This window comes from Granulicella arctica (genome assembly GCF_025685605.1).
GTDB classification, from domain to species: Bacteria; Acidobacteriota; Terriglobia; order Terriglobales; family Acidobacteriaceae; genus Edaphobacter; species Edaphobacter arcticus.
Genome location: NZ_JAGTUT010000001.1, coordinates 3,801,246 through 3,912,832 on the forward strand (window position 1 = coordinate 3,801,246; position 111,587 = coordinate 3,912,832).

Here is a 111,587-nt window from a genome sequence, read left to right on the forward strand (position 1 = left end):
CCAGGATGCAAAGCTCAACGTCGACGGCATCGACCTGAGCAGCGGAACAAACACTGTCAGCACGGCGATTCCAGGCGTGACCTTTCAATTACTCTCCGTCTCGACGACGCCGGTGCAGGTCGAGATTACAAACGATAACAGCACCATCGAAAGTGCCTTCAGCGCGATGGTCGCGGCCTATAACGCGGTCGTCAAGGATGTAAGCACCCAGGAAGGAAAAGATGCCTCCGGGAATCCTGAACCGCTGTTTGCCAATGCGACACTGGGACTTATTCAAAGCCAGCTATCGACGGCGCTACTCGGCAGCACAGCCAGCGGGACGATCAATAGTGTGATGCAGCTTGGCATCAGCTTCAATAAGGACGGTACCCTTACGCTCGATAACGACGCGCTGACTGCCGTGCTCAACAGCAATTTTTCGGACGTTGTCGGCTTCCTCCAGAACTCAGACAGCTTCGGAAAGACCTTCGCGACTACGTTGAACAACATGGGAACTCAGGCACCAAATGGCTCCATTTATCTGGCTGCTCAGCAGAACGCTGCACAGGAGGCTGCATTGACGCTCAGCATCAGCAACGAGGATGCATTGTTGGCAACACAGAAGATCTCATTGACGACCGAGCTGAATACGGCGAACCAGATTCTGCAGTCGATCCCCGAGCAGTTGAATGAAGTCAACGAACTCTACAGCGCGATCACAGGCTTCAACACTGGCAACGGAGGCTAGGCTATGGCTGCAAAGAGCTACCAGGAACAGACGCTTGATGGTGCAACCGGCATGCAGATGGTCGTCGCTCTTTACGACGGTGCCATTCGCTTTCTCTATCGCGCGATTCAGAGTGTGGAGGAAGATGACATCCACGGCAGGCGCATTGCCGTGAAGAAGGTCGTCGACATTCTCATGTACCTTCAGGCAAGACTTCGTCCGGATGTTGGCGGTAGCGCGGCGACGTCCCTCTCAGACTTCTATGCGGCCATGTTTACTCTCACGCTCGAGGCTTCGCACTATGCTTCAAAGGAGCAGTTTCAGGAGGTTATTGCATGTGTTCGCAATGTGCGGGATGCCTGGGTGATCGTCGCGAAAGATCCTGTTGCAGGGCGAATTCTGCCGCGGGAACTTCGGACACAGGAGGAGCGAATGCCCGTAGGCGTCGTTCGCCAGGTGGTGGAGCAGCAGAGCGGATCGCGGTGGTCGGCGTGAGCTACTGAGCGACGGCGAGCTCTTCCTCAAGAGCCTGTTTCTCGAACAGACTTGTGTAATAGCCGCCGCGGGCAAGCAACTGATCGTGTGTTCCTAATTCAGCAATGCGGCCTTCTACGAGCACGGCGATCTGGTCGGCGTTGCGGGCAGTCGAAACCCGATGCGAGATCAAAACTGTCGTTCGGCCCTGCATGACGCGGCGAAGACCGTTGAGGATTTGCTCTTCTGTGTAGGTGTCGACGCTTGCCAACGCGTCGTCAAGGATCAGAATGCGTGGGTCGCGGATGACGGCGCGGGCGATTGCCGAGCGCTGCTTCTGGCCACCTGACAACGTGACTCCGCGTTCGCCAACGAGGGTGTCAAAACCCTTGGGGAACTCTAGAATTTCCGTCCGGATGTGCGCGACTTCAGCGGCACCTTCGACATCAAGATCGCTTGCTTCGGGCCGACCGAAGGCGATGTTCTGCCGAACCGTGTCCGAGAAGAGGAAGGTCTCTTGCGGAACGAAGCCGATCTGGCTGCGAACGTCCGCAAGCGGATAGTGATGGATCGGCTCGCCGTCGATCAAGATCATTCCGGGCGTTGCATCGAGCAGCCTTGGGATCAGGTTGACGAGGGTTGATTTGCCGGAGCCAGTTGGTCCAACAATTGCCAGGCTCGTGCCCGCCGGGATCTTTAACGAGATGTCATGCAGCACGGTTCCGCCGGTTGGATAGGCAAAGCTGAGACCTCGGAACTCGATGTCTCCAGCCAAAACTTCGGCGCTCACAAAGCGCTCTCGCAACGTCGGCGTGACGTCGCGATCGTCGATGCTCGGCTCCTCCTTGAGGAGTTCGTCGATGCGGACGACAGAGGCGGTGCCGCGCTGGAAGAGGTTGACGACCCAGCCGACGGCGATCATGGGCCAGGTGAGTTGCACCATGTAGACGTTGAACGAGGTGAACTGACCGACCGAGATGTGGTGTGCGACGACTTCATGGCCGCCGACGAGCAGCGTAATCATCAGCGAGAGGCCGAGGACGAACTCTAGCGTCGGCCAGAGCATGGCCATCAGGCGCACCAGCAGAAGGCTGCGTCGGATGTACTCGATGTTCGCCGTCTCGAAGGAGGCGATCTCAGCCTCTTCCTGAGCAAAGGCGCGGATGAGCCGGGCGCCTGAGAAGTTCTCCTGCGCCTTCGCCGAGATGTCCGAGAACATGGCTTGGATGCGCTCGAAGCGCGTGTGGATGCGATTGCCGAAGTATTGAACAAGCACTGAAGCCATCGGGAGCGGGACGAAGGCAAAGAAGGTCAGCTTCGGACTAATGCGATACATGAATGGCAATGCAGCGACGGTAAAGACGAGCGTGTTCGCTGAATACATGATGGCGGGACCGAGAAGCTGGCGAACAGCATTCAGATCGTTCGTGGTGCGGGCCATGATGTCGCCGGTGCGATGCGTGTGGTAGAAACTGGCCGGCTGGCGTTCGAGGTTCTTGAAGAGATCGTTGCGAAGATCGAACTCAATCTCACGCGACGCGCCGATGATGACTTGCCGCATGATGTAGAGGAAGATCGCCGAAAAGGCTGCGAGAACAAGCAGGCGCAGGCCGTGGTAGAGAATCTTCTGTTGCGTCAGGCCGTGCTGCATGTCGTCGATGGCGTGGCCGATGACGAGTGGCAGCAGGACCTTCAGGACGTTGTAGAGGATGGTCGCGACCGCTCCCCAGGCAAGGCTCTTCCAGTAGCGTTTCAGGTATGGAGCGAGCGGTCGCAGACGGCTAAACATGCTTGATCAGGTTCTCGTGTACTGGTGATTGGACGCGTTAGCGCTGCTGAGGATTCGGCGTCGGTCTGGTTGCCGTGTCGGGCGTCGTTGCGTGGGCCGGATCGTTGGTTGCCGGATCGGTTGAGGGCTTGGTCGGATCAGGCGCTGGTTTCGCGGTCGAATCCGGTGTTGGTGCGGGCTCCCGCTCTGGCTGCCTGGTTGGCGGTGGAGCGACCTCGGCTTTGACGAGCTCGATGTCGAAGATCAGGTCAGACTTTGCCGGGATCGTTGGCGGATGGCCGGACTCGCCGTAGGCAAGCTGGTAGGGAATGAAGAGGCGGCGCTTGCCACCGATGTGCATGCCCGCAAATCCTGTGTCCCAGCCGGGGATGACACGGTGAATGCCGACGGGAAAGGGAAAGGCTTCGGCGCCGGGATGGTCGAAGGACGAGTCAAACTTTGTTCCGTCCTTGGCGAGCCAGCCGGTGTACTTGACTGTGTAGATCATGATCTTCGAGTCAGCCTGCGAGGTGCCGAGAACGGTCGCCTCTGCAAGCGGACCGGTGCCGGGAGTGATGTCGATGTAGCGCAGTGCATAGAGCGGCTTCGCGATGCCAGCGACCTTGGGGATGTTTGGTGGCAGCGTGCTGGTGGTGGTTGCTGTGTGGTGCGCGACCGGTTTTTTGGCTGCGGTTGTTGCGGTCTGGCTGACGGCGAGCGTCGCAGGGACGAGGGCAAGGAGCAAGGTCGGAGCGAGTCTCATGATGCTCCTATCGTAAACGGTGGCTGGAACAGGAACTCTCTGCCTGGAACTTTTGAATTGATTTGCTACAAGTGAGACTTAGCCGATGTACTTTTCAAAACGGAGGGGTACCCTAAACTGTCTCGAATGAGTGGTTTACGCTGCGATGTCTCGATAAAGTATTCATTCTATTGAGCTTATAGCCAAAGTATTCAATCGAAAGAACTTATACTGGCTGGATCAAGAATGCCCTCTAAGTTGGGCAGCCACTTTAAGTTTACGTCTGTGCGCAATCTAAATAGCCACATCTGTCGACTTCCCTTTCGGCTACAAGTGATTTGTTTTGTGTCGGTTATTTGTGAATGTGAGTTTAAACGAGTGACGCCGGCCTGACGAAAATTTGGCTTCGCTTAGAAGAGCGTGATGCGAGAGTAGACGCTGGTTCGCTTCGGGAATGACCGAAAGAATCGCAGGTCCTTCGAGCTCGCCCAGGATGACGGTACTTGTAGAGGCGTAGGAGGGAGAGGCGGTCAGGTCTGGGTGCGGAGGAGGAGGTAGCTACCGGCCATGGCGAAGAGGAGGTCGGGGGACCAGGCGGCCAACAGGGCGGGCAGGGTGTTGGTGTTGCCCATGGCGCTGAAGAGGCCATCGACGACCCAGTAGGTGATGGCGAGGCCAATGGCTGTGGCGATCCCGGCGAGGCCTCCGCGCTTGCCCATGGAAAGGGCGAAGGGGACGGCGAGGATGGCCATAATGACGGTGATGAGGGGATAGGCGATCTTGCGGTCAAGCTGGACCGAGAGGCGCTTGGTGTCGAAGCCGGATTGGCGCAGATCGTCGATGTAGCGGGAGAGTTGGGTGTAAGACATCTCCTGCGACTGGAGGCTCTCCTTTTTGAAGTAGGCGGGAGCTTCGCGGATCTCGGGGAAGGTGTTGAGTGTGAAGGGCTGGAAGGTGGCGGTGGTCTCTCCGGTGAAGGTGCGCTGCCAGCCATTCTCGAAGATCCAGCGGTGAACGGCATCGTCCCAGTGGGCAGAACCGGCGAAGATGCGGCGGGTAAGCGAGAAGGTCGCGGGATCGAACTCGAAGACGGTGAGGTTGGCGAAGCTGTTCTTATCGGCGTCGAAGTATTGGTAGTAGAAGATACGGGTGGGTTCGCCATTGGTGGTGGTCTGGCCGGAGATCCACTTGCGGTCGGGCCGCAGGAAGGTCTGTGCGGGCTTGCCCTTAATGACCGAGCGGATGGCTTCCTGGCGGCGGTTCGCGCCGGGGAGGTAGAACTCATCGAAGGCGAAGAGCGAGACAGAGATGATTGCCGCGAGGACGAGCACCGGCGTGACGATGCGATAGATGCTGATGCCAGAGGACTTCATGGCGATGAGTTCAGAGGACTTGTTGAGGGCTCCGAAGGTGATGAGGACGGCGACAAGCGAGCACAGGGGCGTGACCTGCGACAGGATGAAGGGGATGAGATTGAGGAGATAATCGCCGACCGTGATGAGCGGGGTGCGGTTGCGGATCATGTCTCCGATGAGCTCGAAGAAGGTGAAGACGATGAAGAGCATGATGAGCGCGGAGAGGACGAGGCCGAAGTTCTTCGCGTACTCGCCCATGACGTAGTCGTCGAGCAGGAGTGGGAAGCGAATGCGGAAGGTGCGGCGAACGAAGGCGGCGACGGTGGCGGGGGTGCGCATGCCTTCGTCGTCTCCCTCCCCTTTGTGAAATAGGCTCAGGACGCGCCGGCTGAGCGCCTGCCCCATGGAGGAGAAGATGCTGAGCGCGATGCCGCCACGGGAAAGCTGCTGCAGGAGGAGTATGCCGGCGATGCCGAAGAGGAGGTTCGCGCCCCAGACGCCGACAACGGGGTAGAGGGTGCCGGACTTTGCAAAGGCGACGCCGACGAGCGAGAGGACGTAGTAGGTGAGGACGAGGAGGATGGTGACAACGAAGCCAGTGCTCTTGCCGCCGCGCTTGGAAGAGAGGCCTAGCGGCACGCCGACGAGCATGAGGACGAGGCAGGCGAAGGGGTAGGAGAATCGGGTGTTGAGCTCGATCGCGTAGGGACGGGCTTTGCTCTTTACCGCTCCGCTGGCGTAAGAGCGCTGCCAGAGCTCAGGCAGGGTGAGGGCGTGGAGCGGCGTGTCGACGCGGCTGACGTGGGTGTCGTCCTGCGCCCCGGTCTGGATGGGCAGGTTCATGGTGGAAAAGGTGGAGACGTCGTACTGGTTAGGATCGTTGGCGGAGATCTGGTGCTGACCGCCGTTCATGAGGTGCATGCGGAGGGTCTGGTCGTCTCCGTTGACCACGAGAGCCTGGTCGGCGGTGGTGATGTGCGGTGTGGCGGGCTCGGTGAGGTCGGCGAGGAAGACGTGGTGCCAGATGGCTGCGCCGGTGGCAGGGGTGACGTTCTGGACGTAGAGGACGTAGTTCTTGAAGTCCTCGTAGAAGACGCGGGGCTGAACCTCGAAGGAGGCCTGGCTCGACTTGAGCGAACCCTCCAAAGCGAGCAGACCGGCGGCGGAGCGCGGTGCGAAGTAGACGGAGTTGACGATGCCGAAGGTGAGGGCGGCGATGGAGACGATGGAGACGATGCGAACGAAGTCCCACGCACCCATGCCGCAGGCGCGCATGGCGGTGATCTCGGAGTCGGCGGCAAGGCGGCTGAGGCCGAGCAGAATGCCCACGAGGACGGCCATGGGGACCGTGACGGTGAGGGCGTTCGGGAGCATGTAGGCGAAGATGCGACCAATCTCCCAGAGCGAGGCGGAGTTGCGCACGACCAGCTCGAGGATGGTTCCGAGGTCCTTCATGAAGAGCACGAAGGTGAAGAGCGCGCCACCGAGCAGGGCATGAGAGATGACTTCGCGAAGGATGTATCGAGTGAAGAGACGCATGGATTGGAACGCTACTCCAGTGTAGCGTCTACCGGGTTTAGTGCGGGTATGAAAGGAAATGAGCGGTGCGGGCCGTGAGGGACTATGATTGCGGCTTCAACACTTCACAATCCTGGGCCCGATTTAATCCGTCAGAGCGCGCGACAGCAAGGGGCCATCCCGTCATACATTTCAACCACGATCGCTGGAGAAAGAACCGGCAGCTTGCAGACCTCCTGCCGAGGCGACGCTTGCAGTTGTTACGACACCGCGTCGTGAAGATGGGCTCGTTCCGGGCGGCAGCCTGGATTACAGCGATCGCTGAGGTGATGGCGATTTTGCTGGCGCTGATGCTGGTGAAGGTGATGGGATATTCGACTGAAGCGGTTAAGGCGGTGATGACGGCGGCGTCGACGCTGCCGCTGATCATCGCGCCGATTGTAGGTGGGACGATTGTGCTGCTGCTGGAAGATCTGGAGACAGCGCGGCTGGCGCTTGAGGAACTCTCCACGCGTGACGGGCTGACAAGCCTCTTCAATCGGACCTATTTTATGGATCGGCTGCGACGGGAGATGGCGCAGGCGGTACGACATCACATGCCGCTATCGCTGCTGATGGTGGATACAGATAACTTCAAACAGATCAATGACCGCTATGGGCACACGGCCGGGGACCATGTGCTGCAATCGCTGGCGCACACCTGTACGCTGCTGCTGCGCGAGGGCGATGTGCTGGCTCGCTATGGCGGCGAGGAGTTCGTGCTGCTGTTGCCGGCGACGTCAGAGGATGGCGCATGGCAGGTCGCGGAGAAGCTGCGCTCGGCTTTGGAGGCCATGCGCGTCACGCTGATCGACTTGGAAGAGCCGATGAGCATTACGGTGAGCATCGGACTCTCGGGGCGGCAGGGGCAGGACGACACGGCGGACGCGCTGTTCGGACGGGCGGACCGGGCGCTCTACCGGGCGAAGCTGGCTGGAAAGAATCGGTGCGTTGTGGATGGCAAGGCCGCTCCGATAACGTTAGCCGAGCCCGATTCTGAGGAGATCGTGGATGTGGAGGATGCCGACGGGCGTGCCTTCATCTCGTCCGTTGCCTAGAACGAAGACGGTGGTCACGCTACGGGCGTTCATCTGGAAGAGGACCTCGGGGGCGAGGGCCTCGGTGGTGATGGTCCACGGGCTGCGGGTCATGGCGGCCTCTACGGTGCAGTCGGTGAAGCCGGAGCGGAAGGTGCGGCGGAGGTCGCCGTCGGTGATGATGCCGGTGAGGTGACCGGCTGCGTCGAGGACGGCGGTGACACCGAAGCCTTTGGAGGTCATCTCGACGATGGCGGCGGAGAGCAGGGTGCCTTCGCGGACGATAGGCAGGCGCTCGCCGGTGTGCATGAGGGTGCTGGCGCGGCGGAGAGTAGCGCCGAGACGACCGTTGGGATGGAGATCGTGGAAGGCGTCGGAGGAGAAGCCACGGGCTTCGAGGAGGCAGACCGCGAGAGCGTCGCCTAAGGCAAGCTGCATGGTGGTGGAGGTGGTGGGGGCGAGATTGTTGGGACAGGCTTCGGGCATGTCGGGCAGTTCGAGGCAGATCTCGGCGATGGAGCCGAGCGTGCTGGTGTGGCTGGAGGTGATGGCGATCAGCGGAATGTGGAAGCGACGCGTGTAGTCGAGGATCGGCGCGAGGTCTGGGGTTTCGCCGGACTTGGAGATGGCGAGGACGGTGTCGTCTGCCTGGAGGAGACCGAGGTCGCCATGGCCAGCTTCGCCGGCGTGGAGGAAGTGGGCGGGCGTTCCGGTGGAGGTGAGCGTGGCGGCGATCTTGCGGCCGATGTGGCCGGACTTGCCGACACCGGTGACGAGGACGCGGCCAGTGCGGATGCGGATGAGTTCTACGGCTGCGGCGAGATGCTGGCCGAGGTTGCCGTCGAGGGCGGTGCGGACGGCGACGAGGCCGGCTATCTCGAAGTCCAGGGTGCGGGTTGCGCTGTCGGCGGTGCTCATAGGGCCACGACGGGGAAGTCGGGAGATTTGACGAGGGTGTCGATGGCGATGAGCGAGCGGAGGAGCGTCTCGAAGTGGCGCAGGGGAATCATGTTGGGGCCGTCTGAGGGAGCGTGATCGGGATCGGGGTGGGTCTCAAGGAAGACGGCGGCGACGCCTACGGCGACAGCGGCGCGCGCGAGCGTGGGGACGAACTCGCGCTGTCCGCCTGAGGTGGTTCCTTGACCTCCGGGCTGCTGGACGGAATGTGTGGCGTCGAAGACGATTGGTGCTCCAGTGCGAGCCATGATGGGAAGGGAGCGCATGTCGGAGACGAGGGTGTTGTAGCCGAAGGAGGCTCCGCGCTCCGTGAGGAGGATGTTGCGATTGCCGGTGCTCGTGAGCTTAGCGACGACGTTGGTCATGTCCCAGGGAGCGAGGAACTGGCCCTTCTTGACGTTGACGATGCGACCAGTTTCGCCGGCGGCGATCAGGAGGTCGGTCTGGCGGCAGAGGAAGGCGGGAATCTGGAGGATGTCGACTGCTTCGGCGAGCGGAGCGCACTGCTCGGGAGTGTGAACATCAGTGAGGATGGGGAGATCGAAGGTGTCACGGATCTCAGCGAAGATGGGGAGCGCGTGATCGAGGCCGAGACCACGGTGCGAGGTGGTGCTGGTGCGATTGGCCTTGTCGAAGGAGGTCTTGTAGATGAGGCCGATGTTGAGCCTGGTGGCGATCTCTTTGAGAGCGGCGGCCATCTCGAGGGCGTGATCGCGGGATTCGAGGACGCAAGGTCCAGCGATGATCGTGAGGGGAAGCGCGTTACCGATGCGGACATTGCGGGTTTCTACGATTGGATTGGGTTCTGGCACGGGATTAAGTGTACTGCCAGTGGATATTGATCTAATCGTCTTCGCACGGGGGGTACCCCCCTCCCTACTTGAAGTACGAAAGTATTCAAAACAGGGGAGTTAGGTCCGGACTTCGGTATGGGGTAAAGGTGATGCTTTCAGTGACAAAGTACGCATGGGGGGTCCGGGGCGTATCAGATTGTCAAGTTTCATGACTATGGATTGGGGTTGGGGAGGAAGCGGTAGCCTACGCCGCGGACGGTGACGAGATGGGTTGGGTTGGCGGGGTCGTCTTCGATGTAGCGGCGGAGGCGGACGATGAAGTTGTCGATAGCGCGGGTGTCGGTGTCTTCGTGGACGCGCCAGACCTGCTCGAGAATCTCTTTGCGGGAGATGACCTGACCTTCGCGGTCGGTGAAGTAGTGGAGGAGGTCGGCTTCCATGAGGGTGAGGTGAATGAGTCGGTCGGGGGCGACGAGTTCGAGGGTGTCGAAGCGGATGGTGCGGTTGGCGAAGATGTAGTCGTGTTTATGATCCGGTTCGGGCGCGGCTTCGCCAGAGGTGTAGGGCTGCTCGGTCTGCCAGGTCATGCGGCGGAGGAGCGTCTTGAGGCGCACGAGGAGGATGTTGAGGTCGAAGGGCTTGGGGAGGTAGTCGTCGGCACCTGCTTCGAGGCCTTCGAGCACATCTTCGGTGCGACCGCGGGCGGTGAGCATGAGGACGGGGGTAAAGCGCTGGGCTTCGCGGAGGGCGCGCACGATCTGGAAGCCGTCTTTGCCGGGGAGCATAACGTCGAGGAGAATGGCGCTGGGCTTGTCTGGTCCTATCTCTGGCGCGGCGAGGAGAAACTTCAAGGCGCTGTCGCCATCGGCTTCATGGTGAGTGCGGTAGCCTTCGGCCTGGAGGTTGAAGAGGAGACCCTGGGCGAGATGGTCTTCGTCTTCTACGAGGATGATGAGGGGGGCGGTGGACATCGGATCGACTCTCAATCACAGTTTAGTGTGGAGACTTGGTTGGCAGAAATTCGATGTTAATGAAGGACTCTGCTGGCTTCATGTCGAAGTCTGCCGTGATCAGAACGTTTTCCGGACGAGTCATTGTCAGTTACCGCGAGGGCATCCACATACGGAATGCCGTACTCCGCCTTGATAGCGACACCTCGCGCAGCACGTTCAGCATCGACGGAGATGACGGTAAGCACCAGGGCGCGAAATTGTTCCATCCAGAACTGCGCTCCAGTCAGTCCGTGCCGCCTATAGAAGATACCAATGACCTCACCGAAATGTATCGGTGAGATGATGGCTTCGGCGGAGTAGTCGGAATACTGACCAAGAATGGCGGCAACACGCTCCGCACCTGCTTCACCATCCATGTAACGGAGCACGGCGCTGGCATCAAGGATGAAACTTACCACTTGTCTTTGTCTCGATTTTGGAAGTACTCGTCCTCGAGAGATGGCTGTCCAGCATGGCTACCTTGTAGCGCGCGCATTGCGTTTCGTGCGGCTATCTGGTTGAAAGGTGGACGGTCCTGTTGTACTAACTCAACGTAACGATCGTGGATAACAATCTCGACACGCGAGCCAGGTGATATGCCAAGAGTCTTTTGGACCTCCGCTGGAAGAACGAGTTGTCCGTCAAGTCCAACCACAGCAGTTTGGCGTTCCATGAGTCCGATGTTATACGAGATTTGTTCAAGCTTCTTTATTGGCCAGCGGGAGCTTGAAGGTGATGGTGGTGCCGAGATTGGGGCCGGGGCTGGTGGCGGTGACGTCGCCGCCGTGCTGGCGGGCTATGGTGCGAACGAGAAAGAGGCCGAGGCCGGTGCCTTTGATCTTGACGAGATCGCGGCCGGGGACGCGATAGAAGCGGTGGAAGATGCGCTTGTACTGGTTGGCGGGGATGCCGAGGCCGGTGTCCGTAATGGTGAGGGTGACCCAGGTATAGCGGGTGATGGCGAGGCGGCAGGTGATGTGGACGCCTGCGGGGGAGTACTTGACGGCGTTGTCGAGGAGGTTGAGGACGGCGGTGCGAAGATCTTCGGGGATGCCGGAGATGGGGAGGCGGACAGCTCCGGGTACGGGCTGAAGGATGACAGCTTCGGGTGCGAGGTGATGGCGTTGGAGGATGACGCCAATGCACTCGGATACGAGTGATTCGAGGTCGATGGGGACGCGGTTGAGCTGGCGCTGACGCTGGCCGAGTTCGCCGGCCTTGAGGACCTGCTCAACGGTGGCGAGAAGCCGGTCGGAGTCGGCGTGCATGATGCCGTAGAACTGCTGGCGCTGGGCTTCGTCGACTGCTGTGGATCGGCGCTGGAGGGTTTCCAGGTAGAGGCGGATACTGGCGATCGGGGTCTTGAGCTCGTGGGTAACGGCGTTGAGGAAGGAGTCCTGGCGCTCGTTGCGGCGGACCTCGCGGACGAGGAAGATGGTGTTGAGGACTACTCCAGCGACCAGAACGGCGAAGAGGATGATGCCGAGGACGACGTAGAGGGCGCGGGCCTCGTTGAGAATGATCCACGGGACGCTGAGGAAGACAGCGACACCGGCGAGGAGTACGCCGAGGGTGATGAAGGTGGCGATGGTCCCGCGGCGTCGTGAGATGTTCATCTAGGACAGGGTATAGGGAATGGCGCGGAAAGGAAGGGTAATGATTGAATTACCCCTCCCGGTGCGACTTACGACTTGGGGCAGGCTTTGCCGCCGTTCGCGCGTACTCCCTTGGCCCTGGCGTCGGCTTCGGGCATGTAGCTACCTTTTTTTGTCTTGCCGTAGTAGTCGGTGCCGGGGCAGTGGTAGACGTTGCTCGAGGTGTTGACCCAGACGAGGCCGGGACCGCCGCCGGGTGCTTCGGGTGTGTTGGCGAGCTTAGCCCGCGGACCCTTCTTGACCGGTGTTTTGGTCGAGGCTGTGGCGGAGGGTGTGGTCGCGGGTGCTGTCGGTGGGGTGATGGACTGGGTGGCTGGTGGCGTGTCCGACTGGCCTGCGGACTGAGCGGCGGCTGCGCTCTGGGTGCGGACCTGCGTGGTGGGGCTGGGCGTTACGGGCGTGGTGGCCGGGGCAGGGACTTGTGCCGCGGGGGTTGCCGGTGTTGCGGCGGCAACTGTGTACCACTCCTGTACGCCGTGATGGCCACGGCAGGCGCCGCTCTTTGCAGCTTCGGTGGAGTAGGTACCGTCCTTGCAGATGCCGGTTGCTCCGGCGGGCCTGGTCCCGGGTGCGACGGCGGGAGACTGGGCGGCTGTTTGGGCGGCCACGAGGTGACAGGTAAGGAGCGCTGTCGAGAGTGTTGCCAGGTGTATCAATTTCTTCATGAAGTAGCTCCGGTTCGGAATTCGAGGGTTGCAGTCGAGCTTTGGCGCTGGATGCTGTTGCTGTACAGGGTACTCTCTCAACATGGTTTGACTGATGACGAGCCGCCTGGGGCACTGCAATCCGGCGGAAAAAGGGGAACGATGGCATCGTTGAAACGGGTATGGAGCAAGGTGCGGTGGTCGGTGCAGCAACGGGGGATTGGCGGAACATTGCGGGTCATGGTGAGTCGCGCGACGGCTGCGCCTTCTGCGGCCGAGAATCATGGGCCGCATCCATTTGATGCAGAGTACGGTGTCGACACGGGCGGCATTATCGGGGGCGGTGACCTTACGACGGGGCATGCGCACGATGCGTTTATCACGGCGTATGCGGGCATTCCGCCGTCACGCTTTCAGGCGACGATACGGCGGTGGGCGGAGACGATTCCTGCTGGTTCGATGGCGAGCTACGCCTTTGTCGACCTGGGCTGCGGGAAGGGGCGGGCGGTGCTGCTGGCGTCAGAGCTTGGCTTTCGCGAGGTGATCGGCGTGGAGCTCAACCCGGACCTGATGCGGGTGGCGGAGGCGAATCTTGCGATTTGGAAGGAGGCCGGTAAGGGTTCTGGAGCGGCACGGGTGGTGAGGGGCGATGCTACGGAGTTTGAGCTGCCGCCGGGGCCGTGTCTGGTGTACCTGGTTAACCCGTTTGGTGCGGTGGTGCTGCGGAAGCTGTTGCAGAAGCTTGAGGCTCGGGCTGCTGCGGGCGGTGGGCCGCTGGATGTGATCTATCAGAATCCTGAGCAGGCTGCCGTGTTTACAGAGTTTCCCGGCTTTAAGCTGCTCTGGAGCGAGGCGATTGCGATGTCGCCGGAGGATGCTGCGGTTGACCCTGTGTACTCAGGCGAGGACAAGTGCAACGGATATCGGCAGTAAGTGGCTGGTAGCAAATGAAAAGCGCAGAGCCTGTGGGCTCTGCGCTTTTCATTGCGGAAACAGGAGGCTAGATGCCTGCTGGTTTGGGGTCGAGCTTGTCGTACTTGGCGATCTGTACCTTCTGGGCCAAGCCGACTTTGCTGAGGAGCCAGATGCAGTAGTAGTTGATGTCGAACTCGTACCAAGCGAGGCCGTGTCGCGCGCTGACCGGGTGGGCGTGGTGGTTGTTGTGCCAGCCTTCGCCACCGGTGAGAATGGCGACCCACCAGTTGTTGCGGGAGTCGTCCTTGGTCTCGAAGCGGCGCTTGCCCCAGAGGTGGGTTGCCGAGTTGACGAGCCAGGTGGCGTGGAGGCCCATGGTGACGCGGAGGAAGGTTCCCCAGAGGACCATGCCCAGAGCGCCGACGACGCGATGACCCGGGCTGGCAATGACAGCGCCGAGAGCTACCTGGAGCAGGCCGGTGATGACGAGCGGCAGGTAGTGATACTTGCTGAGCCAGACATGGACCGGATCGCGGGTAAGGTCAGGAGCGTAGCGGCCGAGAAGAGCGGTCTCGGAGTGGAGGGCGCGACCGGAGAGAATCCAGCCAGCATGAGCCCACCAGGTGCCGTCATGCGGCGTGTGCGGATCGCCTTCGTGGTCGGAGTTCTGATGGTGAACGCGGTGAGTGGCGACCCAGAAGATCGGTCCGCCTTCGAGCGCGAGGCAGCCGCAGGCGGTGACGAAGTACTCGACCCACTTGGGGGTGCGATAGCCGCGGTGCGTGAGCAGGCGGTGGTACGCGACGCCGATGCCGACGTTGATCGCGAAGAAGTACATGACGAAGAAGACAGCCAGGTTGGCCCAGGAGAAGAAGAAGAGCGCTGCGATGGCGCCGACGTGGAAGGCTCCCATGGCGATGGTCGTGATCCAGTTGATGCGGCCTTGCTGATGCTCGCGGCCCATGCGAAGGTCCTGCTTGACCTTCATCTGCACTTCGGCGACGACGGGAATGGCGGCGATGTTCTTGACGCGCTTCTGGGCTTCCGTCTGGGTGCCCTTTGTTTCGTCCTGCGTAAGGAGAGTCGGTGTCATATGTTTTCTTCGGTCCCTTTGGTGTTGCCTGTTGCCTACTGCTTGATGCCTTATCGACAAGCTAACAGGGGTGAGGAGGGGGTGGGTGTAAGACTTTTGTAATGCCGGGATGTGACTGTATTTGTTAGGGTTCTGGCATGCGAGTTTTCTGGATAACGACGTTTATCGGCGTGACGGTTTTGGGTGCGGGTCAGAGCATCGTGGCGCAGCATCGCGACCTGCCGACGAGTAAACAGATTGTGGGTGTGGTGCCGGGTTCGCCGAAACGGCTGAACAGCCTGCCGATGTCGATGGCTGTGTCGCCGGATGGCCGCTACGTGGTCACGGTGAACGCGGGGTATGGGACGTTTGAGTCGGGGTATATGCAGTCGCTCGCGGTGATGGATACGCGGACGGGTGCGGTGGCTGACTTTCCGGATGACCGGACGCTGGTGGGTGCGAAGCAGACGCTGTATTCGGGGCTGGCGTTCAGCGCGGATGGCAAGCATGTGTACGCGAGCATGGGGTCGGAGACGGACCCGCTTGGGGCGCAGGGCGACGATGCCGGGAGCGGTGTGGTCGTGTACGGGTTTGCGGACGGGAAGATTGTTCGGGAGCGAATGATCAAGATCGGCATGCAGCAGTTGGCGGGCGGTCGGCGGACGAAGCTTGTGGGTGGTGTGGATGGGAGTCTGGGCGTGCCGTTTCCGGCGGCGATTGCGGTGGTGGGGCAGCGGCTGCTGGTGGCGGATAATCTCTCGGATGATGTGTTGCTGATGGATGCGGCGACGGGTGCGGTGGTGACGCGGTTCGATCTGGCGGAGAGCGATGCTGTGCCTTCAACCTATCCGGTGGCGCTGGCGGTGACTAAAGATGGAAGCCGTGCGTTTGTGGCGCTCTGGAATGCGAGTGAGGTGGTGGAGCTTGATCTTGCGAAGGGAACTGTGGGTCGCAAGCTGGCGCTGTTGAAGCCACCGAGCGCGATTGCTCCGGGGACGCATCCCTGTGCTCTTGAGATTGCCGCGGATGGCAAGACGATGTACGTGGCGTTATCGAACCGGGATGCTGTGGCTGCTTTGAATGTCGGGGCTGGGCAGTTTTCGGTGAAGGGCTACTTCGATACGCGGTTGCCACGGCAGACTTACTTTGGGGCGGAGCCTGAGGCATTGGCTATGAACGCGGATGGCAGCCGGCTGTACGTGGCGAACTCGGCCAGTGATGCTGTGGCGGTGATCGACGTAAAGAAGCTGACGGCGAAGGCGGCGAAGCAGGGGATGGTGGAGCCTATTGGCTTTGTGCCTACGGAGTGGATGCCGATGTCGATGGCCTTCAGTGGGAGCAAGCTGTATGTAGCTACCGCGAAGGGGCATGGGACGGGGCCGAATCCGTTGCCGATGCGGTCTACGGACGCTTCGGCGGGGAGGCGGTTTTTGCGGAAGTACACGTATATCGGGACGCTGCTGTATGGGTCGCTGGCGGCGATCGATGCGGGTGAGATGGAGACAGGGCTGAAGGCGTCGACACAGGTGGTGCTGGAGTCGAACCGGATGAAGGCGGCGGAAGAGAAAATTGCGTTTGCGGGTGGCGGCGATGCCAGCCGGATCAAGCATGTGATCTACATCATCAAGGAGAACCGGACCTATGACCAGGTCTTCGGCGACCTGAAGAAGGATGGGAAGCCGGTGGGGAATGGTGACCCCAGCCTAACGATGTATGGGGAGGCCGTGACGCCGAATCAGCATAAGCTGGCGCTGCAGTTTGGGGTGCTCGATAACTTCTTCGACTCGGGTGAGGTCTCGGGTGACGGGCATGTGTGGTCGACGGCGGCGATCGGTACGGACTACCTCGAAAAGACGTGGCAGCAGAGCTACCGGGGCAATGAACGGTCGTATGACTTTGAGGGTGTGGTGGCGGAGGGGTATCCGCTGCTTCAAAGGATCCCGGACGTGAATGAGCCGTCGAGCGGCTACCTTTGGGGGAACCTGGCTTCGCACGGGAAGACGTACTACCACTTCGGGGAGTTCATCTCGACTGTCTTCTGCGGGGAGAAGAAGACGGCTAACCCGCAGCAGGGGCCGATGCTTGAAGGACAGACCTGCGCGAAGAAGGAGATCGCTCCGGGCGAGGCGCTGCCGGAGGCGTGGGGCGGCGGGGTGAACAAGTGGCCGTGGGGGATTCCGCTGATGGCGTCGAATATTGCGACAAAGCCGGAGCTGGTGGGACACTTCGCTACGGAGGCTCCGGACTTTGCGCTGAAGGTGCCGGACCAGGTGCGGGTGAACATCTTTGAGAAGCACCTTGCGGGCTGGGTGAAGGATAAGGAGCAGGGGCAGGACACGATGCCGAACTTCGTGATGCTGCGGCTGGGCAACGATCACACGGCGGGGACGACGCCGGGTTCGCCTACGCCGAAGGCTTCGATTGCGGACAATGACCTGGCGATTGGGAGAGCGGTGGAGGCTATCTCGCACTCGCCGTTCTGGGACGATACGGCGTTCTTCATTCTTGAGGACGATGCGCAGGATGGTGGCGACCATGTGGATGCGCATCGGAGCCTGGCACTGGTGATCAGCAAGTATGCCCCGCATGCGGGGGCGGGTGAGAGCGCGTTTGTGGACAGCCGCTTCTACTCGACGGTGAGCGTGATTCGGACGATGGAGACGCTGCTGGGTCTGCCCCCGATGAATAATAATGATGCGTTCAGTTCGATGATTTCGCCGGAGTTTACGGGGCCGGGGGACCAGGCTCCGTTCAACGTGGATGCAAGGAATCGGGAGAATGGGCTGATCTATACGGCGAACACGAAGACGGCACCGGGCGCGAAGGAGTCGATGAAGATGGACTTTCGCCATGCGGATCGAGCGGATGCACAGAAGCTGAACGTTATTCTGTGGAAGGATGCAATGGGCGATCAGGCTGTGCCGACGTCCCTGACGGAGCGAAGGAAGAACAGGAAGAAGGATGACGATGACTGAGTTGACGAAGCTTGCACCATTTCGGTTGGCGCCCTATTTTAGCGAGCGCATCTGGGGAAAGAAGAGCCTGGAGCCGTGGTACGCCTCGACGGGCACGACGGAGCTTGTGGGTGAGGCGTGGCTGACCGGGCCTGCGTCCGTAATTGAGACCGGCGAGCTGGCAGGGAAGACGCTCGCGGAGGCGATACGCGAGGACGCTGACGCGGTGATTGGACCGAAGGGCGACCGGGAGTTTCCGCTGCTGGTGAAGATTTTGTTTCCGAATGAGAAGCTGTCGGTGCAGGTGCATCCGGATGACGTGCAGGCGCAGGCGATTGGGCAGCCGCGCGGGAAGACGGAGTGCTGGTATGTGCTGGAGGCGGAGCCGGGCGCTTCGGTGATGCTTGGGCTGACGCCGGGAGCAGGGCCGGACCAGGTGCGGGCGGCCGTGGCGGGCGGCACGATGGAGCAGTTGATGCAGCATGTGCCGGTGGCCGTCGGGGATATGGTGTTTGTCGATGCGGGAACGGTGCATGCGATTGCGCCGGGCGTGACGTTGCTGGAGACGCAGCAGACTTCGGATACGACCTATCGGCTGTATGACTACGGGCGGCCGCGTGAGCTGCATGTCGAGCAGAGCCTTGGCGTGATGAAGACAACTACGAAGGCGGGGAAGATCGCGCCACACGCTATGGATGGCTTTACAAGGCTGATCGATGAGCAGTATTTTTCTGTGGACCGTTTTGATCTTGCGGGCGGCTCTCTTGAGGTGGCGATGGAAAGTGTTGGCTGTCTCGTGGGATTGAAGGGCACGGGCTCGGTGGATGGCGTAGAGTTCAAGGCTGGACAGGCGGTGATCGTGCCGCTTGGTCTTGGCAAGGTACAGGTTGAAGCGAAGGCGGACTTTGCGTTTGCGCGCTGCCTGTCGCCGGTCAGCTAGAGGAGGGTTTATGGCGCAGTTGAAAGCAGTCCCGGATGGGTATCACAGCATCCAGCCGTACCTGATCTTCAAGAATACGGTGGAGGCGATTGCCTTCTATACAGAGGCGTTCGGCGCGAAGGAGCGCCTCTGCATGAAGAATGAGAACGGCAGTGTAGGTCATGCAGAGATCGAGATTGGCGACTGCTGCATCATGATGGCGGATGAGAGCGAGAAGATGGAGGCGTTCGGGACGGAGCACTATGGCGGCTCACCGATCAACCTGATGCTCTACGCCGAGGACTGCGACGCGGTGTACGCGAAGGCGATTGCGGCGGGCGCGGTGAGCGTGCGTGAGCCTGCCGATCAGCCGTATGGAGATCGGATGAGCGGCGTGAAGGACCCGTTCGGTTATAAGTGGTGGATCGCTACAAATATCAAGTACATGACACGAGATGAGTTGGAGCGGCTTGGATAGGTTGTTCTTCGGGTTGCGAGTGTAAGGCTGGAGTAGCGTGTCGAAGAATCGATTTCGTGTTCATGGTGTATCGAACAGCCTTTGGAATGAAGACCTGGCTCCGGTGGCGCGTGAGGACCGGAGGTGGGGGCTCTGGGACCTGTGCTCGGTGTGGCTGGCGGCTGCGGTAGGGGTGCCGGCATGGTTGCTCGCGGGCGGACTGGTTGCGTCCGGGATGACTGCGGGGCAAGCGGCTGGGACGCTGCTGGTGGGGAGCGTGCTCGCGCTTCTGCCGATGGGGTTGAGTGGAGCTGGCGGGATCACGTTCGGGGTGCCATCGACGGTGCTGTTGCGGGCAAGCTTCGGGGTGATCGGCGCGCGTGTGCCTGCGGTGCTGCGGGCGCTGGTGTCGTCGGGATGGTTCGGGATTCAGTGCTGGATTGGTGGACTGGCGATGTATGCCGTGCTGCGACTGATGATGCCCGGCATCCATGCGGAGGCGAAGGCCTGCTGCTTTGCGGTCTTCTGGGTGGCGAGTGTGGCACTTGCGGTGTGGATGCCTCTCAGGGGCCGCGCGGTGCGGGAGGGAAGTACGCTGCTTCTGCTGGCGGGGGCGGTGGGGCTGTTGCTGATGATTGGCATGGGCGCTCGGCCGGGAGAGGCTCTCGAAGGTGCATTGAACGTTGTACCGTGCGACGAGACGCAGATGCAGCTCTTCCGGAAGATCCTTGGCGGATCGCTGACGGCGGTGTTTGGCTTCTGGAGCGTGGTCGTCCTGACGGCTTCTGATGTGACGCGGCATATGAGAACACAGGGAGTTGGAGGGCGTCGACCATGGGCAGGGTCGTTCTTTCAACTTGTCGGCGTGGCGGCGGTTCTGGCGGTGGTGATCATGATGCCGGGAGTCCTGGTTTGGAACCCTGTCGATTTGATCCTGAGGCTGCATCAGCCGGTTCTTGCGACGCTGGGGCTGGTTGCTGTCGCGGTGGGGACTATGGGGGCGAATTTATCAATGAATGTAGTGGAGCCTGCGGCAGTCTTTTCTGGCTTGCGACCGAAGGCAATTTCTCCGCGGATGGGAGCGGTGATTGTTGGGCTGGTCGGGATGGTCGCTATGCCGTGGCGCTTGACGGCTGATCCGGCCAGGTATGTGGGCGGATGGTTGTTGGTGGTGTCGGGCATACTGGGGCCAGTCGCCGGGGTGATGATTATGGACTACTTCGTGGTGCGGCGGCGTTCGCTCGATGTGGAGGGCTTGTATGTGCGAGGCGGGCAGTATGAATACAGCGCTGGCTTCAATGTACGGGCGCTGCGGGCGATGGCAGCGGGGATGATTGTGGCGTTTGCAGGACTATTGTTTCCGCGGCTGCACTTGCTGTTTGAGTATGCGTGGTTCGTCGGCTTTGGGGTGGCGGCGCTGGTGTATCTGGCGCTGATGAGTGGGCCTGCGGAACGGGCGTCGATTTCACCGACGCCACTGCTGATCCCGATGCAGGGATTTGAAGGTGAAGGCGCTTGATCTGCAGATCAGGGGAAAAAACAAATAGAGATGCTGAGCATAAGCTGTTTGCAATGAACGACTTAGCTGTTTTACGTGTCGCTAAATGCAACATAACAAATGACTTACACGTAAATATAAAATTCAAAAGGAGATAGACATCTTCTGGAGTTAGCGGAGAAAGACTCCGAGCTCATTTGCGGCGTTGCGGAGGTGCGGCAGGAAGCGGGTTTGCATGTCGTAGACGGGCATGCGGGGGGCGTGGCCGCTGAGGTTGATCGTTGCCACGACTCTCCCTGAGGGGGCATAGACGGGGACGGCGAGGGAGCGAAGACCTACCTCCAACTCCTGATCGACGAGGGCGTAGCCGGTGCGGCGGACGTTGCGAAGGGCGAGGCGCAGCTTGTCGACGGTGGTGATGGTGCGGGTGGTGCGGGGAATGAGTTCGACGTGAGCGAGATACTGCTCGAGCTTGTCGGGGGGAAGGTAGGCGAGGAGGACGCGACCCATGCTGGTGCAGTAGGCGGGGAGGCGGCTGCCGATGTGGAGGTCGACGGCGACCATGACGCGGTCGACGGTGGTGCGGGCGATGTAGACGATGTCGTCGCCGTCGAGGGTGGCGACGGAGAAGGACTCGCGGAGGCCAGCGGACATGCGCTCGAGGATGGGCTGGGCGGCGGTCGAGAGCGTGCTTGAGGCGGTGTAGCTGTGGGAGAGGGTCAACATGCGGGGGCGCAGGCCGTAGCGTGAGCCGTCCTCTGCACCTGCGAAGCCAAGCTTGGTGAGAGTGTAGAGGCAACGGCGGACGGCGGCGCGGGAGAGGCCGGTCTTGACGCTGAGCTGCGAGATGGTCATCTGGGGCGACTGCTGGGTGAAGGCCTGGATGACGATAAGGCCGCGTGCGAGCGAGGTCATGAAGTTGGGATCGCCGGTGTAGATGTCCAGCGCGGAGGCAGGTGTGGCCTTCACGGCTGGGACGGTTTCCCTGGTTTCGCCTGCAATGGGGAGACCGGTCGATTCTGATTCAGGCTGACGCGCGGGGAGGGTCATAGTGTCCTTTCGGGCTTGATCGGACGGGTACGTGCGATAGCCGGACTATCTATACGATAAGCGCACAGGGGCTATGGTCGCAATTTTTGTGCATTGGCCGATTGTGCAGGACTGTAAAGAGTGATCTGGATTTGAGGAAGAAGGCTTAACACCGATCAGTGCGGATGACGCCGATCTGGTGCAGATGCAGGTTTGTTCAGGGAAGAGACTGAGAGCAACCGCAGGTCCTTCGACTTCGCTCAGGATGACAGGTCTAAGGGGCGGGGGACGGAGCAGAAGCAACGGCTGCTGGGTCTAGATGTGGGAGTCTTTGAGGGGTAGGGAGGCGAGGACTTTGAAGACTTCACTGGGTTCCGGGCGGACGCGGGGGTCGGCGTAGGCTTCGGCGAAGGCTATGGTGTTGTCCTGGGCGACGACGATGGTGGCGGGGAGGGGAAGTCGCCAGCTCTCTTCGGTGGCTCGCTCGTAGCCAGCGCCGGAGTTATTGAAGGGAATGTTGATGAGGATACTGCGGTAGTAGCGGCGGGAGGTTTCGGGGAGGCTGTAGCCGATGCCGTACTGGCCGGCGAGGACGGCACCGGCGTCGGCGAGCAGTGGGTAGCGGAGGCCGTGCTGCTGTACGGTGAAGTCATTCTGACGGTTGGTCTGTGGGGAGATGGCGACGAGGAGAGCGCCGGTGCGGCGGAGGTCGGGGAAGAGGTCGCGCCAGGCTTCGAGTTCGGTGACGCAGTAGGGGTCCCAGCGGCCGCGGAAGAAGTTGATGACGAGGGGGCCGAGGGCGAGCAGATCAGCGGAACTGACGGGCTTGCCGGTGAGGGCGTCGGGCAGGCTGAAGCTGGGCGCGGTGCTCCCGACGGGCAGGAGCCGATCTTCGATGCCGGTGGCGAAGAGATCGGCTGTGGCCTGCTCGGAGATGGCGAGACGCTCCGCCTGGACGAGGCGGCGCGTATTCGCGGTGATCGTGTCGAGGCGGTCCTGAAGGAGCGTGGCGCTGGTGAAGGTTTCTGGCACGCTTACATTATTGCAGCCGGTTGGGCGGCGGTGGCGACGAGGGAGGGCTTTGCTGCTTCGTCGTGGCAGGAGATGGCTGCTACCGCCGTCTTCTTTGCTGATGTTTTCAGGCCGTGAGCAGGTAGGGCGGCGTGGGTAGACGCGTCCGCTTGCTTGAGGAGTTTGGTGAGACGCGCGAAGGCTTCTTCGCGGGCCTTCTTGTTCTCGGGCGTTCCTGCGGGGTCTTCACCGGCGCGCATGAAGCCGTGACCTGCGCCGTCGTAGGTGACGGGCTCGAACTTCTTCGAGGCGGCTTTCATGGCATCGGTGGTAGCGGGTAGCGTGGCTCCGATGCGGGCGTCGTTACCGGCGTAGAAGCCGTAGACGGGCGCGGTGATGGTGCTGACATCGGTAGGACCGGGGCCATAGAAGACGAAGGCGGCGGAGAGATCATGCCGGTGAGTAGCGAAGGCGAAGGACTTGCCGCCGCCCCAGCAGAAGCCGATGACGTTGACCTTGCCGTTGGAGGCGGGAAGCTTCTTGCCGTAATCGGCTGCGGCGTCGAGGTCGGCGGTGACGACGTCAGGGTTGAGGCCGGAGACTGCCTTGGTGGTGGCGTCCATGCTGGGGAAGGCGTCGGAGCCGCCGCCGTTGGGCCCGAAGCCGGTGAGGAGGTCGGGAGCGATGACGATGTAGCCTGCGGCGGATAGCTCATCAGCCATCTCCTTGGCCCAGTCGGAGAGGCCGAAGATCTCGTGGATGAGGACGATGACCGGCGCTTTCTGCTTGACCTCGGGGTAGACGACAAAGGCCTGGACGGTGCGATCACCATGCTTGATGGGCACGTATTCGCGATGGCGGGGCGAGGCTTCGAGGCGGGTCTTGGCCCAGTCCTGTGCGTGCATGGCGGTGAGCGGCAGTAGGAGCAGGACGGGGAGCAGTTTTAGGGCAAGGTTGCGCATGGAAAGCAGTCTATGCTGTGAGTAGCGGCTGGGCAAGAGGCTTTGCGCGGCGCAATTTATGAGGGCGGATGCGGTGCAGAACCAAGAGATTCAGGTATTTAGGGTGATATCTGGTCTGTATTGCGTCAATCTGTGTAGATCGCCCTGGTAGTCCGCGCAACTTTCCAGAGACAGTTACGTTCTAATCAATAGAAGCTTGGACGCATGGAAAATGCGGACGGCTTCTCGAAGCACATCCCGACTGGGGCGTCCTTTGTTGAGGAGGTTTGAAATGCGGCTTTTACGGTATGTCGCTTTACTCGGTGTTCTTCTTATGTTGCCTGTGGCTTACTCTCATGCCCAGGTATCGGTGGGCGTCGGCATAGGCGGCGGGCAATATGACGGCGGCTATGGTTACGGTGCTCCTGCCTGCTCGTACGGTTACTACGACTATGCGCCTTACTCGTGCGCTCCTTACGGGTACTACGGTCCTTCCTGGTTCAACGGCGGAATCTTCATCGGCGCCGGTCCATGGTTCCGTGGCGGATACGGCTATGGATATCGTGGTGGCTACGGCTACCGTGGTGGTTATGGCTATCGCGGCGGTTACGGTGGCGGATACCGCGGTGGCTATGGCGGCGGATACCGCGGTGGTGTAGGCGGCGGCTATCGTGGCGGCGGCGGCGGATTCCGTGGTGGTTCAGTAGGCGGCGGCTTCCATGGCAACGCTGGCGGTGGTTTCCACGGTGGCGGTGGCGGCGGTGGCTTCCATGGCGGCGGCGGTGGCGGTTCGCATGGTGGTGGTGGCGGACACCGGTAAAACAGAAGTCAGTTGAATGAAACGGTCGTCGTCCTCAGGGGCGGCGGCCGTTTTGCTGCGCTTTATACTCTTGCGATGAACTTCATAATTAGGGTGGCAAAGACGGGAGATATTCCGGCGATTCGGGAGTTGATCGCGGCTTCCGTTCGCGGTTTGCAGATGGAGTACGGTGAGGCTGAGCGTGAGGCGGCGCTGGCTACGGTGTTTACGGTAGACAGCAGGCTAATCGCCGATGGAACTTATCTGGTTGCAATGGATGGTGACCGGATGGCGGGGTGCGGTGGATGGAGCTATCGCAAGACGCTCTACGGCGGCGACCACCAGATTGAATCTGCTGAGGATGGGATATTGGATGCTGCGGTTGACGCAGCGAAGATTCGGGCGATCTTTGTGCATCCGGACTACGCTCGCAAGGGGCTGGGCAGCAGGCTGCTCCGGGCTGCAGAAGATCGTGCAGCGAAGGCTGGATTCTGGAAGGCTGAGATGGGAAGTACGCTGGCTGGAGTGGCGCTCTACACCGCGAAAGGTTATCGCCGGGAAGCGGTGGTTCAGGTGCCGGTTGGTGCGGGACTAAGGATAGAAGTTGTTCGCATGACGAAGCTGCTGTGAAGCAAATGCCCGGCCCTGAATGGAGACCGGGCATTCGCTCCTAGACGACTTTGAGCAGAAGCAGGATGAGCACAATCAAGAGGATCAGGCTGATACCGCCTCCACCGTAGTAGCCGAGGCCAGGGCCCATACGTGCGCCGCCGAAGCCAAAAAGCAGGATCAGGACGATCAGAAGAATAATCATTGGTACGTTCTCCATGCGGATGAATTTCGTTTCATGGAGTGTGATGCAGAACTGTTACGTAAAGTGAATCGTCCGCTAATTTATTCGTGCTCTCGGCAATCTGAGGGGCCGTTTTCTCTTGGCAGCTTTTGGGCGTAGTGTTCGCGGACGTGCTGATTGATGTAGGTGGACAAGCCTTTACCTTCAAGAGCCAGGCGCTTCATCGTGTTGACATGCTTGAGGCCGGGTTTGCTCGTGTTGTAGAGGTAGCGGAATTTGTGGTCGACAAACTCGATGATGATGGCGTTCTCGAGGATTTCATAGGAGAGGACGCCGGCTGCCGGGTTGTGTTTCTGGTAGGGCGACATCATGGCTTCATCTTCAGATCACGTTCGGCCGGTATGGTTGAAGTATGAAATACCTGCCATCTTTTTCCTCCGAGAGATTTAGCTACTTCATTTCCAAGGGTGGGTCGCTGTTCGGGCCTGTGGTGTTGGCGCTGCTTTGTTGCGTGTCGATGAGGATGTCGGCGCAGGAGAGTCACGGTCCTTCGACGGTGGATGTGGGACTTCCGGATGCTCCGGGGTTTGGGCAAACGGCGGTGGTGCAGGGGACTGGAAGCATCAGCGGCGTGGTGATGGACATCAACGGTGGGCTGGTTCCGGGGGCGAAGGTGACGCTGCTGGAGCATGGGCGAACGGACGAGCGGGTGACCACAGCGGGGACGGATGGGAGATTCAGCTTTGCGGATCTCGACGTGGGAAGGTTCAAGCTGACAATTACTGCTTCCGGGCTGGAGACGTTTGTGTCTTCGGAGATCGGGCTGAAGGTTGGTGAGCGGCGTGAGTTGCCGCGCATTGATCTGCCGATTGCGGCCACGAGCACCGATGTAACGGTGGTGGTGACGCAGGAGCAGTTGGCGCAGGAGCAGATCAAGGAGGCGGAGAAGCAGCGGGCGTTCGGGATCTTTCCGAACTTCTATACGAGCTACGTCTGGGATGCGGCTCCGCTGACGCGCAAGCAGAAGTATGACCTTGGGCTGCATTCTGTCGCGGACCCTGTGACCTTTCTTGCGGTGGGAGTGGCATCGGGGATCGAGCAGGCGCGGAATACCTTTCCTGGCTATGGGCAGGGAGCGAAGGGCTATGCGAAGCGCTATGGTGCGGGCTATGCAGATGATGCGATTGGGCGGATGCTTTCGAGCGCGGTGTTTCCGTCGATCTTCCATCAGGACCCGCGCTACTTCTACATGGGATCGGGAACGGTGCGAGAGCGTGCGTGGTATGCGCTTCGGTCGGCGGTGGTTGCTAAGGGGGATAACGGCAAGTGGCAACCTGCTTACTCGTTTGTGCTGGGATCATTTGCGTCGGGGGCGATCTCGAATGCTTACCATTCGGCGGATGATCGTGGGGCTGGTCTGACGATTCGGAATGGGTTTCTGGATCTTGCGGGGCATGCTGCGGATAACCTGCTGCGGGAGTTTATCTCGCGGAAGGTTACTCCAAATATTCCGGTGTATGAGACTGGTAAGCCGGAGTAAGTGAACCTACCGGGGAGCCTTTTCTAAAGCTGCTATAGCGTTGTTCACTCCCACCCCTTCACGATAAGAATATGAAGGATGTGTCACCCGGCTGCGTAAGGCGATAAGCAAGCAAGATTTACATTGACACGATTCCGTTCGCATATATCCTCGGCAGACCTCGTCATATGCCGGAGAAACGTATGCCAATGCAGGCAACTGGTCGTCCTATCGGAATCGTGATTATCATCCGTGACAGAATCGCGACCTGGGTGGAAGGACGCCATGAAGCCTGGGTAGCTCTTATCTTCCTGAGTGTCTTCGCCGCTTTTATTGAATTGGGATACGCAGGAAGTGCAAAGCCGCATTCTGTTTCAGGTTTCTTTGCTGCTTTGACTTACACACTGAGCATTGCCCTTGCTGCCCTCATCGTCGGAATATTTCTGGGCTTTCTTTTTGGAATTCCACGAACTCTCAGTGGCAATAATCCTTCCTCAAAAGAAAGCGACGGCTTCGAAAGAGATGCTTCTTCGAGCACGGAGAGATTGACCGCGTTCGGTGTTGGCCCTGATCGCCATGGTCCTGATCGGCAAGTGAACTTCGGTGTGAATACAAATCTGGAGCAGATCTCTGACTGGCTCACGAAGATGCTTGTTGGTGTGGGGCTAACTCAGATATCGAAGCTGCCAGTTGCAATCCGCGTATTGAGTTCCGCGCTCAAACCAGGCTTTGGTGATACTGCGGGGGCTGGTGCCATTGGTGTTTTGATCGTCATTTTCTTTTCAGTCTGCGGTTTTTTGATCGGTTATCTGTGGACCCGTATCTACCTAAGAAAAGAGTTTGCAAGTGCAGAATCGGAAGCGACGGCGCGGCTTGCTGCAAAGGTTTCGACGATGGAGTCGAAGAGCGAACAGGTGGCTGCCGCGCTTTCCACCGTTCAGGCGCAACCAGATAAGGACGCAATCGCGCTGAACCTCATGCAAAAGGTGCTTGAGCCCGCGTCAGGCGATACGCCTCCAACGCAAGACGTGCTGGATCGAGCGCTCTTCGAAGGGTCGCCTGCGTTGAAAGTGCAGGTTTTTTACACGGCAAGAAAAGAGAGAAAGGACGCAAGGGATACAAGCCGGGAGCAGAAGGTAGCTGCAATGGTTATCCCGATATTCCGCGCGCTCAAAGCTTGCGATAGCACGAACCGCTACCACCGGACTCGCGCTCAACTGGCGTATGCGTTGTATGAGCAGAACCTGAGCGATGTTCAAGGTGCGCTTGCGGAGATTGAAAGCGCGATGAAGATCCGCGACAAAAAGGGCGCGAACGGATATTGGAAATATGAGGTGTTTCGGGCGATCTGTCACATTCGCCAGCTGGAAAACGTGCCTTCTGAGCAACAGAGCCTGCTCAAAGATCAGATACTCGACGATCTTAGGTTCGCGGCTTCTAAAGATCTCGATTCAGTGAAGGAAGTATCCAAAGCCGTCGATTGGCTCAAAGAACAGGGCATTCGTGTCGAAGACCTTGCTCGAAATACTTAGCGCCCAAACCGTTGTTTTTGTTGTTGCATCTGGCTCATCATGCGTTGCTGGGCTTTTATTCCGCCGCCCATGCCGCCACCCATTGTCTTGAACATCTTGCGCATCTGGGCGTATTGGCGGAGGAGGTTGTTGACCTCTTGCACGCTGGTGCCTGAGCCTTTGGCGATGCGTTTGCGCCGGTTGCCGTTGATGATCTCGTGGTCGCGCCGTTCCTTGTTGGTCATCGAGTTGATGATGGATTCGACGCGGGTGAACTGCTTTTCGTCGACGTTCTCGGCGGCCTGCGCCATGCCTGCAAAGGGGCCGACTGAGGGGAGCATCTTGAGGATGGATTGCATGGAGCCCATCTTCTTGATCTGACGGAGCTGGTCGCGAAAGTCCTCCAGCGTGAAGCCGTCGCCGGAGAGGGCTTTCTTGGCGAACTGCTCGGCCTTGCCCTTGTCGAGGGTGGCTTCGGCGCGCTCGAGGAGGGTGGCGATGTCGCCGTGGCCCATGATGCGGGAGACGATGCGGTCTGGGTGGAAGGGCTCGAAGGCGTCGGGCTTTTCTCCGGTGCCCAGGAACTTGATGGGGGCACCCGTCACGTGGCGGATGGAGAGGGCTGCGCCGCCGCGCGCGTCGCCGTCCATCTTGGTGAGGATGGCGCCGGTGATGGAGAGGAGATCGTTGAAGGCCTTGGCGGAGTTGACGGCGTCCTGGCCGGTCATGGCGTCGGCGACGAAGAGGATCTCGCTCGGATTGAGGAGCTTCTTGAGCGCGGCCATCTCGTCCATGAGGGTGCCGTCGATCTGGTTGCGGCCAGCGGTGTCGACGATGAGGATGTCGCAGCCGAAGGAGGCGGCCTCGCGCTTGGCTTCGCGGGCGAGGCGGAGGACTTCGTCGGTGCCGGGGTTCTGCTCCGTCAGCTTGCCCTCGTAGAGCTGGGCGGAGATGGAGCGGGCCACGATGGCGAGCTGCTCGCGGGCGGCGGGACGGTAGACGTCCACCGAGACGAGCATGGGGCGGTGGCCAGCCTTTTTGAGCCACTGGGCGAGTTTGCCACTCGTCGTGGTCTTACCTGATCCCTGTAGCCCGGCCATGAGGATGACGCTGGGCGGCTGGGAGGACTTCTGGAAGCGGGCGGTGTCTTTGCCGAGGAGGTTGACGAGTTCGTCGTGGACGATCTTGACGATCTGCTCGGAGGGCGACAGGGCTGTGGTGACCTGGGTGCCGAGGGCGCGGACGCGGATGTGCTCGACGAGTTCGGTGACGACGGAGAGGTTCACGTCGGACTCGAGGAGGGCGAGGCGGATCTCGCGGAGGGCCTCGGCGATGTTTTCGTCGGAGATGGTGCCCTGGCCGCGGAGGTTTTTGAAGGAACGCTGGAGTTTATCGCTTAGGTTTTCAAACATGACTGTGTTGAGTTTATCAGTGGAAGGCGGGCGAGGAGGCGACCGTGCAGGATGTGGGTCGGCGGCCTGTCTAGCTGCCCAGGCCGTACTTCTTCTGGATCTCGGCGAACTCGGCTTTGTGCTGCTTCATGAAGGTGATGTTGGCGGGGTTGACGTGGGCTTCAGCGGCGGCTTTGGCGGTGTCGGTGCCGGGCTGCTCGAGCGCGACGATGAGGCCAGCGGTGAGGATGGTGAGCTCGGCGACGACAAAATCATGGACGGTGAAGCCATGCTGGGTGATGAGGGCGACGACCTCCGGGTGGGCGGAGATGCGCTGGTCGATGTTGGCGATGGACTCCTGCTTATCGTCACCGGGCTGCATGACGGAGGAGGCGTCCGGGTGCGCCTTGGCGAATTTGGTGATGTCGGCGAAGGTCTGGGCGAAGCGGGTGACCTCGTCCATGGTGAGGGCGTGGTGGGAGAGTTCGTCGATGTCCTTATCGGCGGAGGGGGTTTGCGCCGGGAGGTTGGCGACGCTAAAGGCTAGAAGGAGGGCGGCGGCGTAGAGGTGGCTTCGCATGTGGATTGACTTCTCCTGATACCGGGACGGCGTGCTTCGGGCGAGGACGGCAGTAGAGCACACGGCAGAGTAGGGTCGCAAGGGATGGGCTACTCGGCCATCTGGTCGTCGATGTAGCAGTAGAGCCAGCGCTCGTCGGGCTGGGCGGAGGCGATGACGGGATGTTTGACGTGGTTGTAGTGCTTGGTGGCGTGCTTGTTTTTTGAGGAGTCGCAGCAGCCAACGTGGCCGCACTCGAGGCAGGTGCGGAGATGGACCCATTCGTCGCCGAGCTTGACGCATTCTTCGCAGACGTGGACTTTCGGAGCCTTGTATTTGCTGTGCTTGAGGTGCTCGCAGAGGGCCATGGTGGTTCCTTTCGGGGCTGTAGTTCACGATACAGCGGTTTGTGGCAGTGCTGTGTGTGATGCTGGCAAGGCTGGTGCCGGAGTGCAGGTTACGAGCGTTGGGCGGGGGTAGCGGCGAGATAATGAGCGGTATGCCTGTAGATGGAGAGTTGGCGGGGAACGCGCGGCTGATCGGTGAGTACATCGCGTATCTGCAGGTCGAGAAGGGCATGCGGCCGGCTACGTGTGAGGCGTATCGGAACGACCTGGAGCAGTTCGCCGAGCAGGTTGAGGGGCGGGCGGGGCTGCTGGTTTCGGCGACGCAGGCGGATGTAAGCGCGCATATGCAGAGGATGCGGGGGCATGGGGTGGAGTCGCGGTCGATTGCGCGGAAGCTGAGCTGCCTGCGCGGGTTTTATCGATGGCTGCTGATGGACAAGCGGGTCGGGAGCGATCCCACGGTCAATATAGAGACGCCGGTGAGTTGGAAGATTCTGCCGAAGTCGCTGGCGGAGATTGATGTTGCGACGATGCTCGAGCGGACGGCTGTCGCGGCCAGGAGCGCGGATGCGGATGGGCTGGCGCTGCGGGACCACGCGATCCTTGAACTGCTGTACGCGGGAGGGCTGCGAGTGGGGGAGATCTGCGCGCTGCGCGTGGAGGACCTGCACCTCGATCAGGCGCGGGCACAGGTGCGGGGTAAGGGCGACAAGGAACGGATTGTGCCGCTGGGAGAGCGGGCGGTGGCGGCGCTGGAGCGCTATCTCGCGATAGGTCGACCGGGGCTGGCGCATGCGGGTGCGGTGCAGCGGAACCTGTTTCTGAGTGTGCGGGGCAAGGCGCTGACGCGGCAGTGGGTGTGGGAGATGGTGCGGGCGACGGCGAAGTTGGATGGGAAGAAGGCGAGTCCGCATACGCTGCGGCATAGTTGCGCGACGCACATGGTGGAGCATGGGGCGGACCTGCGCAGTGTGCAGACGCTGCTGGGGCATGCGGATATTTCGACGACGCAGGTGTACACGCATGTGGCGCTGGGACATCTGAAGGCGGTGCATCGGCTGCATCATCCGCGCGGGAAGCGGCGGGTGGGTGTATGAGTGATGCTTTGGATGGTGAGGCGACCGTAGCGACAGGTGAGATTACGGGGCTGGCGGGACAGTTTCTGGCGATGCTGGCGGATGAGCGTGGGTCGAGTGAGCATACGCTGCGGGCTTATGTGCGGGAGGTGCGGAGCTTTGCGGCTTATCTCGAGAAGGCACTGGGTAAGGATGCGGCGATCGGGTCGGTGGAGCACCTGCATATTCGCGCGTACCTTGGCGTGTTGTATGAGCGGGGGTTGACGAAGGCGAGTGCGGCGCGGGCACTGGCGGCGGTGCGGAGCTGGTTCAAGTGGCTGGCGAAGGAGGGTAAGGTGTTGCAGAATCCTGCGCTGCTGGTGAGCACGCCGAAACGGCCAATGCATCTGCCGCGGGTTCCCAGTATGGAGGAGGTGAACCGAGTGCTGAACTCGCTGGATGGAGCGGGGCCGGTCGGGTCGTCGGATGGGCAGGAAGAGAGTGTTTGGCCGGAGCGGGATCGGGTGATCTTCGAGTTGCTGTATGGGTGCGGGATTCGAAACTCGGAGTTGGTGGGGCTGAATATGATGAGCGTCCAGTGGAATAACGACGCTGTGCTTGTACGAGGCAAGGGAAAGAAGGAGCGGCTGGTGCCGTTGGGAGACGAGGCAGCACTGGCGGTGCGGGAGTATCTGCCAGGGCGTGAGGCAAAGCTGGTTGCGGCGGGGAAGGGCGGCCTCGTCCACGAGGGGCCGCTGCTGACGAACCTGCGGATGCGCGGTGATTGCCGACTGACGACGCGGAGTGTAGGGCGGATTGTGAAGGCGATCGCGCGGTCGCGTGGACTCGCTGCGGACGTGCATCCGCATACGCTGCGCCACGCATTTGGAACGCACATGCTGGAGGAGGGTGCGGACCTCAGGGCGATCCAGGAGATGCTGGGGCACGAGCGTTTGTCGACGACACAACGCTATACGCAGTTGACCGTCGGACAGGTGCAGCGGGTGTACGACGAGACGCATCCACGAGCGAAGTAGGTTGGGCTGGATGTTAGTAGCTAAAACTAAAATAGGTTACGGCCACCTGATTAAAGGTGGCCGTCGCTATTTATTAGAACTTACTCATAGTTATCCGAGTTAGTTTTAAAGTCGATCAGTACTGCGGCAGACTTGGGATACATAAGTTGATGCCTCGTAGGTTAGAGGCTTCCGGTTGCACCAGTGACTACATTCTTTACCTGACCTACTTCGTAGAGAAGGATTGCGGCGTTGGCAAGATTGTGGATGGCAACGGTGTCGTTGCTGAAGGCAACAACTGCGCCATTGAACTGGCTGTTGATGTAGAGGTGGTACTTGTAGTTCGCGCTATCGGCGGCGTAGCTTGGGTCGGACTCAAGGTCGAACTTGATGCCGGTGGTATCGAAGCCAACGAAGTTGAAGGTGCGGACGAGGTCCTGCTTGACGGTCGTTGTAGCTGCAGGCTGCTGGGCTGAGGCTGAGGCGGAGGGAGTGATTGCTGCGGCAGAGGTGAGAAGGATTGCAGCGAGGGCGAGTTTGTTAGCGAACTTATAACCAGAGAGAATCATGACAGCCTTTCGAATTAAGAACTAGGTAGAAAATAAGAACTAGATAGAAAGTGAACACGACGTAAAGTCCGCGCTACTTGCATTCGCGTACTACACCGTTTTCGCTACACTCTTCTATCTCAACGAACTAAGTCAATTATTAGTTTTTGCCTTTTATGCCCCGATATACGACTTTGAGAAGTTCAGTACCCACATCGAGCAAGAAAAATTGTTACTGCGGATAGGGAAGTAACTCCCTACATTCAGTAATAAGTAGTGCTCCTAGGTAGATTCGTCCATAACTCTTATAGTTTGCTAAAAATATTATTCGGGGGACGATCTCTCGTAACCCGTGGGCGCCAAAACGGAACGGAATATGACCGGATTTCGGCCTTGCGTCTACACCGGCGCTGGTTACCTGTTTTTAGCTATGGCTCTGCGGATGAGGATTCTCAGCGCCCCATGAGATGGAGATCAAGCTGGGAACTCCTGTATTGACAGGGGTTTCGAGATCGAAGCAGATTGTAAGGTGATGCCGTTTGTGCCCGGAGCCGGGGCGTGTGTACCTGTTATTGCGGCGAGAACGTAGTAACCATTTTTGAACGTGGTAAGGAGGTCGGCTGCGGCAACTTGAAGCTCTCGGGCACCAATCCGGTCGTGCGGCGCGTTCTGCATCGCGGAGAACTTAGAAGTCGCGGCGGCCTTCGAGTGCGCGAGTCATGGTGATCTCGTCGGCATACTCGATGTCGGACCCGGCGGGGACGCCGGTGGCGATGCGGGTGATCTTGAGGGTGGTGCTGAGGCGGCGGAGCTCGTGGGAGAGGTAGCCGGCGGTGGCTTCGCCCTCTGTGGTGGGCGAAGTGGCGAGGATCATTTCGTCGACGTTCGGCACACGGGTGAGCAGATTGGCGATGCGGAGCTGCTCTGGGCCCACGCCGCCGATGGGCGAGAGCGTGCCGTGGAGGACGTGATAGACGCCGTTGTAGCTGCGGGTCTTCTCGATGGTGGCGATGTTGGTGGGTTCTTCGATGACGCAGATGAGGCGCTGGTCGCGGGTGGGGCTGGTGCAGTAGGTGCAAGGGTCGACGTCGGTGATGTTGTTGCAGATGGAGCAGAGGCGGAGGTGCTGCTTGAGTTCGCGGATGGCGTGGGAGAGCGCGTCGGCGTCGGAGGCGGGGGAGCGGAGGATGTGGAAGGCGAGGCGCTGCGCGGATTTGGTGCCGATGCCAGGGAGCTTGCGAAGCTCTTCGATGAGGCGCGACATGGGTTCGGCGAAGCGGGTGGACATGGCTACCTTTATTGAGAGCTAAAGCAGGAACCGGCAACGGCGGAATGCGGGGGTCTCTCCCTTTCGCATTGCTCCGGTCATCTTTACTGGCGCTAGTTGAGGCCAGGGAGGTCGGGTAGGTTGAGGCCGCCCATCATGCCCTTTACGGAGGATTGCATGGCCTGATCGGCGCGGCGGCCGGCTTCGTTCATGGCGGCGATGATGAGGTCTTCGAGGAGTTCGAGATCGCTGGCGGAGCTGCCCATGACGGTGGGGTCGATCTTGAGCTTGAGAACTTCCTTCTTGCCGTTCATCTTGACGGTGACGACGCCTCCGCCGGAGGTGGCTTCGACGACGGTGGAGGCGAGCTTCTGCTCCATCTCCTCCTGCATCTGCTTGGCCTGGGACATCATTTCTTTCATCTTGCCGAGGTCGGAAAAGTCCATGGTTCTAGTCTCCTTCGTGGAGGTCGATGACGGTGCGGATTTCAGCGTTGAAGAGGCGCTGCGCCTCCTGAACGATTGGATGCGCGTTGGCTTTGGATTGTGCCGACCCTGCCTTGGCAGCGCGAGGTTTCTTCGCTGCGGCTGCAGCGCCTGCTCCCGCGAGCAGGGTGAGCTTAAGACCGGTGCCGGTGAGGGTGGCGCGAATGAGTTTTTCGGCCTCGGCGTTGATGACGATGGGGAGCATGGTCTTGGAGACGTTGGTCTGAACCTTGAGGATGGCACCATCGACGGTCCATTCCGCATCGTCCATGGCGTCGGCGGCGGATTGCTGGCCTTTGGCGCTTGTGAGGGCTTCGACTGCGGCTTGCTGTAGGGCGATGGCCTGCGGTGTTGCCTGATGAGTCGGGGCCTCGGCGTGGAGTTCGCTTAGGACTAGAGGCTCAGGCGTCAGGGGCTGCTCGGGTTCGGGTGCTGAGGTTTCGATCTCGACCGGAATGGAGAGTGGCACCGGAACAGGTGTCGGCATCGGGATGTCGACGGGGAGCGGTAAAGGATCGGGGAGCTTGAGCTCGGCTGGCTTTGGGAGCTCGGGTGGAGTTGGTTTGTCTCTTGGGATGTCGACGACGGCGGCTGCTGGTTTGATGGGCTGCGGCGCTGCTGGCGGATCATCGAAGCGCTTGCGGTCGGTGCTTTGCTGGAAGGGGGAGAAGGCTGGTTTTGCGGGCTCGGGGAGTTCCTGGGGAACCCGGCTTTGTGGAGCCGTAAGTTGTGGGGTCTGGATCTGCGCTTGTGGCTCGGCTGACTTGGGTGGGGCGATGCCGCGCTGGGTTCCGCCGGAGCCGGGGGAGACGGGGATCGCGCTGAGGAGTTCTTCTACCGGCAGGAGGCGGCGCAGGTGAACAAGCTTCAGGAGGCCTAGCTCGAAGTGGAAGCGTTGCTCCTGTCTATATCCCAGCTCGTCGAACGTGCGGAGCATGACCTGAAGAAAGCGGGTGAGCTCCTCTTCGGTGAAGAGGCTGGCGGTGCGGCCGGCGCGGCGCTGCTCGTCAGGGGAGATCTGGAGGAGTTCGGCGGCGGTGCCGTTGGTGGTGTTGCCGTCAACGTCGATACCGGCGATCTTGGCGATAAGCGCGTTGCGGAGATAGCGGCAACACTGACGGGCGAGCTGGGCGGGCGAGTTGCCGGAGTCGAGGAGCTGGTTGGCTACCGTCATAACCTCGGCGGAGCGGTTGGCGTCGACAGCCTGGAGAATCTTTTCAAAGACTGCATTGGGAACGGTGCCCATGAGCTCGCGAATCTGCGAGGCGTCTAAAACGGCGCGGCCATCAGTGACGGGGGCGGAGGCGATGGCCTGATCCATGATGGAGAGGGCGTCGCGCATGGAGCCGTCACCGGCTTCGGCGAGCAGGCCGAGGGCGGCGTCATCGGCGTCGATGCCTTCCTTGGTGGCGATGCCGCGAAGTTCGGAGAGGATGTCGACGAGCTTGACGGCATGAAAACTGAAGTGCTGGCAGCGCGAGCGGACGGTCTGGGGGATGTCCTCGGGCTGGGTGGTGGCCATCATGAAGACGATGTGGTCGGGTGGCTCCTCGAGGGTCTTGAGGAGGGCGTTGAATGCCGCGTCGGTGATCTGATGGGCTTCGTCGAGGATGTAGATCTTGTACTTGTCGCGGGCAGGCCGGTAGCGGGCGGCGTCGCGGAGTTCGCGGATCTCGTCGATGCCGCGATTGGTGGCGGCGTCGATCTCGATGACATCGACGGCGTTGCCGGCCTTGATCTCGGTGCAGGACTCGCAGACCTCACAGGGCTCGGCGGTGGGGCGGAGCTCGGTGCCGATAGTGTTGCGGCAGTTGAGCGCCATGGCAAGGATGCGGGCGATAGTGGTTTTGCCGATGCCGCGATGGCCGGAGAAGATGTAGCCGTGGGCGATGCGCTGCTGGGTGAGCGCGTTCATCAGGGTGACGGTGACGTGATCCTGTCCGGCGACGTCTGCGAAGCGTTGGGGGCGGTACTTGCGAGCTAGAACCTGGTAAGCCATAGAGCTAGGTCGATTGTACCGGGGGAGCGAGCCTGAGTCAGAAGCGTGGGTATCTAGCTCAGCGTGAGGAGGATTGGCGTGTGGTCGGAGGGCCTAAGTTGGGCGCGGGGCCCTCTGTCGATCTCACAGCGCTCGATTCTGGATTGGAGCGACGGGGAGACGAGGAAGTGGTCGATCCGGACGCCGCGATTGTGGTCGAAGGCCTGGCGGAAGTAATCCCAGAAGGTGAACTGGCCGATCTCCGCAGGATGCAGGGAGCGGAAGGCGTCGGTGTAGCCGAGGTCGAGCATGGCACGGTAGAGCGCCCGGGTTTCGGGCTGGAAGAGCGCGTCGCGAACCCACGAGGCTGGCTTGTGGCAGTCGATATCTTCCGGGATGACGTTGAAGTCGCCGCCGATAACGGTTGGGATCATATCGCTCTTCCACTCGCTCATTTTGGTCAGGAGGCGTTGCATCCATGCGAGTTTGTAGTCGAACTTCTCGGTCCCGACGGGGTTGCCGTTGGGCAGGTAGATATCGACGATGCGGATACCGGCAATCATGACTTCGAGGTAGCGGGCGTGGGTGTCGGCCTCATCTCCGGAGAGCACGGTGCTGACGGATTCGATCGGCGATCGAGAGAGTATGGCTACACCGTTGTAGGCCTTCTGGGGGACGGCGACGCTTTCGTAGCCCAACTCCTGAAAAGCTGCGGAAGGGAACTCGGTTCCTTTGAGTTCCTGCAGGAGGAGGACGTCGGGATTGCGCGAACTCAGCCATGCGGTTACGTGGTCAAGACGGGCTTTGATCGAGTTGACGTTCCAGCTTGCGATGACGATGGCGGCCTTCTTTCTGCGAATGCATTGATCCAGTGCAAGTCTTTTCCGGTTCAGACTACTCGTTGCAGTAGCTCGGTGACTATGCTTTGCCATTCGGTATGGAGGTCGCCGCTTTGAGTTGGCCGGTGTGCGCGCCTGTACCAGTAGCCAGCGTTCGCGGTGTCGCCTTCGACGCGATGGAGGTAGGCGTGCACCCACGCTCCTTCGGGGTTGTCGTCTGATTGTGCGACCTCATGCGCCTGCTCCCACTCTCCTCGATTTGCGAGCCACAGGGCGCGAAGAGCAGGCGGATGGAATTGTCCGCTGCCAGCGACAAACTCTTCGAGTGTCATCAAGCTTCTCCTGACTATTGGAGTAGACGGGCGCGACAGAGGATTGCTTGCCCCGACCCTGCTTTGACGGGTAGACGCTGAACGTTCCGTCCACCGTCCCTCTATGGAGTTGTTTACTTCGCTCCGGCTTTTCGGGCTTCTTTCTGGGTGGCTTTCTTTGCGTTTTTGGCGCGGCGGGCTAGTTCGAGGTCGGAGAACATGGTGCCTCTGCAGTTGGGTGCTCCGCAGTGGCAGGAGCCTTCCTCGTCGTCGGAGTCGTAGAGGTTGTACTCGTAGGTGAGTTCTTCGCCGGCGGCGATATCGCGGAGGGCGAGGACGTAGATGTGGTCGTTATCGTCCTCGGTCTCGCAGTTCGGGGCGCAGGAGTGATTGATGAACATGGGGGTGCCGAAGCCGTCGATGACCATGTTGCCGTCGCCGTAGCCGAAGAGATAGGTGACGAATCGGTCGGCGTATCGCTCGTCGGCGACTTCCTTTGTCATGCGGGGACCGTCATACTCACAGACGCGATCGCCCTTCTTGATGGAGCGTGTGGTGTAGCAGCCGGCGGCGTGGATCGTGGAGGAGCGGATGATGAGGCCTGGCTGCATAGGGGTGTCGGGGTCCGGAGGGTGGTCTGTTGCCGACTATAACAAATCGCCGGTGAGGACCGTTATCGATCATTGGATGCTTGCTGCGGGCGGACAGTGCTGCGGTCATTGGTGAGGGTACGAGGTAAAATGATGGCGATGGTAAGTCGGATTTCAGGGCGCGTTGTGGTGTGGCTGATAGTGAGCGCAGGAGTGTGTGTGGCGCAGAAGTATGTGCCGCCACCGCCTGAACTCACGGTTGACCCGTGCGCTGTGCAGCCGAATGCGAAGTTTCCGGTGGCCCCTGATCCGAAGGTGAAGGCTCCGGTGTGCCCGCCGCCGGGAGCGGTTGCGGCTCCGAGTGCGCCGGCAGCTGCCGCTCCTGCGGCTGGTGCGGCGTTTCCGTTTCCGGGGGATGCACCGAAGGCTCCTGCGGCGGCGAAGCCTTCGACTGCGGAGCAGTTTCCATTTCCGGGTAGCGAACAGAAGGCTGCTCCTGCTGCTGCTCCGGCGGCGAAGACGGGAGGGACGGGGGACCAGTTTCCGTATCCGGGTGAGACGAGCAAGTCGCCGGATGCGGTGCCGGAGGGGAATACGCCACGGTATGTCCCGGATTCGCCTGCGCCGGGTTCTGCAGGCTCGGGGTCAAAGGCGCCGGGCTCGCCTGCTCCGGGGGATGACAGTAGTTCGAGTAGCAGCAGTAGCTCTGGATCAAGTTCCAGCAGTGACTCGGTGCCGCCGGGTGTCGATGACGCTCGGAGGGCTGGGGATGATGGCGAGGCCTCACCCGTGCGGAGCCGGAGGAAGCTGGCGAAGGTCAATGCGCAGTCGAACGACGATCGGGTGACCGAAGACCTGAGCGTGGCGAAGTTCTACACCTCTCGCGGCAACTTTACGGCGGCCTATCTGCGGACCAAGGATGCGACGAAGGCGATGCCCGACGACGCTGAGAGTCACTTCGCGCTGGCGCAGGCTGCGGAGAAGCTGCAGAAGAAGGACGAGGCTGTCGCCGAGTACAACACCTACCTGCAACTGGAGCCGAACGGGGACAAGATGGCTGCGGCGCAGAAGGCGTTGGCCGGGCTGCACTAGTTTCAGGGAAGACGTGACGGTTTGATGCTGGCGGGGTAAGCTTGCGACCAGCCATGCACCCGATCCTCGATAAGCTTCAGAATGAGATTCGTGACAGCCTCAGCGGTTTGAGTGCGGAGCAGACGCAGCTTCGTCCGTTGACTGATCCGGCGAAGTGGAGCATCCAGCAGGTCATGGAGCATCTGCTGCTGACGTATCGGTCGAGCTGCGCGGTGGTGGAGGGGCGTGTGGCGAAGGGTACGCCGACGAAGGCTTCGCCTGACATGCGCCAGAGGGTCGCTCAATTCGCGGTGTTTCAGTGTGGGTATTTCCCGACGGGCAGGAGGGCTCCGGCGATGGTGACGCCGCCTGATGCGGGCGAGGCAGTTGCGGGCGAGGTGCTGGCGGTCCGGGCTGCGGAGCTTCTGGAACGCTTCGACCGGTTGACGGCGGAGATGGAAGGTCTATTCGGAAGGAAGAGGGCGATCAGCCACGGCGTGCTGGGTCCTCTAGGTGCGCAGCAGTGGCGACGCTTCCAGTTGATGCACGGACAGCACCATCTGCGCCAGGTGTGTGCTATTCGTGCGGCTCACGGTCTGTCGAGAGGGTCTGATCGTCAGGGATGATGGAGGTGTTGGTGGTTTCGGTGTCCAGATCCTCGACGACGCGGAGATAGCGGCGCATGTAGCGGAGAGGGTCTTCAGCGGCGGCCATCTCGCGGAGATGGTAGAGCCAGGCGTTCTCGCGGGCGCTGCGCCGCATGTAGCCCTTCCGCTGAACGGTGTTGATGCGGCCGTCAGCCATTTTGCGGGTGAAGGTCTGGGGAGGCACCTGGAAGGTGATCTGGCCGCCCGCCTTCCAGAAGCTCACGGCAAACTCGTGGGAGAAGAGCAGGGCGTAGTATCGCCGCTGTTCCACGAGGGTGCTGACAGCTTCTGAAGGGTTCTTCCAAGGCAAGCCGAGCCTCACGATATACCAACGCCTGAACTCAAACCCATTGGCGCGGGCCTGACCTACGAGCAACTGCAGCAACTCAAGTCTAGTCATGGAGATAACGTCTCAGCGTCCCCTTGACTTGCATGTGCGGGGCCCGTAATCGCTTTAGTGTACGTGCGAGACCCGACATACGAATCAACCCCCGGATAGATTATTTTGACGAGGTGATCAAAAGGGTATTTGGGCATCTGAGTGGAGATATGTATCGTTGGCGCAGGATGAAGTTGCGAGCTAAATTTCTGGGAATAGCCTGTGCCGTTGTGCTGCTGGGCTGCGCGATGGCAAGCACAGCAATGGGGCAGCCGGGTGGGCTTCCGCCGGATGCGGCGAAACATACGGACCCGATCAACCTGCAGCAGGATGTCCGCGACGCGCATACAGCCTTCTACAACCTGGACTACGACCGGGCGCTGGGGATGTTTGAAGCGGTGCAGCGGGCGCATCCGCAGGACCCGATGGCGACGGACTACGTGCTGATGGTGCTGATCTTTCGCGAACTGTATCACCAGGATCTGCTGGATACGACCTACTACGCTCACGACTCTTTTCTAAGTTCGAAGCGGACGGTTTCGATCGCAGACGGGACGCGGCAGCGGATTGAGTCGTTGACGGATTCGGCGATTGCGCTTTGCGACCAGGCGTTGAAGCAGAATCCCGACGACAAGAATGCTTTGTTTGCACGAGGGTATGCGCGTGGAATGCATGCTGCCTTTATCACGCTGGCGGACCACAGCTATGTGACGGCGGCACGGCAGGGATTGGCGGCCCGGAATGACAGCGAAGCGGTGTTGAAGCTCGACGCGGGTTACCAGGACGCCAAGATGGCGGTGGGAATCCAGCAGTTTGCGGTGGCGAGTCTCCCTCGGCTGGTGCGGATGATGGTGGGTATCGCGGGTGTGGGCGGGAGCCGGGAGAAGGGGCTTGGGATGCTGCGGGATGCGGCGACCTACGGCATCGTGACGCGGATCGAATCGCGGACGACGCTGTCGCTTTTTCTGCGGCACGATGGGCGATATCCCGAAGCTTTGGTAGTGCAGCAGGGGTTGGCGCAGGAGTTTCCACATGACTATCTCTTTCGGCTGGAGCAGGCGAATTTGACGAAGGATGAAGGGAACGGCCCGCAGGCGATTGCGGCGTATCGTGACGTGCTGGCGGATGCGCGCAAGCCGGGATATTTTATCGATCCTCGGCTGCAGATGGCGTGGTTTGGACTGGCGGATACGGAGCGGGGTCAGAACGATATTACGGATGCGGCGAAGCATTATCTCGAGGCGTCGGAGCAGCCGAACTGCAGCGACTGGCTGCGGCGGCGGGCGCAGTTGAATGCGGGGCAGATGCTGGACCTGCTGCACGATCGCGGGGGAGCGGTAAAGCAGTACCAGATGGCGGCTGCGGGTGGCGGGGACCAGTCGCAGGCGGATGCGGCGCGGCGGTATTTGAAGGCGCCTTATGACGGAAAGTAGCGAAAGGGAACCTTCCGCTGCGGGTCGCCGTATGTAAAGATGATGTCTTCGGAGCTCTGCTATGTATTGCTCATGTTGTGGAAACCAATTCGGATCAACGGCGCGCTTTTGCCCGTCCTGCGGTGCGGCGCTTCCTGCTGAAGCAAAGGCGACTTCCGGCTATCCCCCTCCTCCGCCGCCCGGAGCCTTTCGCGGGCAGCTTGTTCGTCCGCGTTCGCCTCGTGTGATTGCGGGTGTGTGTTCTGGACTCGCTGAGCACTATGGATGGGACTTGAACGTGGTTCGCCTTGGAGCGGTGGTCATCACCCTGCTGACCGGTGTGGCGTTGTTTGCGTACATTGCGGCCTGGATCATTATTCCAGATGGGCAGTATGCGTTGCCGTATGGTGTGCCGCCAGCGCCCCCTCCGCCGCCTGGGGCTTCGACTTCGGAGAGCGCTGCGATTTGATCATTGCGCATCGCCCCTTCATGTACCGCAAGCGTCAGCTTCTCTGCGACGGCGTTGACCTGACGGCTCTTGCCGAGGAGCAGGGCACGCCGTTGTATGTGTATTCGGCTGATCAGATCTTGCACCGCTTCTCTCTGTTTGCTGATGCGTTTACGCAGCCGCATACGGTCTGCTATTCGGTGAAGGCGAACTCTGCCCTGGCTATTTTGCGATTGCTGGCGGAGCAGGGCGCGGGTTTCGATATCGTGTCGGGTGGGGAGCTGGAGCGGGTCCGGCGGGCGAGTAAAGCTGCGTTGAAGCGGGTCGTCTTCTCCGGTGTAGGGAAGCAGGTCTGGGAGATCGACGCCGCGTTGAAGGCGGAGATCCTGATCTTCAATGTGGAGAGCGAGGCGGAGCTTGCGCTGCTGGCGGAGCGGGCAGAGGCGCTGGGGAAGCAGGCTCGGTTTGCGCTCCGGGTGAATCCGGATGTGTTCGCGGACACGCATCCTTATATATCGACGGGGCTGCGTGAGCATAAGTTCGGGATTGATATTGGGCTGGCGCGGGCGATCTACCGGAAGGCTGCACGGAGCAGATGGCTTGATCCTGCGGGCGTGAGCGTTCATATCGGGTCGCAGATTCGTGCGGTTGAGCCGTTCGCGGCTGCGCTGGAACGGGTGCTGGCTTTGATCGGGGAGTTGAAACGGGATGGGCTCGATATCCGATATGTGGATGTTGGTGGCGGCCTCGGGATTGAGTATGGTGCGGCTGCGTTCGATCCGGCTGAGCAGGTAAAGAGCTATGCGGCGGCATTGACGGCGGCTTCGGGATTGCACCTGCTGCTGGAGCCGGGACGGTTCATCGTGGCACAGGCGGGCGGGCTGCTGACGCGAGTGCTGTATGTGAAGAAGAACGGTGCGAAGACGTTCGTGATTACGGATGCGGGGATGAACGACCTGATTAGGCCATCGCTCTACCAGGCGCACCACGAGATTCTGCCGGTTCGGCAGGGAACCGCGACGGAGCAGGTGGTGGATGTGGTTGGGCCAGTATGTGAGTCGGGGGACTTCTTCGCGCGGGATCGTAAGCTGCCGAAGGTGAAGCCGGGCGAGCTCATGGTGCTGCTGGATGCGGGAGCGTATGGGATGAGTCTCAGCTCGAACTACAACACGCGGGTGCGGCCTGCGGAGGTGCTGGTGGAGGGTTCGGCGGCGCGGCTGATTCGGCGGCGGGAGACGATGAAGGACCTCTTTGTAGCTGAAATCCTGGATTAATAAGACTGAAGAACTTGACAAATCCTCAGGCCCCACGCCTCGCAAATCCCGGGCGTAGGCCCCAGGCAGGGGTACTTCGGGGGTACCAGGTACTCCGCTAACTCGCCTGTTTTGAAGACTTTGGTACTTCAGGTACAGGGGGGTGGGGGGCACCTCGCACAAGGCGTTCCGAGCGCGAAATGGCTATCGCACGGACATGCTAAACTCGCAAGGTTGAAGAGCCGTGAATTCAAACGGCGCGCATAGATCACTGTTGAGGGAACACCATGTCCGGCCATTCAAAATGGGCAACCATCAAGCACAAGAAGGGCGCAACCGACGCCAAGCGTGGAAAGATCTTCACGCGTCTGATCAAGGAAATTACGATTGCTGCGAAGGGCGGCGGTGGCGATCCTGACGGCAATCCTCGCTTGCGAACGGCGATAGCTGCGGCCAAAGCGGAGAACATGCCAGCCGACAATATCAAGCGGGCGATCCAGCGCGGCACGGGCGAGCTCGAGGGCGTGAACTACGACGAGATTACGTATGAGGGCTACGGTCCGGGTGGCGTGGCGGTGATCGTCGATGTGCTGACGGACAATAAGAACCGGGCAGTGAGCGAGATTCGTCATGCGTTTTCGAAGAACGGCGGAAACCTGGGCGAGTCGAACTCAGTGTCGTGGATGTTCTCGAAGAAGGGCGTGATCGTGGTGGCGAAGTCGGCAGCTTCTGAAGAGAAGCTTACGGAGATCGTGCTCGATGCGGGGGCGGAAGACCTTTCGGATGAAGGCGACAATTGGGAGGTGCTATGTGCTCCTGCGGACTACGAAGCGGTGACGAATGCTTTGAAGGCGGCGAAGATTACGCCTGAGCACGGTGAGGTGACGATGATTTCGTCGACCTATACGAAGCTCGAAGGCGCGCCGGCAGGGCAGATGATGCGACTGCTTGAGGTGCTGGAAGACCTTGACGATGCGCAGAATGTGTACTCGAACTTTGACATGGACGAGGCCGCAATGGCGGCTGCCGGACACTAGGTCGAGCATACGAAGAGGTTTGAACAGGAGGCCGCCGACTGCCGGCGGCTTTCCTTTGGTCGCCTCTGCCCTATGATTGAAGCTGGGCCACAAGAGTACGACCCTTGGAGCAAGTTTTGACGAAGAAGTTACGAGGTTTTGGTGGGGCTGCTGTGCTGGCTCTGCTGGTTATGTCTGCCGCGAGTGCGATGGGGCAGGCTGTGTTGAATCCGCTCTATTCCGATGCTGGGGCCGCTGCGAAGCCAATTGAGTTTGGTGCGATTGTGCAGGGCGGCAACGGGCTCACGGAGAATCGTGAGAGCTTCCACTTCATGAGCGCCGGCGTTCATGCGGGCAAGGTGCTGACGCCGAACTTCGGGCCGGGCCTTCTGCATGGGAACTTCGAGTATGCGATGGAGTTGTACCCCTTCTGGCAGTCGTACACGCCCAGGTTTCAGCGAGCGAAGTGCGTTGCCGGTGTGGCGCAAGGGAGCACAGTCTGCGGACCTCTCTACACGGTTGGAGGAACTTACAGCGGCGTGACGGTGACGCCTATTATCTTGCGTTGGAACTTTTCGGGTACGCGGCGCATGGCTTATTGGGCGCAGGCTGCGGGTGGGGTGCTGTGGACGAACCATAAGTATCCTGCGTTTGGTTCGCCCGATCTGAACCTTGGCAACGATGGGCCGAATACTGAGGCGAGTGTATGGAACTTTACGCCGCAGGGTGGTGTTGGAATGCACTATTTCGTGAAGCCGCGACGGTCGATCGATTTCGGAGCGAATGCGGTTCATATTTCAAGCGCCTCGCTGGGCGACAAGAATCCGGGTGTGAATGCGAGTGTGCAGTTCACGCTTGGATATAGCTGGTGGAAGTAACGAATCCTTTGTAGGATTCTCCTGCCATGAAGCCTGATTCCATTATCGAATGCGTGCCGAACTTCTCTGAAGGAACGGACCGCGGGGTTGTGAGCCGCATTGTGGCGTCGATGCAGGTGGAGCACGTCCACCTGTTGGACTGGTCGCTCGATGCGGCGCACAACCGGTCGGTCGTCACGCTGGCAGGGCCTCCGGAGGCGGTGGTTGAGGCGGCGGTGCGGGCTGTTGGTGTGGCTTCCAAGCTGATCGATCTGACGCAGCAGAGTGGCGTGCATCCCCGGATTGGCGCGGCGGACGTAGTGCCATTTGTGCCGGTGAGTGGCTTGTCGCTGGCGGAGTGCGCGATGCTGGCGCGGCAGGCAGGGCTGCAGATCTGGCGGCGGTATGGTGTGCCGGTGTACTTCTATGGTGCGGCGGCGGCACGTCCGGATCGCGTGCTGCTGGAGGACGTGCGGCGTGGACAGTTCGAGGGACTGCGCGAGGCTTCGCAGAAGGACGCTTCGCGACGGCCCGATATCGGTGGGCCGGAGTTACATGCGACTGCTGGGGCGAGTGCGGTTGGAGCGCGTAGTTTTCTGATTGCTTACAACATCTATCTCGATGACGCGGATATCTCGGTGGCGCGGGCGATTGCGCGGGAGATTCGTGCGGCGAACGGTGGATTGCATGGCGTGAAGGCGATCGGGGTGATCTGTGAGGGACGAGCGCAGGTTTCGATGAATATTACGGATTTCCGGATGACTCCTATGCGGGTGGTGCACGCGAAGGTGCAGGAGTTGGCGCATCTGAACGGCACGCGGACGGCGGAAGGTGAGCTGATCGGGCTGATTCCGCAGGATGCGTTTGATCCGGATGCGGCATGGGTGAAGGAGATTCCGGGCTTTCACGCCGAGGCGAAGGTGCTGGAGCAGAAGTTGCATCAGCCGATGGACTGGCCGGTGGCTTAGCTTTTGGGGTTATTCTGGTGGTGGGGATCTGATTTGAGCATGAGACGAGTTGCGGCTTCGCTTCTGGCTGTTCTGCTATTTTGCGGAACGTCATGGGCGGCGGTGTGCGATCTGTCATGTCAGTTCAACTCCATGAAGACGGTGTGCGCCGATGCCTCGATGGATCAGGGTGCGATGCCGATGGCTTGCGACCACTGCCAGGGAAATGATGAGCTGCGTGGTTCGTTGCAGGTTGCATCCTCTGCGTGTGCTCCGATGCAATGCGGCCATGCCGTGGTCGCGAGTGAGCGGGCGAGTGACGAGGCGTTCACGCTGCTGGCAAGCCCGGTGGCGATGGTGGCCGATCAAATCACTGTGGCGATACCGGAACTCGAATCAGAGCCATATCGGCAGATTCGACCTCCTGGTGATGGCTCCGCGTTCTATCCATTGTTTGTCTCGCTTCGCGTCTAGATCACATCTCTTCAGCTTGCTGGATGCTGGCTTGTGCCCTTGAAGGGCGCGGCTGGTCCGCTGTTTCTCCAAGCTGCCGAATGTGATCGGCTGGAAGTCAGGGTTTACGTTGCGAAATTTTGTAGTGGGTCTTGTGGTTTTAAGTGCGCTGGGTGCTGGCGCTCAACAGCCTGCGTCGATGCCGGGTATGCCGATGCCGGGCATGCCAATGGAGGATTCGGCTCCTGCTAAAACGGCCGCACCCTCCGCCATGCCGATGGATATGCCGGGCATGAAGACGGGTCCGATGCCGATGGATGGCGGGTTGAAGGAGTTGATGGACCAGATGAATCCGCAGACGTTTCTGCAGGAGATTCAGCATCACGGGTCTTCTGGGACGAGTGCGGAGCCGAACTCGACGCCGGTGCCGATGCTGATGGAGATGAAGGGGCCGTGGATGCTGATGTTTCATGCGAATGCATTTGTGGTGAACACCCAGCAGACGAGCGCGCGCGGAGCTGATGGCTTCTTCTCGACTAACTGGATGATGCCGATGGCGGAGCGCCAGCTTGGACCTGGTCAGTTTACTGTGCGTGCGATGTTTTCGCTGGAGCCGGCGACGATTACGGGGCGGCGCTATCCACTGCTGTTTCAACAGGGAGAGACGGCGTTTGGAGTGCCGATCACCGACGGTCAGCATCCGCACGACTTTTTTATGGAATTGGCGGCGCTGTATGACTGGAAGCTCGGACCGAAGACGCTGCTGTCGTTCTATGCGGCGCCGATTGGTGATCCTTCGATTGGACCTACGGCTTATCCGCATCGGGCGTCTGCGTTTGAAAACCCAGTGGGGACGCTGGGACACCACCAGGAGGACTCGACCCATATTGCTGGAGATGTGGTGACGGTGGGGCTGACACAGGGGATGGTGCGGCTGGAGGCGAGTGGCTTTCATGGGCGAGAGCCAAACGAGCATCGTTGGGAGATTCAGCAAGGCGCGATCGACTCGTGGTCGACGCGGCTCACGGTGCAGCCGGGTAAGGACTGGAGCGGGCAGTACTCGTATGCGCGGCTGAAGAGTCCGGAGCAGTTGTTTCCAAACGAGGATCAGGAGCGGATGACGGCTTCGGTGATGTACAACCGACCGTTTCGAGGAGGGAACTGGGCGAGTACGGCGCTGTGGGGGCGAACGCGGTCGTTGCAGGATGGCGGGAAGGAGAACAGCTACCTGCTGGAGTCGACGGTGCGGTTTGCGGAGCGAAACCATGTGTGGACGCGGATTGAGAATGCTGGGCGGTCGAATGAGTTGCTGAATGGTGAGCAGGCGTTGCCGGGTGGATTTGAGGAGATGCCGCTGACGCATGTGCAGGCGTATACGTTTGGGTACGACCGGGATATAGACTTGGTGCCACATCTGGCGTCGGCGATTGGAGCGCAGGTGACGACGTATGGGGTCGGCAAGCCGCTGCAGGGGATTTATGGAACTGATCCCGTGGGGGTGACGATGTTTGTCAGGCTTCGGCCGTTTTCGGGCAAAGATCGCTAGGGATGCGTCGATAAAGAGCTGAGTGGGTGCATCTGCTTCGAGGCGAAGATCGTTGTAGATACAGGAGATGCGGCGGGGGTGAACAACCTTCCGCCGGTCTACCCGTCAAACGAAGCAGGCAATTCACTTGCTTCTCACCCTGTTTCACGGAAGAATAGAAGGGTTATGCCCCGCCCTGAACAGGCCGGTGGCCCTATGGAGTTTATCGTGCGTATCTTTACCCGGCAGAATTTGATCCTTGCGGCGCTTGCGCTTGTACCTTCGATGGCCTTTGCTGCGCAGTTGAGCAGTGACGGCAGGTCGGCTATCCCGCATGATGTACAGCAGTTGATTGTGGTGGACTACCGCGCGATGCAGAACTCATCGGCGGCGATGAGCCTGAAGGACCGTGTGCTGCCGCCGGAGCTGAAGCGACTGGAGACGGCGCTCAAGAATTCTGGCATGAAGGTGGACCAGGATGCGGACGTGTTGGCGTTTGCGGCGTTCCGGGTGAGCGACGGGGCGAAGGCGGACGGGGGCACGCGGACGGTTGGGATTGCGCAGGGGCAGTTTCAGACGCGGGCCATCCTGGCGAACTTTGCGAAGAACAAGGTGAAGCCGGTGATCCTGCGAAATAACAGCATCTATCCGATGGCTTCGGGTAGCGTGGTTTCCTTCCTGAACCAGACAACGATGGTGTTTGGCGACCGTGATTCGGTGAAGGCAGCGCTTGACGCGCGGGACGGCATGATTCCGAACTTTCTGACGGATACGGACATGGTGAACGAGATGGCGACGGTGGATACGCGCGCTGTCTGGAGCCTGCTTGACCAGAAGGGCACGCAGACGATGATGAAAGGCGCGCTCGGCGAGGCAGCCCAGTTGGCGGACTACGACACGATCAAGAACCGCTTCAAGAGCTCGCGCTACACGATGGACTTCCAGAATGGTGTGCGGTTTGAGATGGCGGTAGTGATGTCCGATACGGTGACGGCGGCGACCGTGGCGACTTTGATGCAGGGTGCGGCGCTGTTGAAGAAGAGCACGGGTACTCCGCTTGAGAAGACGGCGCTCGACCAGACGCGGATCGATTCGAATGCGGGTACGCTGTCGGTGAACTACTCTTCTTCAGATAGCCAGTTTGCGAGCCTGTTGAGCTCGCCTTTGTTCCAGTCTGTGGTTCGGTGAGAAGCTTAACACCGATCAGTGCGGATGGACGGATTTTGAGAGCTAAACAAAAGAACCCCGATTATGTCGGGGTTTTTTTATTTAGGCGTCAGTTATAGTTCTCTAATTTTTTTCCTGACTGCTTCGGCCCGTTACCTGCTTTCAACCGGGCATGGACAGTGGAATCTACGCAGCGTATACGGGTCTGCTGGCGCGAACACAGGCGCTGGATACCGCGGCGAATAACCTGGCGAACGCCGGGACGAATGGCTTTCGTGCGGAGCGGGACTATTTTCGCAGCGTGCTGACGGACCGGATTACGGAGCAGCCGGCCTCGCAGGTGGGCTCAGCCGTGAATGGCTTTGGCGTGCTTGGCGGTAACAAGCTGGATATGGGTCAGGGGCAGATTGCGCCTACTGGTAATCCGCTTGATCTGGCTCTGAATGGCAATGGCTTCTTTGCGGTCAAGACGGCGCAGGGCGTGCGGTATACGCGGGACGGCTCATTTGGCCGGTCGCCGACAGGGCTGCTACAGACCGGTGCGGGCGAGGCGGTACTGGATGCGAAGCTGCAGCCGATTACGATTCCCTCGGGCGCGGTTCAGGTTTCGCCGGATGGAACAGTTTCGGTGGCTGGCGCTGGTGGGAGCACGATTGCGGGACAGGTGGGCGTGTTCGACTTTGCGAGCAGTGCTTCGCTGATTGCCGAGGGAACGAACCGATTTGCGACGACGGCTGATAATCCGCCGATTTTGGCGGCGGGGACGATTCAGCAGGGAGCGCTTGAAGGTGCCAACAACGATGCGGTGCATGGGTCGATGCAGTTGATCCTCGTGCAGCGGCAGGCGGAGATGATGCAAAAGGCTCTCTCTGCGTTCAATAACGATCTGGATAAGGTAGCGGCGGAAGAGTTGCCGCGGGTTTAGCAAGGGTTTGTGAGTAGTTCAAGATCTCTGGAGGCAGGGCGATGATACGAGCTTTATATACGGCGGCTAGCGGCATGAGTGCGCAGCAGGCGAATCTGGATACGGTGGCGAATAACCTGGCGAACTCGGCGACGACGGGTTTTCGGCAGCGTCGGTTGCAGTTTCAGGACATGATCTACCAGAACCTGATCACACCGGGGTCTCCACAGAGCCAGAACACGGTGTCGGCGGGGCTGCAGATTGGACTGGGTACGCGGACGGCGGCGAGCGAGGTCATTATGACGCAGGGTGACTTCAATCAGACGTCGAACCCGCTCGATCTTGCGATTCAGGGCGCGGGATTTTTCCAGGTGCAGCAGCCGGATGGAACGATCGCCTATACGCGCGACGGCAGCTTTCATCAGAATAATCAGGGTGCGCTGATGACCGCGAATGGCGACCTCTTGCTACCGAATGTCACGATCCCGTCGAATGCGACGGCGGTGACCATCTCGCAGTATGGCGTGGTGTCAGGGACGATTCCGGGGCAGACGAATGCAGCTCAGCTCGGAACCATGCAGCTTGCGACCTTTGTGAATCCGGGTGGGTTGAGCTCGATTGGGAGCAATCTGTTTCAGCCGACGCAGTCCTCGGGTAACGCGATCACGGATCTTCCGGGGGGCACGAGTGGCATGGGCACATTGCAACAGGGATACCTCGAGAATTCCAACGTGGATGTGGTGGGCGAGTTTGTGCAGATGATCCTGGCTCAGCGGGCGTACGAGAGTAATTCGAAGGTGGTGCATGTGGCGGATGACATGTATTCGCAGATCAACGGAATGATTCGCTAGGAGACGTGATGGCTAAGATGCGTTGGCTTGCAGTTGTTGTCGTTGCGGGAGTGCTGGGTGGGTCTGCGGGGTCATCGCGGGCCGCTGCTCTGGATACGGCTAGAGATGCTCCAAGAGGGCTGTGTGCGAGTACACCGGCGGCCGCGTTGGTGGATGCGCGACGGTCCAATGAAGCCTCTGCGACCGGTCTTGCGGAGATGCATGGCTATCGGGTGGAGGCCGTGCGATGGGACCCGCTGCTGCGGCGAGGCTGGGCGGTGATACGAAGCTGTGATCATCTGGACAGGCCGGCGATCACGATTCCTACGGACCTGCCGGTGGTGCATGCGGAGGCTGGTCTCTTTACTGCGGGAGTGAGGGCTTCTGCGGCGTTGCCGATTGTGCGAGCCGGGGACTTGGTGAGGCTTTGGAAGAGTGAACGCTTTGCGCATATCGAGATGATGGGGACCTCCGAGGAGAACGGAGCTATTGGAGCGCGGGTGAGAATTCGGCTGGCTACACCGCGTGATCTGGAGGGGCAGACGAGCGCGCCGCAGTATCTCGCGGGCGTGGTGCGCGGGCCGGCGGATGTGGAGATGGAGCCATGAAGAGGCCGCATGAACTGGAGGAGTCTGACCTGAAGGTCTTCTGGCCGTTTGTCATTGCGTCCGTGACGCTGCTGGCAGTGTTGCTGATTGGAAGCTTTGCGCGAGCACAGTCCGGGCCAGTGGCACCCCAGGCGGGTGCGCCTGCCGTGCAGCCTTCGATGACGCCTGTCGTGAAGACGACGATGGCTCAGAAGATGATGCTGGCACCGAGGCCAAGTGTAGCTTCGAACTCGCTGACGGCGTACCTTGCGAGGGTGCGGATGGAGAGTTCGAATGCGCTGCCTTCGGCTGGAGCAATCTGGACGGATAGTGGGCGGCTGACCCGGATGAATACAGATGTGCGGGCGATGCGTCCGAACGATCTGATCTCGGTGGTGGTGTCGGAGAATCTTGCGGCGTCGACGGATGGGACGGTGAAGAACTCGCGTGCGTCGAATGCGAAATCGCAGATCACGAGCCTGTTTGGACTCCTGAAGGCAAGTAATGCGCTGCAGAATCTTGTAGGCCAGACCTCGACCCAGGCACTGAATGCGCAGGGTGCGAGTGCGACGAATTCCAGCCTGACGACGGTGTTTGGAGGCCAGGTGGTCGACGTGCTGGCGAACGGGACATTGGTGATCGAAGCGCAGCGGCAGGTGGAGTTCTCGCAGCAGACGCAGACGATTGTGCTGCATGGGTTGGTGCGTCCAGAGGATATATCGCAGCAGAACCAGGTGTTGTCGACGGCTATCTCGAGCCTTGAGCTCGAGGTGCGCGGCAAGGGTATTGTGAATGACGCAACCTATCGGCAGAATGCGCTGGTACGGCTGCTGGAACGAATTTTGATCTTCTAACTTCGATCTTCCAGGGACAGGCAATGAGACAGGATGCGATAGCACGGTGGTTGGAGGCAATGGTCCCGGAAGAACGGAGCCTGCGCGCGAAGGTGACGCTGCGGTTGATCCTGCTGGCAGGCGCGCTGGGAATGATCTGCATGCTTCCTGATGCGGCGTTTGCTGAAAACACACCGACCAGCCAGGCGCATCAGGCACGCATCAAGGACATCGCGTCGATCGAGGGGATTCGCGATAACCAGTTGGTCGGTTACGGGATTGTGGTGGGGCTGAACGGGACGGGGGACAGCCAGCAGACGAGCTTCCCGATCCAGACGTTGGCGGCGACGCTGCTGCGTATGGGGGTGAGTGTGCCGGCTTCGTCGATACGGGTGCAGAATCTCGCGGCGGTTTTCATCTCGGCGACGCTGCCACCGTTTGCGCGACCAGGAACGAAGCTGGATATTACAGCGTCTTCTGCTGGCGATGCGCGAAGCCTCGAGGGCGGGCTGCTGCTGATGACACCGCTCTACGGGCCGGATGGAAAGATCTACGCGCAGGCTCAGGGGCCGCTGGTGCTGGGCGGCTATTCGGTGAGCGCGAACGGGAATGTGAAGCAGGTGAACCATCCGACGACGGGACGGGTTCCGGGGGGCGCGATGGTGGAGCGTGGGGTGCCGCTCGATCTGACGGGGCGCAGCGACTTCTCGCTGCTGTTGAACGATGCGGATTTTCGCAGCGCGGAGGCGATGGCACAGGCGGTCAACAAGGAGCTTGGACGCAATGCGGCACATGCTGTGGATAGCCGCAGGATTACGCTGGCGGTGAAGGGCAACGAGGAGATACCGGCGCTGCTGGGGAGGGTGGAGGCGATCGAGGTGCCGTTCTATCCGCGCGCGAAGGTGGTGGTGAACGAGCGGACGGGAACGGTGGTGATCGGTGGGACGGTCGTGCTGCAGGCCGTGTCGATCCTGCATGGTGGGCTGACGGTGAATATCGTGAGCGACTTCGAGGTGTCGCAGCCGAGCGCGTTTGGGAGCGGGACGACGCAGGTGGTGCAGCAGACAAAGATCGAGGCGAAGGATAAGCCGGTCAACCGGATCGAACTGAAGCAGGGAGCTACTGTGGATGACCTGGTGAGGAGTTTGCAGCAGATTGGGGCAACGGCACGCGACGTGATCTCGATCCTGCAGGCGATGAAGTCAGCAGGCGCTCTGGAAGCGGAGATTGAGGTGCTATGAGGATTGAAACTGGGAGTGCGCCCACGCTGCAGCCAGACAAGGATGCGGCGCAGCATACGAAGCTGGTTGATGCGGCACAGCAGTTTGAGGGAATGCTGCTCCAGGAGATGTTGAAGGGGATGCAGGGGAGCAAGGATGGTGAGGACGGGGATGACTCCGGCGGAGGAAGTAACGACACGCTGCGTAGCTTCGGAACCGAGGCAGTGGCGCGGGCGATCGCGAAGGGAGGAGGGGTAGGGATTGCACGACAGGTCGTAGAAAAGGTGACTCTCGAGCATGGCTCTGGTTCCCAAAAGGTAGCGAATTCAAACTAAAGTTTTGGGCGTGGACGCCGATTGATTCAAGTAGGACGGATAAACCTATGAGCATTCATTCAATCAGCAACTCCTTAGTGTCACCCCTCGATCAGCTGAGCCCTAAATCTACTGTGCATGCGGTCTCCGCCGGCGCCCCAGAAACCAGTCCCAACGATGCGGTTAGCGGCAAGGCGAACCGGGTTACCGATCAGGCAAGTCTCAGTTCTGCCAGCACGCTGCTTGCACAGGCTCTGCAGACGCCCGATGTTCGTACGGAGAAGGTGGCGAGTCTGCAGGCATCGATTGCTGCTGGAACGTACCATGTCGATTCCTCAGATGTCGCAGACAGTTTGATTTCGTCGCTGTTGAGCTAGTGATGACGACTCGGCAGGACGGGGCTCAAGCGCTTTCGGACGAGTTGGACCAGGCGTTGACGGCACTGACAAGCTTCGACGTGCAACGACTTGAAGAAGTAGAAGACAGGATTCGGGCGGTTACTGCGGAGCACCTTGCGCATCGCTACGATCTGCTGCCTGAGTTGACCGAGAAGCAGGCAAGGCTCGGAGAGCTGTTGGATGTTACGGCGGCAAATCTGAAGGTGCTGGTGTCGGTACTGAATCTTGAAGGACGAATGGAGACACGATAGCGATGGGTACCCTTACCTCCTTGATGAGCCTCGCGAGCAATGCGCTGCAGGCGGAGCAATCGGCGTTGAACGTGACGTCGAACAATGTGGCGAATCAGAATACGGTGGGTTATACCCGTGAGGTCGTGAACTTCCAGTCGCAAGACACGATCACCATCAATGGTGCGAGTTATGGGGATGGCGTCTCAATAGGCACAGGGGCAACCTCGGTCCGGGATCGAATTTTGGAACAAAGGGTGCAGCAGCAGACCCAGGTTGAGGCGCAGAGCAGTGCGGTAGCTTCGGCGCTGACTGCGGTGCAGAGCGTCTTTCAGTTGACGGCGACGGCCAGCTCCGCGGCGGCGACCACGCTTGGTTCAGCAATCGATTCGTTTTATAACTCGTTCACGGCGCTTTCAGCCAATCCGTCTGATCCGGCGACGCGGCAAAGCGTGCTGAGCGCAGCTTCCGCGCTTTCGAATGCATTCAACGCGGCATCGACACAGCTTTCGAGCACCTCGAACTCGCTCAATGCCGAGGTGACCGCGACGGTAGGTCAGGTCAACTCGCTGACTACAAATATTGCGAGTCTGAACCAGCAGATCTCGCTGCTTGGATCGTCCAGCGACGCTGGCGTTCTGGAAGATCAACGGCAATCTTCCATTGCACAGCTCTCCGGCCTGATTGGCCTGGACCAGATTACGACGGAGCAGAACGGGATCACGCTGACGACGAGCAGCGGTGAGGTCCTGGTGAGCGGCAACCAGTCTTACGCGCTGCAGACGAGTCAGGTTGCGGGCCAGACGCAGGTTGCAGCCGGACCGAGCGCCGTGGATGTAACGGCATCGATCACGGGTGGAAGTCTTGGTGGAGTACTGCAGGCGCGAAGCCAGCTTTCGACTTTTTCAAGCAGCCTTGATGCGCTGGCGTATGCGGTAGGTACGCAGGTGAATACGCAGAATGCAGCGGGACTCGATGGCAGCGGAAACGCTGGCGGCGCGATCTTTACACTGTCAGCAACTTCGGCAGGAGCGGCTGGATCGATCTCGTTGGCGACGTCAAATCCAAATGGCATTGCAGCGGCGGCGGTTGGCCAGGGTGCTACAGGGAACGGAAATGCGGTTGCGCTTGCCGCGTTGGCTACTGGCACTTCAGTGAGTGGACAGACTCCGTCTGCTTCCTTTGCTTCATTTTTGGCGCAGATCGGTACGGCCGTCTCTGCAGCGACTTCGGATAATGCGGTGCAGCAGGCTTCATTGACGCAATTGACCTCGCTGCGCGATTCGGTATCGAGCGTATCGCTTAATCAGGAGGCGTCAAACCTGACGCAATATCAACGATCGTATGAGGCTGCGGCGAAGGTCTTCTCGATCGTGGACGAGCTGCTGGCTGATGCGTTGAACCTTGGTGTTTCTACTGCTGTCAGCTAGAACGTAATCGGGCCAGGTAGTTGATGTGAGCCATTGATGTTGTTCTATGAGGAGTGAGCCTTGCGCGTTGATCCAAATTATCTTACGAAGCTTTCGAGTCAGCTCGATCAGTCCACGAATGTAGAGGCGCAGCTGACTGCCGAGCTTTCGAGCGGCCTGCGCGTCACGTCGCTATCGACTGATCCTGTTGCGGTGGCGCAGAGTACGATCCTGAACTCTGCGATCAGCCAGCAGGACACGTATGTGCAGGTGGCGTCGGGTGAGAGCAGCCGCCTACAGGCGACGGATAGCGCGCTAGGCGAGGTGGTGACGCAGTTGACCTCGGCCGTCACGCTGGCGACTGCAGGCGCGAACAGTATTCAGAATGCCTCGGGTCAGACGGCAACCTTGGCACAATTGACCGGGATTCGCGATTCGATTCTTTCACTCGCGAATACAAGCTACTCGGGGACTTACCTTTTTGCGGGAAGCCAAGGAACTACGAAGCCGTTTTCAATTGACACGAGCACGGTTCCTGCGACGACGACCTATGCTGGCGATGCAGTGGCACAGTCGGTGGTGACGCCGACAGGACAATCGATCCAGGTGAATCTGCCGGGGTCGGCCGTGTTTACCTCGGTCCTGAATACGTTGAACCAGTTGATCGGCGATTTCTCTGGTTCCAATGTAAGTACTGCGGTAGCTGCTGACAGTGCTTCCGTGACGGCGGCGCTGGGTTTGGTGACCGACCAGCGATCGGTGATCGACAACTCGCTGAGCAGGCTGCAGGCGACGAGTACCTATATTCAGACGCAGACCGCTACGGCGACTATCGCACAGAGCAGCCTGGTGTCAGCGAATCCGGCAGATATTGCGACGCAACTCAGTGCGAGTGAGACCCAGAATCAGGCGCTGATGAGCGTGATCAGCTCGCTCGGCAAGACCGACCTGTTCGACTACACCCACTAGGCCCCTGCTTCGCATGATTGTCCGTTTGGCTATACTTGGGCCAGGCGGGTGATTCATGTTTGAGGCACTACGATTTCTGTGGAATGCGACACGCGGCTATCGGCTGCGCCCCTGGCAGAGCCCTTATCTGCGCTGGCGATTCGAGACGTACACGGGTAAAAAGGCGCAAGAGGTTGGCCTGCGCGATTTCTGGCACCTGATGGTGACGGAGCGGCGGCAATTGCTGCGGTTTCTCGGCTGGGTGGGCGAGATGAAGAACTATGCTGTCGCATCCGAACGGTAGAAGCCTGCCAATTCGATGGGACAGGAAGCATGACAAGGTCTGTTCATATTCGAACCGTACTATAGAAGAGTTGTGCCGCAATGCGATCCGGCGGCACACCAAGGAGAATGTGAATGGGTAGTTTTACTACGTTGAAGGCGGCCGACGGCCATGAGTTCCAAGCCTACGTTGCGATGCCGGAGGGTGCGGCGATCGGTGGCCTGGTGGTGGTGCAGGAGATCTTTGGAGTGAATCAGTCGATTCGCGACGTTGCTGATGCGTATGCGAAGGATGGCTTTGTCGCTGTGGCTCCGGCAATCTTCGACCGCTATGAGAGGAATGTTGAGCTTGGCTATGGCGACGGGGATATGCAGAAGGCCTTTGGCTTGTACGCCAAGCTGAACATGGATACGGTGCTGCTGGATGTTGCGGCGGCGTTTGATGAAGCGAAGGCGAAGTCTGGCAAGGATGTTGGGGTCACGGGCTACTGCTATGGCGGGTTGACGAGCTGGATGTCGGCTACCCAAGGCGAGACGGTGAAGATTAAGCCAGCCTGTGCGGTTGGGTTCTATCCCGGCGGCGTTGGAAGCGTGGCAACCCAGGAGCCGAGCTGCCCGGTAATGCTGCACTTCGGCGGAGCGGACTCGCACATCGGATCAGATCAGATTGAGGCAGTGCGAACGGCGCATCCAGAGGTCGAGATCTTCGTCTACGACGGTGCGGAGCACGGCTTCGCGAATCACATGCGCCCGAGCTACAAGCCGGACGCGGCTGCGCTGGCGCGGGATCGGACGCTGGCGTTCTTCAAGACGCATCTCGCCTAGAGTTGGTAGTTTTCGAAGCAGATCCGCTCCCCAGCCCCGGCATTACATTGCCGGGGCTGGGAAGCGGTGTTATCTTGGTAGAGACACTTATACGAGAGTGAACTAGAGATTTTAGGAGTACGAATAGCTGTGTTGGCATCCGCAAAGAAGACAGACATTATCGAGAAGTTCCGCACGCACGACTCTGATACCGGGAGCCCCGAGGTTCAGATCGCCATCCTCACCGAGCGGATTACTGAGTTGACGGAGCACTTTAAGACTCACAAGAAGGACCACGGATCGCGCCGCGGTCTGCTGATGCTCGTCAGCAAGCGCCGCCGCCTTCTTGATTACCTGAAGAAGATTGACAGCGACCGGTACCGCGACGTTATCGGCAAGCTTGGAATCCGTAAGTAGGTCTAGTATTCCCCAAGCCCCCATCCTTATCACGGCAGCCTGCTTGACCCTCCGAATGTGGGTAGCAGTGCTGCCATTGATGATCGAAGGAAACCGCTCCGCAGCCCGAAATGAACGTTCGGAAGCTCCGATTGCCGATACCCGTCTACGTTCCAGATCAACATTCCGGCAAATTCGCTATGTGCAGCACTCGACCTCAGGAGATGGCTCTTCTGCTCGGGCTGCACTTTTTCGCGTTTGCACCCCAGCGGCATAGCGCCCGTGTTGCGCAGCCGCATGTCCAAGTTCCCTAATTGACTGAGAAAAAAGAGAAAGAGAAGAGGACGCACAATGAAACAGGACGTCACAGTAGAGCTTGCTGGCGGCAAGCAGATCAAATTTGAAACAGGCCGCATGGCCAAGCAGGCATCAGGCGCCGCACTTACTTCCAGCGGCGATAACGTGATTCTCGCCACAGCAGTGGCCTCGCCTGACCCGAAAGAAGGCATCGACTTCTTCCCGCTTACGGTTGAGTATCGCGAGTTTACGTATGCCGGTGGTCGCATTCCCGGTGGCTTCATCAAGCGCGAGGGCCGTCCTTCCGAGAAGGAGATTTTGACGAGCCGCCAGATCGATCGCCCGATTCGTCCTCTGTTCCCCGAGGCCTTCCGCAACGAGACGCAGGTTGTGGCGTTTGTGTATTCGGCTGATAAGGAAAATGACCCCGACGTTCTCGGTATCAATGGTGCAAGCTGCGCGTTGGCTCTGAGCGATATTCCGTTCCACGGTCCCGTGGGCGCGGTGCGTGTTGGTCATATCGAGGGTGCATACATTGTCAACCCGACGTATGCGGAGCGCGCGAAGAGCACCTTGAATATCATGGTCGTTGGCACGAAGGACGGCATCGTGATGGTTGAGTCGGGCGCGAAGGAGACCTCGGAAGAGAGTGTCGTCGGCGCGATCGAGTTTGCACACGAAGAAATCAAAAAGATCTGCGCTGCGATTGAGGATCTCGTGAGCCGCGCTGGTAAGACGAAGCGCACGATTACTGCGGTCGAGATTGATCACGAGTACCTGAATGCGCTGACCGCAAAGGTTGGCGATCGCCTGAAGGATGCTCTCGATACGCAGAAGCATCCCAAGTTCGACAGCTATGCTTTGGTCAAGACGATCAAGGATGAGTTGAAGAAGGATCTGCCCGAGGGTGATGCTGCTGCCGGCAAGAAGCTCAGCAAGTACTACGAACTGCTTCGCGAGAATATCTTCCGCGACCAGGTGTTGAATGACCGCATCCGACCGGATCATCGTGCATTCGACCAGATTCGTGAGGTCACCGTTGAGGTAGGCGTTCTTCCCCGTGTTCACGGTTCGGCGTTGTTTCAGCGTGGCGAGACGCAGGCTTTGGTTACCGCAACACTGGGCACGACAGACGATGCACAGCGGCTTGAGAGCTACGAGGGCGAGCAGAAGCGTCGCTTCATGCTGCACTACAACTTCCCGCCGTTCTCGGTCGGCGAAGTCGGTCGAATGACTGGTGTTGGGCGCCGCGAGATCGGTCATGGCGCGCTTGCGTTCCGTGCGATCGAAGCGGTGCTACCGGGTGAGGACGAGAGCCCGTACACGCTGCGCGTTGTCTCGGACATTCTTGAGTCGAATGGTTCTTCGTCGATGGCGACTGTCTGCGGTGCGTCGCTGGCGTTGATGCAGGCTGGCATTCCGCTCAAGGGTTCCGTTGCCGGTGTGGCGATGGGCCTGGTGAAGGAAGGCGACAAGTATGCCATCCTGACGGACATTGCCGGTGCGGAAGATCACTATGGCGATATGGACTTCAAGGTAGCCGGAACCCGCAAGGGCATCACGGCGCTGCAGATGGACATCAAGATCATGGGCATTACGCCGCAGATCATGCGTGAGGCGCTTGAGCAGGCTCGCATCAATCGCCTCTCACTGCTGGACACCATGGACGCGACGATCTCCGGCGCGAACGAAGAGAAGTCGCAGTTTGCTCCGCGCATCCATACGATCCAGATTCCTACGGATAAGATCCGCGATCTGATCGGACCCGGCGGCAAGGTAATCCGCGGCATCATCGACGCTACCGGCGTCAAGATCGATGTCGACGATACGGGCCGCGTGAATGTGGCTTCGAGCGATGCCGATGGTCTGGCGCGTGCGATCCAGATGATCAGCGACCTGACGGCTGTTCCCGAGATCGGCAAGACCTATCTCGGTAAGGTCGTACGGATCGCCGAGTTTGGTGCATTCGTAGAGATCTTCCCCGGAACCGATGGTCTCCTCCATGTCTCAGAGATTGCAGAGCATCGCGTCAAAGAGGTCAAGGATGAGCTTCGTGAGGGCGACCAGATCCTCGTCAAGGTTCTTTCTATGGAAGGTAATCGCATCAAACTCTCGCGCAAGGCGGTTCTCAAGGAACAGCGTGCGAAGCTTGGTCTGCCGGAACCGGGTGCTGACGGTCAGAACATCGCCGCAAGCGCTCCTCAGGGTGACTTCGCTGCGGGTGATGATGCAGTCGGCAACGATGACGACTTCGATGACGAGGACGGTGATGATGGCGACGAGGGTGTCGACGAGCCGAACTTCAACCGTGCGGATGGCGCTCCGGCAGCTGCACCGGGAACGCCTGGCGCGCCGGGTGCTCGTCCAGAAGGGCAGCGTCGTCCAGGTGGACGTCGTCGCCGTGGTGGTCGTCGTCCGGGTACAGGTTCAGGCGGCGGCAGCGCACCCCAGGGTGGCGGCGCTCCTCGCAGCTAACTTCCTACCAGTAACGAATGAGGGCCGCGTGCAGACGCGGCCCTCATTCGTTTGGACGGATAGTTTGTATCAGGCTTCGAGCTTGTACTTTGTTTCGGCGAGCCGGTAGAGCGGGCGCCAGACGAGGCGGTTGACGGTGACGACCATCAGGGCCATGACGATGGTGGCAAGAAGCAGGATTTGGAATTGGCCCTTGTCGCTGGCAGCGCTGATCTGTGCACCCAGGCCCAGGGTGGAGAGCGTCTGTCCTTTGAGGTGAAAGTACTCGGCGATGATGCTGGCATTCCATGCACCGCCGGACGCGGTGACAAGCCCAGTGATGAGGTAGGGGAAGATGCCGGGGAGGATGACGGTCTGCCAGCGCTGGAGTTGGGTGAAGCGGAAGAGCGTCGAGACCTCACGAAGGTCGGATGGGATGGCCATGGCTCCAGCGATGACGTTGAAGAGGATGTACCACTGGGTTCCGAGAAGCATGAGGGCGATGGAGCCGATGCCTAGTCCGCCTCCGAGCTTCATGAGACCGAGGATGATGATGGGAAAGAGAATAGGCGCGGGAAAGCTGGCGGCGACCTGAACGACTGGCTGGACGATGCGGGCCAGCTTCGGGTTGAAGCCAATTGCGACGCCTGCGGGGATGGTCCACGCCGAGGCAAGCAGCAGGGAGAGATTGACGCGGAGGAAGGTCGCTCCAGCGCTCTCAAGAATGATGAGGTATTGGCCGCCATTGATTTCGCGGAGTTTGAGCAGGGCGCTCACTGCAGCGTAGAGGATCCCTATCCCGACCATGCTGAGGACAGAGATTCTTAGCCAGAGGGGTGAAGCCTTCACCTCGCCTGCGGCTTGACGGGTGCGATATTGTTGCTGGCGCTCGGCGAAGGTGTGATTGAGTCGTTCGCTGAGCGGGGTGAGGGTGTGGCGCTTGACGGCGGCGAGGGCGTTCGAGTGCTGGATGAGATGGAGGATGGGCGAGTCGATGCGATCGGCACTAGCGGATTGCTCGATCTTGAACTTGTCGCTCCAGGCGATGACGGGTCGCCAGATGAGTTGGTCCGTGGCAACGATGATGGCGATGACGGTGAGGATACCGTAGACCATCGCTGGAATGTTGTCGGCACTGGCAGCGGTCTGTAAGTAAGAACCAAGACCAGGGAGGCGGAAGTCGCGGTCGCCGAGGACGAACATCTCGCAAGCCATGAGGAAGAACCAGCCGCCAGCAACGGAGATCATGGAGTTCCAGACCAGGCCTATGGTGCCGTAGGGCAGTTCAAGCTGCCAGAAGCGCTGCCAGGTGGAGAAGCCGTAGATGCGGGAGGCTTCGCCAAGTTCGCGCGGAAGACTCTTGAGCGATGAGTAGAAGCTGAAGGCCATGTTCCAGACCTGGCCGGTGAAGATGAGGACGATCGCTCCCATCTCTACGCCAAGCTGGCGGGTAGGGAAGAGCGCGACCATGGCCAGCATGACGCCCGGTAGGAAGCTGAGGACGGGAATAGATTGGAGGATGTCCAGGGCTGCGATCATCAGTGACTCGGCGCGCTGATTGTAAGCGGCGACGTAGCCGTACCCAATGGCAAAGACGAGCGAGAGCAGATAAGCCAAGCCAATGCGAACGACGGAGTAAAAGGCGTACAAAGGCAGGCTTGAAGGTTTAAGAGACACGACGAACTGCGGCTGCGCGCTGGAGAGCCAATACCCAGCGATCTTGAGGACGCCGTAGAAGGCAGCGAGACAGAGTGCGGCGACGACGAGGTCGAGGATGACCGGGCCGGTACGCTTGAAGACCTGGGCGCGAGCGAGCGTGGCTCGGCTACGGGTATAGCTGAATGCCTCGGGAAGCTGAATCATGCGTCGATCTCTGCGGTCTCGTCTACCTGCTCGTCGACGAGCTTCTCGGCGCGCATGAAGCGGCGGCGGGAGGCGTCGTAGTCGAAGAGCTCGGCATAACGACCCCAGTTGATGGCGGTCTCAAGCTGGCGGAGAGTCTCTTCTTCGGTGAACTGCTCGTCGAGCATGTCGTGGAAGAACTCCTCGGAGACGGTGCCATCAGATTTAGCTTCGATGGCTTTGACGATCTGGCGAAGGAGCAGGACGTTCTCGGTGGCGGCAGCTCGGAAGAGTTCTTTCTGACGGAGAATTTCAGAGTTGGCGTATTCCGAGCCAGTGGGCGTGATGGCGGCATCGCCCTCGGTGACAATGAGAAAGCCGAGGAGATTGGCGGCGTCGACGATGGGGAGGAGGTCGTCGATTTCAAAGCCGAGGTCGTCTGCAAGGCGGTAGATGTCGTCCTTGCCCGCGTGGTCGATAAGGAGCTCGAGAAGACCGGCGATGCCACCTGGACGGGCATGTGGGAGCATCTGGTAGTGCTGGCGACGTGGCTCACTCTGCCGCTTGCCGGTCTGGAGTGGAAGCTCCGGTGGCTTGGCATCGGGCTGCGTGAGGACCTTGTAGATGTAGTCGACGAGTTGGGTGAAGGCGGCCGCCTTGCGATCGCGAGGGTGAGCGAGGGTCACCTTGAAGTCGGTGCGGATGTGGCCGGGGTTTCTGCCGAGGACGATGATGCGGTCGGCGAGAAGCACGGCCTCTTCAATGTTGTGAGTGACGATGAAGATGGACTGCGTGGGGATCGTCTTCTTCTGCCAGAGTTCAAGCAGTTCGGAGCGGAGGTTCTCCGCGGTTAGGACGTCCAGGGCGGAGAAGGGCTCGTCCATGAAGAGGACTTCCGGTTCCACGACGAGGGCACGGGCGAAGCCGACGCGCTGGCGCATACCGCCTGAGAGTTCCTTGGGGTAGGCTCCCTGGAAGCCGTCGAGGCCAACTGTGTCAAGCATCTTGAGGCCTTGGCGGCGACGACTTTCAGCGTCTACGCCGCGTGCTTTCAAGGGTGCTTCAACGTTCTCGAGGACGGTCAACCACGGAAAGAGGGCGAAGCTCTGGAAGACGATGGACACGTTGACATCAGCGGTGGCTATGGGTTTCTCGTGCCAGTAGACCTGTCCGGCCGAGGGTGTGGACAGACCGGTAAGCATGCGCAGGAGGGTCGACTTTCCGGAACCGGAGGGGCCAAGCAGAGCGACAATTTCGCCCGGTACGATGGAGAGATCCGTCGGTGAGATGACCTGGATCCGGTTTTCGCTTGGCTGAGCGTAGTACTTTTCTACACGTTCTGCGCGTATGATTGCATTCTGCATATGGGTTCGTGGGCGATGCAGCTCGAGTGACGGATTTCTAGACCGGCATGGTAGCTGTCGCTGCGGTCAGCGTATCATTACGAGGTACGTCCGCGCGTAAAGCTAGACTGGTATAGTCGCCTTACGAGCGCATTTCAAGAAATTAGATTTGGGGACATTCAGAATGCCAGACACAGCCGCTACTCCATCGAAGCCTCGGGTACTCGTCGCGGACGACGAGCAGGTGATCGCCAATACGCTTGCGATCATCCTCAACCAGGCAGGCTTTGAGGCACGCGCCGTCTATAGCGGAGAGAAAGCCATCGAAGCGCTCGATACCTTCCAGCCAGACATGCTGATCAGCGACGTGATTATGACTGGGATGACCGGGATCGAAGCGGCGATCGCAACACGGAACAAGCTTCCTAAGTGCAAGATTCTTCTATTTTCGGGACAGGCTGCCACGGCCGATCTGCTCGAGAAGGCACGAGCACAGGGTCATGAGTTTGAAATTTTGGCGAAGCCGGTACATCCGACCGATCTGCTGGCCAAGCTGCGGTCGTAGTCGTCAGCTGGTAGGGGATATGTGTCGGCGTTCCTTGATGCGAACAGCGGGGACGCCGGCATAGACTGTCCAGGCTTCAAGGTTGCGGGTGGCGACCGAGCCCAAACCAAGAACTGCACCTTCAGCCACATTGACCCCCGGGGCAACCGAAGCGCGAGCGCAGATCCATGCATTCGCGCCGACTTCCATTGCGTACGCGAGTAGGGGAAACGCGGGATCGTCGAAGTCGTGCGTGGCTCCACAAATGTATGCCTCTTGCGAAATGATGGCATGCGACCCAAAGCTTATCGGTGCTGGATTGTAGATTTCAGCTCCATCAGCTACAGCTACCAGATCATCACAAATGAGATTCCACGGCGCCCAAATCTTCGATTTTGGATAGAAGTGGCAGTTCGGTCCAAGGGTCGCGCCAAAACGTCTGAGCAGCATGGATCGCCAGGCATGCAGCGGGCGCGGCGAGGTGCGATAGAGCAGGAGCCAGCAGATGTTCCAGACAAGCCGGCGGGCGCGATTGCCAGTCGAGAAGGCAGGCCGCATGTAGGGATCTGCTGCCGTGTCGGCCGAGATATGATCAGCGGCGTTGTAGTGAGCCTGTTTCGCCATTATTGCCTCAGGTTGGTGTCTCGAAGATACGCACGATCGATTTGGCGTTGGCGCGCATGTCGTATCGTCGCTCAAAGGTGAGGCGGGCTTGCTGAGCCATTGTCTCGCGTTCTGCGGCGCTGAGAGCGATCCATCGTTCAAGAAGCCGAAGTGTGCCTTCGGCGGTGTCGGTCTCCATGAGACCAGCGCCATCCAAGGCGATGTCGGGAGCGATGTTGACCTTATCTGAGAGCAGGACGGGACGACTGCAGGCGAGAGCTTCTGCTACAGCAATACCGAAGTTCTCCTGGTGGGAGGGAAGAATGAACGCTTCCGAGGCGAAGAAGGCTCCCCACTTCACCTCCCCCTCCAGCATTCCTGTCCAATGGACGCGATGGGTGAGGCCAGCGGCGGCAACAGTTTCCATAAGCGCGGCCTGCCAGTGCTGCTGGTCGGGCCCGGCCATGACGAGATCGAGATCAGCATCCTTGGCCGCGATCTTGATGAAGGCATCGATCAGGAGGTCGCAGCCCTTTTTGTGGTGAATGCGCCCCAAAAAGAGCAGGAAGCGGCGATCCTGAAGTTGAGGAAAGAGGTTCAGAAACGCCTGTCTCTGGACGTTATGCTCTGCTGCATCGCCGAGTGGAGCCGTAGCTCCGAAGGCGACTACGTGAGGGTTCCAGCGATGGAGCCAGAAGCTCTGCCTGGCTAGTTCTGCCTCGACATCGCACGTAAAGAGAACTTTGTCCGCACGCCGGAGAACCCAGTATTGGGCTGGAAGCCAGTAGAGCCATTTCTTCAAGTGTTTGAGTGGAAAGGCGTGCTTGAAATAGGGATCGAGCATGCCGTGAGGAAAGACTACGTAGGGCGTGTGGCCCGCCAGGGCCTGCCAGGCAGCGATACCGCAGTAAACCCAGAGACCATGGACGAACACGCCATCGAACCGATCACGATTGGCAAGCAGCCATGGCCGCAGCTTTGGGCCGTAGGCAAAGGTTGAGGTGACAGGACCGAAGGCGTGGGTGGGCACCGGCAGGTCTGCAAGAAAGGGGGCCGCAGGGTCGTCCATTGAGGCGACTTCGTGCTCGTAGTCGGAAGGACCGTACTCAAGAAGAGCACGAATGGAGTCGGAGACACCACCAGCCTTTGGGTCGATCGTTCCGACGATGTGCAGGATTCTCATCGAGGACTCAGGATTGGATCTTTCCGGTGACCGCGGCAAGTGCTTGACGCAGGCCCTGGACGTCCTCCTCGAAGCTCCAGGTCTTGATACGTTCGAGAGCACGCTGGCCCATGGCTGCTGCGGTCTCTGGTGACGCGAGGACGCGCTGTAGAGCAGCGGTAAGGGCAGGGATGTCGCGAACCGGGAAGATTGCACCCTCTTTACCATCGACTATGAGGTCAGGTTGGCAGCCTACGTCGTCCGAGATAATGACGGCGCGTCCGGCGTTCATTACCTCGTTGACGATGAGTCCCCACGGCTCGTGACGCGAGGGAAGAACGAAGACGCTGGAGATGTCGAAGAAGCGTGGTAGCTCGGATTGATTGCGAAAGCCGCAGAAGCGGATGCTGCCGAAGCCTGTTGCTGCTGCCTGAGCCTCGAGTTCGGCGCGGGCCTCCCCATCGCCGACGATCAGAAGATACGGTAGCGGCTCGGCTCCGGCTGCGGGCGCGAGCTTCGTATAAGCTTCGATCAAGTCATCACAGTGCTTGCGGTACTGAAGTTTTGAAGCAAAGAGGATGACGGGCCTTGCGGGATCGAGGTCGAGTTCGGCAAGGAGCTCTGCGCGTCCTGACTGAGCGGAGAGACTTCGCTGCTGGAAGTAGCTGTTATCGACGGCGTAGGGCATGAGGAACTGTCGGAAGTCTTCCCCGAGATAGTGCTGCCAGTACTCGGCATTGAGAGAGCCGATCGGGAGTGTAGCGTCGACGAGCCGGGCCAGAAGATCAAAGAAAAGCTTTTTGGCGACGAGCTTTGCGCCGGATCGCGAGCGGTCACGCAGCCAGGACTCTGCCCGTAACAGCACCGGGATGCCAAGGGTGTTTGCCGCAAGAATGCCGTGCATTGCATTGACGGTCGCGTAGCCGTGGACCCACAGAGCGTCAAAGGGCTGCTGACCATCCCCTCGACGCAGACGACTGAAGATGCCGTGGTTCATGGGGCTGGTGACGCTGACGCCAGAGGTATCTCGCAGGCTCGGCAAGAATTCGTGATGATAGCCGTCGAGCAGGGGAACGTCCCACTTGATGCCTACGCCGAAGCCCTCATCCTTATAGTCACGTACAGAGAAATCCGATCCGAAGAGCACGGTGAGGTCGATGTCCGGTTCCTGTGCGATACGCCGCAGCAGAGGGACCTGGTACTGGATCGGATGACTGACAAGGTAAGCAAGCCGGACTTTGGCCGTACTGCCCTGAGCATTAAGAGGCAAGAACCCCATCCGTATCTGCGCCCCTGCGGGTGCATGGTGCGTGTTGGTCACGATCTTTTAAATGCAAGACGCTACCTGGTCTGAAAGGCAACCAGTAGTAAGGAGGCGACGTTGCTGGCTGCACCGAAGCCACCATTGGTAAGAGCGGCCTTGAGCTGGTTGGTCGGCAAAAAGATGATGTCATCCGCCTGCAGGACAGGGTCGGAGGCCTTGCCGCGCATCACCTTCATCAGGTCAAGCTTGATGACCTTGCGTTCAAAGCCAACAGTCCGAACGACGCGCAGATCCTTATATTGCCCCTCGAAGCCGGGACCTCCAGCGAGGGAAGCAGCCTGCATCAGGGTAAGTGGGGAGTTCTGCTCGAGCGGTATCGCACCCTGGATCTTGAAGGCTCCGAGCACGTAGACTACGCCGACACGCGGAACGACGACTGTATCGAGAGGGAAGAGGGGGACATCTGCGCGGGCGCTGCGGGACGGATCCGTGCCGAGGTCGACAACGATGGGCTGGTCCAAGCCGGGACGATTGATGATAACGGTATGGCTGCCCGTGATCGGGTATTGACCGGCTGCAGATAGAACACTGAGCAGGCTGCGCCGACCAACGACAGGGACAAGGCCATGCATCTCTCCCGAAACCGTAACGACCTGATTTGGAGAGTCGACTATCTGCAGTGTCACCTGAGGATCGCGGTACATGCCGGCATTCTTCAACCGGATAGCAATAACCTGCGAAGCCTGGTATAGCGTAAGGCCGAGGACAGGGACTGGGCCAATCAGGGGCACCTGTAACGCTCCATCGAGGCCTACGCGCTCAGGGGATGCGAACTCACTTTGACCAAACAAATGTACGACGAGTGAATCCCCGACGCCAAGCTGGATGGCGCGGTCGGCCGGGTAGAGAATCGCAGGATCAGTTGTAGGCGTAATCGGGGCATTGACCGGCGTTCCGGCGCCAAGTGATGGGCCGCTGAACTGCGCCTGGAGCTGCGAGACCGAAAAGCAAAGTGCGAGGGTAAACATGGCACCGCGTGTAGCTCGGCGCGTCACAAAAGTGGCGATGGTGTGCACCGTCGAGCTGAAGCTGCCGTTCGTAGTCAAGTTCTGCAATCTCATCGATCAGCTCCTCTTCCGCTTTGTGGTTTCACTGGAGGCACCTTGGGCCTCCCAGCTGTCGGAGTCGATGCTGGAATACGAATATCCGGAGTAACCGTAGTAGCCGTAGTACTCCGGTGCGTTCAGATCAACCGCGTTGAGGACGATACCGGTGATGGGTGCGCCAGCCCGAAGCAGCAGATCGCGGGCGCGTCGAACAACGTGCTTGCTGGACTTGCCATGACGGATAACGAGTGCGACAGCATCTGCCTTACGGGCAAGGAGAACGCCATCTGTCACTGAAAGGATTGGCGGCGAATCGATCACCACGTGTGTGTACAGCTTCCCGCATTGCTCGAGGAGGTCGTCCATAGCCTTCGACGTCAACATCTCGGTCGGGAAAGGGGGTACGGGCCCGCTGGGCAAGATGTGAAGGTTGGGTACTTCAGGAACGCGCTGCACAGTGTCCTCAAGCGAAGTAGCACCAGTAAGCAGCGTTGTCACACCGACTTTGCCGTTTAAACCAAAGCGGTGATGAACATTAGGGCGGCGAAGATCGGCATCGATCAGAAGAACGCTGGTGTCACGTTGGGCAAGAACACAAGCGAGATTTGAGGCGGTTGTGGTCTTTCCTTCTGAGGGCGTTGCGCTTGTAAACAGAATGTACTTCGGTGGATGGCCTGTAGTCGAGAGCAGAAGCGAGGTCCGAAGAGATCGAATGGCTTCGGCAAACTGAGACTTTGGCTGCGTAAGGACGTTAATATTTCTCTGGGCGGTGCTGAGCGTGCCAACAGTCTCCGCATTCGATTTCCGAGAGCGCGGAATGATGGCAAGCGAGGGAAGCCCAGTGATGGCTTCAATCTCTGCGATACTGCGTAGTCCGGTATCGAGGCTTTCCAGAAGGAAGCTGATCGCGACACCGATCATAAAGCTGAAAATCAGGGCTATGATGACGATCGTCGACTTCGAGTTCATTGTCGGATTCGATGGCGGGAGGGCCTGATCGACGACATCAATTTCGAGAGATTCGAGGCCGGCCTGAACGCCTGCGGTGCGGAGACGCTGTCTCAAACCGTCATAGAGGATGCGGTTCGATTCATATTCGCGCTGGCGCAGGGTGTATTCCACAAGATCATCGCGCAGCTTGTAGGCGTTGTTCTTCTCGGTCTCAAGAGTGGTCGCGGTTTCACTTTCGGTGCTACGCGCGATCAGGTAGGCCTCTCTGGAAGCTTGGACCATGCGCTTTTGCTCGAGGGTAACCTGCTTGGTCAACTCTGCGATTTGTGCCTTTTGCGCGAGGGCAGTCGGGTTGTTTGGACCTAAGGTCGCCTGTGACTGCGCGTAGCTGGCCTGAAGATTTGCAAGCTGCGACTGCAATTGCTGAACCTGGTTGGAGTTTGAGCCAGCAGAGGTGTCCTGACCCTGACCCATTCCGCCCGATGAAGATGTTCCCGAGTTTGGTGTGCCTGTGGACTGTGTGCCGCCAGACTGCGTGCCGCTGGATGCCGTACCGGTTGAGGAGCCATACGAACCGGGTGCGGTTGTGCCTATGCTCGACGATCCACTATATGGGTCGACTGCATTCGCGCCCATGCCGCTCAACGTGCGATACCGGGATTCCGCGAGAATGCGGGCAATACGCGCCTGACCCGAGGCTCGGGCCAGGTCGTCCACGCCTGTGGTGATCTGGCTGTGAGTAGGATCGAGGCCAATGATGCCGAGTCGCTTTTGAACATCGATCATCTGTTCTTCGGATGTCTCGACCTGCTGCTTAAGGTCGTCAAGCTGACCGGAGAGCCACTGCGATACGCGCTGCGTCGACTGAAAGCGGGTCTCGTAGCTGCGCTGTATATAGTCCGAGATCAGCTTATTGACGATGTCTGCCGAAAGCTTGGCGTTCAAGCTGCTGTAACTAATCTCGATGATGTCTGTTTTGATAATCAGGTTGATCTTGAGATTCGATTGCAAGGTGCCAACCACTGCCTGGCGGATACCGGGGCTGTCGACGGAATAGTGGGTTGGCGCTCCTCCTTTGGAGCCAAAGAAGTTGGGGTCATTTGCGAGATTCAACTCGCGGGCAACGGTCAGGAGGAGGGAGTCACTTTTGAGGATGTTTACTTCTGTCTGAAGACGAGTCTGCGAGTCGCCTCCGAAGCTTGAGACAGCACTAACTCGATACTCGTTCGATGAGCCCGTACGGACCTGAATGCGGCCCCTGGCTTCATAGAGTTTCGGTTGTGACGTGGCTTTGTACAAACCATAAAAGAGGCCAAGGATCACCGTCGCGACGAGCACCCAGCGCCGCTTGCGAAGTGTAATCAAAACTTCGGAAAGGCTGGTTTCGGACGATGTTGCACTGAACTCCGGCGCTCTCGCACCGGGGGCACCCACGGAGGGTGGGATTGATGTTCCTTGGGAAGCCATTGCCCCTATACTACGCGACGGGGACTACTGGGGGAAACGAAATACTAGCTTTAGTAACCATCGTCATTCCCGCTCCTGCGCATCCTATTGAGATGTGACTCGAATAGAATCAAGAAAGCAAGCCGGAAAATAGTTAGTCCGATCGATAAATCACCCTAAGGGAATCCTACCTAAACGCTATGAGTCAGAATATTTCGATTGCAGTTGTAGGATCCGGGTACGTCGGTCTTGTCGCCGCCGTTTGCTTCGCAGAGATGGGTCACCAGGTAATCTGCGTCGACAACGATGAGCGCAAGGTCGCTGCTCTGCGAGGTGGTGACACGCTCATCCACGAGAACTACCTGCCCGAGTTGCTGGAGCGTTACCGAAACACGCGGGTGCGCTTTACGACTGACCTTGCAGAGGCGACGCGGGAATGTGAGGCGATTTTTATAGCGGTGGGAACGCCGCAGAGCGAAACGGGCGATGCGGACCTCTCCTATGTAGAGGCGGTTGCGTGCGAGATTGCACGCTCGCTTACCAGTTACAAGGTAATCGTTGAGAAGAGCACGGTACCGGTTTATACCAATGAGTGGATTCGCCGGGCCATCGAACGTAATGGCGTAGCGCGGGAGCTGTTTGACGTCGTCTCGAACCCGGAGTTCCTGCGAGAGGGAACGGCAGTTGCAGATTTTCTGCATCCGGACCGGATCGTGGTCGGTGCTGATAGTGAACGGGCAGCCGCAGTGTTGAACGGAATCTATGCTCCGTTGACGACTGGAAGTTACTACAAGCAAGAGGGCCACATTGCCGGAGTCTGCAGTGTCGACGCTCCGCCTCCGCTTCTGAATACGTCCACTAAAAGCGCCGAGATTATCAAGCATGCGTCGAACGCATTCCTTGCGGTCAAGATTTCGTTTATTAATGCTGTCTCGAATCTGTGCGAGGCAACTGACGCCAATGTGGAGCAGGTAGCGCGTGGCATCGGACTCGATAGTCGAATCGGACCCAAGTTCTTGCGACCCGGGATCGGTTATGGCGGTTCCTGCTTTCCTAAGGATGTGGCAGCGTTCCGCTCGGTCGCCGAGCAAATGGGGATTGACTTTAGCCTTCTGAATGAAGTCGAGAAGATTAATGCGAGTCAGAAGAAGCGATTCTTAAACAAGGTGCGGTCTGCACTTTGGACGCTGCGCGGCAAACGCCTTGCGGTGCTCGGACTTGCCTTCAAGGGAGAGACGGACGACATTCGCGAGTCGCCAGCGATTGATCTGGTCGAGATGCTAATCGGCGAAGGCTGCTCGATAGCAGCGTTCGATCCAGCCGCTATGAAGCGTACCGAGCAGGAACTTCCTGCAGGTCCGCAGCTACGCTATGCAACGGACGTTTTCGATGCTGCCAATGATGCCGATGCGCTTCTGATCCTGACGGACTGGGTTGAGTTTGGACAGATTGACCTCGATCGCCTCAACACAACACTTCGCTACCCAATCGTTATTGATGGCCGTAATCTCTACGATCCTGCTGTAATGATTCAACATGGCTTTACTTACCTGAGCGTTGGTCGCCCTGCTGCCTACCACATCAAGCATGGTCGAGGTCCGGCAGGAAGCCAAGGGTGAGGCGCTAGTCTCGCAAGTTGTTGGATCGATCATCCAGAGTCGTTCTGCTTGCGTAGATATAAGTAAGTACAAACTTTGCGAGACAACTAGAGGAAAACAATGACTCAGAGAATTCTTGTTACTGGTGCTGCGGGCTTCCTGGGCTCCCACCTTTCTGATCTACTGCTTGCCGAAGGTCATTCCGTCATCGGTGTCGATAACCTGTGTACCGGCAATCCAGCGAATCTCGCGCATTTAGCGGGGGAGTCGCGCTTCAGCTTTGAGGAGAAGGATATTTGCCAGCCCTTCGACGTTGGAGCGGTAGACTACGTCTTTAACTTTGCTTCACCTGCAAGCCCGGTAGATTATGACCGGCTGGGACCGGAGACACTACTCGTCGGTTCGACGGGCACCGTGAATACGCTTGAGATTGCCAAGAAGTACAGCGCTGGCTATCTGCACGCGTCGACGTCCGAATGCTATGGCGATCCCGAGGTGCATCCGCAGGTTGAGACGTACTGGGGGAATGTGAACCCGATCGGTCCCCGGTCCGTATACGATGAGGCGAAGCGCTTTTCTGAAGCGACCGTGACTGCCTACAACCGCTACTACAAGGTAAACACGCACCTCGTGCGGATCTTCAACACGTATGGTCCGCGGCTCCAGGCAAATGACGGGCGCGTTATCTCGAACTTCATGATCCAGGCGCTTCAGGGTCAGCCGCTCACAATCTATGGCGACGGCTCGCAGACGCGCAGTTTCTGCTATGTATCCGACTTGATCGATGGGATCGTCAAGCTATCGCGCTCGGGAGAGCACCTGCCGGTCAATGTCGGCAATCCTGTCGAGTGGACGATTCTGGAGTGCGCGAAAGAGGTCCTTGCAGTGACGGGATCGAAGAGCGAGATCGTGCGCAAGCCGCTACCGCAGGATGACCCGGCACGGCGGCGTCCCGACATCACGCGCGCACGAACGCTCCTTGGGTGGGAGCCAAAGATCAAACTTCGACAGGGACTAGAGAAGTCATTGGCTTACTTTCAGGCGTGCGTCAACGGTTAATTGAGAGGTAGTTGGCGATCAGGACGGATGGCTTGCCAAGCCTCTCCGTCCTGATTTCTATTGCTTGCCAGGTGTCGTGTGAAGCTTGGGGTACCAGGTGAACTGAACGGCAGCGGTGGTGTTGCTCTGAAGACCTGGTAGATAGACGGGGGCCTTCCATCGCTCAACCTGTACCCAGCCATTGACTTCGAGATCTTTGCCGATGCGCTTAACAACGCTTGCGGTGAATTGATTCTGTGTTGTTCCGCCAGCTATAAAGTCGTACGGTGTTTTCTTGTTCAGATAAGAGAACTGGACCCACTCATTGCCTGATAGGTGATAGGTCACCCATGCCTGTCCGCCCTTCGCCTCGCGGCCGATCCAGTCGCCGAGCAGAAGACCCTTGTTGGTGTAGGCCTGCCGCTGAACTGTCTCCGTGTATTGAGCTCCGCCCTGCGTGCAGGCAAGCGTTGAGCAATCGGTTGAAACTGCTTCGGCCCTGAGGTCGAGCTTCTTGATAACGGGAAAATGCGAGATGTAGAGGCCAGTGCGATAGCCGGCGCGACGTGGAGCGGAGATGGGCAGCACGTCATCGTGCGTCTCCGAGTCGGCGTAGAAGGTTGCATAGTTTCTGAGTAAGGGAAGCCTGTACGAGAAGTTGAAGGAACTGAAGCGCGCGCCGGGATCATCGCGGGAGAACTTCTCAGCCTCGGTCGTATCGTTCACATCGAAAAAGCCCTTGATGAAGGTGTGGAAGTTTACCGGCTCATGTCCAGCACCGCCGAAGACGATGGTTCGCTGAAAGCCAAACTGGAAGTTTGCAGTGGGGGCAAACTCTAAAGTTTCCGAGTGAGCCCATGGGTGGTTTGGGTAAGTGTGACCCTTCAGACTGCCCATGAAGAAGTCGTACCGGATGGGCCCCAGTACGCGGGAGACGAGGGGAATGTGCAACGGCTCAACCCGGTTGATGCGGAAGGCGTAGATGTTTTCAGCGTTGTTCGACCATGACATGCCGCCGCCCATTCCGGGGCCGATCCAGGCGTCGGTCTTGCCGCCGGAGAACTCGTGCCCGGCCAGGTGGAAAGAGAGCGTCGCTTCAACGATGCGGAAAGGATTCTGTGCAGCGATCGGACCGGAGGGAACCGTATCCTGGTTTAGATTGAAGCCCGAGTAAGGTACCTCATCTCTTGAGGAAACATAGGCTGAGAGTGTCGGCGAATAGCCAGCTGCGGAGGGTGCGTGCTGGTACTCAGCCCTAACATGCAGCGAGAATCGGCTCCACTCGTTGAGGCTTGAAAAACCTGTGACGTTATTGAAGCCCTTTTGATAGGGCCGCCCATAGTCGTTGATGATGGTCTGACCGAGGTGATAGCTATCGCGAAGGGGTGTTCCACCGATCCCCATCATGCGGGTGTATACCGATTGCGCTCCGTAGACTGCGCCGCGGGGTATATTGCCGGTTGGTAGTTCGTCGGTCAACTCGCGAAGGAGCACGGCGAGAATCTCCTGTGCCTCCTGATTGTCGCCGCCGAGAATCGAATCCTGCGACTGCCGCAGCATATGAACGACGCTGAGACGCGTCCAGGGTCGCATCGCGAGAAAAGCTGTGTCAATGTAGCCCATGCCGTAGAGACGCATCATCTCTGGATAGATCCAACTATCGACGGGGATGTAGGAAGAGCCAAAGTGACCGTCCATGTCCTCAACGTTATGGGGACCGTAGGGGCCATAGGGCTCGTAGGCGGTATAGATCTCGGACTGCGTATACTTCGGCTGACCGGCGGCCTTGGGCTCGCGGACGATCACCGGCGGGGGCGCCGGTTGAGCCACCGGTGCAGCGGGTGGCGTCGGAATAAGATTGGGATCGTATGGCGGCCGAGAGGGGGTTACATCAGGCGACTGTGTCGTCGGGATGGGCGCTGAAGGAGCAGGGGCAGTCTGGGCCATGGCTGACGAGAGAGCAAACATCGTCAAACCGGCTATAGTCGCTAAAATTCCTGGACGCACTTGCACCTCAGACCCTGTCCTGATTAGTACCTCTAGTGTAAACCGCGTTCTTCCGCACCAGACACGGTTTCTGCACATTGGTGCTGAGAGTGGTATCGCAGTCCCTGGCTTACAGCGCCTTAAGAACAACCTGAAAGCCTGAACGGACGCTGTCAAGCCAGCCCTGATTGCAGATCTGCCGGTCCAGAAGCGTACGCCCCATGGCCGCTGCCGGATCAGAGACCAGGCTCTTCTTTTTGCCTTCGAGCAGTAGGTGAGTGCATTCCATCAGGGCGGGGCCGCCACCGGAACGAGCGCGCCCGATCGACTCCTGCACAACGCGGTAGAGGGCGACCGCGTCACTTGCATCGACCGGAATGCCCGCTACACCGAGCGATGTAGACCGAGCACTAGGGCTCAGTGCCTTGCGAACGACCTTGCTCGTCACCTTTGACGTTGGCTGGGGAAGAACGACGAAGAGCATCGGCAATTCCTGCTGGGCAGCGAAGTGCAGGGTGTGTTTCAAAGTCGATGGCTTTACCTCGCCAGCCTCTACAAAGACCACGAGTATGCGGGAGGGGCTGAGGCGCTTCAAGGTCAGCGCAGCGCCAAGCGCTACATGCAATCGTTCGGCTGTATCGCCGATGGGCGGCAGAAGACTTGCAGGGAAAGAACTTTTCGACGTTGCAGATTTTTTCTGAACGATGTTTTCGATGATGGTGCCGGGTTCCGCACCCAGAAGGAACGCTGCGGTTAGGCTCTCCGGAAGGTCGCTGACCAGATCGCCCGGCTCGAGGTCAATCAGGGCAGCATTTCTGCAGGCCTCCTGGCCGTATGAGCTTCCAAGCTTCGCCTTTTTGTATCGCTTGCGAAGAAGCTCTTCGAGCATTCGGGATTCGATGATGCCCTGGTACATGCGCTGCATCTTCCTGTTCGGGACGAGCGGGCTTTCCTGCGGAGTCGTATCTCCCGCTGCGCGCTTGCTGCCTACCATCTCACCCATGATGCCTCGGACTATCTTTGTTGCGAACTAAGAGAAGACGAGGCCGCCACGATTGCGGTGGCCTCGCGGATGAGGTGCTTAGGCGCGAGCCGGATCGATGGCTTCGGTGTCAAGACCGAGGTCGACGAAAGCCTTCTGGGCTGCCTTCGGCTTGAACTTACCCTCGCGAGCGAGCTTCGAGAGGGTCGCGCCTACGATCGATGCAGCGTTGACTTCGAAGTGACGGCGGAGGTGTTCGCGGTTGTCTGAACGCCCAAAGCCGTCCGTTCCGAGGGTCACCAGGCGACCGGGTAGCCAGGGTGCCAGCGTGTCCGGAATCGACTTCATGTAATCGCTCGCAGCGATGATTGGGCCTGTCGTGCCGCTGAGCATGGCCTGAAGATAGCTCTGACGCTCTTTTTCGGCGGGGTGCAGGCGGTTCCATCGCTCGACCGCAAGCGCTTCACGGCGCACCTCGGTATAGCTTGGAACACTCCAGACATCGGTCTGCACGCCATACTTCTCGGAGAGGATGGTTTGCGCTTCAAGCACTTCGTTGAGAATTGGACCGCTGCCAAAGAGCTGCGCCACAGCTTCTCCACCGGTCGAGGAGCGAAGTTTGTAGAGGCCCTTGAGGATGCCTTCTGTGACACCCTCCGGCATCGGCGGCATGGCATAGTCTTCGTTGTACATGGTGATGTAGTAGAAGACGTCCTCGCCATCCTGATACATGCGACGGATACCATCCTGAACGACTACAGCCAGTTCGTAGACGAAGGCCGGATCGTAGCTGACGCAGGTTGGGACTGTACTTGAGAGGACGTGGCTGTGGCCATCCTGATGTTGGAGCCCTTCGCCAAGCATCGTCGTACGGCCAGCGGTTCCGCCCATCAGGAAGCCCTTGCCGCGTGAGTCGGCGAAGGCCCAGACCATGTCGCCGATACGCTGGAAGCCGAACATCGAGTAGTACATATAGAAGGGAATCGTCGGGACGTTGTAGTTTGAGTACGCTGTGCCGGCGGCGGTGAAGCTGGCCATCGAGCCTGCTTCGGTGATGCCCTCTTCGAGAATCTGTCCATCCTTCTTCTCGGAGTAGCGCAGCAGCATGTCGGCGTCGTGCGGCGTGTACTTCTGGCCTTCGGGTGCGTAGATACCGACGGCCTTCATGACAGACTCGAAGCCAAAGGTGCGGCCCTCGTCGGGGACGATGGGCACGATCAGCTTGCCGATCACCGGATTCTTTAGCAGGGCGTTCAGCATGTTAACAAAGCCCATGGTGGTCGAGACGGCGCGACCCTTTGAGCCGCCCAGCCAGTCGGTAAAGAAGTCCAGCCCGGGTGCCCTGAAGTCGCGCTTCGGAACGGTGCGGGAGGGTAGGTACCCGCCAAGCTCCTTACGGCGCTCCTGCATGTAGACGATCTCGGGAGCGCTCTGCTCAGGACGGTAGAAAGCTCCGTCCTTGGCGGCCTGCTCGGGAATCGGAATGTCGAAGCGCTTCACGAAGGCAGCGAGGCCATCGTCTGCAAGCTTCTTTTCGGAGTGGGTCGCGTTGCGGGCCTGCGCGGAGCCGAGGCCGTAACCCTTGACGGTCTTGGCGAGGATAACGGTCGGACCACCCTTATGCTCGATCGCACGCTTATAGGCGTTGTAGATCTTGGCGGGGTCGTGGCCGCCGCGATGGAGAGTGATGAGCTGGTCATCGGTGTAGTCCTTCACCAGTTCAAGCAACTCGGGATATTTGCCGAAGAAGTGCTCGCGAAGGTACGCGCCGTCCTTTGCCTTGAAGGTCTGGTAGTCGCCATCGACGCACTCCTCCATCCGGCGAAGAAGCAGGCCGGTGTGGTCGCGCTCGAAGAGGGCATCCCAATCGGAGCCCCAGATGACCTTGATGACGTTCCAGCCAGCGCCGAGGAAGACGCCTTCGAGTTCATCGATGATGCGCTTGTTGCCGCGAACGGGACCATCGAGGCGCTGCAGGTTGCAGTTGACGACGAAGATCAGGTTGTCGAGCTTCTCGCGGGCACCGAGTGAGATGGCGCCGAGGGTGTCGACCTCGTCCGTTTCGCCGTCGCCTACGAAGGCCCAGATCTTACGGTCGGTCTTCTCGATGAGGTTGCGGTTTTCAAGGTACCGCATGAAGCGGGCCTGGTAGATAGCATTCAGCGGACCGATTCCCATGGAGACGGTAGGGAAGTTCCAGAAGTCGGACATCAGCCAGGGATGCGGGTAGGAACTTAGGCCTGGCTCGCCGCGGAGCTCGTGGCGGAAGTTGCCGAGACGTGATTCGTCGAAACGACCTTCGAGGAAGGCGCGGGCATAGACACCGGGTGAGGCGTGGCCTTGAAAATAGATGAAGTCGCCAGGCTGTTCACCGTACTTGGCGTGAAAGAAGTGGTTAAAGCCGACTTCAAGCAACGTGGCGAGCGAGGAGTAGGTGGAGATGTGACCGCCAATGCCGGCGTCCTTCTTGTTCTGGCGGTGAACCATCGCCATAGCGTTCCAGCGGATCAGCGCTTCGACGCGGCGTTCCAGGTTGCGGTCGCCGGGGTAGGGAACTTCGTCATGCTTCGCGATGGTGTTGCGATAGGGCGTAGTCACCTCGCCTGGGGTCGGAACGCCTGCCTCGCGAGCACGCTGGCGGAGGGCGTTCAGGAGTTCGGTGCCGTTCTCCCAATCTGCGGCGACAACATCGTCGAACGCCTCAATCCACTCGGACATCTCTGCGGAAAAATCGATCTTGGCGGAAAGTTCAGTCTTCGTCGTCATAAGCAGTCGTTATACCCCTGTAACCAACACTCTAAAGATAATCGTCTGAACGGGAAACGTCACGTTGCCTTGGTGACGGAGCTGTGAGGCTTCGGCAGAAGGTCGCGGTCATGGGCGTAAATGGCTGCACACGCCAGGGTGAGGATAGCCAGAACGATCAGAATCCTCCGCAGTGCGCCGCCATCCCACCAGATGAAGAAGAGCGATCCGACGCCGTAGATGGCGGAGAGTGCGATCAGGGTGAGGATGGCGACGATGATGGAGGCGTAGATAAGGTCTCCCCGAGCAGATATTAGGAGGAGTAGTCCGCATTGATGCGGACGTACTCAGCGGTCAGGTCGCAGGTGAGGAAGGTGGACTCTTCCGTTCCCAGGCCAAGGTCAAGGTGGATGGTGTACTCGCGTTGGAGCATGACCTCATGGGTCGCTGCCTCGTCGAAGTAGGGCGAGCGCATGCCGGCGGCGAAGACGGGCAGGCCGCCGATCGCGATTGTGACGAGGGCAGGATCGAACTCTACGCCGGAGTAACCGGCTGCGGCCATGAGGCGGCCCCAGTTCGGGTCCGCGCTCGACCAGGCCGTCTTGCAGAGCGGCGAGTGGGCGATGGCCTTGGCGACGGTCTTCGCTTCGGCTGCTGTGCGGGCCCCGGTGATGTGGAGCTTGACGACATGGCTGACGCCTTCGCCGTCGTCGACGATCTGGTGAGCGAGCGAGTCGCAGACCAGTTGGAGCGCGGAGACGAAGGCTTCACCAACCTGGGCGTCGAGAGCAATACCGCTTGCTCCGCTGGCGAGGAGGAGCACGGTGTCGTTGGTCGAGGTGTCGCCGTCGATGGAGATGCTGTTGAAGCTCTTTTCGGCGGCTGGTGCGAGGAGCGCCTGAAGCTGAGCGGCGTCGGCGATGACGTCGGTGAAGAGGTAGACGAGCATGGTCGCGTGTGGCGGCCCTAGCTGCGGGTGGATCATGCCTGCGCCCTTGGCGGTGCCGAAGAGGCGGACTTCTGTGCCGCCGACGTCGATGACGGCGCGGGCCACCTTCATCTTCGTGTCGGTCGTCATGATGGCGCGGGCGAAGAACTCGGCGTGCGCTGAGGTGGTGCCGAGGGCTGCGGTTGCTTCAGGTAACGCGGCGATGACCTTGCCGGATGGAAACGGGACGCCGATGATACCCGTCGAGGAAGGGAAGACTTCGTCGAAGATGCAGCCAAGCTGCTCGGCTGCGGCGACGCAGGTTGCGGTGCAGGCTGCGATGCCGACATCGCCTGTGGCGCAGTTGGCGTTACCGGCGTTGACGAGGACGGCGGAGACTCGGCCGCCTGTGGCTTGAAGGTGGCGTCTACCGACGATGACCGGGGCTGCTACGACCTGATTCTTTGTGAACATCGCCGCGCCGACGGCACCTTTGGGGGCGAAGGCTACGGCTAGATCCAGATTCCCACTGGCCTTGATTCCGGCCTTGACGGCACCCCAGACAAATCCTGCCGGCAACGCTTGCGCCGGCAACGGATGCTCCTTCGATTCCAGTTCCATAGTGCTACTTTACTCGATGTATCCTGCTTTTATGCTCCTCGAAGAACTCCGCACCTCCGTCCTTGAAGCGAATCTTGAACTGGTGAAGCGTGGCCTTGTGCTTTACACCTTTGGCAACGCGTCGGGCGTCGATCGCGAGCAGGGGCTGGTGGTCATCAAGCCCTCTGGCGTCGATTATGACGACCTACGACCGGAGCATATGGTGGTGACCGATCTCCACGGGAAGATTGTGGATGGCAGCTTCCGGCCCTCGTCCGATCTGGATACCCATACGCTGCTGTATCGCGAGTTCCTGACGATCGGTGCGGTGGTGCATACGCACTCGGAGTACGCGACGAGCTTTGCGCAGGCGGGGATGGCGATCCCTCCACTGGGGACGACCCATGCCGACTACTTCTATGGGCCGGTGCCGTGTACGCCAGATCTGACGGATGAGGCGATCGGCGGCCGCTACGTACACGAGACGGGGCTGGCGATTGTGGACCACTTCAAGCGCAACTGCATCGATCCATTGGCTGTGCCGGCGGTGCTGGTGGCTGGTCATGCACCGTTCTGCTGGGGCAAGACGCCGGATGACGCGGCTCACAATGCGGTGGTGCTCGAAGCTGTGGCGAAGATGGCCTATAAGACGCTCACGCTGGTGCCGGGACATCTTGGCGTTTCACAGGCGCTTCTGGATCGGCACTACTTCCGCAAGCATGGAGCGGCGGCTACTTATGGTCAGGGCGGCTAAGTTTTTCAGTTTGGGGTGGACTCTAAGGTGTTTGTTTTGAAACAGTTGCGGCACCAAGTCAACGTAAAGTATTCAAGATGCAAGGGTTGCAGGCAAAGTATTCATTCTAAGCAGGTTAGCTCTCGTGGCTGTTTGTGATTTATTTGTCCCTATAAGTTAAGTGTATCAAGTGGGGTGGAACTAGTAGGCCACTTTTCTTGGCGGGCAGCCCGGGGTGAAGCCGATTTGTTGGCGGAGATATTCGCGGGGCTGAAGCCCTGCGCTCCCACCGAAGTGCGGCTAAGCGATGGTTGCGCGAAAGGTGCGTTTTTAGTTAGGGATTTTAAAGCGACGTGTCGTGGTCTCGATACGTTTGCTGATCCTCTTTGCGGGGGATAAGAAAAGGGTAAACGCAGGTTCCCTTCAGAAATGACAGCTAAAAAGGTAAGCGCAAGGGCAGATGCAGGTCCTTCGGCTTTGCTCAGGATGACAAGTTTGCGGCTCGTACTTGCTAGAAGTTGGCAGGGATGGTGCGGCCCTGGGCTGAACTCTCGCGGGCTAGTTCGAGGAGTTTGATGACGCGGTAGCCCTCTTCGGTGGGGACGGCGAGGGGGGCGGTGCCGTTGATGGCGTCGCGTACGCTGGCGTAGAAGTTGCGGTAGTCGCCGGGCTCGGTTTCGATGGTGGTGCGGGTCAGAGTGGCGGGCTGGGCCGGGTCGGGCGCGATGGTAAGGGTGCCCCAGTGGGCTTTGTCTTCGGAGAGCCAGTCGCCCATGCCGATGGGTGGGACTTGGGCGCCAGAGAGGAGGGTGGGTTCCTGGGGGTCGAGGCCGAACTTTTTGTAGCTGCCGCGGGTGCCGTGTAGGAGGAAGCGGGGCGAGGCGTCCGCAGCGATCATGCTGGAGCGGCACATGGCAAGGAGGCGGGGATAGTGCAGGGTGATGTCGAAGGCGTCCTCGATGTCGGTATTATCGCGGTCTTTACGGACGCTGGCGGTGATGGCTTCGGGGGTGCCGAAGAGGGCCAAGACCTGGTCGACGAGGTGCGGGGCGAGGTCCATCAGGAGGCCGTTGGCAGGGTTTGAGGACTCCTTCCACGTGCCTTCGCGGGGTAGGGGGCGGAAGCGGTCGAAGTGGGACTCGAAGGTGACGAGACGGCCTACAGCCTGCTCGGCGAGGAGCTTGCGGACGGTGAGGAAGTCGCCGTCCCAGCGGCGGTTGTGGAAGGGAGCGAGGATGACATTCTTCCGGGCGGCGAGGGTGATGAGTTCGCGGGCTTCGTCGCTGGTGGAGGCGAAGGGCTTGTCGATGACGACGTGCTTGCCTGCTTCGAGAGCCTGTTTCGCGAGGGCGAAGTGGGTCTCATTGGGGGTGCCTACGACGACCAGCTGGACGGTGTTGTCGGCGAGGGCTTCTTCGACGGAGCGAAGGATGCGGGCTTCTGGATAAGCTTTGCTGGCCTTGTCGCCCTTGCGCTGAACAATGCCGTTGAGGCGCAGGCCGGGGACGGCGCTGACGAAGGGTGCGTGGAAGACGCGGCCTGCGAGGCCGAAGCCGATGACAACAGTTTCGATGGGCGTGGACATGAGTTTGGCCATGTTAGCACTTGGAAAGTGTGAGCGACTGACGGTGAAGGCTTAACACGGATCAGTGCAGATGAATGGATTTAAGGATAGTGCTTTGGGATCGGAATGGTGATGCTGGTGTAGAGCTTAAGACGGTGGCGTGGATTTTACTATCCCACCCTTTCGCGAAATTGCTGCGAAAGGATGGGGCGCCTGATGGTTTGTGGTTGTGAAGAGTGATTATGAGCGGCCTATTGATTTCAGGGCGGGGTAGATCTTCTGATATTCGGTGTAGGCGGCGGTCATGAGTTCGGCACTTGCTGGCGGGGTGGTTTCGGCTACGCGGACGGTGGCGGCGCAGGCTGCTTCTACAGTAGGCCATGCGCCGATGCCGGTTCCTGCGAGGAGGGCGGCTCCGAAAGCTCCGCCCTCTTCGGCTTCGAGGCGGCCTACGGATTGGCCGTAGACGTCGGCCTGGATCTGCCGCCAGAGCTTGCCGCGTGCGCCGCCACCGCCGAGGCGGATCTCGTTGACGGGGATCTGGAGGTCGGCGAAGAGGGTGAGGGTGTCGCGGAGGCTGAAGGCTACGCCTTCGAGGATGGCCCGGACGAAGTGTCCACGGGTGTGGGAGGCGGTAATGCCTACGAAGGCGGCGCGGGCCTTGGCGTCGAGGTGGGGGGTGCGTTCGCCGAAGAGGTAGGGCGTCCAGAAGAGTCCGGCTGATCCTGCTGGAACGTTTTCGGCCAAATTAAGGAGGTCGTCGTAGGTGTCGGTCGGGGTGAAGGTGTCGCGGAAGTAGCGGAGGCTGAGACCGGCTCCGTTGGTGACGCCCATGACGTGCCAGAGGCCCGGTGCGGCGTGGCAGAAGGTATGGAGGCGGCCGAGGCGATCCATCGTTGGTTTATCTGTAGAGGCGAAGACTACGCCGGAGGTCCCAATGGTGGCGGAGACGGTGCCGGGCTTGAGGATGCCCATGCCGACAGCTCCTGCGCCTTGGTCGCCTGAGCCTGCGGCTACGGGGATGCCGACGGGAATGCCGGTGGCGGCCGATCCTGCTGCGTTGATGTGGGCGCAGATTTCGGGGCCTTCGAAGAGTCGGGGTAGCCACGCCATGGGAATGCCTGCTGCCTCGGCCACCTCTTCGGACCAGCGGCGGTGGGCTACGTCGAGGAGCAGGGTGCCTGAGGCCTCCTGCATGTCGATGGCATATTCGCCGGTCATGCGGAAGCGGACGTAGTCCTTGGGGCAGAGGACGTGTCGGATTTTGGCGAAGGTTTCTGGTTCGTGCTGGCGGACCCAGAGGAGCTTGGTGAGGGTGAAGTTGGGGAGCGCGGGGTTGGCGGTGAGTTCGATGAGGCGGTCGAAGCCGATCTTCTCGGTGAGCCAGTCGCACTGGGGCTGGGTGCGCTGATCGCACCAGATGAGGGCGGGACGAAGGACGGCGCCGGAGTCGTCGAGCATGACGCAGCCGTGCATCTGGCCGGTGAGGCCGACGGCTTCGATGGGGACGTTGGCCTGGGTGAGTGCGCCGCGGATGGCACCTTGTGCGGCGCGCCACCAGTCGTCCGGGTCCTGCTCGGCCCAGCCGATCTCAGGGGAACTGATGGGGGCATGATCTATGGCATGGGAGGCGAGGACGGTGCCATCTCGGTTGATTACGATGGCGCGCGTTCCGCCGGTGCCTACGTCGATGCCTAAAAACATACGGTGTCCTACTCCTCTATAGCTGCTGGACCTGTTGGGACCTGCTGGAGAAGTGTATCCAGAAAGGCGCATGTTGGGACAGGGTTGAAACGTATTAGTAACGGGAATCAGGGCTTTGGCTACGTTTGAAGATGGCGGATCAGGAGCGTGGCGATGCAGTGTAGCGATGTTGAGGCATTTTTTTGAAGAATCAATCGGAGGACGTGCATCAGATTGAGTACCGGACGTTTGACGCGCAAGCCCGCAGGATGGATTGCAGGTCTGCGGAGGTCAGGGTGTTCGTGCATACAACCGAGGTACAGGTACCATTATCGTTATGACGCAAAGAAAAGAAGCGTGGAGTTCTCGCCTGGCGTGTGTCTCGCTGGGGCTTATCTTCTTCGCGGCGGGTCGGGCTTACGGGCAGGGCGGCAGCTCGTCTTCGACGGCGCCGCCTACCGCCTCCGGGATCAATGCGCAGATTCCTGCGGCGCAGGGTCAGTTGGCCAATGCCTCGGGGCAGAATGGCTCCCAGGTTACGTCGGATTCCTTCAAGGGTAGCTTGATCGAAGGCAAGGCCACGGATGGTGTGTTGGACCTTTCGCTCGATGAGGCGATCCAGCGCGGTCTTCGGACAAACCTGGGCTTAATCCTGCAGACGGCTTCGCAGAAGAATGCGAACGGCGCGCGACTGGAGCAGCTTCAGGCTCTGTTGCCGACGGTCAACGCGGCTGCCAGCTATAGCGTTGAGCAGATCAACCTTGCGGCTGAGGGCATCAAGTTTCCAGGACTTAACCCGATCATCGGACCCTTTCAGGTGATCGATTTTCGGGCTTACCTGACGCAGAACCTGGTGAACGTTCCAGCGCTACAGAGCTATATTTCGGCGAAGCATAGCTTTGAGGCGGCGAAGCTGACGGCGCAGGATGCCAAGGACATGGTGGTGCTGACGGTCGGCAATGCCTATCTGTTGTGCATCGCGGATCAGGCTCGCATCACGGCGGTCCAGGCGGAGTTGGCTACGTCGAAGGTATCGCTTGACCAGGCGGTGGCGGCGCATGATGCCGGCACAAGCCCCAAGCTGGATGCCCTGCGGGCCCAGGTGGACTACCAGAACGAGCAGCAGACGTTGATTTCAACGACGAACGATCTGGCTAAGGCGATGCTGGCGCTGGCACGGACGATCGGTCTGCCGCTGGATCAGAAGTACCGGCTGGTTGACTCGGAGCCATATCAGTCTCTCGACACCATCGATCCGGAGGCCGCGTTTGACCAGGCGCTGAAGGGTCGGAAGGATCTTGCGGCGGCGGCGGAGCAGTTGAAGGCGGCGAAGGCGCAGAAGACAGCGGCCTGGACGCAGCAGCTTCCTACGGCTGTGGCCAGCGGCGATTTTGGCGACCAGGGTACGACGGTCGGCCATTCGCACAGCACGTACACGGCTACGGGTACGGTCAGTGTGCCGATCCTGCAGATTGCGAAGACGCGTGGGGACGAGCAGGTTGCCGCTGCGGCTTTCGATACGGCGCGATCGCGGTACTCGGACCAGATTCAGCAGGTGAATGCGGATATTCGGGACAGCATTCTGGACATCAAGTCGGCGGCAAAGCTGGTTGAGGTGACGCAATCGAACGTCGACCTTGCCAATGAGGCGCTCAGCGAGGCGCAGCAGCGCTTCAGGGCTGGCGTTTCGGATAACCTGCCAGTCTCGCAGGCTCAGTCGCAGACCGAGCAGGCCAACGATCAATACATCAGCGCACTCTATCAGCACAACGTGGCGAAGCTATCGCTGGCGCGTGCATTGGGAATCGCGCAGACAAATTACAAAGATTATCTGGGAGGAAAGTAACCGTGGCAGATCAACCGGAACAGAATCAGGACGGGCAGCAGACAGCGGAGATCAGCGGGACTGTCCAGATTAAGCAGAAAGACGGCGGCCAGGGCGGCGAGAAGAAGGCTGACGACGGCAAGAAGCAGGATGACAACAACAATGAGGCAGAGCCGCCTGCGAAGAAGTCGCGACGCCGGTTCATCATCATTGCGGTGGTCGTACTGCTGGTGCTGATTGCGGGGCTGTTCTACTGGCACTCCACGTTCTCAGAGGACACGGACGATGCGCAGGTCGATGGCGACCTGTACCAGATCAGCTCGCGTATTGCCGGGCAGGTGATCAAGGTCTACGTTGAGGACAACCAGCGGGTCGAGGTCGGGGCACCGATTGCGGATATCGATCCTCGGGACTACCAGGTTGCGCTGGAGCAGGCACAGGCAAGGTTGGCGAGCGCACAGGCTGCGTATATCCAGGCTGATGTTTCGGTGCCGATTACCAGCATCAACACGCGGACGTCGACCAGTACCACCGGTAGTGATGTATTGAGTGCGCAGGCGGCGATCGCGCAGTCTCAGAAGCAGGAGCAGGCAGCTGCGGCTCGAGTTGACCAGGCTAAGGCGAACGCGATCAAGTCGCGGCTGGATGTGGAGCGGTATACGCCTCTGGTTCAAAAGGACGTGATCTCGAAGCAGCAGTTCGACGCAGCGGTTGCGGCAGATGCTGGCAACACTGCGGCTGTGCTGGATTCGGAAGCAATGGTGCTGGCTCAGCAGGCGGCGGTATCGCAGGCTGTAGAGAAGCTGGCGCAGGCCCGCTCAACGGCTGCCCAGTCCCAGAAGAACGGACCGCAGCAGGTTCGTGCACAACAGGCGCAGGCAAATTCTCAACTGGCCCAGGTAAAACAGGCACAGGCGCAGGTGGATCAGGCATTGCTGAACCTGAGCTATGCGCACATTACGGCACCGAGTTCTGGCGTCATCAGCAAGAAGAACGTTGTGGTGGGCGCGAATCTGAGTGTCGGGCAGGATCTGCTGACGATCGTTCCTCTGACGAACCTCTGGGTGACGGCGAACTTCAAGGAGACGCAGCTCGACAAGATGAATGTGGGGCAGAATGTGACCCTGAAGGTCGATGCGCTTGGCGGTCGCAAGTTCTCTGGTAAGGTGACGCAGGTCGGCGGCGCTACGGGTTCGCGGCTGTCGCTCTTTCCACCCGAGAACGCTACGGGTAATTATGTGAAGGTGGTACAGCGTATTCCGGTGCGCATCGACTTTACAAACCTGCAGCAGGAAAACGGCGACTACAAGCTTCGTCCGGGCTTCTCGGTCACGCCTGAGGTAGCTGTTAAGTAATCGACAGTTGCGGTGTCCCCTGAGGGTAACCACCTCCTCAGGGGAAGCATCGTATTGACTGGTATAAACGTTCAGCGAGGTATTTATGGCAATTTCGATCAAGAAGTCTGAAGTGAAGGATTTGACTACGCCGCATTGGCATGCGAAGGCACGAGAGATTCAAAAGTACGGCGAGGTCACGAAGGACCTGCCGCATCCTCTCGATGAGAAGGTTCGTGCGGAGATGGTTGGCAAGCTGAACCAGCTGCTCGCAGATTCCATCGCCATCCGCGATATGTACAAGAAGCACCATTGGCAGGTAGGTGGACCGACGTTCTACCAGCTCCACCTTCTCTTCGACAAGCACTTTGAGGAGCAGGTCGACATGGTGGATACGATTGCCGAGCGCATCCAGTTGCTCGGTGGCGTGACGATTGCGATGGGCGGCGATGTGGCTGAAGTCACGCAGGTTCCGCGTCCTCCCCGCGGTAAGGAAGAGGTTCCGGTACAGATTTCGCGTCTTCTCGAAGCGCACAAGATCATCATCAAGGGGTGCCTCGATCTTTCTGAGGCGGCTGACAAGGCAGGCGATCAGGGTACGAATGATCTGGCGGTCTCGGACATTCTTCGCCCGAATGAGTTGCAGTCCTGGTTTATTGGACAGCACCTGATCGAGATGCCGCTCGTAATTCCTGAGTAGGCAGTTCGTTAGTCGACAGGTATAAGTGCCCGGCCTACAACAGGTCGGGCTCTTCTGCGTTAAGGCAAGCGAATCGCAGCGGCTCGTACTATCATCTATTCACTATCAGTCGACATGCAGCCGACAGAAGAACCCTATGCCGATAGCACTCGCATTCTTCGTGCAATATGCCTACGTCATCCTCTTTCTCTGGGTGCTGGTGGAGCAGCTTGGGATCCCGATCCCGAGCATCCCTGTGCTGTTGACGGCAGGAACGTTGAGTGCGACGCATAAGGTACATGCCTCCTATGCGTTGCTGGTTGTGCTGGCGGCCTGCATGCTCGCGGACAGTGTCTGGTACATGCTTGGACGTCGCTACGGCGGAAGCATCCTTCGGCTGCTTTGCCGCCTTTCGCTGGAGGCTTCGACGTGTGTGGCGAAGACAGAAGGCTACTTTACGCGGCGCGGTCCGGTGACGCTGCTGTTTGCAAAGTTCGTGCCCGGACTTTCAACCGTATCGGCTCCGATTGCGGGACAGACCGGAATGCCGTATGGGCGATTTTTTCTTTACGACCTTGCCGGTTCCATTATCTGGGCGGAGGCGTACCTGCTTGCGGGCCGATTCTTTGGGGACCTTGCACAGAAGAGCGCGCCGTTCTTCCACATGCTCAGCCACTTCGCGTTCGCACTCTTTGTGATCATGGTGCTTGGGTTTATGGGGTACCGCGTCTTCAAGCAACGTAGGTTCCTGATCCAGGTACGGGCGATGGTGCTGCAACCGACCGAACTGAAGGAGATGATGGACACGGCGGAAGCTGCGGGTAATATTGCTCCTTTTATCATCGATCTACGGCATCCTCTCGACTACCTGCCTGACCCGAGGGTGCTCCCCGGAGCAATTCGGATTGGACCGAACGAGATCGCAAAACGTCAGGGCGAGATTCCCCGCGATCGCGATGTCATTTTGTACTGCACATGTCCAAATGAGGAGACGAGCGCGAAGGTTGCGCTGCAGTTGCAGAAGCTTGGCGTGCATCGCGTTCGGCCGTTACACGAGGGCTTCGATGGTTGGAAGTACCTGGGTTACCCGCTCGAAGATTATGTTGAGCCTGCGCCGCTTGTGTCTACGGTCACGTCGAAGCTTGTCTCGGCAATCTAGGTGCGTCAGCCGCCTAGCTGGAAGTTGACGGTAATGGTGGTCTGGACCTCGATCGGTGTGCCATTGAGCAGGAACGGCTGATAATGCGCCGATCGAATGGCATCGATGGCAGCAGACTGCAACATCGGTAAACCGCTGGTGACGTGCAGACTTTCTATACTGCCGGTCTTCGAGATCACTGCTTCGACAACGACTACTCCCTGAACACCTGCCGCTTTGGCAATCGCCGGATAGACTGGCCGAATCGGCGTTTGCAGAAGCCCGGCTACGACGCCGCCTGAGACGCGCATCGGCTTCGGCTTGCCCTGAGGGATTGCGGCAACCACGAGAGGCGATGCGACTGCGCTACTTGTCAGAGCCCCACCGATCGGGCTCGATCCTTCCATTGTGCTGAAGCTGGTCGCCGAAAGATCAGGCGAAGGCGACTCGTCAATCCGGCCCGGGGTGCGTCTGGGTGCTTCAAAGATCCTGGTGAGTGTAGGTACCGTGGATGCGAGGGCGGTAGAGGCCCGCTGGACGATGGTGCGGGGAACTGGCGGCACGGTGGCGAGCGGGAGCAGGACTGCTGATTGTGGGGTGCGGTCCGGGAGTTGCTCGGTATGGAGCAGAGGAAGGATGATAAGCAGCGAAGCGATGAGGCTTTGGGCTGTTATCGAAGCTACAGCTGTCCATCCGTTGCGTGTGTTGTTGACGTGCTGCGTCGATTCGAAAAGACTGTCCTCAAACATAAGGCACCCTCCGGGTGAAGCGGATCTGGTGCGCATCTGCGAGGAATGCGTCCTTAGGTGAATAGACACCGTGAGCGCGGCAAATGGTTCGAGGGGTGGCTAGGAGGTGACAGTGAGTGGTGCGAGCTTCTGCTGGACGATGTCGAGGATGATGCGCTGAATGTCTTCAACGCCCTGATCCTGGGTGATCGGAACGACGCGGCCTGTATCCCGCTGGGCGATCTCGCAGTAGGCGGTGTAGATGCGCCGATAGAACTCATCGGACTCGCGTTCGAAGCGGTTTTCATCGGTGCCGTGCGTTTGAGCGCTTCGTTGATTGCGGCGACGAGCGCGGGCGAGGGAGGCCTCAAGCGGCGGCAGGAGAAGAAGTGTGAGATCGGGCTGGAGGCCTCCGCAGACGGCGTCGTGCATGGCAAGGACGCGTTGGCTGCCAAGCTGACGGCCACCGCCCTGGTAGGCCTCGGACGAGTCGGTGAAGCGGTCGCAGAGGACGATGGCACCGGCAGCGAGCGCCGGCACGATCACTTCGGCGATAGCCTGGGCGCGATCGGCGAACATCAGCGTCAACTCGGCGATGGGGTCAATGGGGCCGAGAGATGCCTCGGAGCGGGAATCGAGCAGGACGTTGCGGATGCGGTCGCCGAGGGCGGTTCCACCGGGCTGGCGCAGCGTGACGACCTGGTGGCCTTCGGCGGTGAGCGATGTAGCGAGGCGACGGAGTTGCGTGGTCTTGCCTGAGCCGTCAAGGCCTTCGAAGGTGATAAAGAAACCACGCGGCATAGGTGAAGTTTATCGCAAGCAGGGAAGCCGCACCCAACAACCGGCAGACAGCCTAGTGTTTGGACGGCGGCAGTTGCCAGTGCACTCCATCGGGAGAGAAGGTGATGAGGAGTGGACCTTCGTCGCCTTCGCGCAGGCCGGGTCCGGTAAGGTGTTTTTCCTGTTGGCCGCTCTCGGTATAGACGACCTTCATGGGTCCGTCGCCGAGCACTTTGAAGCGATAGTGAAAGTCTTTGCCGGGGGCGAGATTCTCGGTGCCGAAGCTGGCAGTGGGATAGTCCACTTCGATGAGCGGGATAGGCAGGGCGGTGTGATTGCTGACCGTCGCGTCGATGAAGGCGGAGTGGCAACCAGCGAGCGCGAGCAGCGCGATCGCAGATGCGAAGAGGCATTGAAGGCGCATGAAGCTTTAGGGTATCAGGATGGTGAGGTGCAGCTAAGATTTGGGTGACCGCGGCGAGTCCAGGACGGTGGCCGAGAGCATCACGCCCGGCTCGCCATCGTGAAGGGCGATCGGGTAGGCAAGGACGCTCCAGGTTGCATCGGCGCTTGCGGGATGAGGGAAGTTGAGAAGGCCCTGTCGGGAGCCGTCTATGTACGTCTCGCGCCGCGCGACGACATCGAGAACGACCTTCTGCCAGTTGCGGAGGATATGACCCATCTCGGACTGGATGTTGCGGCCGGGGAACCAGTCTCGATGGCGGCCCAGATAGTCCGCTGCGGCTTCATTGCAGTAGACCCAGAGTCCTTGTGCGTCGAAGATCTGGACCAGAGCCTTGGCGCCGGACACGCGACAGATGCGGGAGTAAAAGAATTGACTGGGATCGACGAAGACAGGCGAACCGCGGCGTTTTGCGTCGAGCGATCTCAGAGCGCCGAGCAGATCTTCTGTGGAACTGTAGCCCTTCAGAAGATGTACATCTTCGACACCGCCGAAGTAATGATCGAGCGTGGCCGAAACGATGATGATCGGGATCTCGGGGTGCCTTTTTCTCAGAAGTGTGGCGACTTCACTTCCAAACTTTCCTGCACCAAGGTGGTAGTCGAGCACGGCAATATCTATCCTGTCGAATAGTTCAATGGCATCTTCGTAGGTCGAGGCGGGAATGCAGTCATAACCATGCTTGCGAAGGATGGTCGCTCGCAGCATCAGGTTTACGGCCTCATCATCGAGCAGAAGAAGCCGTAGCGGCATAGGGGCTGCAAGCTCAAGCTGATCGATCTGATCTGTCGGGTCAACGATCATGCCTATACCTCATTGCGTTCGAATCGGAATGGCAGTTCTGCGTTGTATATCCGATGATCTTGCGAAACAGGATAAGGCGTGGCTGGTGCTTCAGCAAGTTACATTTTGGAGCTATCAGGACTGCGGATAGCGCGAAGGAGTTCAGGTAAGCGGTTAAACAATGCTACAGATCGGAGCCACTTGCGATTGTCGACCGCAGGGTAGCCGCTGACGACCTTCCCGGGAGCGACATCGTTCGGGATGCCGCTTTGCGCGGTCGCGATGACGCCATCTCCGATGATGCAATGGCCGGCGACGCCGACCTGTCCCGCGAGAATGACGTTCTGCCCGATCGTGCTCGATCCGGCCAAGCCTACCTGCGCACAGAGCAGCGTGTTGCGGCCCACTGTAGAACCATGTCCGACCTGGACGAGGTTGTCGATCTTGGCCCCGGCCTGGATACGGGTCTCGCCGATGGAGGCTCGGTCGACACAGGCGTTTGCCTGGATTTCTACATTGTCTTCCAGGACTGCGTGGCCCGATTGCAGGATTTTGTACCAGGTGCCGTCGGCCTGCTTGGCAAAGCCGAAGCCGTCGGCACCGACAACCACGCCGTTCTGCAAGGTGACATGGTCACCTAAGCGACAATGCTCCCTGACGATTACGTGGGCATGCGCGAAGAAGTGGCTTCCTACGACAACATGCGGGTAGAGAACAACATGCGGGAGAAGGACTGCGTGGTCGCCCAGAACGACGTGGTCAGAGACGACAGCGTAGGGCCCTATGTGGACATCCTTGCCGATGCTTGCTGTGGGAGCGATGACCGCTGTCGGATGGATGCCGGGAGCGTACAGGGGCGGTGTGTAGAAGAGTTCAATGGCTCGAGCAAAGGCGAGGTAGGGATTCTTCAGGCGAAGTGTGGCGGCTGGGATCTCGGCGAAGCTGGGTTCTACCAGGATTGCAGTCGCACGCGTCGTGCGGGCCAGGGATGCATATTTGATGTTCGCGACGAAGGTGAGATGTCCGGCGCTGGCAGTCTCGATGCCGGAAATTCCTGTGATGACGGCAGCAGGGTCTCCGCGAAGCTCGGCACCGAGGTGATCCGCCAGCTCGGATAAGGTGAGGGAGGTAGTCATGCAGCGATTCTAGTTGGGGCGGGAGTTTCCGGGGAGTGTAGCGAAGAGGGTCTCCTGCAGGGTTGGTTCTTCGACGGAGGGTGTTGGCTTTTTGCGTGATGGAGTCGTAATGACCGCGAGAAGTTGCAGGTCTGTCATGGCAGACCGTGGAACGAAGATGCGCTGGGTGTTCGAGCGGGTGTCGGGTGGGGTGAGATAGAGTCCTGCGTCTTCGATCGTCGTGGACAGCAGAGTCAGGTCTGAGGCAGCGAGCCCTTCGAGCAGGTCGCCGGTGCGAAAGACGACACGCAGCCAAAGACCCTCTGTACGGGGACGGGCGAGGAAGGTGCGACGGAGGAGGCGCTCAGGGTTGATCGTATCCGTCAGGTTGAAGTCGCGAACATAGCTGATCATCTTAATGTCATGGAGAGACAGCGGAACGATCCGGCCGCTGAGGTTGAGCAGGTCGACCTGAACAAGCGAGCCCTCGGTGCGCACAAAGGCTCCAACCGGCAAGTAGCCCGGCAGAACGTCGCCGGCAAAGCGGCGCACGATTACTTTTTTCTGTGCGATGGACATAGATGATTTGTAAGGACAGCGTTAGATCGTTGTCGGTTCGATCGAGGTATTCTCCAGGCGCATCGTTAAAAGGCGTCAAAAAGTGGAAAGAAGCTGGCTACTATGTTACGCTTACATTTTGCGTTTCGTGTCTAAGATCTTTGTAAATTGTTGACTTGCAAGCGTTTAGGTGAACCCGGGAAGGTCCCGGTCTGGAGTGAATGCACGTATGGCCGATTACATTTATCTGCTCGAAAACCGTCTGTCCTCAGCCCAGCAGGCAGCAATCAAAGTAGTGCGTGAGATTGCGCGCTCACAGGGACTTACGGTGTTTCTGGTAGGTGGCGCAGTCCGCGACCTGACTAGTGGTTCTCCTGTTCGGGATCTGGATGTTGCGGTTCAGGGTAATGCCCTTAAGTTGAGGAAGCAGATCGAGTTAGCCGGTGGTCTGGTTACGGGTGAGGCGACCTCGGGCCAGTCTTTATTTGTGCGCTTTGCTGGCGGCGTCCGCATCGAGCTCGGTAGTACGCTCGCGGTGACATACCCGAAGCCAGGAAAACCCGTTTATGAAGCTTCGACGATCCTGGAAGACCTGCGCCGCAGGGATTTCACTGCGAACGCTATGGCGCTTTCGCTGAACGATGGTTCATATGGTCTTCTGATGGACCCGCTGAATGGCGTTGCGGACATTGAGAATCGTCAGCTACGGCTCGTTAGCAACTACGGCTTCATTGAAGATCCTATCCGGATGATTCGTGCAACACGGTTCGCAGCGCGCCTCGGCTGGATGATGGACGAAAAGACACAGGCTCGCTACGACGCCGGTAAAGAAGAGGGCTATATCTCTGCCCTCAGCGATTTTCCACGGGGTTATGAGACGGAGGAGATCTTCCACGAAGAAGATCCTTTGCGCATTCTTCGTAAGCTGGAGGAAGAGGGCTGGATGAAGCACCTGTTTCCAGCGCTCACGGTTGCCAAGGCAAATGCAGTTGAGTTGGATAAACTGCGCGATATCCAGACGCAACTTCAGGTCCGAGGCATCCATCCCGAGGCGGCTGCAGCTAACTTTCCTCTTGTAACGGCTAAGTTGTCGCCGAAGGAGATTGCGGATCTCAAGCACAGCTTCGTACGTCCGGGATTTGTGACCGAGATCGAATCGCTTGAGAACGAGGCCAAGGAATTTGCTACACAACTTCTTGGCAAAGGTGCAGCTTCACCTTCGCAGGCATGGAAGTTGCTCGTTGCTGCAAAGCCTGAGTCGGTTCTGTGGGTGGCTTACTCCTCAAAGAGTGGCGCTATCCAGGCCAAGCTGAAGAGCTTCTACACAGAATGGCCTTTGGCGCGTACCAAGATTCCGTACACCCTGATGCAGGAGATGCGCATTGTTCCTGATCTGCCGGTCTATGAGGAACTTGTAGAGAAGCTGTTCTTCGAATTAATGGACGGCAAGCTGGGTACGGTGGAGGAGATGAAGGCCTATCTCGAAAGCTACTCGCCACCTGCCCCCCCGCCGCCGGTGCATCTCCGCCGCCCCCGCACTGCCAAGAAAGACGCAAAGGCTGCAAAGGGTCGCAAGAAGGCTGCCGCCGATAGCGACGATGACGATGATCCGGAGGTGGTGCGGAATCTTTCCGGTGAGGATGATGACGACGGTATCGACGAGGACGATGTCGAGGCTGACGATACGGAGGCGAACGATGAAGATAAAGAGATCGTTCCTCCTGCAGTAAAGGCTGCTCCGCCGAAGGCAGTCGCCCCGGCGAAGAGTGTAGCGGCACCCGTTGAGGCGGCGCCCGCTCCAGTTGTCGCTCCTAAAACCGCTGCAAAGGCTGTTGCGGCCAAGACCGCACCGGTGAAGGTTGTGGCTACTCCTCCGGCAAAAGCGTCGGCATCGAAGGTCGTTGCGGTTCCTGCGAAGCACAGCGCCAAGCCAGTCCCTCCAGTAAAGAAGGTGGCGTCGAAGTCCCCTTCAAAGCAGGCTCCCAGCAAGCATGTCGTCGCTGCGAAGAAAGCGGTACCGGTCAAGGCCGTTCCGGCAAAGAAGGTCGCTGCCAAGGTTGTAGCGAAGAAGGCTGTGGCGAAAAAGGCTGCACCGGCGAAGAAGGCTGCACCAAAGAAGCGGTAGTCTCGGGGCAGGAGATTGTCGCAGGACCGCATCTCACTCCAAGAGGTGATGATGATGGTGGTTGCTGTTCTGCTGGGCTCTGTTCGCAGTGAGCGTTTGGGAGATCGGGTCGCCAAGTGGGCGATCAGTCAACTGGAGGCTCGCGGTCACGAGGTGGTGCTGGTTGATCCCTTCGCGCTGAAGCTCCCCCTGCTCGACAAGATGTGGAAGGAAATCGACGGGAAGCGTACGCCAACGCCTGACTCCCACCGGGACCTCTTTCACAAACTCGCGCCGCTGGCTGAACTGTACGCTCGGACGGATGGCTACTGCATCGTGAGTGCGGAATACAACCACAGCGCTCCGCCAGCGCTCGTTAACCTCATCGACCACTTTCTCGAAGAATATTTCTTTCGGCCGTCGGCCATCGTCTGCTATTCCGCAAGTCCGTTTGGTGGCGTACGCGCGGCGATGCAGCTTCGGGCGTTGCTGCCTGAGGTAGGGATGACTTCGATCCCGTCGTTGCAGCCTGTACCGTCGGCCGGGACTGCTTTGAGCGCGGACGGTGTGGCTTTGACGCAGGAGCTTGCTGAAAAGTCAGGTAAGTTCTTCGATGAGTTCGACTGGTATATGAAGGCGATGAAGGCGGCGCGGGTCGACGGCGTTCCGTACTGAGCTTGGCCGTGCAGGTACTCTCACGCTACAGTGGGTGCACGAGGTCCAAATGCTAAGTCGCGAAGACGTGTCCGCAAAGATATTGAGCCAGAAGGTAGCGCTTGGTCTTACTTGGAAGGGCGTTGCGGCGAAGTTGGGTGATAGCTCCCCGATTATCTACACGGCCGCTCTGCTGGGTCAGTCCGTGCTGACAATAGATGAGGCGAAGAAAGCAGCGGAGATCTTTGCACTGACGCCGGAAGAGGCGAAGTGGCTGACGACCTCTCCGGAGCGTGGCGCTGCGGCGCTGATGCCGCCGACTGAACCGTTGATCTACCGGTTCTACGAGCTGATACAGAACTACGGGATGACCTGGAAAGCACTGATCGAGGAGGAGTTTGGCGACGGTATTATGAGCGCCATTGACTTCAATATGTCTATTGAACGAGAGGCTGATCCGAAGGGCGACCGCGTGAAGATAGCGATGTCGGGCAAATTTCTGCCATTCAGGCGCTTCTGATTTCCTCGATCGCTACTTTACATCTAAGAAAAAAATTCTCGAGAATTGGAACGATTTATCGATATTTCACGGTAATGCGTAATTTTGAATCAATTGCGGTCGATTCTGCTAGCATCTCGTCAGGCGTATCAATGTGACGTGGCTGTTCCTCGCCAACTGATTTGCCACCTAGCAGTCATTCGGTGATTGACGTTAAAATCCTTGCCAACACTCGTAGCGGTTCGACGTTGTTGCAAGCGCAACCTTCCAGATTGGCAAGATTCTGGAGTCGCCTCTTCTCACGGTCTTACTCGCTGCGTGCAGAATGTAACGTCTGCGGCAGCCACAGATTGAAGTCGGAGATGGTTCACAATCTGGCTTATGGGTACTTCTGCACCCAGGATGAATTCCTCGAATATTGGGATCGAAATCAGTGGTGAACGAACTTTCGGCTTGTGTTCAACAAGACGCCTTCCTCACGGAAGGCGTCTTGCGCTGAGCGGCAGGTAGTCGTGACTATTCGGCTGCCACTTTCTGCTCCTGGTAGTGCTCAATGTGGTTATAAATCTCATCTGGAAACTTGAGATTGCGATAGAGGTTGCCGCAGTCTGGATCATCCGGGTTTGGGATGATCGGAAAGTCCTGCTGGGCTTGCCACTCGAGAATGCGGTCGCGTTTAGGCGGATTGTAATCGCGACCCTCAACCTGGCGGAGCATGACTTCGGCCGCGTCCTCCCCAAAGTCGCCATCCCGTGTAAGCCACGCAAGAACCTCCTCGTGCGGCATAAAGTGACGGGCGACCATAGCGAAGGTAAGTCGACCATAGTGTCCAATGTCCTTGCCGTCCGCTAGAGAATCAAGAAGATGAACCATCATCGAGTCTTTACGGAGTTCGGCTTCACCGCTGCCGTTCGCCGTCGCCGTGCCATGTTTCTCGTTGTGATCGGGGGCAGGCGTTTCATTGGCCTGGGCTTTCAGGCGGGCTAGTTCAGCCTCAGCCTCTCGGGCCCGGGCGGTCGCTCGCTCGATGGTTTGATCGGTGGGTACTTCCTTGTCGAGGACTACGGTTCGCTCGGTCATCTGCTCTCCTGTTTACGCTGTTTATTCGCTTTCTAGAAGGATGATGTTCGGGTCCAAGACGTTGCCCGGACGGTTTGGTGCTGTCTACCACTTCAAGTGTGAGAACGGGCTATGGAGATTTTCTGATGAGTAAGACTGCGCCGACGAAGAGAGATCCCGCAGTAACGACCATGAGGATGATGGCGTGCCGGTATGCGGCTTGCGTCTTGGGAGGGGTAGCGGCTGTATTATCGCGGCATTGGGTACAGCCCTGTCCATGACCTGGCGAAGGGTTGAACAGGAATACCAAGGTCGCAAGGAATAGAGTTCGCCAAACGGCTCTCATTGAAAGAAGGCGAGAAGGACGAAGAGGAAGATCCAGAACACACCCATTGAGTGCCAATACCATGCCGCGGAGTCTACGAAGATCTGGCGATTCTCCATCTGCTTGGAGCTGTAGAGACCAACAAGCGCGCCCACCAATGCGACGATGCCGAGGACGAGGTGCACTCCGTGAACGCCGGTGATCAGGAAGAAGAAATGGCTGCTCGGGTTGGAACCGAAAAAGACGTGTTGCCGGGCAAGCTGCCTCCAGGCGATCCACTGCCCGACCAGGAAGGCGAGGCCAAGCAGGACGGTTGCGGAGAGCCAGGGCATCGCATTCCGAGTGCTTGGCTTACCGAGGCCAAGCCACTCATCCATCACGTCGACCTCGCGGAACATGTGCCGGCGGGCGATCTCGATGGTGAAGGAGCTTAAGACGAGGACGGCAGTGTTGAGCCAAAGGATGGGAGGAATTGCGGTAGGCAGCCACTGATTAATGTAGTTGTTGTAGGCGTCGAAGTGGCCGGTATTCTGCGAGACGAAGAACGCGCTGACGATGGCGACGAAGAACATGAGATCGCCGGCGAGGGCGAAGAAGACTGCGAGGCGAAAACGGCTCAGGCGCTCACGAGGTCCGCGGCGACCCTGGGGACGATTGCTCCAGCCGTCGTTGTCGCCACCGCCACCGGTGCGCTTGTCGTTCTTGTCGTTCGGTGGACGACGACCACCATTGCCGCTGTCGTGATCGTCAACGCGCCGCTTCTTATCGTGTTCTGTCCCGATCGGGGTGATGATTGCGGGCATGGCAGGAGGCTCCGGGAGATGCCGTAGGGACAGATTACTCCGGTTTATCGCCGGGAGACCACTGGGTGAGGAAAGAAGTGTCGCCGTATGTGCATGGAGCATGATGGACGGCGATTGTTTCATTGGATGCGGATGGCGGGGCAAAGGGAGCGAGGTCCGGATGCCATTCAAGCGTAGTGGCCTGCCATGGGTTTTCCGGGGCATATTCTCCGCGACGAGTGCTGCGGATCAGGTTCCAGAGGAAGAGCATCTGAGCGCTTGCCAAGAAGATCGCACCGTAGGTGATGTGCTTCTGTAAAGGAATAGAGCCGGTCGCGAGAAGGTGTGCGGCAGCAGAACCGGGAATGCCGGTGAGTTGGGCGTAGTGGCGGGGTTCGCCAGCGAGGCCGGTGATGTGCATTGGGAGGAAGGTTGCGTAGGCTCCAAGAAAAGATCCCCAGAAGTGCCAGCGGCCGAGCGACTCTGACATGATGCGACCGGCTGGATTTTTGGACGAAGCGCTTAGGAGCGGAAACCAGTAGTAGGCTCCGGCGAAGAGGCCGAAGACTCCAGCCATCGCCATGATCAGGTGGAAATGGGCTACGACGAAGAAAGTGTTGTGCAGATATTGATCGAGAATAGGCTGGGCGAGGATTGGGCCGGTGAGGCCACCGGTAAGAAAGAGAGAAACGAAGCCCAGGGCGAAGAGCATGGGTGTTGTGAGTTGCGGGCGACTGCGCCAGATAGTGGCAAGCCAGCTCAGGACTTTGGCCGCGGCGGGTAGAGCGATGGCAATAGTCGAGATGGAGAAGGCTGTTCCGGCGAAGGGATTGAGGCCGGCGACGAACATGTGATGGCCCCAGACGAGAATGCCCAGGAAGCCGATGAGCAATGTCGTCAGGATCATTGTCCGGTAGGCGAAGACCCTGCGCCGGGAGAAGTTGGCGAGCAGCATTGAGGTCAGGCCCATTCCGGGGAGGATGGCGATGTAGACCTCGGGATGACCGAAGAACCAGAAGAGTTGAAGCCAGAGTAGCGGCGATCCGTTGCCGCCAGTGTGGAGCGTTCCGCTGACGAGGTCGCCGGCTGGAAGGAAGAAGCTGGTTCCGGCGTGGCGATCAGCGAAGAGCATGACGAGAGCGGCGAGCAGAACGGAGAAGGCGAGGATGCTGAGAAGGGCTGCGGTGAACCAGCCCCAGACGGTGAGCGGCAGGCGATCCCACGTCATGCCGTCGCAGCGGAGCTTGATGATAGTGACGAGCGTGTTAATGGAGGCGGCGGTGCTGGCGACGGCGAACAGCACGATGCTGGCGAGCCAGAGATCCATTCCGAGTGCCTGACCGGGACCGGCGGAAGCTACAGCGGAGAGTGGCGGATAGGCGGTCCAGCCGGAGATCGCTGCTCCACCTTGAACAAGGGTCGAGGAGAGCAGCGTGAGCAGCGCGATTGCTGTGAGCCAGAAGCTGGTCGCGTTGAGGCGCGGGAAGGCCATCGTGCGCGAACCAATCTGGGCAGGCAGGATGAGATTGCCGAAGCCGGACTGAGGCGCGGTGGTGAGGACGAAGAAGAGCATCATGGTGCCGTGAAGGGTGACGAGGGCAAGGTAATCCTCGGGGAGGATTGGGCCGTGTCCCGGCAGGATCAGGTCGGGCCAGACGAGATGGATGCGCATGAGAAGCGACATCGTGGTGCCGATGGCTACGGCTACGAGGGCGAGGATCAGGTATTGAAGGCCGATCACGTGGTGATCGGTCGAGAAGATGTAGCGGCGCAGGAAAGGCTTGCGAGCCGTGATGGTGTTCATCGCTGGACCTTCTCGTGAGTGGCTAGCCAGTCGGCGAAGGCTGCAGGGGTGAGCACGCTGAGGTTGGCATTCATGCGGTAATGGCCGGTTCCGCAGAGTTGCGTGCAGAGGATTGCGTAGGTTCCGGGTGTGACTGGGGTGAAGTGAATGTGGACGGTCTCTCCGGGGACGGCGTTTTGCTTGAGGCGCATCTCGGGGATGGCGAAGCCGTGGATGACATCCTGCGCGTGAAGGCGGAGGTCGACCTCGCGACCGGCTGGGAGGACGAGTTCGGAGGTGATGAAGTCGTCATGGCCATGCGAATCTGCTGGATCGATGCCGAGCGGATTGCCCTCCGCTGCCGAGATGAGTTGGGGCTGGATTGCTCCGAAGGTCGCGTCGACGCCGGGATAGCGGAAGTACCAGGCGAACTGCATTCCCGTGACTTCGATCTGGAGCGCTGCGGGATCGGCGCCTGTGTAGCGAGCGGCGGCCCAGAGGCGCTCAGCTTGTACGGTGAGGAAGATGAAGAGGAGTGCGAGGGCGGTGAGCGGGAGGTACTCAATCTGCCAGAGATGCTTTCGGTCGTCGCCATATGGATTGCCGCGACGGCTGCGAAGGAGGCCGATGAGGAGCAGGAGATGAGCGAGGGCGAAGAGGCCGAGAGCGATCCAGAGATTGCGGAAGAGATGCAGGTCGAGCGCTGGGCCGTGTGCGCTGGCGTCGGCGGGAAGCGGCCATGTGATTGTGAGCAGGCTTGCAAGCTGCGGCATGGCGAAGGGCTTCACAGGATCAGGATACTGCGTTCTCTTCCGGGGACTGCGACGATGCTAGGCTGATCTCAGGACAGGTTCGATGAGACTGAAGATTGCGGCAATTCGTTCGGGCACTGAGCCGGTGGGCAAACTGCCGGAGGGTGCGTTTCATCGGTGGCTGGATGAGCCGCTGAACTGCCCGAAGTGTGAGGCCAGTTACAACCTCGTGGTTGATTACGATCAGGCGGTGGGACGGTTCTTCGATGAAGAGTCACGGCGGCCGATCATGCTGCTGAAGAAGGCCGTATTCATGGGTCACGGTAACGATCATCGGGTGACGCACTTTGAGACAGAGGGCGTGGTTGTGAAGAGCTTTACGGTTCCTCACGAGCAGATCGCGAAGAGTTAGGCTCTCGGCGGCGCGTTGGCCTGGCCAAAGATGACGACATTTCCGTCCGGAGTGCGGATGGTGATTTCGCGCTGGCCAACGCTGATCGGTGGGGCCTTTTACGTCGTCTTGCGGTAAGGTGCCGAGCTTCGGTTTGAGTTCGACGTAGAGCCGATCTACATCGCGGACGTCAATGTAGTAACAACGGTGTTGCTTTCGGGGTGTGCCGCCTGCATTCCCCTCTGCTGCAGGAGGCGGATGCCTGCGGTTTCGCGGTGGAGATAGGCGTAGTCGGATTCATGGACGAGTGCTGTCGATCAGATTCGCGTGCCTTGGTGGAAGAGCATTTGCCAGCGATTGTTGCGGAAGATCCAGAGAGAGCTTCGTAGCGCGGCGACTGAAGCTGTGTCGGTGCTTCTTATGGAGCGATAGGTGAGCAGCGCAACCTCGGATGTGATGAGCTGACAGCCGAAGTCGGTGAGGCTGATCTGCCGCGGTGATTCTGCGGCCAGCTCTTCGATGATCTGCTGCTTCGTGTAGATGCGGCCTGAGCTACCGAACTCGCGGAAGTCGTCGGCAAGAAGCGCGGCAACGGCTTCGGAGTTGCTGCGTGTTGCTGGATCGAGTAGCTGCTCTTCGAGGAAGCGGAGAAGGACTTCGAGGTCTTCGGCTCGGTTCATCGTGGTTGTTGGGCGACCATGTCGAGGAAGAGTTGATGCACGCGCGTGTCGGCGGAGAGTTCCGGGTGAAAGGTGGCAGCGAGCAGATGGCCTTGACGGACGAGGGTGGCGAAGCCGTCGCGGTTGGCGAGAGTTTCAACGTTGGCGCCGGTTCGCGTGATTCTTGGAGCACGGATGTAAACCATTTCGAGTGGTCCGCCAGGAATCTCGGTCTGGACGTCGAGGATGGTGGAGTCATTCTGGCGACCGTAGGCGTTTCGCTCGACCGTGATGTCGAGGGCGCAGAGGGACCGCTGCGCGGGATGTTCAACGTGCGTGGCGAGGAGGATTGCACCGGCGCAGGTGCCGAAGGTCGGTTTTTCCTTGACGAAGGTTGCGAGGGTGTCGAAGAAGCTGCCGCGCTCGAGGAATTTGAGCATGGTGGTTGATTCGCCGCCAGGCATGATGAGGCCGTCGAGATCAGCGAGATCTTCTGGGTTGCGAACGAGGCGGACGGTTGCGCCAAGGGAGGTTAGAGCTTTGGCGTGAGCATCGAAGGCGCCTTGGAGAGCGAGGACGCCGATGGTTGGGGGAGTCGTCGAGCTATGCATGGTCGTAAGTACCCCCCTCCCATCCTGTGGGCTTATGTTGTTGATAGCAGGCTGCTTACGTGGTACCTAATTTGCAAAGTATTGCAAACAAATGACTTGGAGGTAAAGTCTTCAAAGCAGGTGGGTTAGGTTATGAATGTGAGGAACGAATTCGATGCGTCGCCCGCCTTCCAGTATAGAGGATCGGCACACCAGGGATCACGTTGTCGAGTCTCTTGCCGAGAGCAGGGTGTGTTTCATAGACTCTGCCTAAAGTCAGCAGGCGGGTAGCTGGTCAGTCATGCGGCGACGAAGCCGTTACCTTGACGTGTCGACAAGGATCTTTGCATACGCGCCGGACTCGACGCGTTCATGAGCCTTCGCAATCTCCGTTAAAGGAAAGACTTCAACCAGCGGATGTTGCAGTGCACCTCGTTGCAATAGAGGGGTGAGGACGTCGATGGCGGTCTTCCGCACGAGAATGGGCAGGTTATAGACGATGAAGAAGTGCAGATTGGCGGAGTTCACAATCATGGGTCTGAAGGGAAGCTCGATCACGGCGGCACCCGATCCGTAGATGACGACATTACCGCCGAACTTCAGCAGTTCTCCATAGTTGCTGGCATTTGCTGCTGCGTCCACTTCAATGATGACGTCCACGCCTTTGCCGTCCGTGATCTCACGCACCGCAGCGACCACATCCTGCTCACTCCGATTGATGACCTGCTCGGCTCCGAGCCGGGAGGCGAGTTGGCATCGTTCTGTGCTACTCGCGACACCGATGACTCTCCCGCCCGAGAGCGCGGCAAGTTGCGTTGCATAGCTACCCACTGCGCCGGTCGCCCCGTAGACAAGAACTGTCTTCCCGAGAAGGCCGCCGCAGGTGTGGACCGCGTACCAGGCTGTCAGGAGAGGAATACCAAGGGAGGCACCTGTCTCCATCGAAAGGGTTTCAGGGAGAGGCGCGACCTGGTTCTCCGGCAGGGCGATCAGTTCGGCCGCGGTACCGAACGGGCGCTTCCACTGCCCGTTAATTGTCCAGACTCGCTGTCCGACCAATTGCGCCGAAACCCCTTGCCCGACTGCTTCGATGGTGCCAGCGCCATCGCTGTGGGGAATGACGCGAGGGAACTCCATCGCAGGATTTGAGCTGCCCGAACGTGATTTGACGTCGGACGGATTTACGCCCGAACGTGCGATGCGTACCAGGACTTCGCCAGCTTGCGGGACAGGATCAGGCTGCTCACCGACGATGAGAACGTCGCGGGCAGGGCCTTTTGTGGAGTAGTAGGCAGCTTTCATAACAATCAGTCTCCAAGCTAGTCAATAAAAGTAGCAACTCATAACGATGCTTCATGCTACGGCTGTCGAGAGCCGTGAGCTTCTTAAGCTCGCTGTCCAACCACTTCGTGAGGCTGTTTGAGGGTGGATCACGCTTCGAAACACCCTTCCGCACGATATGCAGACTCGCATATGTGATGTGCAGTAACAGGAAACGATCTTCCCAAGATGCCAGGGGGAAGGAATGAGCAGCCGGTTCGTGGGTCAATTCGTCTTACAGGAAGGCAGGCGTGTGGCTGTATGCTGGCGGCAGGGCACAGGAGACGACCGATGCGATCTTACGACCGTTCCAAGTGGGTGAGGGTGTCCTTTTCCGTGACGCTTCACCTAGTGATTCTTGCGGCGCTGGTGCATACGCGGAAGATGTGGGTCGCACCGATGCTGATGCCGGGTGATGCGCATGGGTCGCGGATGGTGCTGACATATCTGCCGGGGCAGGGTGCTGTTTCGGGGCAGATGCCGGTGAAGGCTGCGGTGACTAAGGTTGCGCCGAAGACTGCGCTCGATAAGGCTCCGCTGCCGGCTAAGACCCAGGTTGCCGCTGCTGCTGTGGTCTCGCCGCCGAGTGCGCACCCGAATGGGGTTTCAGGGGATGACGCGTTTGGGAGTGGAAACGTGAATATTGCCTTGGTGCGGAGTTTCCCTACGCCGAAGCCGGATTTATCGCGGTTGCCCCGGGGAACTGTTGGGGATGTGGTCGTGGATATCGTGATCGATGCGGATGGAAAAGTTTCAAGCCTGACGACTACCAAGGGACTGGGCTTTGGGGTGGACGAGGTTGTGGTGGCTACGGTGCAGCAATGGGTATTTCAGCCGGCTACGAAGGATGGAAAGCCTGTTGCCAGTGAGCAGGAATTGCACTTCCATTATGAGCGGGCGTAACGCCCACACGCGGGCAAGGAAGTAAGGCTTAGCACAGACCGGTGCGGACGACACGGATCGTGCAGAGGCAGGTTCCCTACGGGAATGACAGAGAGCAAGGAAACTGCCAGTGTTTTCGAATGAAGAGCGGGGCAACAGAAAAGCGCCAACACGTTGAGTGTTGGCGCTTTTTTGGCTGGTCTGATTATTGACTAGCGATTGCGGCCAACGCGGAACATTTCGGAGACGGTCTTCACGAAGTGACGGGAGGAGAGTGGAGTTGGAACGCCCCCGGTGAGGATGGTTTCAAAGGGAATGTCCTTGCCATAGTAAGCGCGGGTGTCGTCCTGGTTCTGGTTGACCACGTCTCCAGTGAGGTCGACGCCGGCGAAGAGACCTTTGCTGCGGGAGTATGAGAGAAGCTCAGCGTTGGCGAGGACAGAGGTGGCAGCCTGGGAGTTGCGGCCTACGGGACCGGCAGCAGCGGCGACATCGCCTCCAAGCTTGACTTTATCCTTGAGCAGACGCTGGAAGCCGTTGTGGTTGGTGGCAATGAGGACGAGGTCGGTGGACTGACCACCTGCCTGGAAGCCGAAACTTGCGCCGGTCATCTGGATGAAGACGGGCGCCGACCAGCCGTGGCCGGTGCGGCAGGTGAGGAGACCCTGGCCGTACTGAGCGCCTACTAGAAAGGCTCCCTTTTTGAAGCCGGGAACGACGGCGACGCAGGTTGCTTTCGATGCAATCTCTAAAGGAATGCCCTTATCGGGCGTGGCCATCAGCTCATGGAGGACGGCGTGTGCGGCAGTGATGCGATCCGTGAGCTTCTGGGTGTCGGCTGCGGTGGCGGCGACTGTGAGAGCGGTCGACAGGCATACTGCGTGGATGAGTTTCTTAAACATCGGCATCTTCCTTATTGCCTGGATTTAGTATCGTGGCAATTCGTGTGATGCGATGGAATGCCGATGAGTTGTGGGTAAATGGTGAAGAACAAAGAGGCTTAACACCGATCAAAGCGGACTACACCGATCAATTTGCTACTTGATTGATGTCGTCCGCTTTGGTGGAGATGAGTTTTCTTGCTGTTGCGTTACCAGCCTCGAGTCTGCATGAGGTTCTTTTCTTCGATGGCTGCTGCGGCGAGACCCTTCATGGAACCGGTAACAGCTTCGGCGGCTTCGGCGAGAATCTTCGGATCGTTGAAGTGAGCAGTGGCGAGGACGATGGCCTTGGCGCGGGAGACGGCTTCGGCACGGTCGGCGGTATTGTGCTCGATATCGAGCGGGGTCGCGCCCTCCTTCATGAAGATGCCGGAGCCGACGAAGACAGTCTCGGCGCCAAGCTGCATCATGAGGGCTGCGTCAGCCGGGGTGGCTATGCCGCCAGCGGAGAAGTTGGGAACAGGGAGCTTTCCAGCCTTGGCGACCATGCGGACGAGTTCGTAGGGTGCGCCGTGTACCTTGGCGGCGTTGTAGAGTTCTTCGTCACCAAGCACGGTGAGGGCGCGGATCTCGCGGACGATCTGACGCATGTGCTGGACGGCGTGGACAACGTCGCCCGTACCGGGCTCACCCTTGGTGCGGATCATAGCTGCACCTTCGGCGATGCGGCGGAGCGCTTCGCCGAGGTTGCGGGCTCCGCAGACGAAGGGGGTGGTGAAGGCGTGCTTGTCGATGTGGTAGACCTCATCGGCAGGGGTGAGGACCTCGGACTCGTCGATGAAGTCGACGCCGAGTTGCTGCAGGATCTGGGCTTCGGCAAAGTGTCCGATGCGGGCCTTGGCCATCACGGGGATGGAGGAGGCGGCCATGATCTCCTTGATGAGCTTGGGGCTGGCCATGCGGGCGACGCCGCCTTCGGCACGGATCATGGCGGGGACGCGCTCGAGCGCCATGACAGCGATGGCTCCGGCTTCTTCGGAGATGCGGGCCTGCTCGACATTCATGACGTCCATGATGACGCCGCCTTTGAGCATTTCGGCGAGACCGACCTTGAGGCGTAAGCCTGTGGGTGAGGTGCCGTAGTTACCGTTGCCGTTTGAGGTGGGGTCAGCCATGGATTCTCCTTCGCGCTGGGGCGGGGTTGGTGTTTTTGGGCTCCGCGTGATCTCCAAGGATAGCAGTTTTGTTGAGGATTAATGCAGGAGGTTCGCGGGCGCGGATGTTTGCTGAAATTTCACCTGCGGTTTATTCACGATGCGGGCTGGAAGGGCCAAGCTATCGCTTAGCGGCACAGGTCTGAGGTAGTTCGGGAGATGCGGATGACGGCTGAACTAACGATAGTGATTCCTGCGAAGAACGAGGCGGAGATGCTGCCGAAGCTGCTGCGGTCGCTGTGCCGGCAGGACTATCCCCTGATGCGGGAGACGCAGGTGCTCGTCGCGGATGCGGGCTCGACGGATGGGACAGTCGAGCTGGCGCTGGGGTTTGGGGATCGGTTGGCGATTGAGGTGGTTGCTGGCGGGCTGCCTTCCGTGGGCCGGAACGTCGGGGCACGGCTGGCAACAACGAAATATGTGCTGTTTCTGGATGCGGATGTGGAGCTGAGTGAGCCGACGCTGCTGCGGCGGGCGATGGGGGCAATGCGGCGACGGGATCTGCATCTCGCGACGACAAACATTGCATGCAGGCATGGTGGCTTCTTCGACGATGCGCTGTATATGGGGAACAACCTGATGCAGCGGATCGGGTCGCAGCTGAAGCCGTTCGCTACGGGGATGTTCATGCTGTTCGAGCGCGAGGCGTTCTGGCGGCTGGGCGGGTTCAACGAGCGGGCGCTGTTTGCTGAAGACTATTTGCTGTCGAAGGGTGTGGCGCGGGATCGTTTTCGGATCGTCAAGGGGAAGGTGCTGACGACCAACAGGCGGTTCCAGAAGCTGGGACATGGGCGGATGGTGTTCATGTTCTTCCAGACGATGGCGCATAGCTGGGATGACGACTATTTCTTTCGGGATCGCGGGTATTGGGGGGCGGGCTAAGCTTTGATGTGGCTGGGGTCGATGGCGATGAAGAGGCCGGTGGCCTGGGCGAGGATGGTGCCCTCGGCGTTGGCGAGTTCGGCGTGGTGGTAGAGCTTGCGACCTTCGCGGCGGAGGTGGCGGCTGGTGACGGTTAGGGGCTGGTTGAGGGGTGACGGGCGGAGGTAATCGACCTGCATGTTGCGGGTCATGGCGAGAACGTTGAGCGGGCGGTTCAGCTTGCTCATGGCCTCGTCGAGGAGCGTGGCGATGATGCCGCCGTGGATGTGACCGGGCGGGCCTTCGTGGAGGCGGGTGAGGTTGACTGGCGCGGTGGCGGTTACTGCCTCGTAGTCGATTGCGAACTTCAGGTGAAGGCCCTGCGGGTTGGTGAGGCCGCAGCCGAAGCAGTTGGTGGCACGCTCGTCGAGGGTGGCATCGCCGTGATCGGTGAGCGTGTCCATTGCAGGTGGGAGATGGCGGGCTTCTTCGGGAATCGACATTGAGGTGCCTCCTTATTCGTTCAGGACTGCAAGGATGGCTGGGCCGAAGCGGTCGATCTTTTCCATGCCTATGCCGGGGATCTTCTGGAGTTGGGGGAGGGTGCGTGGGTGTTCGACGACGAGGCTGCGTAGGGTCGAGGCGCTGAGAACGAAGAACTGGGGGAGGCCCATCTTTTCGGATTCGGACTTGCGCCAGTCGCGGAGGCGCTGGTCGATGGCCTGCTGGGTGGGGGTGAGGGCTTCGGGCTCGGGTTGTGGGGCTCGGGTTCGGGTGAAGGTTTCGGGTTTTGTGGGAGCGGCGGTGGTGGTGCGGGCTGAATGCGGGGGTCTCTCCACTTCGCGTTGCTCTGGTCGAGATGACGGGGGTTTGGGGGCGGGTCTGGAGGACGAGGTGCGGGTGAGGGCGAGGATTTCGGCTCCGTAGCGGTCGCATTTTTCGGGGCCTATGCCGTTGATGCGGAGGAGGTCGGTGAGGGTCTGGGGCTGGGCTTCGACGATGTTGTGGAGGACGGCGTCGCCGAAGATGATGAAGGCGGGTTTGCCGGTCTTGGCGGCCTCGGCTTTGCGCCAGTCGCGGAGGCTGGTGTCGAGGGATCTCTGCGTGGGCGTGTAGGCGGCGGTGGTTTGTTCACGCTCGGCCTTGAGACTGGTTTTGGAGGGGCGTGCGCCGGCGGAGGTGCTCTTGCGGCTGGTCGACGGCGCGGCGGAGGTGCTATCGCGGAGGAGGGCGGCAAGGGCGTCGCCGCTGGCTTCGACGAGGGTGCCTTCGTGGGTGAGCGAGGCCTTGCGGTACGGGATGACCTCGCCTGCGGGGTTGGTGAAGGTCTCCTGGGTGAGTTGGAGGAGGCCGGCGCGGGCGAGGGCGTCTAAATACTGGTCAAACTGCCTGCGGTCGGGGCCAAGGGCGAGGTCGGTGTGGAGCTTGCCGGTCGAGCGCGAGATGCCGCCGGAGAGGGTGCGGAGGATGGTGCGGAGGTGGCGTTCTTCCTGCGGGCTGGGCTCGCGGAAGGGCTGGGCGGTGGCTCCTTCGGGGCTGCAGAAGTCGCAGTGGCCGCAGGGTTTGAGACCGTCGGCGGTGTCGCCAAAGTGCTGGATGAGGGCGGTCATGCGGCACTGGGATGACTCGGCATAGGCGACCATGCGGTCGATCTGAGCGCGGCGGAAGGCGAGTTGGGCGTCGTAGCCGGACTTCCATGTCGTGTTGCCGGTCGAGCGGACGTTGCCCTCGATGTCGAAGGCTG

The 111,587-nt window shown here is 59.6% G+C and carries 111 protein-coding genes (2 of these 111 cut by a window edge); 54 read left to right on the forward strand and 57 right to left on the reverse strand.

The features are described 5' to 3' along the window. Positions 1 to 727 carry the 3' portion of a flagellar filament capping protein FliD gene (gene fliD / locus OHL20_RS16205; protein ID WP_263384218.1) on the forward strand. The gene continues 644 nt to the left of window position 1, outside the view, so only the last 727 of its 1,371 coding nucleotides appear in the window; the start codon falls outside the window, past its left edge; its stop codon occupies positions 725 to 727. A 3-nt stretch (positions 728 to 730) separates the two neighbouring features. Next, entirely contained in the window at positions 731 to 1,201 is a 471-nt protein-coding gene (fliS, locus tag OHL20_RS16210; RefSeq protein WP_263384219.1) for a flagellar export chaperone FliS, read from the forward strand. Position 1,202: 1 nt separating this feature from the next. On the opposite strand, the gene OHL20_RS16215 is transcribed toward fliS, so the two are convergent. The 3 genes from OHL20_RS16215 to OHL20_RS16225 form a co-directional block, all read right to left on the reverse strand. Next, entirely contained in the window at positions 1,203 to 2,969 is a 1,767-nt protein-coding gene (locus OHL20_RS16215) for an ABC transporter ATP-binding protein (RefSeq protein WP_263384220.1), read from the reverse strand. Between the two features lie 37 nt (positions 2,970 to 3,006). Next, positions 3,007 to 3,711: an FKBP-type peptidyl-prolyl cis-trans isomerase gene (locus tag OHL20_RS16220; RefSeq protein ID WP_263384221.1), complete on the reverse strand. Its 705-nt coding sequence runs from the start codon at positions 3,709 to 3,711 to the stop codon at positions 3,007 to 3,009. Between the two features lie 509 nt (positions 3,712 to 4,220). After that, complete coding sequence (locus tag OHL20_RS16225) at positions 4,221 to 6,584, reverse strand: LptF/LptG family permease (RefSeq protein WP_263384222.1); 2,364 nt, start codon at positions 6,582 to 6,584, stop codon at positions 4,221 to 4,223. Positions 6,585 to 6,814: 230 nt separating this feature from the next. Between OHL20_RS16225 and OHL20_RS16230 the strand changes: the two genes are divergently transcribed. Beyond that, on the forward strand, positions 6,815 to 7,660 hold the full coding sequence (locus tag OHL20_RS16230; RefSeq protein ID WP_263384223.1) for a GGDEF domain-containing protein: 846 nt from the start codon (positions 6,815 to 6,817) through the stop codon (positions 7,658 to 7,660). On the opposite strand, the gene OHL20_RS16235 is transcribed toward OHL20_RS16230, so the two are convergent. The 7 genes from OHL20_RS16235 to OHL20_RS16260 form a co-directional block, all read right to left on the reverse strand. Further along, on the reverse strand, positions 7,583 to 8,557 hold the full coding sequence (locus OHL20_RS16235) for a KpsF/GutQ family sugar-phosphate isomerase (protein WP_263384224.1): 975 nt from the start codon (positions 8,555 to 8,557) through the stop codon (positions 7,583 to 7,585). The genes OHL20_RS16230 and OHL20_RS16235 overlap by 78 nt on opposite strands. Continuing rightward, positions 8,554 to 9,408, reverse strand: a complete 855-nt coding sequence (kdsA, locus tag OHL20_RS16240; protein WP_317890963.1) for a 3-deoxy-8-phosphooctulonate synthase — start codon at positions 9,406 to 9,408, stop codon at positions 8,554 to 8,556. The genes OHL20_RS16235 and kdsA overlap by 4 nt, the downstream gene beginning before the upstream one ends. 194 nt (positions 9,409 to 9,602) lie before the next feature. Continuing rightward, positions 9,603 to 10,361, reverse strand: a complete 759-nt coding sequence (locus tag OHL20_RS16245) for a response regulator transcription factor (RefSeq protein ID WP_263384225.1) — start codon at positions 10,359 to 10,361, stop codon at positions 9,603 to 9,605. A gap of 56 nt (positions 10,362 to 10,417) precedes the next feature. Beyond that, the gene (locus OHL20_RS16250) at positions 10,418 to 10,801 is read right to left on the reverse strand and encodes a PIN domain-containing protein (RefSeq protein WP_263384226.1); all 384 of its coding nucleotides are present in this window, start codon (positions 10,799 to 10,801) and stop codon (positions 10,418 to 10,420) included. Continuing rightward, entirely contained in the window at positions 10,795 to 11,055 is a 261-nt protein-coding gene (locus OHL20_RS25255; RefSeq protein ID WP_396272278.1) for an AbrB/MazE/SpoVT family DNA-binding domain-containing protein, read from the reverse strand. Before OHL20_RS25255 ends, OHL20_RS16250 begins: the two co-directional genes overlap by 7 nt. 25 nt (positions 11,056 to 11,080) lie before the next feature. Next, positions 11,081 to 11,998, reverse strand: coding sequence for a sensor histidine kinase (locus OHL20_RS16255; RefSeq protein ID WP_263384227.1), 918 nt, complete (start codon positions 11,996 to 11,998; stop codon positions 11,081 to 11,083). 68 nt (positions 11,999 to 12,066) lie between these two features. Then, complete coding sequence (locus OHL20_RS16260) at positions 12,067 to 12,702, reverse strand: DUF3761 domain-containing protein (protein WP_263384228.1); 636 nt, start codon at positions 12,700 to 12,702, stop codon at positions 12,067 to 12,069. Between the two features lie 141 nt (positions 12,703 to 12,843). Between OHL20_RS16260 and OHL20_RS16265 the strand changes: the two genes are divergently transcribed. Beyond that, a complete protein-coding gene (locus OHL20_RS16265; RefSeq protein WP_263384229.1) occupies positions 12,844 to 13,614 on the forward strand; it encodes a methyltransferase domain-containing protein in 771 nt (256 codons plus the stop codon). Between the two features lie 67 nt (positions 13,615 to 13,681). Here OHL20_RS16265 and OHL20_RS16270 read toward each other — a convergent pair whose 3' ends face one another. Continuing rightward, on the reverse strand, positions 13,682 to 14,584 hold the full coding sequence (locus OHL20_RS16270) for an acyl-CoA desaturase (RefSeq protein WP_263385027.1): 903 nt from the start codon (positions 14,582 to 14,584) through the stop codon (positions 13,682 to 13,684). Between the two features lie 242 nt (positions 14,585 to 14,826). On the opposite strand from OHL20_RS16270, the gene OHL20_RS16275 reads away from it, so the two are divergent. From OHL20_RS16275 to OHL20_RS16290, 4 genes are read left to right on the forward strand one after another with little or no spacing between them, the layout of a single operon-like run. Next, a complete protein-coding gene (locus tag OHL20_RS16275; RefSeq protein WP_263384230.1) occupies positions 14,827 to 17,643 on the forward strand; it encodes a bifunctional YncE family protein/alkaline phosphatase family protein in 2,817 nt (938 codons plus the stop codon). Further along, positions 17,636 to 18,562: a type I phosphomannose isomerase catalytic subunit gene (locus OHL20_RS16280; RefSeq protein WP_263384231.1), complete on the forward strand. Its 927-nt coding sequence runs from the start codon at positions 17,636 to 17,638 to the stop codon at positions 18,560 to 18,562. Before OHL20_RS16275 ends, OHL20_RS16280 begins: the two co-directional genes overlap by 8 nt. Before the next feature lie 10 nt (positions 18,563 to 18,572). Further along, the gene (locus OHL20_RS16285; protein WP_263384232.1) at positions 18,573 to 19,019 is read left to right on the forward strand and encodes a VOC family protein; all 447 of its coding nucleotides are present in this window, start codon (positions 18,573 to 18,575) and stop codon (positions 19,017 to 19,019) included. 37 nt (positions 19,020 to 19,056) lie between these two features. After that, positions 19,057 to 20,517 carry a cytosine permease gene (locus tag OHL20_RS16290; protein ID WP_263384233.1) on the forward strand — a complete coding sequence of 487 codons (1,461 nt, stop codon included), beginning with the start codon at positions 19,057 to 19,059 and terminating at the stop codon, positions 20,515 to 20,517. A 150-nt stretch (positions 20,518 to 20,667) separates the two neighbouring features. On the opposite strand, the gene OHL20_RS16295 is transcribed toward OHL20_RS16290, so the two are convergent. From OHL20_RS16295 to OHL20_RS16305, 3 genes are all read right to left on the reverse strand, one after another. Further along, positions 20,668 to 21,546: an IclR family transcriptional regulator domain-containing protein gene (locus tag OHL20_RS16295; RefSeq protein ID WP_263384234.1), complete on the reverse strand. Its 879-nt coding sequence runs from the start codon at positions 21,544 to 21,546 to the stop codon at positions 20,668 to 20,670. A 294-nt stretch (positions 21,547 to 21,840) separates the two neighbouring features. Beyond that, entirely contained in the window at positions 21,841 to 22,557 is a 717-nt protein-coding gene (locus OHL20_RS16300) for a peroxiredoxin-like family protein (protein WP_263384235.1), read from the reverse strand. A 2-nt stretch (positions 22,558 to 22,559) separates the two neighbouring features. Continuing rightward, the gene (locus OHL20_RS16305) at positions 22,560 to 23,498 is read right to left on the reverse strand and encodes a dienelactone hydrolase family protein (RefSeq protein ID WP_263384236.1); all 939 of its coding nucleotides are present in this window, start codon (positions 23,496 to 23,498) and stop codon (positions 22,560 to 22,562) included. Between the two features lie 271 nt (positions 23,499 to 23,769). On the opposite strand from OHL20_RS16305, the gene OHL20_RS16310 reads away from it, so the two are divergent. Then, on the forward strand, positions 23,770 to 24,297 hold the full coding sequence (locus OHL20_RS16310) for a hypothetical protein (protein ID WP_263384237.1): 528 nt from the start codon (positions 23,770 to 23,772) through the stop codon (positions 24,295 to 24,297). A 12-nt stretch (positions 24,298 to 24,309) separates the two neighbouring features. Then, a complete protein-coding gene (locus OHL20_RS16315; RefSeq protein WP_263384238.1) occupies positions 24,310 to 24,906 on the forward strand; it encodes a GNAT family N-acetyltransferase in 597 nt (198 codons plus the stop codon). A gap of 40 nt (positions 24,907 to 24,946) precedes the next feature. Here OHL20_RS16315 and OHL20_RS16320 read toward each other — a convergent pair whose 3' ends face one another. Both OHL20_RS16320 and OHL20_RS16325 read right to left on the reverse strand, forming a co-directional pair. After that, entirely contained in the window at positions 24,947 to 25,090 is a 144-nt protein-coding gene (locus tag OHL20_RS16320) for a DUF3309 family protein (protein WP_263384239.1), read from the reverse strand. A gap of 80 nt (positions 25,091 to 25,170) precedes the next feature. Next, positions 25,171 to 25,440 carry a hypothetical protein gene (locus OHL20_RS16325; protein ID WP_263384240.1) on the reverse strand — a complete coding sequence of 90 codons (270 nt, stop codon included), beginning with the start codon at positions 25,438 to 25,440 and terminating at the stop codon, positions 25,171 to 25,173. A 41-nt stretch (positions 25,441 to 25,481) separates the two neighbouring features. Here OHL20_RS16325 and OHL20_RS16330 point away from each other — a divergent pair, with 41 nt between their 5' ends. Together OHL20_RS16330 and OHL20_RS16335 are read left to right on the forward strand one after the other, a co-directional pair. Then, positions 25,482 to 26,609 (forward strand): carboxypeptidase-like regulatory domain-containing protein, encoded by a 1,128-nt coding sequence (locus OHL20_RS16330; protein ID WP_263384241.1) that lies wholly within the window; start codon positions 25,482 to 25,484, stop codon positions 26,607 to 26,609. Positions 26,610 to 26,791: 182 nt separating this feature from the next. Continuing rightward, positions 26,792 to 28,120: a hypothetical protein gene (locus OHL20_RS16335; protein ID WP_263384242.1), complete on the forward strand. Its 1,329-nt coding sequence runs from the start codon at positions 26,792 to 26,794 to the stop codon at positions 28,118 to 28,120. On the opposite strand, the gene ffh is transcribed toward OHL20_RS16335, so the two are convergent. From ffh to OHL20_RS16350, 3 genes are all read right to left on the reverse strand, one after another. Beyond that, complete coding sequence (gene ffh, locus OHL20_RS16340) at positions 28,117 to 29,511, reverse strand: signal recognition particle protein (RefSeq protein WP_263384243.1); 1,395 nt, start codon at positions 29,509 to 29,511, stop codon at positions 28,117 to 28,119. The two genes, OHL20_RS16335 and ffh, sit on opposite strands and share 4 nt — an antisense overlap. 70 nt (positions 29,512 to 29,581) lie before the next feature. Further along, positions 29,582 to 30,070, reverse strand: a complete 489-nt coding sequence (locus OHL20_RS16345; protein ID WP_263384244.1) for a hypothetical protein — start codon at positions 30,068 to 30,070, stop codon at positions 29,582 to 29,584. Between the two features lie 89 nt (positions 30,071 to 30,159). Beyond that, on the reverse strand, positions 30,160 to 30,417 hold the full coding sequence (locus OHL20_RS16350) for a UBP-type zinc finger domain-containing protein (protein ID WP_263384245.1): 258 nt from the start codon (positions 30,415 to 30,417) through the stop codon (positions 30,160 to 30,162). Positions 30,418 to 30,548: 131 nt separating this feature from the next. Here OHL20_RS16350 and OHL20_RS16355 point away from each other — a divergent pair, with 131 nt between their 5' ends. Continuing rightward, positions 30,549 to 31,493 (forward strand): site-specific tyrosine recombinase, encoded by a 945-nt coding sequence (locus OHL20_RS16355; protein ID WP_263385028.1) that lies wholly within the window; start codon positions 30,549 to 30,551, stop codon positions 31,491 to 31,493. Continuing rightward, on the forward strand, positions 31,490 to 32,488 hold the full coding sequence (locus tag OHL20_RS16360; RefSeq protein ID WP_263384246.1) for a tyrosine-type recombinase/integrase: 999 nt from the start codon (positions 31,490 to 31,492) through the stop codon (positions 32,486 to 32,488). Before OHL20_RS16355 ends, OHL20_RS16360 begins: the two co-directional genes overlap by 4 nt. 161 nt (positions 32,489 to 32,649) lie before the next feature. On the opposite strand, the gene OHL20_RS16365 is transcribed toward OHL20_RS16360, so the two are convergent. The 7 genes from OHL20_RS16365 to OHL20_RS16395 form a co-directional block, all read right to left on the reverse strand. Continuing rightward, positions 32,650 to 33,036, reverse strand: a complete 387-nt coding sequence (locus OHL20_RS16365; RefSeq protein WP_263384247.1) for a hypothetical protein — start codon at positions 33,034 to 33,036, stop codon at positions 32,650 to 32,652. 664 nt (positions 33,037 to 33,700) lie between these two features. Next, entirely contained in the window at positions 33,701 to 34,303 is a 603-nt protein-coding gene (gene recR, locus OHL20_RS16370) for a recombination mediator RecR (protein ID WP_263384248.1), read from the reverse strand. A 92-nt stretch (positions 34,304 to 34,395) separates the two neighbouring features. Then, positions 34,396 to 34,728, reverse strand: coding sequence for a YbaB/EbfC family nucleoid-associated protein (locus OHL20_RS16375; protein ID WP_263384249.1), 333 nt, complete (start codon positions 34,726 to 34,728; stop codon positions 34,396 to 34,398). Positions 34,729 to 34,732: 4 nt separating this feature from the next. Beyond that, entirely contained in the window at positions 34,733 to 36,766 is a 2,034-nt protein-coding gene (gene dnaX / locus OHL20_RS16380) for a DNA polymerase III subunit gamma/tau (RefSeq protein ID WP_263384250.1), read from the reverse strand. A 53-nt stretch (positions 36,767 to 36,819) separates the two neighbouring features. Beyond that, the gene (xth, locus tag OHL20_RS16385) at positions 36,820 to 37,677 is read right to left on the reverse strand and encodes an exodeoxyribonuclease III (protein ID WP_263384251.1); all 858 of its coding nucleotides are present in this window, start codon (positions 37,675 to 37,677) and stop codon (positions 36,820 to 36,822) included. Beyond that, positions 37,635 to 37,916, reverse strand: coding sequence for a hypothetical protein (locus tag OHL20_RS16390; RefSeq protein WP_263384252.1), 282 nt, complete (start codon positions 37,914 to 37,916; stop codon positions 37,635 to 37,637). The genes xth and OHL20_RS16390 overlap by 43 nt, the downstream gene beginning before the upstream one ends. A 113-nt stretch (positions 37,917 to 38,029) precedes the next feature. Beyond that, entirely contained in the window at positions 38,030 to 38,506 is a 477-nt protein-coding gene (locus OHL20_RS16395; RefSeq protein WP_263384253.1) for an SET domain-containing protein, read from the reverse strand. A gap of 129 nt (positions 38,507 to 38,635) precedes the next feature. Between OHL20_RS16395 and OHL20_RS16400 the strand changes: the two genes are divergently transcribed. Then, entirely contained in the window at positions 38,636 to 39,577 is a 942-nt protein-coding gene (locus OHL20_RS16400; protein WP_263384254.1) for a tetratricopeptide repeat protein, read from the forward strand. Between the two features lie 53 nt (positions 39,578 to 39,630). Beyond that, on the forward strand, positions 39,631 to 40,182 hold the full coding sequence (locus tag OHL20_RS16405) for a DinB family protein (protein WP_263384255.1): 552 nt from the start codon (positions 39,631 to 39,633) through the stop codon (positions 40,180 to 40,182). Here OHL20_RS16405 and OHL20_RS16410 read toward each other — a convergent pair. Next, entirely contained in the window at positions 40,133 to 40,603 is a 471-nt protein-coding gene (locus tag OHL20_RS16410) for a hypothetical protein (protein ID WP_263384256.1), read from the reverse strand. The genes OHL20_RS16405 and OHL20_RS16410 overlap by 50 nt on opposite strands. Positions 40,604 to 40,830: 227 nt before the next feature. Between OHL20_RS16410 and OHL20_RS16415 the strand changes: the two genes are divergently transcribed. The 23 genes from OHL20_RS16415 (at position 40,831) to pnp (ending at position 61,587) form a co-directional block, all read left to right on the forward strand. Continuing rightward, positions 40,831 to 42,015: a tetratricopeptide repeat protein gene (locus OHL20_RS16415; protein ID WP_263384257.1), complete on the forward strand. Its 1,185-nt coding sequence runs from the start codon at positions 40,831 to 40,833 to the stop codon at positions 42,013 to 42,015. A 61-nt stretch (positions 42,016 to 42,076) separates the two neighbouring features. After that, the gene (locus tag OHL20_RS16420; RefSeq protein ID WP_263384258.1) at positions 42,077 to 42,463 is read left to right on the forward strand and encodes a PspC domain-containing protein; all 387 of its coding nucleotides are present in this window, start codon (positions 42,077 to 42,079) and stop codon (positions 42,461 to 42,463) included. Positions 42,464 to 42,483: 20 nt separating this feature from the next. Then, complete coding sequence (lysA, locus tag OHL20_RS16425) at positions 42,484 to 43,716, forward strand: diaminopimelate decarboxylase (RefSeq protein WP_263385029.1); 1,233 nt, start codon at positions 42,484 to 42,486, stop codon at positions 43,714 to 43,716. A gap of 266 nt (positions 43,717 to 43,982) precedes the next feature. Beyond that, complete coding sequence (locus OHL20_RS16430) at positions 43,983 to 44,732, forward strand: YebC/PmpR family DNA-binding transcriptional regulator (protein ID WP_263384259.1); 750 nt, start codon at positions 43,983 to 43,985, stop codon at positions 44,730 to 44,732. Positions 44,733 to 44,848: 116 nt separating this feature from the next. After that, positions 44,849 to 45,589, forward strand: a complete 741-nt coding sequence (locus OHL20_RS16435) for an acyloxyacyl hydrolase (RefSeq protein ID WP_263384260.1) — start codon at positions 44,849 to 44,851, stop codon at positions 45,587 to 45,589. Positions 45,590 to 45,615: 26 nt separating this feature from the next. Beyond that, positions 45,616 to 46,536 carry a glutamate formimidoyltransferase gene (ftcD, locus tag OHL20_RS16440; protein WP_263384261.1) on the forward strand — a complete coding sequence of 307 codons (921 nt, stop codon included), beginning with the start codon at positions 45,616 to 45,618 and terminating at the stop codon, positions 46,534 to 46,536. 39 nt (positions 46,537 to 46,575) lie between these two features. Beyond that, on the forward strand, positions 46,576 to 46,989 hold the full coding sequence (locus tag OHL20_RS16445; RefSeq protein WP_263384262.1) for a hypothetical protein: 414 nt from the start codon (positions 46,576 to 46,578) through the stop codon (positions 46,987 to 46,989). Positions 46,990 to 47,098: 109 nt separating this feature from the next. Beyond that, complete coding sequence (locus tag OHL20_RS16450) at positions 47,099 to 48,514, forward strand: hypothetical protein (protein WP_263384263.1); 1,416 nt, start codon at positions 47,099 to 47,101, stop codon at positions 48,512 to 48,514. A 165-nt stretch (positions 48,515 to 48,679) separates the two neighbouring features. Then, positions 48,680 to 49,681, forward strand: coding sequence for a hypothetical protein (locus tag OHL20_RS16455; RefSeq protein WP_263384264.1), 1,002 nt, complete (start codon positions 48,680 to 48,682; stop codon positions 49,679 to 49,681). Between the two features lie 151 nt (positions 49,682 to 49,832). Continuing rightward, positions 49,833 to 50,585, forward strand: a complete 753-nt coding sequence (locus OHL20_RS16460; RefSeq protein ID WP_263384265.1) for a flagellar hook-basal body protein — start codon at positions 49,833 to 49,835, stop codon at positions 50,583 to 50,585. Between the two features lie 41 nt (positions 50,586 to 50,626). Further along, the gene (flgG, locus tag OHL20_RS16465) at positions 50,627 to 51,415 is read left to right on the forward strand and encodes a flagellar basal-body rod protein FlgG (protein ID WP_263384266.1); all 789 of its coding nucleotides are present in this window, start codon (positions 50,627 to 50,629) and stop codon (positions 51,413 to 51,415) included. 8 nt (positions 51,416 to 51,423) lie between these two features. Then, positions 51,424 to 52,002: a hypothetical protein gene (locus OHL20_RS16470; RefSeq protein ID WP_263384267.1), complete on the forward strand. Its 579-nt coding sequence runs from the start codon at positions 51,424 to 51,426 to the stop codon at positions 52,000 to 52,002. Next, positions 51,999 to 52,835 (forward strand): flagellar basal body L-ring protein FlgH, encoded by an 837-nt coding sequence (locus OHL20_RS16475; RefSeq protein ID WP_263384268.1) that lies wholly within the window; start codon positions 51,999 to 52,001, stop codon positions 52,833 to 52,835. The genes OHL20_RS16470 and OHL20_RS16475 overlap by 4 nt, the downstream gene beginning before the upstream one ends. 140 nt (positions 52,836 to 52,975) lie before the next feature. Next, complete coding sequence (locus OHL20_RS16480) at positions 52,976 to 54,055, forward strand: flagellar basal body P-ring protein FlgI (protein ID WP_263385030.1); 1,080 nt, start codon at positions 52,976 to 52,978, stop codon at positions 54,053 to 54,055. Then, positions 54,052 to 54,369: a hypothetical protein gene (locus OHL20_RS16485; protein WP_263384269.1), complete on the forward strand. Its 318-nt coding sequence runs from the start codon at positions 54,052 to 54,054 to the stop codon at positions 54,367 to 54,369. The genes OHL20_RS16480 and OHL20_RS16485 overlap by 4 nt, the downstream gene beginning before the upstream one ends. A 47-nt stretch (positions 54,370 to 54,416) precedes the next feature. Next, on the forward strand, positions 54,417 to 54,725 hold the full coding sequence (gene flgM / locus OHL20_RS16490) for a flagellar biosynthesis anti-sigma factor FlgM (protein WP_263384270.1): 309 nt from the start codon (positions 54,417 to 54,419) through the stop codon (positions 54,723 to 54,725). 2 nt (positions 54,726 to 54,727) lie between these two features. Further along, positions 54,728 to 54,997: a hypothetical protein gene (locus tag OHL20_RS16495; RefSeq protein WP_263384271.1), complete on the forward strand. Its 270-nt coding sequence runs from the start codon at positions 54,728 to 54,730 to the stop codon at positions 54,995 to 54,997. Between the two features lie 2 nt (positions 54,998 to 54,999). Next, positions 55,000 to 56,406, forward strand: a complete 1,407-nt coding sequence (gene flgK, locus OHL20_RS16500) for a flagellar hook-associated protein FlgK (protein ID WP_263384272.1) — start codon at positions 55,000 to 55,002, stop codon at positions 56,404 to 56,406. A 60-nt stretch (positions 56,407 to 56,466) separates the two neighbouring features. After that, on the forward strand, positions 56,467 to 57,354 hold the full coding sequence (locus tag OHL20_RS16505; RefSeq protein WP_263384273.1) for a flagellin N-terminal helical domain-containing protein: 888 nt from the start codon (positions 56,467 to 56,469) through the stop codon (positions 57,352 to 57,354). Between the two features lie 55 nt (positions 57,355 to 57,409). After that, positions 57,410 to 57,637: a hypothetical protein gene (locus OHL20_RS16510; RefSeq protein WP_263384274.1), complete on the forward strand. Its 228-nt coding sequence runs from the start codon at positions 57,410 to 57,412 to the stop codon at positions 57,635 to 57,637. 113 nt (positions 57,638 to 57,750) lie between these two features. Continuing rightward, entirely contained in the window at positions 57,751 to 58,440 is a 690-nt protein-coding gene (locus OHL20_RS16515) for a dienelactone hydrolase family protein (RefSeq protein WP_263384275.1), read from the forward strand. Between the two features lie 129 nt (positions 58,441 to 58,569). Then, on the forward strand, positions 58,570 to 58,836 hold the full coding sequence (rpsO, locus tag OHL20_RS16520) for a 30S ribosomal protein S15 (RefSeq protein WP_179491361.1): 267 nt from the start codon (positions 58,570 to 58,572) through the stop codon (positions 58,834 to 58,836). Positions 58,837 to 59,166: 330 nt separating this feature from the next. Beyond that, positions 59,167 to 61,587, forward strand: coding sequence for a polyribonucleotide nucleotidyltransferase (pnp, locus tag OHL20_RS16525; protein ID WP_263384276.1), 2,421 nt, complete (start codon positions 59,167 to 59,169; stop codon positions 61,585 to 61,587). A gap of 69 nt (positions 61,588 to 61,656) precedes the next feature. Here the strand turns inward: pnp and OHL20_RS16530 are convergent, their stop codons facing one another. Together OHL20_RS16530 and OHL20_RS16535 are read right to left on the reverse strand one after the other, a co-directional pair. Continuing rightward, on the reverse strand, positions 61,657 to 63,429 hold the full coding sequence (locus OHL20_RS16530; protein ID WP_263384277.1) for an ABC transporter permease: 1,773 nt from the start codon (positions 63,427 to 63,429) through the stop codon (positions 61,657 to 61,659). After that, entirely contained in the window at positions 63,426 to 64,772 is a 1,347-nt protein-coding gene (locus tag OHL20_RS16535; RefSeq protein ID WP_263384278.1) for an ABC transporter ATP-binding protein, read from the reverse strand. Before OHL20_RS16535 ends, OHL20_RS16530 begins: the two co-directional genes overlap by 4 nt. A gap of 163 nt (positions 64,773 to 64,935) precedes the next feature. On the opposite strand from OHL20_RS16535, the gene OHL20_RS16540 reads away from it, so the two are divergent. Then, positions 64,936 to 65,316: a response regulator gene (locus tag OHL20_RS16540; protein WP_263384279.1), complete on the forward strand. Its 381-nt coding sequence runs from the start codon at positions 64,936 to 64,938 to the stop codon at positions 65,314 to 65,316. A 3-nt stretch (positions 65,317 to 65,319) separates the two neighbouring features. Here OHL20_RS16540 and OHL20_RS16545 read toward each other — a convergent pair whose 3' ends face one another. The 5 genes from OHL20_RS16545 to OHL20_RS16565 form a co-directional block, all read right to left on the reverse strand. Then, positions 65,320 to 65,919: an LbetaH domain-containing protein gene (locus tag OHL20_RS16545; RefSeq protein WP_263384280.1), complete on the reverse strand. Its 600-nt coding sequence runs from the start codon at positions 65,917 to 65,919 to the stop codon at positions 65,320 to 65,322. A gap of 7 nt (positions 65,920 to 65,926) precedes the next feature. After that, entirely contained in the window at positions 65,927 to 67,081 is a 1,155-nt protein-coding gene (locus tag OHL20_RS16550; RefSeq protein ID WP_263384281.1) for a glycosyltransferase, read from the reverse strand. Positions 67,082 to 67,088: 7 nt separating this feature from the next. Then, positions 67,089 to 68,330, reverse strand: coding sequence for a glycosyltransferase family 4 protein (locus OHL20_RS16555; protein ID WP_263384282.1), 1,242 nt, complete (start codon positions 68,328 to 68,330; stop codon positions 67,089 to 67,091). Positions 68,331 to 68,401: 71 nt separating this feature from the next. After that, positions 68,402 to 69,445, reverse strand: coding sequence for a polysaccharide biosynthesis/export family protein (locus OHL20_RS16560; protein ID WP_263384283.1), 1,044 nt, complete (start codon positions 69,443 to 69,445; stop codon positions 68,402 to 68,404). Between the two features lie 3 nt (positions 69,446 to 69,448). Beyond that, positions 69,449 to 71,848 (reverse strand): GumC family protein, encoded by a 2,400-nt coding sequence (locus OHL20_RS16565; protein WP_263384284.1) that lies wholly within the window; start codon positions 71,846 to 71,848, stop codon positions 69,449 to 69,451. Positions 71,849 to 72,027: 179 nt separating this feature from the next. Between OHL20_RS16565 and OHL20_RS16570 the strand changes: the two genes are divergently transcribed. Together OHL20_RS16570 and OHL20_RS16575 are read left to right on the forward strand one after the other, a co-directional pair. Then, positions 72,028 to 73,446, forward strand: a complete 1,419-nt coding sequence (locus tag OHL20_RS16570; RefSeq protein ID WP_263384285.1) for a UDP-glucose dehydrogenase family protein — start codon at positions 72,028 to 72,030, stop codon at positions 73,444 to 73,446. 99 nt (positions 73,447 to 73,545) lie between these two features. Continuing rightward, positions 73,546 to 74,484: a UDP-glucuronic acid decarboxylase family protein gene (locus tag OHL20_RS16575; RefSeq protein WP_263384286.1), complete on the forward strand. Its 939-nt coding sequence runs from the start codon at positions 73,546 to 73,548 to the stop codon at positions 74,482 to 74,484. Between the two features lie 57 nt (positions 74,485 to 74,541). Here the strand turns inward: OHL20_RS16575 and OHL20_RS16580 are convergent, their stop codons facing one another. From OHL20_RS16580 to aceE, 3 genes are all read right to left on the reverse strand, one after another. Continuing rightward, positions 74,542 to 76,431, reverse strand: coding sequence for a capsule assembly Wzi family protein (locus OHL20_RS16580; protein ID WP_263384287.1), 1,890 nt, complete (start codon positions 76,429 to 76,431; stop codon positions 74,542 to 74,544). 148 nt (positions 76,432 to 76,579) lie between these two features. Next, positions 76,580 to 77,452, reverse strand: a complete 873-nt coding sequence (locus tag OHL20_RS16585) for a thiamine pyrophosphate-dependent enzyme (protein WP_263384288.1) — start codon at positions 77,450 to 77,452, stop codon at positions 76,580 to 76,582. Between the two features lie 78 nt (positions 77,453 to 77,530). Then, a complete protein-coding gene (gene aceE / locus OHL20_RS16590) occupies positions 77,531 to 80,197 on the reverse strand; it encodes a pyruvate dehydrogenase (acetyl-transferring), homodimeric type (protein WP_263384289.1) in 2,667 nt (888 codons plus the stop codon). 110 nt (positions 80,198 to 80,307) lie between these two features. On the opposite strand from aceE, the gene OHL20_RS16595 reads away from it, so the two are divergent. After that, a complete protein-coding gene (locus tag OHL20_RS16595) occupies positions 80,308 to 80,493 on the forward strand; it encodes a hypothetical protein (RefSeq protein ID WP_263384290.1) in 186 nt (61 codons plus the stop codon). Here the strand turns inward: OHL20_RS16595 and argJ are convergent. Continuing rightward, positions 80,490 to 81,725, reverse strand: a complete 1,236-nt coding sequence (gene argJ / locus OHL20_RS16600; RefSeq protein WP_263384291.1) for a bifunctional glutamate N-acetyltransferase/amino-acid acetyltransferase ArgJ — start codon at positions 81,723 to 81,725, stop codon at positions 80,490 to 80,492. The genes OHL20_RS16595 and argJ overlap by 4 nt on opposite strands. A 31-nt stretch (positions 81,726 to 81,756) precedes the next feature. Between argJ and OHL20_RS16605 the strand changes: the two genes are divergently transcribed. Beyond that, complete coding sequence (locus OHL20_RS16605; protein ID WP_263384292.1) at positions 81,757 to 82,458, forward strand: L-ribulose-5-phosphate 4-epimerase; 702 nt, start codon at positions 81,757 to 81,759, stop codon at positions 82,456 to 82,458. Positions 82,459 to 82,948: 490 nt separating this feature from the next. Here OHL20_RS16605 and OHL20_RS16610 read toward each other — a convergent pair whose 3' ends face one another. Both OHL20_RS16610 and xylB read right to left on the reverse strand, forming a co-directional pair. Beyond that, complete coding sequence (locus tag OHL20_RS16610; protein WP_263384293.1) at positions 82,949 to 84,034, reverse strand: oxidoreductase; 1,086 nt, start codon at positions 84,032 to 84,034, stop codon at positions 82,949 to 82,951. 207 nt (positions 84,035 to 84,241) lie between these two features. After that, positions 84,242 to 85,705 carry a xylulokinase gene (gene xylB, locus OHL20_RS16615; protein WP_263384294.1) on the reverse strand — a complete coding sequence of 488 codons (1,464 nt, stop codon included), beginning with the start codon at positions 85,703 to 85,705 and terminating at the stop codon, positions 84,242 to 84,244. Between the two features lie 316 nt (positions 85,706 to 86,021). On the opposite strand from xylB, the gene OHL20_RS16620 reads away from it, so the two are divergent. The 4 genes from OHL20_RS16620 to OHL20_RS16635 all read left to right on the forward strand — a co-directional run bounded on the left by OHL20_RS16620 (position 86,022) and on the right by OHL20_RS16635 (position 90,681). After that, positions 86,022 to 87,530, forward strand: coding sequence for a TolC family protein (locus tag OHL20_RS16620; protein ID WP_263384295.1), 1,509 nt, complete (start codon positions 86,022 to 86,024; stop codon positions 87,528 to 87,530). A gap of 2 nt (positions 87,531 to 87,532) precedes the next feature. Continuing rightward, the gene (locus tag OHL20_RS16625) at positions 87,533 to 88,864 is read left to right on the forward strand and encodes an HlyD family secretion protein (RefSeq protein ID WP_263384296.1); all 1,332 of its coding nucleotides are present in this window, start codon (positions 87,533 to 87,535) and stop codon (positions 88,862 to 88,864) included. 85 nt (positions 88,865 to 88,949) lie between these two features. Then, positions 88,950 to 89,543: a Dps family protein gene (locus OHL20_RS16630; protein WP_263384297.1), complete on the forward strand. Its 594-nt coding sequence runs from the start codon at positions 88,950 to 88,952 to the stop codon at positions 89,541 to 89,543. A gap of 136 nt (positions 89,544 to 89,679) precedes the next feature. Next, positions 89,680 to 90,681, forward strand: a complete 1,002-nt coding sequence (locus tag OHL20_RS16635) for a VTT domain-containing protein (RefSeq protein ID WP_263384298.1) — start codon at positions 89,680 to 89,682, stop codon at positions 90,679 to 90,681. Positions 90,682 to 90,686: 5 nt separating this feature from the next. Here the strand turns inward: OHL20_RS16635 and OHL20_RS16640 are convergent, their stop codons facing one another. The 6 genes from OHL20_RS16640 to OHL20_RS16665 form a co-directional block, all read right to left on the reverse strand. Next, entirely contained in the window at positions 90,687 to 91,409 is a 723-nt protein-coding gene (locus OHL20_RS16640; RefSeq protein ID WP_263384299.1) for an energy transducer TonB, read from the reverse strand. A 99-nt stretch (positions 91,410 to 91,508) separates the two neighbouring features. Further along, a complete protein-coding gene (gene tmk, locus OHL20_RS16645) occupies positions 91,509 to 92,189 on the reverse strand; it encodes a dTMP kinase (protein ID WP_263384300.1) in 681 nt (226 codons plus the stop codon). A 52-nt stretch (positions 92,190 to 92,241) separates the two neighbouring features. Further along, a complete protein-coding gene (locus tag OHL20_RS16650) occupies positions 92,242 to 92,592 on the reverse strand; it encodes a hypothetical protein (RefSeq protein WP_263384301.1) in 351 nt (116 codons plus the stop codon). 33 nt (positions 92,593 to 92,625) lie between these two features. Further along, entirely contained in the window at positions 92,626 to 93,435 is an 810-nt protein-coding gene (locus OHL20_RS16655) for a response regulator (RefSeq protein WP_263384302.1), read from the reverse strand. Positions 93,436 to 93,533: 98 nt separating this feature from the next. Then, the gene (gene lpxD / locus OHL20_RS16660) at positions 93,534 to 94,550 is read right to left on the reverse strand and encodes a UDP-3-O-(3-hydroxymyristoyl)glucosamine N-acyltransferase (RefSeq protein ID WP_263384303.1); all 1,017 of its coding nucleotides are present in this window, start codon (positions 94,548 to 94,550) and stop codon (positions 93,534 to 93,536) included. A gap of 9 nt (positions 94,551 to 94,559) precedes the next feature. Then, positions 94,560 to 95,108 carry a DUF6982 domain-containing protein gene (locus OHL20_RS16665; RefSeq protein WP_263384304.1) on the reverse strand — a complete coding sequence of 183 codons (549 nt, stop codon included), beginning with the start codon at positions 95,106 to 95,108 and terminating at the stop codon, positions 94,560 to 94,562. A 208-nt stretch (positions 95,109 to 95,316) separates the two neighbouring features. On the opposite strand from OHL20_RS16665, the gene OHL20_RS16670 reads away from it, so the two are divergent. Genes OHL20_RS16670 through cynS form a run of 3 tightly spaced genes read left to right on the forward strand, consistent with a single transcriptional unit; the run spans position 95,317 to position 98,365 of the window. After that, on the forward strand, positions 95,317 to 97,212 hold the full coding sequence (locus tag OHL20_RS16670; protein WP_263384305.1) for a tRNA nucleotidyltransferase/poly(A) polymerase family protein: 1,896 nt from the start codon (positions 95,317 to 95,319) through the stop codon (positions 97,210 to 97,212). Positions 97,213 to 97,227: 15 nt separating this feature from the next. Further along, positions 97,228 to 97,866 (forward strand): NADPH-dependent FMN reductase, encoded by a 639-nt coding sequence (locus OHL20_RS16675; protein ID WP_263384306.1) that lies wholly within the window; start codon positions 97,228 to 97,230, stop codon positions 97,864 to 97,866. Between the two features lie 49 nt (positions 97,867 to 97,915). Next, positions 97,916 to 98,365, forward strand: coding sequence for a cyanase (gene cynS, locus OHL20_RS16680; protein ID WP_263384307.1), 450 nt, complete (start codon positions 97,916 to 97,918; stop codon positions 98,363 to 98,365). 495 nt (positions 98,366 to 98,860) lie between these two features. On the opposite strand, the gene OHL20_RS16685 is transcribed toward cynS, so the two are convergent. The 4 genes from OHL20_RS16685 to OHL20_RS16700 form a co-directional block, all read right to left on the reverse strand. Further along, on the reverse strand, positions 98,861 to 99,424 hold the full coding sequence (locus OHL20_RS16685) for a hypothetical protein (RefSeq protein WP_263384308.1): 564 nt from the start codon (positions 99,422 to 99,424) through the stop codon (positions 98,861 to 98,863). Positions 99,425 to 99,745: 321 nt separating this feature from the next. Continuing rightward, positions 99,746 to 100,531: a cytochrome c oxidase subunit 3 gene (locus tag OHL20_RS16690; RefSeq protein ID WP_263384309.1), complete on the reverse strand. Its 786-nt coding sequence runs from the start codon at positions 100,529 to 100,531 to the stop codon at positions 99,746 to 99,748. A 34-nt stretch (positions 100,532 to 100,565) separates the two neighbouring features. Beyond that, positions 100,566 to 102,314: a cytochrome c oxidase subunit I gene (locus OHL20_RS16695; protein WP_263384310.1), complete on the reverse strand. Its 1,749-nt coding sequence runs from the start codon at positions 102,312 to 102,314 to the stop codon at positions 100,566 to 100,568. Then, the gene (locus OHL20_RS16700; RefSeq protein WP_263384311.1) at positions 102,311 to 103,066 is read right to left on the reverse strand and encodes a cupredoxin domain-containing protein; all 756 of its coding nucleotides are present in this window, start codon (positions 103,064 to 103,066) and stop codon (positions 102,311 to 102,313) included. The genes OHL20_RS16695 and OHL20_RS16700 overlap by 4 nt, the downstream gene beginning before the upstream one ends. Positions 103,067 to 103,148: 82 nt before the next feature. Between OHL20_RS16700 and OHL20_RS16705 the strand changes: the two genes are divergently transcribed. Further along, entirely contained in the window at positions 103,149 to 103,457 is a 309-nt protein-coding gene (locus OHL20_RS16705; RefSeq protein ID WP_263384312.1) for a hypothetical protein, read from the forward strand. A gap of 296 nt (positions 103,458 to 103,753) precedes the next feature. On the opposite strand, the gene OHL20_RS16710 is transcribed toward OHL20_RS16705, so the two are convergent. From OHL20_RS16710 to OHL20_RS16720, 3 genes are all read right to left on the reverse strand, one after another. Beyond that, a complete protein-coding gene (locus OHL20_RS16710) occupies positions 103,754 to 104,116 on the reverse strand; it encodes a nuclear transport factor 2 family protein (RefSeq protein WP_263384313.1) in 363 nt (120 codons plus the stop codon). Further along, complete coding sequence (gene pdxT, locus OHL20_RS16715) at positions 104,113 to 104,706, reverse strand: pyridoxal 5'-phosphate synthase glutaminase subunit PdxT (protein ID WP_263384314.1); 594 nt, start codon at positions 104,704 to 104,706, stop codon at positions 104,113 to 104,115. Before pdxT ends, OHL20_RS16710 begins: the two co-directional genes overlap by 4 nt. Positions 104,707 to 105,003: 297 nt before the next feature. After that, the gene (locus tag OHL20_RS16720; protein ID WP_263384315.1) at positions 105,004 to 105,987 is read right to left on the reverse strand and encodes an NADPH:quinone reductase; all 984 of its coding nucleotides are present in this window, start codon (positions 105,985 to 105,987) and stop codon (positions 105,004 to 105,006) included. Between the two features lie 309 nt (positions 105,988 to 106,296). On the opposite strand from OHL20_RS16720, the gene OHL20_RS16725 reads away from it, so the two are divergent. Beyond that, positions 106,297 to 106,908: an energy transducer TonB gene (locus OHL20_RS16725; protein WP_263384316.1), complete on the forward strand. Its 612-nt coding sequence runs from the start codon at positions 106,297 to 106,299 to the stop codon at positions 106,906 to 106,908. Positions 106,909 to 107,099: 191 nt separating this feature from the next. Here OHL20_RS16725 and OHL20_RS16730 read toward each other — a convergent pair whose 3' ends face one another. Together OHL20_RS16730 and pdxS are read right to left on the reverse strand one after the other, a co-directional pair. Then, the gene (locus OHL20_RS16730; RefSeq protein ID WP_263384317.1) at positions 107,100 to 107,789 is read right to left on the reverse strand and encodes a lipid-binding SYLF domain-containing protein; all 690 of its coding nucleotides are present in this window, start codon (positions 107,787 to 107,789) and stop codon (positions 107,100 to 107,102) included. Positions 107,790 to 107,977: 188 nt separating this feature from the next. After that, entirely contained in the window at positions 107,978 to 108,943 is a 966-nt protein-coding gene (pdxS, locus tag OHL20_RS16735) for a pyridoxal 5'-phosphate synthase lyase subunit PdxS (protein WP_263384318.1), read from the reverse strand. 204 nt (positions 108,944 to 109,147) lie between these two features. Between pdxS and OHL20_RS16740 the strand changes: the two genes are divergently transcribed. Beyond that, the gene (locus OHL20_RS16740) at positions 109,148 to 109,864 is read left to right on the forward strand and encodes a glycosyltransferase (protein ID WP_263384319.1); all 717 of its coding nucleotides are present in this window, start codon (positions 109,148 to 109,150) and stop codon (positions 109,862 to 109,864) included. On the opposite strand, the gene OHL20_RS16745 is transcribed toward OHL20_RS16740, so the two are convergent. Together OHL20_RS16745 and OHL20_RS16750 are read right to left on the reverse strand one after the other, a co-directional pair. Then, complete coding sequence (locus OHL20_RS16745; RefSeq protein WP_263384320.1) at positions 109,861 to 110,346, reverse strand: PaaI family thioesterase; 486 nt, start codon at positions 110,344 to 110,346, stop codon at positions 109,861 to 109,863. The two genes, OHL20_RS16740 and OHL20_RS16745, sit on opposite strands and share 4 nt — an antisense overlap. 12 nt (positions 110,347 to 110,358) lie before the next feature. Beyond that, positions 110,359 to 111,587 carry the 3' portion of a RecQ family ATP-dependent DNA helicase gene (locus OHL20_RS16750; RefSeq protein ID WP_263384321.1) on the reverse strand. The gene runs 1,174 nt beyond the window's last position, so the window shows 1,229 of its 2,403 coding nt (coding positions 1,175-2,403); the start codon falls outside the window, past its right edge; it ends in the stop codon at positions 110,359 to 110,361.

Bases quoted from the DNA above. Each gene is read 5' to 3' on its own strand.
- OHL20_RS16470 (WP_263384267.1), top strand. From the start codon at position 51,424: ATGGCTAAGATGCGTTGGCTTGCAGTTGTTGTCGTTGCGGGAGTGCTG.
- OHL20_RS16310 (WP_263384237.1), top strand. From the start codon at position 23,770: ATGCGGCTTTTACGGTATGTCGCTTTACTCGGTGTTCTTCTTATGTTG.
- OHL20_RS16710 (WP_263384313.1), bottom strand. From the start codon at position 104,116: ATGAACCGAGCCGAAGACCTCGAAGTCCTTCTCCGCTTCCTCGAAGAG.
- ftcD (WP_263384261.1), top strand. From the start codon at position 45,616: ATGAAGCCTGATTCCATTATCGAATGCGTGCCGAACTTCTCTGAAGGA.
- OHL20_RS16655 (WP_263384302.1), bottom strand. From the start codon at position 93,435: ATGATCGTTGACCCGACAGATCAGATCGATCAGCTTGAGCTTGCAGCC.
- OHL20_RS16265 (WP_263384229.1), top strand. From the start codon at position 12,844: ATGGCATCGTTGAAACGGGTATGGAGCAAGGTGCGGTGGTCGGTGCAG.
- OHL20_RS16390 (WP_263384252.1), bottom strand. From the start codon at position 37,916: ATGACACTCGAAGAGTTTGTCGCTGGCAGCGGACAATTCCATCCGCCT.
- OHL20_RS16725 (WP_263384316.1), top strand. From the start codon at position 106,297: ATGCGATCTTACGACCGTTCCAAGTGGGTGAGGGTGTCCTTTTCCGTG.
- OHL20_RS16235 (WP_263384224.1), bottom strand. From the start codon at position 8,557: ATGAGCACCGCCGACAGCGCAACCCGCACCCTGGACTTCGAGATAGCC.
- OHL20_RS16325 (WP_263384240.1), bottom strand. From the start codon at position 25,440: ATGATGTCGCCCTACCAGAAACACAACCCGGCAGCCGGCGTCCTCTCC.
- OHL20_RS16515 (WP_263384275.1), top strand. From the start codon at position 57,751: ATGGGTAGTTTTACTACGTTGAAGGCGGCCGACGGCCATGAGTTCCAA.
- argJ (WP_263384291.1), bottom strand. From the start codon at position 81,725: ATGGAACTGGAATCGAAGGAGCATCCGTTGCCGGCGCAAGCGTTGCCG.
- OHL20_RS16575 (WP_263384286.1), top strand. From the start codon at position 73,546: ATGACTCAGAGAATTCTTGTTACTGGTGCTGCGGGCTTCCTGGGCTCC.
- OHL20_RS16345 (WP_263384244.1), bottom strand. From the start codon at position 30,070: ATGCGAAGCCACCTCTACGCCGCCGCCCTCCTTCTAGCCTTTAGCGTC.
- OHL20_RS16260 (WP_263384228.1), bottom strand. From the start codon at position 12,702: ATGAAGAAATTGATACACCTGGCAACACTCTCGACAGCGCTCCTTACC.
- OHL20_RS16480 (WP_263385030.1), top strand. From the start codon at position 52,976: ATGCTTCCTGATGCGGCGTTTGCTGAAAACACACCGACCAGCCAGGCG.
- OHL20_RS16495 (WP_263384271.1), top strand. From the start codon at position 54,728: ATGACGACTCGGCAGGACGGGGCTCAAGCGCTTTCGGACGAGTTGGAC.
- OHL20_RS16565 (WP_263384284.1), bottom strand. From the start codon at position 71,848: ATGGCTTCCCAAGGAACATCAATCCCACCCTCCGTGGGTGCCCCCGGT.
- flgG (WP_263384266.1), top strand. From the start codon at position 50,627: ATGATACGAGCTTTATATACGGCGGCTAGCGGCATGAGTGCGCAGCAG.
- recR (WP_263384248.1), bottom strand. From the start codon at position 34,303: ATGTCCACCCGCTTCGCCGAACCCATGTCGCGCCTCATCGAAGAGCTT.
- OHL20_RS16540 (WP_263384279.1), top strand. From the start codon at position 64,936: ATGCCAGACACAGCCGCTACTCCATCGAAGCCTCGGGTACTCGTCGCG.
- OHL20_RS16640 (WP_263384299.1), bottom strand. From the start codon at position 91,409: ATGTTTGAGGACAGTCTTTTCGAATCGACGCAGCACGTCAACAACACA.
- fliS (WP_263384219.1), top strand. From the start codon at position 731: ATGGCTGCAAAGAGCTACCAGGAACAGACGCTTGATGGTGCAACCGGC.
- OHL20_RS16545 (WP_263384280.1), bottom strand. From the start codon at position 65,919: ATGGCGAAACAGGCTCACTACAACGCCGCTGATCATATCTCGGCCGAC.
- OHL20_RS16485 (WP_263384269.1), top strand. From the start codon at position 54,052: ATGAGGATTGAAACTGGGAGTGCGCCCACGCTGCAGCCAGACAAGGAT.
- OHL20_RS16535 (WP_263384278.1), bottom strand. From the start codon at position 64,772: ATGCAGAATGCAATCATACGCGCAGAACGTGTAGAAAAGTACTACGCT.
- pdxT (WP_263384314.1), bottom strand. From the start codon at position 104,706: ATGCATAGCTCGACGACTCCCCCAACCATCGGCGTCCTCGCTCTCCAA.
- OHL20_RS16510 (WP_263384274.1), top strand. From the start codon at position 57,410: ATGTTTGAGGCACTACGATTTCTGTGGAATGCGACACGCGGCTATCGG.
- OHL20_RS16255 (WP_263384227.1), bottom strand. From the start codon at position 11,998: ATGAACATCTCACGACGCCGCGGGACCATCGCCACCTTCATCACCCTC.
- OHL20_RS16560 (WP_263384283.1), bottom strand. From the start codon at position 69,445: ATGAGATTGCAGAACTTGACTACGAACGGCAGCTTCAGCTCGACGGTG.
- OHL20_RS16530 (WP_263384277.1), bottom strand. From the start codon at position 63,429: ATGATTCAGCTTCCCGAGGCATTCAGCTATACCCGTAGCCGAGCCACG.
- OHL20_RS16745 (WP_263384320.1), bottom strand. From the start codon at position 110,346: ATGTCGATTCCCGAAGAAGCCCGCCATCTCCCACCTGCAATGGACACG.
- OHL20_RS16405 (WP_263384255.1), top strand. From the start codon at position 39,631: ATGCACCCGATCCTCGATAAGCTTCAGAATGAGATTCGTGACAGCCTC.
- pnp (WP_263384276.1), top strand. From the start codon at position 59,167: ATGAAACAGGACGTCACAGTAGAGCTTGCTGGCGGCAAGCAGATCAAA.
- OHL20_RS16430 (WP_263384259.1), top strand. From the start codon at position 43,983: ATGTCCGGCCATTCAAAATGGGCAACCATCAAGCACAAGAAGGGCGCA.
- lysA (WP_263385029.1), top strand. From the start codon at position 42,484: ATGTACCGCAAGCGTCAGCTTCTCTGCGACGGCGTTGACCTGACGGCT.
- OHL20_RS16610 (WP_263384293.1), bottom strand. From the start codon at position 84,034: ATGGCCAAACTCATGTCCACGCCCATCGAAACTGTTGTCATCGGCTTC.
- OHL20_RS16740 (WP_263384319.1), top strand. From the start codon at position 109,148: ATGACGGCTGAACTAACGATAGTGATTCCTGCGAAGAACGAGGCGGAG.
- OHL20_RS16355 (WP_263385028.1), top strand. From the start codon at position 30,549: ATGCCTGTAGATGGAGAGTTGGCGGGGAACGCGCGGCTGATCGGTGAG.
- OHL20_RS16670 (WP_263384305.1), top strand. From the start codon at position 95,317: ATGGCCGATTACATTTATCTGCTCGAAAACCGTCTGTCCTCAGCCCAG.
- OHL20_RS16550 (WP_263384281.1), bottom strand. From the start codon at position 67,081: ATGAGAATCCTGCACATCGTCGGAACGATCGACCCAAAGGCTGGTGGT.
- OHL20_RS16410 (WP_263384256.1), bottom strand. From the start codon at position 40,603: ATGACTAGACTTGAGTTGCTGCAGTTGCTCGTAGGTCAGGCCCGCGCC.
- OHL20_RS16280 (WP_263384231.1), top strand. From the start codon at position 17,636: ATGACTGAGTTGACGAAGCTTGCACCATTTCGGTTGGCGCCCTATTTT.
- OHL20_RS16595 (WP_263384290.1), top strand. From the start codon at position 80,308: ATGGGCGTAAATGGCTGCACACGCCAGGGTGAGGATAGCCAGAACGAT.
- OHL20_RS16320 (WP_263384239.1), bottom strand. From the start codon at position 25,090: ATGATTATTCTTCTGATCGTCCTGATCCTGCTTTTTGGCTTCGGCGGC.
- OHL20_RS16335 (WP_263384242.1), top strand. From the start codon at position 26,792: ATGCCAATGCAGGCAACTGGTCGTCCTATCGGAATCGTGATTATCATC.
- OHL20_RS16270 (WP_263385027.1), bottom strand. From the start codon at position 14,584: ATGAAGGTCAAGCAGGACCTTCGCATGGGCCGCGAGCATCAGCAAGGC.
- OHL20_RS16585 (WP_263384288.1), bottom strand. From the start codon at position 77,452: ATGGGTGAGATGGTAGGCAGCAAGCGCGCAGCGGGAGATACGACTCCG.
- xylB (WP_263384294.1), bottom strand. From the start codon at position 85,705: ATGTTTTTAGGCATCGACGTAGGCACCGGCGGAACGCGCGCCATCGTA.
- OHL20_RS16360 (WP_263384246.1), top strand. From the start codon at position 31,490: ATGAGTGATGCTTTGGATGGTGAGGCGACCGTAGCGACAGGTGAGATT.
- OHL20_RS16635 (WP_263384298.1), top strand. From the start codon at position 89,680: ATGCCGATAGCACTCGCATTCTTCGTGCAATATGCCTACGTCATCCTC.
- pdxS (WP_263384318.1), bottom strand. From the start codon at position 108,943: ATGGCTGACCCCACCTCAAACGGCAACGGTAACTACGGCACCTCACCC.
- OHL20_RS16580 (WP_263384287.1), bottom strand. From the start codon at position 76,431: ATGTTTGCTCTCTCGTCAGCCATGGCCCAGACTGCCCCTGCTCCTTCA.
- OHL20_RS16605 (WP_263384292.1), top strand. From the start codon at position 81,757: ATGCTCCTCGAAGAACTCCGCACCTCCGTCCTTGAAGCGAATCTTGAA.
- OHL20_RS16475 (WP_263384268.1), top strand. From the start codon at position 51,999: ATGAAGAGGCCGCATGAACTGGAGGAGTCTGACCTGAAGGTCTTCTGG.
- OHL20_RS16400 (WP_263384254.1), top strand. From the start codon at position 38,636: ATGATGGCGATGGTAAGTCGGATTTCAGGGCGCGTTGTGGTGTGGCTG.
- OHL20_RS16620 (WP_263384295.1), top strand. From the start codon at position 86,022: ATGACGCAAAGAAAAGAAGCGTGGAGTTCTCGCCTGGCGTGTGTCTCG.
- flgK (WP_263384272.1), top strand. From the start codon at position 55,000: ATGGGTACCCTTACCTCCTTGATGAGCCTCGCGAGCAATGCGCTGCAG.
- OHL20_RS16220 (WP_263384221.1), bottom strand. From the start codon at position 3,711: ATGAGACTCGCTCCGACCTTGCTCCTTGCCCTCGTCCCTGCGACGCTC.
- OHL20_RS16690 (WP_263384309.1), bottom strand. From the start codon at position 100,531: ATGCCCGCAATCATCACCCCGATCGGGACAGAACACGATAAGAAGCGG.
- OHL20_RS16415 (WP_263384257.1), top strand. From the start codon at position 40,831: ATGGCAAGCACAGCAATGGGGCAGCCGGGTGGGCTTCCGCCGGATGCG.
- dnaX (WP_263384250.1), bottom strand. From the start codon at position 36,766: ATGGCTTACCAGGTTCTAGCTCGCAAGTACCGCCCCCAACGCTTCGCA.
- tmk (WP_263384300.1), bottom strand. From the start codon at position 92,189: ATGCCGCGTGGTTTCTTTATCACCTTCGAAGGCCTTGACGGCTCAGGC.
- OHL20_RS16245 (WP_263384225.1), bottom strand. From the start codon at position 10,361: ATGTCCACCGCCCCCCTCATCATCCTCGTAGAAGACGAAGACCATCTC.
- OHL20_RS16665 (WP_263384304.1), bottom strand. From the start codon at position 95,108: ATGTCCATCGCACAGAAAAAAGTAATCGTGCGCCGCTTTGCCGGCGAC.
- OHL20_RS16685 (WP_263384308.1), bottom strand. From the start codon at position 99,424: ATGACCGAGCGAACCGTAGTCCTCGACAAGGAAGTACCCACCGATCAA.
- OHL20_RS16455 (WP_263384264.1), top strand. From the start codon at position 48,680: ATGCCCCGCCCTGAACAGGCCGGTGGCCCTATGGAGTTTATCGTGCGT.
- OHL20_RS16700 (WP_263384311.1), bottom strand. From the start codon at position 103,066: ATGCCGCAGCTTGCAAGCCTGCTCACAATCACATGGCCGCTTCCCGCC.
- OHL20_RS16285 (WP_263384232.1), top strand. From the start codon at position 18,573: ATGGCGCAGTTGAAAGCAGTCCCGGATGGGTATCACAGCATCCAGCCG.
- OHL20_RS16570 (WP_263384285.1), top strand. From the start codon at position 72,028: ATGAGTCAGAATATTTCGATTGCAGTTGTAGGATCCGGGTACGTCGGT.
- OHL20_RS16215 (WP_263384220.1), bottom strand. From the start codon at position 2,969: ATGTTTAGCCGTCTGCGACCGCTCGCTCCATACCTGAAACGCTACTGG.
- xth (WP_263384251.1), bottom strand. From the start codon at position 37,677: ATGGCAAAGCATAGTCACCGAGCTACTGCAACGAGTAGTCTGAACCGG.
- OHL20_RS16630 (WP_263384297.1), top strand. From the start codon at position 88,950: ATGGCAATTTCGATCAAGAAGTCTGAAGTGAAGGATTTGACTACGCCG.
- lpxD (WP_263384303.1), bottom strand. From the start codon at position 94,550: ATGACTACCTCCCTCACCTTATCCGAGCTGGCGGATCACCTCGGTGCC.
- OHL20_RS16395 (WP_263384253.1), bottom strand. From the start codon at position 38,506: ATGCAGCCAGGCCTCATCATCCGCTCCTCCACGATCCACGCCGCCGGC.
- OHL20_RS16705 (WP_263384312.1), top strand. From the start codon at position 103,149: ATGAGACTGAAGATTGCGGCAATTCGTTCGGGCACTGAGCCGGTGGGC.
- OHL20_RS16295 (WP_263384234.1), bottom strand. From the start codon at position 21,546: ATGACCCTCCCCGCGCGTCAGCCTGAATCAGAATCGACCGGTCTCCCC.
- OHL20_RS16365 (WP_263384247.1), bottom strand. From the start codon at position 33,036: ATGATTCTCTCTGGTTATAAGTTCGCTAACAAACTCGCCCTCGCTGCA.
- OHL20_RS16420 (WP_263384258.1), top strand. From the start codon at position 42,077: ATGTATTGCTCATGTTGTGGAAACCAATTCGGATCAACGGCGCGCTTT.
- OHL20_RS16275 (WP_263384230.1), top strand. From the start codon at position 14,827: ATGCGAGTTTTCTGGATAACGACGTTTATCGGCGTGACGGTTTTGGGT.
- OHL20_RS16650 (WP_263384301.1), bottom strand. From the start codon at position 92,592: ATGCGCCTTCAATGCCTCTTCGCATCTGCGATCGCGCTGCTCGCGCTC.
- OHL20_RS16730 (WP_263384317.1), bottom strand. From the start codon at position 107,789: ATGTTTAAGAAACTCATCCACGCAGTATGCCTGTCGACCGCTCTCACA.
- flgM (WP_263384270.1), top strand. From the start codon at position 54,417: ATGAGCATTCATTCAATCAGCAACTCCTTAGTGTCACCCCTCGATCAG.
- OHL20_RS16305 (WP_263384236.1), bottom strand. From the start codon at position 23,498: ATGCGCAACCTTGCCCTAAAACTGCTCCCCGTCCTGCTCCTACTGCCG.
- aceE (WP_263384289.1), bottom strand. From the start codon at position 80,197: ATGACGACGAAGACTGAACTTTCCGCCAAGATCGATTTTTCCGCAGAG.
- OHL20_RS16445 (WP_263384262.1), top strand. From the start codon at position 46,576: ATGAGACGAGTTGCGGCTTCGCTTCTGGCTGTTCTGCTATTTTGCGGA.
- OHL20_RS16460 (WP_263384265.1), top strand. From the start codon at position 49,833: ATGGACAGTGGAATCTACGCAGCGTATACGGGTCTGCTGGCGCGAACA.
- OHL20_RS16330 (WP_263384241.1), top strand. From the start codon at position 25,482: ATGAAATACCTGCCATCTTTTTCCTCCGAGAGATTTAGCTACTTCATT.
- OHL20_RS16350 (WP_263384245.1), bottom strand. From the start codon at position 30,417: ATGGCCCTCTGCGAGCACCTCAAGCACAGCAAATACAAGGCTCCGAAA.
- OHL20_RS16225 (WP_263384222.1), bottom strand. From the start codon at position 6,584: ATGCGTCTCTTCACTCGATACATCCTTCGCGAAGTCATCTCTCATGCC.
- OHL20_RS16375 (WP_263384249.1), bottom strand. From the start codon at position 34,728: ATGGACTTTTCCGACCTCGGCAAGATGAAAGAAATGATGTCCCAGGCC.
- cynS (WP_263384307.1), top strand. From the start codon at position 97,916: ATGCTAAGTCGCGAAGACGTGTCCGCAAAGATATTGAGCCAGAAGGTA.
- OHL20_RS25255 (WP_396272278.1), bottom strand. From the start codon at position 11,055: ATGGAACGCCAAACTGCTGTGGTTGGACTTGACGGACAACTCGTTCTT.
- ffh (WP_263384243.1), bottom strand. From the start codon at position 29,511: ATGTTTGAAAACCTAAGCGATAAACTCCAGCGTTCCTTCAAAAACCTC.
- OHL20_RS16720 (WP_263384315.1), bottom strand. From the start codon at position 105,987: ATGAAAGCTGCCTACTACTCCACAAAAGGCCCTGCCCGCGACGTTCTC.
- OHL20_RS16695 (WP_263384310.1), bottom strand. From the start codon at position 102,314: ATGAACACCATCACGGCTCGCAAGCCTTTCCTGCGCCGCTACATCTTC.